This window comes from Sanguibacter gelidistatuariae, from assembly GCF_900096585.1.
GTDB classification, from domain to species: Bacteria; Actinomycetota; Actinomycetes; order Actinomycetales; family Cellulomonadaceae; genus Sanguibacter; species Sanguibacter gelidistatuariae.
The window spans coordinates 114,011-225,489 of record NZ_FMYH01000005.1 but is presented as its reverse complement, the minus strand read 5'-3'; the positions used below and the strand labels follow the sequence as shown (position 1 = coordinate 225,489).

Annotated in this window: 113 protein-coding genes (2 of these 113 running past the window's edge); 47 read left to right on the top strand and 66 right to left on the bottom strand. The window is 70.5% G+C overall.

Going from position 1 to position 111,479, the window contains the following annotated elements; genetic code table 11:
* A protein-coding gene (gene eccB / locus BLQ50_RS12545; RefSeq protein ID WP_093184131.1) for a type VII secretion protein EccB crosses the window boundary here: on the top strand, window positions 1–344 show its final stretch. It extends 1,036 nt beyond the left edge of the window; only the last 344 of its 1,380 coding nucleotides appear in the window; the start codon falls outside the window, past its left edge; the stop codon is at window positions 342–344.
* The gene (locus BLQ50_RS12540; protein WP_175559120.1) at window positions 341–1,624 is read left to right on the top strand and encodes a S8 family serine peptidase; all 1,284 of its coding nucleotides are present in this window, start codon (window positions 341–343) and stop codon (window positions 1,622–1,624) included. The genes eccB and BLQ50_RS12540 overlap by 4 nt, the downstream gene beginning before the upstream one ends.
* 20 nt (window positions 1,625–1,644) lie before the next feature.
* Here the strand turns inward: BLQ50_RS12540 and eccCa are convergent, their stop codons facing one another.
* The gene (gene eccCa / locus BLQ50_RS12535) at window positions 1,645–5,655 is read right to left on the bottom strand and encodes a type VII secretion protein EccCa (RefSeq protein WP_093184128.1); all 4,011 of its coding nucleotides are present in this window, start codon (window positions 5,653–5,655) and stop codon (window positions 1,645–1,647) included.
* Window positions 5,656–5,858: 203 nt separating this feature from the next.
* Between eccCa and BLQ50_RS12530 the strand changes: the two genes are divergently transcribed.
* Both BLQ50_RS12530 and BLQ50_RS12525 read left to right on the top strand, forming a co-directional pair.
* A complete protein-coding gene (locus BLQ50_RS12530; RefSeq protein ID WP_093184127.1) occupies window positions 5,859–7,283 on the top strand; it encodes a hypothetical protein in 1,425 nt (474 codons plus the stop codon).
* Between the two features lie 107 nt (window positions 7,284–7,390).
* A complete protein-coding gene (locus tag BLQ50_RS12525; protein WP_093184125.1) occupies window positions 7,391–8,398 on the top strand; it encodes an RDD family protein in 1,008 nt (335 codons plus the stop codon).
* A gap of 19 nt (window positions 8,399–8,417) precedes the next feature.
* Here BLQ50_RS12525 and era read toward each other — a convergent pair whose 3' ends face one another.
* The 8 genes from era to hrcA all read right to left on the bottom strand — a co-directional run bounded on the left by era (window position 8,418) and on the right by hrcA (window position 15,752).
* Window positions 8,418–9,368: a GTPase Era gene (gene era, locus BLQ50_RS12520; RefSeq protein WP_093184124.1), complete on the bottom strand. Its 951-nt coding sequence runs from the start codon at window positions 9,366–9,368 to the stop codon at window positions 8,418–8,420.
* The gene (locus tag BLQ50_RS12515; RefSeq protein ID WP_093184122.1) at window positions 9,365–10,711 is read right to left on the bottom strand and encodes a hemolysin family protein; all 1,347 of its coding nucleotides are present in this window, start codon (window positions 10,709–10,711) and stop codon (window positions 9,365–9,367) included. The genes era and BLQ50_RS12515 overlap by 4 nt, the downstream gene beginning before the upstream one ends.
* Complete coding sequence (gene ybeY, locus BLQ50_RS12510) at window positions 10,708–11,169, bottom strand: rRNA maturation RNase YbeY (RefSeq protein ID WP_093184121.1); 462 nt, start codon at window positions 11,167–11,169, stop codon at window positions 10,708–10,710. The genes BLQ50_RS12515 and ybeY overlap by 4 nt, the downstream gene beginning before the upstream one ends.
* Complete coding sequence (locus BLQ50_RS12505) at window positions 11,166–12,206, bottom strand: PhoH family protein (RefSeq protein ID WP_245701181.1); 1,041 nt, start codon at window positions 12,204–12,206, stop codon at window positions 11,166–11,168. Before BLQ50_RS12505 ends, ybeY begins: the two co-directional genes overlap by 4 nt.
* Before the next feature lie 100 nt (window positions 12,207–12,306).
* Window positions 12,307–12,681 (bottom strand): histidine triad nucleotide-binding protein, encoded by a 375-nt coding sequence (locus tag BLQ50_RS12500; protein WP_093184118.1) that lies wholly within the window; start codon window positions 12,679–12,681, stop codon window positions 12,307–12,309.
* Between the two features lie 42 nt (window positions 12,682–12,723).
* Window positions 12,724–13,503 (bottom strand): 16S rRNA (uracil(1498)-N(3))-methyltransferase, encoded by a 780-nt coding sequence (locus tag BLQ50_RS12495; RefSeq protein ID WP_093184117.1) that lies wholly within the window; start codon window positions 13,501–13,503, stop codon window positions 12,724–12,726.
* Window positions 13,503–14,615, bottom strand: a complete 1,113-nt coding sequence (gene dnaJ, locus BLQ50_RS12490) for a molecular chaperone DnaJ (RefSeq protein WP_093184115.1) — start codon at window positions 14,613–14,615, stop codon at window positions 13,503–13,505. The genes BLQ50_RS12495 and dnaJ overlap by 1 nt, the downstream gene beginning before the upstream one ends.
* Window positions 14,616–14,726: 111 nt before the next feature.
* Window positions 14,727–15,752 carry a heat-inducible transcriptional repressor HrcA gene (gene hrcA, locus BLQ50_RS12485; protein ID WP_093184114.1) on the bottom strand — a complete coding sequence of 342 codons (1,026 nt, stop codon included), beginning with the start codon at window positions 15,750–15,752 and terminating at the stop codon, window positions 14,727–14,729.
* Window positions 15,753–15,863: 111 nt separating this feature from the next.
* Between hrcA and BLQ50_RS12480 the strand changes: the two genes are divergently transcribed.
* Window positions 15,864–16,721, top strand: a complete 858-nt coding sequence (locus tag BLQ50_RS12480) for a DUF3097 domain-containing protein (protein WP_093184112.1) — start codon at window positions 15,864–15,866, stop codon at window positions 16,719–16,721.
* A gap of 23 nt (window positions 16,722–16,744) precedes the next feature.
* On the opposite strand, the gene BLQ50_RS12475 is transcribed toward BLQ50_RS12480, so the two are convergent.
* The 4 genes from BLQ50_RS12475 to lepA form a co-directional block, all read right to left on the bottom strand.
* A complete protein-coding gene (locus tag BLQ50_RS12475) occupies window positions 16,745–17,761 on the bottom strand; it encodes a DUF2189 domain-containing protein (RefSeq protein ID WP_139185818.1) in 1,017 nt (338 codons plus the stop codon).
* 133 nt (window positions 17,762–17,894) lie between these two features.
* Window positions 17,895–20,042 (bottom strand): acyltransferase family protein, encoded by a 2,148-nt coding sequence (locus tag BLQ50_RS12470; protein WP_093184109.1) that lies wholly within the window; start codon window positions 20,040–20,042, stop codon window positions 17,895–17,897.
* Window positions 20,043–20,044: 2 nt separating this feature from the next.
* Window positions 20,045–21,301: a radical SAM family heme chaperone HemW gene (gene hemW / locus BLQ50_RS12465; protein ID WP_093184108.1), complete on the bottom strand. Its 1,257-nt coding sequence runs from the start codon at window positions 21,299–21,301 to the stop codon at window positions 20,045–20,047.
* Between the two features lie 13 nt (window positions 21,302–21,314).
* Window positions 21,315–23,198, bottom strand: a complete 1,884-nt coding sequence (gene lepA, locus BLQ50_RS12460) for a translation elongation factor 4 (protein WP_093184106.1) — start codon at window positions 23,196–23,198, stop codon at window positions 21,315–21,317.
* A gap of 148 nt (window positions 23,199–23,346) precedes the next feature.
* Here lepA and BLQ50_RS12455 point away from each other — a divergent pair, with 148 nt between their 5' ends.
* Both BLQ50_RS12455 and rpsT read left to right on the top strand, forming a co-directional pair.
* Window positions 23,347–23,934 (top strand): type II toxin-antitoxin system PemK/MazF family toxin, encoded by a 588-nt coding sequence (locus tag BLQ50_RS12455; RefSeq protein WP_245701179.1) that lies wholly within the window; start codon window positions 23,347–23,349, stop codon window positions 23,932–23,934.
* A gap of 205 nt (window positions 23,935–24,139) precedes the next feature.
* Entirely contained in the window at window positions 24,140–24,400 is a 261-nt protein-coding gene (gene rpsT / locus BLQ50_RS12450) for a 30S ribosomal protein S20 (RefSeq protein WP_093184103.1), read from the top strand.
* Window positions 24,401–24,502: 102 nt separating this feature from the next.
* On the opposite strand, the gene holA is transcribed toward rpsT, so the two are convergent.
* The 4 genes from holA to BLQ50_RS12430 all read right to left on the bottom strand — a co-directional run bounded on the left by holA (window position 24,503) and on the right by BLQ50_RS12430 (window position 30,000).
* Complete coding sequence (holA, locus tag BLQ50_RS12445; protein ID WP_093184101.1) at window positions 24,503–25,510, bottom strand: DNA polymerase III subunit delta; 1,008 nt, start codon at window positions 25,508–25,510, stop codon at window positions 24,503–24,505.
* 12 nt (window positions 25,511–25,522) lie between these two features.
* Window positions 25,523–28,114: a ComEC/Rec2 family competence protein gene (locus BLQ50_RS12440; protein ID WP_245701177.1), complete on the bottom strand. Its 2,592-nt coding sequence runs from the start codon at window positions 28,112–28,114 to the stop codon at window positions 25,523–25,525.
* A gap of 2 nt (window positions 28,115–28,116) precedes the next feature.
* Window positions 28,117–29,043, bottom strand: coding sequence for a ComEA family DNA-binding protein (locus BLQ50_RS12435; RefSeq protein WP_245701175.1), 927 nt, complete (start codon window positions 29,041–29,043; stop codon window positions 28,117–28,119).
* 63 nt (window positions 29,044–29,106) lie between these two features.
* Window positions 29,107–30,000 carry a DegV family protein gene (locus tag BLQ50_RS12430; RefSeq protein ID WP_245701173.1) on the bottom strand — a complete coding sequence of 298 codons (894 nt, stop codon included), beginning with the start codon at window positions 29,998–30,000 and terminating at the stop codon, window positions 29,107–29,109.
* A gap of 63 nt (window positions 30,001–30,063) precedes the next feature.
* Here BLQ50_RS12430 and BLQ50_RS12425 point away from each other — a divergent pair, with 63 nt between their 5' ends.
* A complete protein-coding gene (locus tag BLQ50_RS12425; RefSeq protein ID WP_093184100.1) occupies window positions 30,064–31,965 on the top strand; it encodes a helicase HerA-like domain-containing protein in 1,902 nt (633 codons plus the stop codon).
* A 79-nt stretch (window positions 31,966–32,044) separates the two neighbouring features.
* On the opposite strand, the gene BLQ50_RS12420 is transcribed toward BLQ50_RS12425, so the two are convergent.
* From BLQ50_RS12420 to ku, 8 genes are all read right to left on the bottom strand, one after another.
* The gene (locus tag BLQ50_RS12420) at window positions 32,045–32,944 is read right to left on the bottom strand and encodes a hypothetical protein (protein WP_139185817.1); all 900 of its coding nucleotides are present in this window, start codon (window positions 32,942–32,944) and stop codon (window positions 32,045–32,047) included.
* A gap of 156 nt (window positions 32,945–33,100) precedes the next feature.
* Window positions 33,101–36,028, bottom strand: coding sequence for a leucine--tRNA ligase (leuS, locus tag BLQ50_RS12415; RefSeq protein WP_093184097.1), 2,928 nt, complete (start codon window positions 36,026–36,028; stop codon window positions 33,101–33,103).
* 73 nt (window positions 36,029–36,101) lie between these two features.
* Entirely contained in the window at window positions 36,102–36,842 is a 741-nt protein-coding gene (locus tag BLQ50_RS12410; RefSeq protein ID WP_093184095.1) for a vitamin K epoxide reductase family protein, read from the bottom strand.
* Between the two features lie 52 nt (window positions 36,843–36,894).
* Window positions 36,895–38,103 carry an MFS transporter gene (locus tag BLQ50_RS12405; RefSeq protein WP_175559119.1) on the bottom strand — a complete coding sequence of 403 codons (1,209 nt, stop codon included), beginning with the start codon at window positions 38,101–38,103 and terminating at the stop codon, window positions 36,895–36,897.
* The gene (locus BLQ50_RS12400) at window positions 38,100–38,792 is read right to left on the bottom strand and encodes a metal-dependent transcriptional regulator (protein WP_093184092.1); all 693 of its coding nucleotides are present in this window, start codon (window positions 38,790–38,792) and stop codon (window positions 38,100–38,102) included. Before BLQ50_RS12400 ends, BLQ50_RS12405 begins: the two co-directional genes overlap by 4 nt.
* Window positions 38,793–38,893: 101 nt before the next feature.
* On the bottom strand, window positions 38,894–40,759 hold the full coding sequence (locus tag BLQ50_RS12395; RefSeq protein ID WP_093184091.1) for a metallophosphoesterase family protein: 1,866 nt from the start codon (window positions 40,757–40,759) through the stop codon (window positions 38,894–38,896).
* Window positions 40,759–41,085 carry a histone-like nucleoid-structuring protein Lsr2 gene (locus tag BLQ50_RS12390; protein WP_217629168.1) on the bottom strand — a complete coding sequence of 109 codons (327 nt, stop codon included), beginning with the start codon at window positions 41,083–41,085 and terminating at the stop codon, window positions 40,759–40,761. The genes BLQ50_RS12395 and BLQ50_RS12390 overlap by 1 nt, the downstream gene beginning before the upstream one ends.
* A 54-nt stretch (window positions 41,086–41,139) precedes the next feature.
* Complete coding sequence (gene ku / locus BLQ50_RS12385; protein WP_093184089.1) at window positions 41,140–41,940, bottom strand: non-homologous end joining protein Ku; 801 nt, start codon at window positions 41,938–41,940, stop codon at window positions 41,140–41,142.
* 85 nt (window positions 41,941–42,025) lie between these two features.
* Here ku and ligD point away from each other — a divergent pair, with 85 nt between their 5' ends.
* Complete coding sequence (ligD, locus tag BLQ50_RS12380; RefSeq protein WP_245701172.1) at window positions 42,026–44,728, top strand: non-homologous end-joining DNA ligase; 2,703 nt, start codon at window positions 42,026–42,028, stop codon at window positions 44,726–44,728.
* Between the two features lie 194 nt (window positions 44,729–44,922).
* Window positions 44,923–46,905: an HNH endonuclease signature motif containing protein gene (locus BLQ50_RS12375; protein ID WP_139185816.1), complete on the top strand. Its 1,983-nt coding sequence runs from the start codon at window positions 44,923–44,925 to the stop codon at window positions 46,903–46,905.
* Window positions 46,906–46,981: 76 nt separating this feature from the next.
* On the opposite strand, the gene BLQ50_RS12370 is transcribed toward BLQ50_RS12375, so the two are convergent.
* Genes BLQ50_RS12370 through BLQ50_RS12355 form a run of 4 tightly spaced genes read right to left on the bottom strand, consistent with a single transcriptional unit; the run spans window position 46,982 to window position 49,219 of the window.
* Complete coding sequence (locus BLQ50_RS12370; protein ID WP_093184085.1) at window positions 46,982–47,197, bottom strand: helix-turn-helix domain-containing protein; 216 nt, start codon at window positions 47,195–47,197, stop codon at window positions 46,982–46,984.
* The gene (locus BLQ50_RS12365) at window positions 47,197–47,673 is read right to left on the bottom strand and encodes a DUF2975 domain-containing protein (RefSeq protein ID WP_093184083.1); all 477 of its coding nucleotides are present in this window, start codon (window positions 47,671–47,673) and stop codon (window positions 47,197–47,199) included. Before BLQ50_RS12365 ends, BLQ50_RS12370 begins: the two co-directional genes overlap by 1 nt.
* Window positions 47,674–47,732: 59 nt before the next feature.
* Window positions 47,733–48,536 (bottom strand): polyphosphate polymerase domain-containing protein, encoded by an 804-nt coding sequence (locus tag BLQ50_RS12360; RefSeq protein WP_245701171.1) that lies wholly within the window; start codon window positions 48,534–48,536, stop codon window positions 47,733–47,735.
* Window positions 48,533–49,219 (bottom strand): DUF4956 domain-containing protein, encoded by a 687-nt coding sequence (locus tag BLQ50_RS12355; protein WP_093184081.1) that lies wholly within the window; start codon window positions 49,217–49,219, stop codon window positions 48,533–48,535. Before BLQ50_RS12355 ends, BLQ50_RS12360 begins: the two co-directional genes overlap by 4 nt.
* A 241-nt stretch (window positions 49,220–49,460) precedes the next feature.
* Here BLQ50_RS12355 and BLQ50_RS12350 point away from each other — a divergent pair, with 241 nt between their 5' ends.
* The 3 genes from BLQ50_RS12350 to BLQ50_RS12340 all read left to right on the top strand — a co-directional run bounded on the left by BLQ50_RS12350 (window position 49,461) and on the right by BLQ50_RS12340 (window position 53,544).
* Window positions 49,461–50,912 carry a CotH kinase family protein gene (locus BLQ50_RS12350; protein ID WP_093184080.1) on the top strand — a complete coding sequence of 484 codons (1,452 nt, stop codon included), beginning with the start codon at window positions 49,461–49,463 and terminating at the stop codon, window positions 50,910–50,912.
* Window positions 50,913–50,985: 73 nt separating this feature from the next.
* A complete protein-coding gene (gene mqo, locus BLQ50_RS12345) occupies window positions 50,986–52,506 on the top strand; it encodes a malate dehydrogenase (quinone) (RefSeq protein WP_093184078.1) in 1,521 nt (506 codons plus the stop codon).
* A 21-nt stretch (window positions 52,507–52,527) separates the two neighbouring features.
* Window positions 52,528–53,544: an aldo/keto reductase gene (locus BLQ50_RS12340; protein WP_093184077.1), complete on the top strand. Its 1,017-nt coding sequence runs from the start codon at window positions 52,528–52,530 to the stop codon at window positions 53,542–53,544.
* Window positions 53,545–53,550: 6 nt separating this feature from the next.
* Here the strand turns inward: BLQ50_RS12340 and BLQ50_RS12335 are convergent, their stop codons facing one another.
* From BLQ50_RS12335 to idi, 10 genes are all read right to left on the bottom strand, one after another.
* Window positions 53,551–54,066 carry a flavodoxin domain-containing protein gene (locus BLQ50_RS12335; protein WP_093184075.1) on the bottom strand — a complete coding sequence of 172 codons (516 nt, stop codon included), beginning with the start codon at window positions 54,064–54,066 and terminating at the stop codon, window positions 53,551–53,553.
* Between the two features lie 94 nt (window positions 54,067–54,160).
* Window positions 54,161–54,769, bottom strand: coding sequence for a thymidine kinase (locus tag BLQ50_RS12330; RefSeq protein WP_093184074.1), 609 nt, complete (start codon window positions 54,767–54,769; stop codon window positions 54,161–54,163).
* Between the two features lie 88 nt (window positions 54,770–54,857).
* Window positions 54,858–55,478, bottom strand: coding sequence for a trimeric intracellular cation channel family protein (locus BLQ50_RS12325; protein WP_093184072.1), 621 nt, complete (start codon window positions 55,476–55,478; stop codon window positions 54,858–54,860).
* Window positions 55,479–55,487: 9 nt separating this feature from the next.
* Window positions 55,488–56,396 carry a prenyltransferase gene (locus tag BLQ50_RS12320; protein WP_093184070.1) on the bottom strand — a complete coding sequence of 303 codons (909 nt, stop codon included), beginning with the start codon at window positions 56,394–56,396 and terminating at the stop codon, window positions 55,488–55,490.
* Window positions 56,393–56,725, bottom strand: a complete 333-nt coding sequence (locus BLQ50_RS12315) for a lycopene cyclase domain-containing protein (protein WP_093184068.1) — start codon at window positions 56,723–56,725, stop codon at window positions 56,393–56,395. The genes BLQ50_RS12320 and BLQ50_RS12315 overlap by 4 nt, the downstream gene beginning before the upstream one ends.
* Entirely contained in the window at window positions 56,722–57,066 is a 345-nt protein-coding gene (locus BLQ50_RS12310) for a lycopene cyclase domain-containing protein (protein ID WP_093184067.1), read from the bottom strand. The genes BLQ50_RS12315 and BLQ50_RS12310 overlap by 4 nt, the downstream gene beginning before the upstream one ends.
* Window positions 57,063–58,643, bottom strand: coding sequence for a phytoene desaturase family protein (gene crtI, locus BLQ50_RS12305; protein WP_093184065.1), 1,581 nt, complete (start codon window positions 58,641–58,643; stop codon window positions 57,063–57,065). The genes BLQ50_RS12310 and crtI overlap by 4 nt, the downstream gene beginning before the upstream one ends.
* A complete protein-coding gene (locus BLQ50_RS12300; RefSeq protein ID WP_093184063.1) occupies window positions 58,640–59,515 on the bottom strand; it encodes a phytoene/squalene synthase family protein in 876 nt (291 codons plus the stop codon). Before BLQ50_RS12300 ends, crtI begins: the two co-directional genes overlap by 4 nt.
* Entirely contained in the window at window positions 59,512–60,624 is a 1,113-nt protein-coding gene (locus BLQ50_RS12295; RefSeq protein ID WP_093184062.1) for a polyprenyl synthetase family protein, read from the bottom strand. Before BLQ50_RS12295 ends, BLQ50_RS12300 begins: the two co-directional genes overlap by 4 nt.
* Window positions 60,621–61,172: an isopentenyl-diphosphate Delta-isomerase gene (idi, locus tag BLQ50_RS12290; protein WP_093184060.1), complete on the bottom strand. Its 552-nt coding sequence runs from the start codon at window positions 61,170–61,172 to the stop codon at window positions 60,621–60,623. Before idi ends, BLQ50_RS12295 begins: the two co-directional genes overlap by 4 nt.
* A gap of 75 nt (window positions 61,173–61,247) precedes the next feature.
* Between idi and BLQ50_RS12285 the strand changes: the two genes are divergently transcribed.
* Both BLQ50_RS12285 and BLQ50_RS12280 read left to right on the top strand, forming a co-directional pair.
* Entirely contained in the window at window positions 61,248–61,769 is a 522-nt protein-coding gene (locus BLQ50_RS12285) for a MarR family winged helix-turn-helix transcriptional regulator (protein ID WP_093184058.1), read from the top strand.
* A 60-nt stretch (window positions 61,770–61,829) separates the two neighbouring features.
* Window positions 61,830–62,432: a TMEM175 family protein gene (locus BLQ50_RS12280; protein ID WP_093184057.1), complete on the top strand. Its 603-nt coding sequence runs from the start codon at window positions 61,830–61,832 to the stop codon at window positions 62,430–62,432.
* A gap of 34 nt (window positions 62,433–62,466) precedes the next feature.
* Here the strand turns inward: BLQ50_RS12280 and BLQ50_RS12275 are convergent, their stop codons facing one another.
* The 3 genes from BLQ50_RS12275 to BLQ50_RS12265 form a co-directional block, all read right to left on the bottom strand.
* A complete protein-coding gene (locus BLQ50_RS12275; RefSeq protein WP_093184055.1) occupies window positions 62,467–63,108 on the bottom strand; it encodes a CYTH domain-containing protein in 642 nt (213 codons plus the stop codon).
* 111 nt (window positions 63,109–63,219) lie between these two features.
* A complete protein-coding gene (locus BLQ50_RS12270; RefSeq protein WP_093184054.1) occupies window positions 63,220–63,939 on the bottom strand; it encodes a hypothetical protein in 720 nt (239 codons plus the stop codon).
* Window positions 63,936–64,322 (bottom strand): PadR family transcriptional regulator, encoded by a 387-nt coding sequence (locus tag BLQ50_RS12265; RefSeq protein WP_093184052.1) that lies wholly within the window; start codon window positions 64,320–64,322, stop codon window positions 63,936–63,938. The genes BLQ50_RS12270 and BLQ50_RS12265 overlap by 4 nt, the downstream gene beginning before the upstream one ends.
* Before the next feature lie 97 nt (window positions 64,323–64,419).
* On the opposite strand from BLQ50_RS12265, the gene BLQ50_RS12260 reads away from it, so the two are divergent.
* Together BLQ50_RS12260 and BLQ50_RS12255 are read left to right on the top strand one after the other, a co-directional pair.
* On the top strand, window positions 64,420–64,866 hold the full coding sequence (locus BLQ50_RS12260; protein ID WP_093184051.1) for a pilus assembly protein CpaE: 447 nt from the start codon (window positions 64,420–64,422) through the stop codon (window positions 64,864–64,866).
* A 21-nt stretch (window positions 64,867–64,887) separates the two neighbouring features.
* Window positions 64,888–65,514, top strand: coding sequence for an alpha/beta hydrolase (locus BLQ50_RS12255; protein ID WP_093184049.1), 627 nt, complete (start codon window positions 64,888–64,890; stop codon window positions 65,512–65,514).
* A gap of 6 nt (window positions 65,515–65,520) precedes the next feature.
* On the opposite strand, the gene BLQ50_RS12250 is transcribed toward BLQ50_RS12255, so the two are convergent.
* From BLQ50_RS12250 to BLQ50_RS12240, 3 genes are all read right to left on the bottom strand, one after another.
* The gene (locus BLQ50_RS12250) at window positions 65,521–65,925 is read right to left on the bottom strand and encodes a DUF1304 domain-containing protein (RefSeq protein WP_093184047.1); all 405 of its coding nucleotides are present in this window, start codon (window positions 65,923–65,925) and stop codon (window positions 65,521–65,523) included.
* A 79-nt stretch (window positions 65,926–66,004) separates the two neighbouring features.
* Entirely contained in the window at window positions 66,005–67,030 is a 1,026-nt protein-coding gene (add, locus tag BLQ50_RS12245; protein WP_217629167.1) for an adenosine deaminase, read from the bottom strand.
* Between the two features lie 32 nt (window positions 67,031–67,062).
* Window positions 67,063–67,509, bottom strand: a complete 447-nt coding sequence (locus BLQ50_RS12240) for a YchJ family protein (RefSeq protein WP_245701170.1) — start codon at window positions 67,507–67,509, stop codon at window positions 67,063–67,065.
* 74 nt (window positions 67,510–67,583) lie between these two features.
* Here BLQ50_RS12240 and BLQ50_RS12235 point away from each other — a divergent pair, with 74 nt between their 5' ends.
* Window positions 67,584–68,585: a LacI family DNA-binding transcriptional regulator gene (locus BLQ50_RS12235; RefSeq protein WP_093184045.1), complete on the top strand. Its 1,002-nt coding sequence runs from the start codon at window positions 67,584–67,586 to the stop codon at window positions 68,583–68,585.
* Between the two features lie 70 nt (window positions 68,586–68,655).
* Here the strand turns inward: BLQ50_RS12235 and BLQ50_RS12230 are convergent, their stop codons facing one another.
* The 4 genes from BLQ50_RS12230 to BLQ50_RS12215 form a co-directional block, all read right to left on the bottom strand.
* Window positions 68,656–68,949, bottom strand: a complete 294-nt coding sequence (locus tag BLQ50_RS12230; RefSeq protein WP_093184044.1) for an SHOCT domain-containing protein — start codon at window positions 68,947–68,949, stop codon at window positions 68,656–68,658.
* A 15-nt stretch (window positions 68,950–68,964) separates the two neighbouring features.
* The gene (locus tag BLQ50_RS12225) at window positions 68,965–69,414 is read right to left on the bottom strand and encodes a DUF6325 family protein (protein WP_093184042.1); all 450 of its coding nucleotides are present in this window, start codon (window positions 69,412–69,414) and stop codon (window positions 68,965–68,967) included.
* A 72-nt stretch (window positions 69,415–69,486) separates the two neighbouring features.
* Entirely contained in the window at window positions 69,487–69,894 is a 408-nt protein-coding gene (locus tag BLQ50_RS12220; protein WP_093184041.1) for a phage holin family protein, read from the bottom strand.
* Between the two features lie 79 nt (window positions 69,895–69,973).
* Window positions 69,974–70,348 carry a zinc ribbon domain-containing protein YjdM gene (locus BLQ50_RS12215; protein WP_093184039.1) on the bottom strand — a complete coding sequence of 125 codons (375 nt, stop codon included), beginning with the start codon at window positions 70,346–70,348 and terminating at the stop codon, window positions 69,974–69,976.
* Window positions 70,349–70,491: 143 nt separating this feature from the next.
* On the opposite strand from BLQ50_RS12215, the gene BLQ50_RS12210 reads away from it, so the two are divergent.
* Window positions 70,492–71,022 carry a hypothetical protein gene (locus BLQ50_RS12210; RefSeq protein ID WP_093184037.1) on the top strand — a complete coding sequence of 177 codons (531 nt, stop codon included), beginning with the start codon at window positions 70,492–70,494 and terminating at the stop codon, window positions 71,020–71,022.
* A 22-nt stretch (window positions 71,023–71,044) separates the two neighbouring features.
* Here BLQ50_RS12210 and BLQ50_RS12205 read toward each other — a convergent pair whose 3' ends face one another.
* Both BLQ50_RS12205 and BLQ50_RS12200 read right to left on the bottom strand, forming a co-directional pair.
* Window positions 71,045–71,611 (bottom strand): hypothetical protein, encoded by a 567-nt coding sequence (locus BLQ50_RS12205; RefSeq protein WP_093184036.1) that lies wholly within the window; start codon window positions 71,609–71,611, stop codon window positions 71,045–71,047.
* 56 nt (window positions 71,612–71,667) lie between these two features.
* Window positions 71,668–72,264 (bottom strand): TetR/AcrR family transcriptional regulator, encoded by a 597-nt coding sequence (locus tag BLQ50_RS12200; RefSeq protein WP_093184034.1) that lies wholly within the window; start codon window positions 72,262–72,264, stop codon window positions 71,668–71,670.
* An 82-nt stretch (window positions 72,265–72,346) separates the two neighbouring features.
* On the opposite strand from BLQ50_RS12200, the gene BLQ50_RS12195 reads away from it, so the two are divergent.
* Genes BLQ50_RS12195 through BLQ50_RS12180 form a run of 4 tightly spaced genes read left to right on the top strand, consistent with a single transcriptional unit; the run spans window position 72,347 to window position 77,443 of the window.
* A complete protein-coding gene (locus BLQ50_RS12195; RefSeq protein WP_093184032.1) occupies window positions 72,347–74,011 on the top strand; it encodes an ABC transporter substrate-binding protein in 1,665 nt (554 codons plus the stop codon).
* A gap of 29 nt (window positions 74,012–74,040) precedes the next feature.
* Complete coding sequence (locus tag BLQ50_RS12190; RefSeq protein WP_093184030.1) at window positions 74,041–75,033, top strand: ABC transporter permease; 993 nt, start codon at window positions 74,041–74,043, stop codon at window positions 75,031–75,033.
* The gene (locus BLQ50_RS12185) at window positions 75,030–75,860 is read left to right on the top strand and encodes an ABC transporter permease (protein ID WP_093184029.1); all 831 of its coding nucleotides are present in this window, start codon (window positions 75,030–75,032) and stop codon (window positions 75,858–75,860) included. Before BLQ50_RS12190 ends, BLQ50_RS12185 begins: the two co-directional genes overlap by 4 nt.
* Window positions 75,857–77,443 carry an ATP-binding cassette domain-containing protein gene (locus tag BLQ50_RS12180; protein ID WP_093184027.1) on the top strand — a complete coding sequence of 529 codons (1,587 nt, stop codon included), beginning with the start codon at window positions 75,857–75,859 and terminating at the stop codon, window positions 77,441–77,443. The genes BLQ50_RS12185 and BLQ50_RS12180 overlap by 4 nt, the downstream gene beginning before the upstream one ends.
* On the opposite strand, the gene BLQ50_RS12175 is transcribed toward BLQ50_RS12180, so the two are convergent.
* Window positions 77,430–78,023, bottom strand: a complete 594-nt coding sequence (locus tag BLQ50_RS12175) for a CueP family metal-binding protein (RefSeq protein WP_093184025.1) — start codon at window positions 78,021–78,023, stop codon at window positions 77,430–77,432. The two genes, BLQ50_RS12180 and BLQ50_RS12175, sit on opposite strands and share 14 nt — an antisense overlap.
* A gap of 177 nt (window positions 78,024–78,200) precedes the next feature.
* Between BLQ50_RS12175 and BLQ50_RS12170 the strand changes: the two genes are divergently transcribed.
* From BLQ50_RS12170 to BLQ50_RS12160, 3 genes are all read left to right on the top strand, one after another.
* The gene (locus BLQ50_RS12170) at window positions 78,201–78,428 is read left to right on the top strand and encodes a DUF2249 domain-containing protein (protein ID WP_093184024.1); all 228 of its coding nucleotides are present in this window, start codon (window positions 78,201–78,203) and stop codon (window positions 78,426–78,428) included.
* A 67-nt stretch (window positions 78,429–78,495) separates the two neighbouring features.
* A complete protein-coding gene (locus tag BLQ50_RS12165; protein ID WP_093184022.1) occupies window positions 78,496–78,819 on the top strand; it encodes a hypothetical protein in 324 nt (107 codons plus the stop codon).
* A complete protein-coding gene (locus BLQ50_RS12160; protein ID WP_093184020.1) occupies window positions 78,816–79,403 on the top strand; it encodes a YdeI/OmpD-associated family protein in 588 nt (195 codons plus the stop codon). The genes BLQ50_RS12165 and BLQ50_RS12160 overlap by 4 nt, the downstream gene beginning before the upstream one ends.
* A gap of 18 nt (window positions 79,404–79,421) precedes the next feature.
* On the opposite strand, the gene BLQ50_RS12155 is transcribed toward BLQ50_RS12160, so the two are convergent.
* Window positions 79,422–79,934, bottom strand: a complete 513-nt coding sequence (locus BLQ50_RS12155) for a MarR family winged helix-turn-helix transcriptional regulator (RefSeq protein ID WP_245701169.1) — start codon at window positions 79,932–79,934, stop codon at window positions 79,422–79,424.
* Between the two features lie 91 nt (window positions 79,935–80,025).
* Here BLQ50_RS12155 and BLQ50_RS12150 point away from each other — a divergent pair, with 91 nt between their 5' ends.
* The 3 genes from BLQ50_RS12150 to BLQ50_RS12140 all read left to right on the top strand — a co-directional run bounded on the left by BLQ50_RS12150 (window position 80,026) and on the right by BLQ50_RS12140 (window position 81,765).
* Entirely contained in the window at window positions 80,026–80,727 is a 702-nt protein-coding gene (locus BLQ50_RS12150) for an FMN-dependent NADH-azoreductase (protein ID WP_093184017.1), read from the top strand.
* A 32-nt stretch (window positions 80,728–80,759) separates the two neighbouring features.
* Window positions 80,760–81,383: an NADPH-dependent F420 reductase gene (locus BLQ50_RS12145; protein WP_093184015.1), complete on the top strand. Its 624-nt coding sequence runs from the start codon at window positions 80,760–80,762 to the stop codon at window positions 81,381–81,383.
* Window positions 81,384–81,504: 121 nt separating this feature from the next.
* Complete coding sequence (locus tag BLQ50_RS12140; RefSeq protein WP_093184014.1) at window positions 81,505–81,765, top strand: TetR-like C-terminal domain-containing protein; 261 nt, start codon at window positions 81,505–81,507, stop codon at window positions 81,763–81,765.
* Here the strand turns inward: BLQ50_RS12140 and BLQ50_RS12135 are convergent.
* From BLQ50_RS12135 to BLQ50_RS18840, 3 genes are read right to left on the bottom strand one after another with little or no spacing between them, the layout of a single operon-like run.
* On the bottom strand, window positions 81,762–82,151 hold the full coding sequence (locus BLQ50_RS12135; protein WP_093184012.1) for a VOC family protein: 390 nt from the start codon (window positions 82,149–82,151) through the stop codon (window positions 81,762–81,764). The genes BLQ50_RS12140 and BLQ50_RS12135 overlap by 4 nt on opposite strands.
* Before the next feature lie 28 nt (window positions 82,152–82,179).
* A complete protein-coding gene (gene rhuM / locus BLQ50_RS18845; RefSeq protein WP_217629171.1) occupies window positions 82,180–82,554 on the bottom strand; it encodes a RhuM family protein in 375 nt (124 codons plus the stop codon).
* Window positions 82,555–82,569: 15 nt separating this feature from the next.
* On the bottom strand, window positions 82,570–82,956 hold the full coding sequence (locus BLQ50_RS18840; protein ID WP_217629165.1) for a virulence RhuM family protein: 387 nt from the start codon (window positions 82,954–82,956) through the stop codon (window positions 82,570–82,572).
* 230 nt (window positions 82,957–83,186) lie between these two features.
* Between BLQ50_RS18840 and BLQ50_RS12125 the strand changes: the two genes are divergently transcribed.
* The 3 genes from BLQ50_RS12125 (at window position 83,187) to BLQ50_RS12115 (ending at window position 84,625) form a co-directional block, all read left to right on the top strand.
* Entirely contained in the window at window positions 83,187–83,774 is a 588-nt protein-coding gene (locus BLQ50_RS12125; protein WP_093184011.1) for a dihydrofolate reductase family protein, read from the top strand.
* An 85-nt stretch (window positions 83,775–83,859) separates the two neighbouring features.
* A complete protein-coding gene (locus BLQ50_RS12120; protein WP_093184009.1) occupies window positions 83,860–84,327 on the top strand; it encodes a hypothetical protein in 468 nt (155 codons plus the stop codon).
* Window positions 84,320–84,625: a transcriptional regulator gene (locus BLQ50_RS12115; RefSeq protein ID WP_093184008.1), complete on the top strand. Its 306-nt coding sequence runs from the start codon at window positions 84,320–84,322 to the stop codon at window positions 84,623–84,625. Before BLQ50_RS12120 ends, BLQ50_RS12115 begins: the two co-directional genes overlap by 8 nt.
* 178 nt (window positions 84,626–84,803) lie before the next feature.
* Here BLQ50_RS12115 and BLQ50_RS12105 read toward each other — a convergent pair whose 3' ends face one another.
* From BLQ50_RS12105 to BLQ50_RS12090, 3 genes are all read right to left on the bottom strand, one after another.
* On the bottom strand, window positions 84,804–85,115 hold the full coding sequence (locus BLQ50_RS12105; RefSeq protein WP_093184005.1) for a hypothetical protein: 312 nt from the start codon (window positions 85,113–85,115) through the stop codon (window positions 84,804–84,806).
* Between the two features lie 169 nt (window positions 85,116–85,284).
* Window positions 85,285–85,623 (bottom strand): HepT-like ribonuclease domain-containing protein, encoded by a 339-nt coding sequence (locus BLQ50_RS12095; RefSeq protein ID WP_093184003.1) that lies wholly within the window; start codon window positions 85,621–85,623, stop codon window positions 85,285–85,287.
* Complete coding sequence (locus BLQ50_RS12090) at window positions 85,620–86,174, bottom strand: XRE family transcriptional regulator (RefSeq protein WP_245701167.1); 555 nt, start codon at window positions 86,172–86,174, stop codon at window positions 85,620–85,622. Before BLQ50_RS12090 ends, BLQ50_RS12095 begins: the two co-directional genes overlap by 4 nt.
* 118 nt (window positions 86,175–86,292) lie before the next feature.
* On the opposite strand from BLQ50_RS12090, the gene BLQ50_RS12085 reads away from it, so the two are divergent.
* Window positions 86,293–86,730, top strand: coding sequence for an HNH endonuclease (locus BLQ50_RS12085; RefSeq protein ID WP_175559114.1), 438 nt, complete (start codon window positions 86,293–86,295; stop codon window positions 86,728–86,730).
* Window positions 86,731–86,757: 27 nt separating this feature from the next.
* Here the strand turns inward: BLQ50_RS12085 and BLQ50_RS12080 are convergent, their stop codons facing one another.
* The 3 genes from BLQ50_RS12080 to BLQ50_RS12070 form a co-directional block, all read right to left on the bottom strand.
* Window positions 86,758–87,111, bottom strand: a complete 354-nt coding sequence (locus BLQ50_RS12080) for a cupin domain-containing protein (RefSeq protein ID WP_217629164.1) — start codon at window positions 87,109–87,111, stop codon at window positions 86,758–86,760.
* Between the two features lie 114 nt (window positions 87,112–87,225).
* Window positions 87,226–87,456 (bottom strand): hypothetical protein, encoded by a 231-nt coding sequence (locus tag BLQ50_RS12075; RefSeq protein ID WP_093183998.1) that lies wholly within the window; start codon window positions 87,454–87,456, stop codon window positions 87,226–87,228.
* A gap of 68 nt (window positions 87,457–87,524) precedes the next feature.
* A complete protein-coding gene (locus BLQ50_RS12070) occupies window positions 87,525–89,009 on the bottom strand; it encodes a SulP family inorganic anion transporter (protein WP_245701165.1) in 1,485 nt (494 codons plus the stop codon).
* Window positions 89,010–89,142: 133 nt separating this feature from the next.
* Between BLQ50_RS12070 and glgX the strand changes: the two genes are divergently transcribed.
* The 4 genes from glgX to BLQ50_RS12050 all read left to right on the top strand — a co-directional run bounded on the left by glgX (window position 89,143) and on the right by BLQ50_RS12050 (window position 96,634).
* Window positions 89,143–91,308 (top strand): glycogen debranching protein GlgX, encoded by a 2,166-nt coding sequence (gene glgX / locus BLQ50_RS12065; RefSeq protein WP_093183995.1) that lies wholly within the window; start codon window positions 89,143–89,145, stop codon window positions 91,306–91,308.
* Between the two features lie 12 nt (window positions 91,309–91,320).
* Window positions 91,321–93,855 (top strand): malto-oligosyltrehalose synthase, encoded by a 2,535-nt coding sequence (treY, locus tag BLQ50_RS12060; protein ID WP_093183994.1) that lies wholly within the window; start codon window positions 91,321–91,323, stop codon window positions 93,853–93,855.
* Window positions 93,852–95,648: a malto-oligosyltrehalose trehalohydrolase gene (treZ, locus tag BLQ50_RS12055; protein ID WP_093183993.1), complete on the top strand. Its 1,797-nt coding sequence runs from the start codon at window positions 93,852–93,854 to the stop codon at window positions 95,646–95,648. Before treY ends, treZ begins: the two co-directional genes overlap by 4 nt.
* A gap of 80 nt (window positions 95,649–95,728) precedes the next feature.
* Window positions 95,729–96,634: a PPK2 family polyphosphate kinase gene (locus BLQ50_RS12050; RefSeq protein ID WP_093183992.1), complete on the top strand. Its 906-nt coding sequence runs from the start codon at window positions 95,729–95,731 to the stop codon at window positions 96,632–96,634.
* 1 nt (window position 96,635) lies between these two features.
* Here the strand turns inward: BLQ50_RS12050 and zapE are convergent, their stop codons facing one another.
* Complete coding sequence (gene zapE / locus BLQ50_RS12045; protein ID WP_093183990.1) at window positions 96,636–97,673, bottom strand: cell division protein ZapE; 1,038 nt, start codon at window positions 97,671–97,673, stop codon at window positions 96,636–96,638.
* A gap of 38 nt (window positions 97,674–97,711) precedes the next feature.
* Here zapE and BLQ50_RS12040 point away from each other — a divergent pair, with 38 nt between their 5' ends.
* Genes BLQ50_RS12040 through BLQ50_RS12030 form a run of 3 tightly spaced genes read left to right on the top strand, consistent with a single transcriptional unit; the run spans window position 97,712 to window position 99,501 of the window.
* Window positions 97,712–98,203: a SufE family protein gene (locus BLQ50_RS12040; protein WP_245701163.1), complete on the top strand. Its 492-nt coding sequence runs from the start codon at window positions 97,712–97,714 to the stop codon at window positions 98,201–98,203.
* Window positions 98,200–99,006 (top strand): dihydrofolate reductase family protein, encoded by an 807-nt coding sequence (locus tag BLQ50_RS12035; protein ID WP_093183989.1) that lies wholly within the window; start codon window positions 98,200–98,202, stop codon window positions 99,004–99,006. Before BLQ50_RS12040 ends, BLQ50_RS12035 begins: the two co-directional genes overlap by 4 nt.
* A 9-nt stretch (window positions 99,007–99,015) precedes the next feature.
* Window positions 99,016–99,501 (top strand): hypothetical protein, encoded by a 486-nt coding sequence (locus BLQ50_RS12030; RefSeq protein ID WP_093183987.1) that lies wholly within the window; start codon window positions 99,016–99,018, stop codon window positions 99,499–99,501.
* 79 nt (window positions 99,502–99,580) lie between these two features.
* On the opposite strand, the gene BLQ50_RS12025 is transcribed toward BLQ50_RS12030, so the two are convergent.
* Window positions 99,581–100,828, bottom strand: a complete 1,248-nt coding sequence (locus tag BLQ50_RS12025; protein WP_093183986.1) for a carboxylate--amine ligase — start codon at window positions 100,826–100,828, stop codon at window positions 99,581–99,583.
* Window positions 100,829–102,268 carry an NADP-dependent phosphogluconate dehydrogenase gene (gene gndA, locus BLQ50_RS12020; protein WP_093183984.1) on the bottom strand — a complete coding sequence of 480 codons (1,440 nt, stop codon included), beginning with the start codon at window positions 102,266–102,268 and terminating at the stop codon, window positions 100,829–100,831. It lies immediately after the preceding gene.
* A gap of 150 nt (window positions 102,269–102,418) precedes the next feature.
* On the opposite strand from gndA, the gene BLQ50_RS12015 reads away from it, so the two are divergent.
* The 7 genes from BLQ50_RS12015 to BLQ50_RS11985 all read left to right on the top strand — a co-directional run bounded on the left by BLQ50_RS12015 (window position 102,419) and on the right by BLQ50_RS11985 (window position 110,453).
* Window positions 102,419–102,994: a DUF3000 domain-containing protein gene (locus BLQ50_RS12015; RefSeq protein WP_093183983.1), complete on the top strand. Its 576-nt coding sequence runs from the start codon at window positions 102,419–102,421 to the stop codon at window positions 102,992–102,994.
* A gap of 82 nt (window positions 102,995–103,076) precedes the next feature.
* Complete coding sequence (locus tag BLQ50_RS12010) at window positions 103,077–104,450, top strand: ribonuclease D (protein ID WP_093184346.1); 1,374 nt, start codon at window positions 103,077–103,079, stop codon at window positions 104,448–104,450.
* 10 nt (window positions 104,451–104,460) lie between these two features.
* Window positions 104,461–105,462: a lipid II:glycine glycyltransferase FemX gene (locus BLQ50_RS12005; RefSeq protein ID WP_093183981.1), complete on the top strand. Its 1,002-nt coding sequence runs from the start codon at window positions 104,461–104,463 to the stop codon at window positions 105,460–105,462.
* A gap of 153 nt (window positions 105,463–105,615) precedes the next feature.
* Window positions 105,616–106,884 (top strand): thiolase family protein, encoded by a 1,269-nt coding sequence (locus tag BLQ50_RS12000; RefSeq protein WP_093183979.1) that lies wholly within the window; start codon window positions 105,616–105,618, stop codon window positions 106,882–106,884.
* Window positions 106,885–106,896: 12 nt separating this feature from the next.
* The gene (locus BLQ50_RS11995) at window positions 106,897–109,038 is read left to right on the top strand and encodes a 3-hydroxyacyl-CoA dehydrogenase NAD-binding domain-containing protein (RefSeq protein ID WP_093183978.1); all 2,142 of its coding nucleotides are present in this window, start codon (window positions 106,897–106,899) and stop codon (window positions 109,036–109,038) included.
* 285 nt (window positions 109,039–109,323) lie between these two features.
* Window positions 109,324–110,160 carry a sulfurtransferase gene (locus BLQ50_RS11990; RefSeq protein WP_093183976.1) on the top strand — a complete coding sequence of 279 codons (837 nt, stop codon included), beginning with the start codon at window positions 109,324–109,326 and terminating at the stop codon, window positions 110,158–110,160.
* The gene (locus BLQ50_RS11985) at window positions 110,157–110,453 is read left to right on the top strand and encodes a DUF1416 domain-containing protein (protein ID WP_093183975.1); all 297 of its coding nucleotides are present in this window, start codon (window positions 110,157–110,159) and stop codon (window positions 110,451–110,453) included. Before BLQ50_RS11990 ends, BLQ50_RS11985 begins: the two co-directional genes overlap by 4 nt.
* Window positions 110,454–110,583: 130 nt before the next feature.
* Here the strand turns inward: BLQ50_RS11985 and pflA are convergent, their stop codons facing one another.
* On the bottom strand, window positions 110,584–111,479 hold the 3' portion of the coding sequence (gene pflA / locus BLQ50_RS11980) for a pyruvate formate-lyase-activating protein (RefSeq protein WP_093183973.1). It continues 1 nt past the right edge of the window; only the last 896 of its 897 coding nucleotides appear in the window; the start codon is cut by the window's right edge — 2 of its three bases fall inside, at window positions 111,478–111,479; it ends in the stop codon at window positions 110,584–110,586.

Sequence of the window (111,479 nt, the reverse complement as noted above, 5' to 3'; positions counted from 1 at the left end):
CCCCGGGTGCCCAGCCCGTCGCCCACTTCGCCCTCGCCGCCACCACCACGACCGATGCCCTGCCCACGACGGGCCGCGCCGAGGTCGAGGTGGATGCCGGCAAGGGTGCCCTCGTCCGGGCCACCGGCGACCAGCTCACCGACCAGGGCACCGTCGCGATCATCGACCAGTCCGGGACCGTCTTCGCGGTGCCCGACCCCTCGACCGAGGTCCTCGCCCAGCTCGGCTACACCGCGGCCGACATCTCCCCCGTCCCCCAGTCGTGGCTCGCGTTCCTGCCCGCCGGTCCCGAGCTGACCGTCGCCGCCGCGTCCATGGCGCCGGCCGGCACGAGCGGCTCGTGATCGGTCCCCGCGGCTGGTTGCTCGTCCCCCTCCTCGCCGCGCAGCTCGGCGGGCAGCTGCTGCTAGCCCCGGCGCAGGCACTGGCCTCCGGACTGACCGTGCTGCCGACCGCGAACGAGACCTGCTCTCCCGACGTGACCAGCTACTCCCCCGCCGCGCCTGCGGCCCTGGCAACCCTCAACGCCGAGCTCGCCTGGCGCACGGCGACCGGCAAGGGGGTGACGGTCGCCGTGGTGGACTCCGGCGTCGCAGCCGCGAACACCCACCTGACGAGCGCGGTCCTGCCCGGGATCTCCCTGACCGACACGCCGGGGGCTGACAACTCCGCCACGACCGACGTCATGGCCCACGGCACGGCCGTGGCCGGTCAGATCGCCGCGCGGCCCGTCGACGGATCGGGGGTCGTGGGCTTGGCGCCCGACGCCAAGATCCTGCCGGTCCGGGTGTACTTCTCCCAGGACCAACAGGTCGCCGACACAGGGAACGGTCCGCGCAGCGACCGCCTGGCCGCGGGGATCCGCGCCGCGGCCGACGGCGGCGCGCAGATCATCAACGTCTCCATGAGCACCGCCGAGGACACCCCAGAGCTGCGCGATGCGGTCGTCTACGCAACCGGGCTCGGTTCGCTCGTGGTGGCCAGCGCGGGCAACCGGAACACCACGGACGACCAGTCCGACTCCCCCCGCTATCCGGCGGCCTACCCCGAGGTGCTGTCGGTGACCTCGGTCGACGCCGCAGGCATCGGGACCGCCGACGCGATCCACGGACCGCATGTCGACGTCGCAGCCCCCGGAACCGACGTCCTGACCACGTTCCTCGCCGCCGGGGACTGCATGCTCTCGAGCGGCCTGCCCTCGACCAGCTACGCAACGGCCTACGTGAGCGCGGCGGCGGCCCTGATCGCCCAAGAACACCCCCGGGAGACCCCCGCGCAGTGGGCGTTCCGGCTCGAGGTCACCGCCTCCCGGACCATCCTGGACCGCCGCGACGACGTGACCGGCTGGGGAACGATCCGGCCCGCGGAGGCGCTCGCCTTCGTCGACGACGGCTCGGCCCGCGGCCCAGACAGCCCCGTCCACCCCAGGCCGGCCCCGCCGGCGGCCCAGCCGCAGGCCCTCGACCTGGACCAGGTGGTGTCACCGCTCGATGAGACCCACCGGGTCGCCATGTGGTGGACGCTCGGCGGGGTCGTCGCCGCACTGGCCACCGTCCTGGCGGGCCAGCTGGCTGTCACGAGGCACCGGGCCCGCCCGGGGCGGCGGACCCCTCCGACGTCCTGAGAGTCGGTGCACGCCACCAGTCAGTGCACGGCCACCGTCGAGGCGACCTGGATGACCTCGCGCCCGCGCTCACGGGTGACCATCTGCGCGCGCCCAGGGACGCTCGCGATCGGCCGTGCCGAGCCGATGAGCTGGCCCTCCTCGGGGCTGCCCGAGAGCAGCATCCCCGGTGCGGCGGTGTCCCGCAACGACTGGAGCACCGGCTCGAAGAGCACCCGGCTGGCCCCGCCGGAGCGCCGCGCGACGATCAGGTGGAGGCCCACGTCGCCGGCCTGCGCCACGAGCGGGGCGAGCGCGGCGACGGGGTTGCCCATCGACGTGGCGACCAGGTCGTAGTCGTCGACGAGGACAAACACCTCGGCGCCGGTCCACCACGTCCGCGAGCGCAGCTGCTCGGCGGTGACGTCCGGACCGGGCAGCCGTGCGCGCAGGTATGCCGCGACGTCGGTCAGCTGGGTGCTGGCGGTCTCGTGGGTCGTGAGGTAGCCCGCCATGTACTCGTCGGGGATCTCCCCGAGCAGGGACCGGCGGTAGTCGACCACGAAGAACTGGGCCTGGGCCGGGGTGAACTGCCGCATGACCTCACGGGCGTACCCGCGCAGCAGCCCGGACTTGCCCGACCCGCCGTCGCCGAAGGCGTAGAGGTGAGACTCGACCATCGGGTCCAGGCCCACCGGGCCGAGGTTCGACTCGTCGACTCCCAGCCAGATCATCCGGCCGGGCGCCCTGCCGGTGACCGCCGCCTGCGCGGCGACAGCGCCCTCCCCGAGCTTGCGCACCTGGTCGAGCGTGACGTCGTCGGGCAGCAGGCGGAGCTTGGGGCCGGTGGGCCCGTGCCAGCTCGCGTTGACGGTGTTGATGAGGTGCTCGACGCCCGCGCCCAGGGTCGCCGACTGCGGGTCGGAGTCGATGCGTGGCAGGGCACCGAGCATGTGGTGCTTGCTGGCGACGATCCCGCGCCCGGGGCGGTCCTTGGGCACATTCACGGCGATCTTGCGGTCGATGTCTGAGTCCATCGGGTCGCCCATCCGCAGCTCGACCTTCGTCCCGAAGACGTCCTTGACCTGGCTGCGGAAGTCCATCCACCGGGTCGCGGTCGCGAGCAGGTGCAGGCCGAAGGTCAGCCCGCGCCCCGCGAGGGCCTGGATCAGCGGCTCGAGCTCGTCGAACTCGGACCGGATGGTGCTCCAGCCGTCGACGACGAGGAAGACGTCGCCGTAGCCGTCGTCAGCACGCCCCTCACGGCGGCGCTGGCGGTAGGTCTCGATCGAGTCGATGCCCTGGGCGCGGAAGTACTGCTCACGGGTGTCGACGATGCCGCGCAGCTCGGCGACGATGCGCCGGACGACGTCGGGCTCGGAGCGGCTGGCCACACCGGCCACGTGGGCGAGGGAGGCGAGCGGGCTGAAGGTTCCCCCGCCGAAGTCGAGCACGTAGAACTGCACCTCGAGCGGGGTGCGGGTGAGGGCGAGGCCCGTGACGACCGAGCGTGCGAGCGTGCTCTTGCCGGTGCGCGGCCCGCCGATGATGGCCATGTGGCCGGCCGCACCACCGAGGGAGACGATCATGTTCTCGCGGCGCTGCTCGAGCGGGCGGTCGACGATGCCGAGCGGCACGACGAGGTCGCCCGCGGCCCGCCAGGACGGCGACACGAGGCCGAGCGCGGGGTCGACGCTGAGGTCGGGCATGAGCTGGTCGAGAGTCTGCGGGGTGATCAGCGGCGGCAACCAGACCCGGTGCGCGGCCGGCCCGCGCCCGGCCATGGCACGCACAGCGATGTCGAAGGTCACACCCTCGTCCTCGACCGGCGCGGCCTCGTCGGCGACATCGGGGGCCTCGACCGCGCGACGGGCCACCGGCGCGGCGGTGAACGGTTCGAGGGTCGTGCCCCCGGACTGCTCGATCCCGCGGCGCGGGCCGCGACGTCCCTTGGGCGGGCCGGAGACGTAGGAGGCGCGGAACTGGATCAGGGTCGAGGTGTCCGGCTTGAGGAAGCCCACCCCGGGGATCGGTGGCAGCGTGTAGGCATCGGGCACGCCGATGACCGCGCGCGACTCCGCAGCCGAGAACGTCCGCAGGCCGATCCGGTAGGACAGGTGCGACTCGAGGCCGCGCAGGCGCCCTTCCTCGAGCCGTTGGGAGGACAGCAGCAGGTGCATCTGCAGCGAGCGGCCGAGCCGACCGATCGCGACGAAGAGGTCGACGAAGTCGGGCCGGGCGGCGAGCAGCTCGGAGAACTCGTCGGCGACGATGAGCAGCGCGGGCAGCGGGGCCAGGTCGGTCCGCCCGGCCAGGCGGGCCTTCTCGTAGTCGGTGACGTTGGAAAAGTTCCCCGAGGCGCGCAGCAGCTCCTGGCGCCGGGTCATCTCCCCCTGGAGCGCGTCCTGCATGCGGTCGACGAGGGTGAGCTCCTCCCCGAGGTTGGTGATGATCGCCGAGACGTGGGGCATATCGGCCATGCCCGCGAACGTCGCACCACCCTTGAAGTCGACGAGGACGAAGTTGAGGTCCTCGGGCGAGTGGGTCAGGGCGAGGGCGAGCACGAGCGTGCGCAGCACCTCGGACTTGCCCGACCCGGTCGCCCCGATGACGAGGCCGTGCGGGCCCATGCCCTGGTGGGCGGACTCCTTGATGTCGAGGGAGATCGGCTGGCCCTGCTCGGTCAGCCCGATCGGCACCCGGAGCCGGTCGCGCTGCAGGCGCGGACGCCAGGTGACGTCGAGGTCGAGGTCGCGGATGTCACCGATGCCGAGCAGGTCGACGAGCTCGGCCGAGACCGCATCAGAGTCGGCCGGGGAGTCCGCAGAGCCGACGAAGAGCGGCGTGAGGCGGCGGGCGAGCGCCTCGACGTCGGGGATCGAGGCGCAGTCGGCGAAAGCGTCGATCGGGGCGTTGCTGACGCTGAGGATCTGCATTTGAGCACGCCCGCGGTGCGCCCCGGCCTGGGCCGTGGGGCCGACGGCGAGGCGCAGGCGGAGCGGGTCGTCGAGGTTGTCCCAGGACGCCGGGATCTCCAGGACCGTGACGCCCATGACGCCGTCCTCGGGGGCGAAGGCGCTGCCGGGGCCGACGTGGCCGCCGTCGAGCACGATGAGCAGGTGCGGGGCGGACTCCGGCCCGTTCGGGGAGAAGCGGGGACGCGCCTCGATGCCCTCGGGGAGCATGTCCTGGAGGTCGTCGAGGGACTCCCCGATCATCCGTGCGGGGCCGACGCTGTCCTTGGCCCGCGTGGAGTGCGTGTGCGGGAGCCACTTGGCCCACTCCCACTGCGGCAGCGCCTGGGCGGAGGCGACGATCGCGATCTGCAGGTTCGCCGGGGAGTGGAAGGTCGCGAGCTGGGCGACCATGGAACGGGCCTGAGCGCGGGCCTCCCCCTCGGGGCCGGTCACCTCGATCCGGGAGAAGTGCGTGAAGTCGACCGAGACGGGCAGGTCGGGCTGGAGCTGGTGGGTCACCAGGAAGCGGTGAGCCGCGGAGGAGGCGACCGTGTCGAGCTGGGCGAGCGGCGGGACGTCCGGCGCCTCGAGCGCCAGGCACAGCGGCTGGGTCGCGACGCCCACCCGAGCGTGCAGGTGATCCCCCTGGCCCGGGGCACGTTCCCAGACCCGCTGCCCCTGCTCGGCGAGGGCCGCCAGGGAGGTCGGGTCGGGGTTGTTCCACAGGGCGTGCCGGTGCTGCTGGCGGGCCGCCTGGCGGACGGTCGAGCGCAGGTCGGTCAGGTAGGCGAGGTACTCGCGGCGGCTGCCGAGCACGGTTGCCTGGTGCTGGGAGCGTTGGCGCCACCCGTTGACCACGACGAAGCCGAGGGACGCGACGAGGAACATGCCGCCGGCGATCATCCCCTTGGGACCCGGTGAGGCCATCGCCACGAAGACGATGGACCCGACGCTCCCGAGCATCGGGACCAAGGACGTGAGCAGCCCGCTGATCCCGTCGGAGGGCACGAGCTCGGGGGGCGTCTGCAGGACGACCCGGCCCGACGGCAGCGGGGGTTGCGGCACGCGGGCGTCCCGGTAGTGCGGGGTCGTCATGTGCCGTCTCCTAGGCTGCGTGTCGAGGGGGCGCGCGCGGCGCGCTCTCATGATGGACCTGTGCATGATGGATCTGTGCATGATGGACCGGTGGTCGAACCGGCACGAGTCAGCCCACACAATAGTAGGGATATGCACGCAACCACGTGTGCACCGCGAGCGGTCGGCAGGCACGCAGCGGATCGAGCACGGGGGGAGATGGCGTGAGCGACACGATCGCGACGACCCGGCGCGTCGTGCTGCAGTTCGCCGAGCACCACGTGGACGTGCTGGTCCCGGCTCACCTGCGGCTCAGCGACGCGTTGCGGTCCGTCGGCGTCGACCCCGGGGACCCCGGCGTCGTCGTGGTGGCCTCCGACGGGACACCCGTGGACACCTCCCGGTCGGCGGTCGACGTCCTGGAGGACGGGACGGTCCTGCACATCAGCGCCCGCCCGCCCCGGGGCCGCGCGGGCTCCCCTCCCGCTCCGGTCGCGCCCGGCGCGGACGGCTCCGGCGACGGGATCGGCGACGCCGTCCGGGCGACCGCCCTGCTCCCACAGATCGTTCTCATGGTCCTGGCCGGGGTGTGTGCGCTCTTCGTCATGACCACCTCGGTCTTCGGTTCCCTGGCCACGGACGACATCCTCAGCTCGACTCAGCAGGCGATCGTCGCGACGGCCTTCCTCGGTGCCGGCCTGGGCCTCGCCCTGCGCCCACGGGTGTTCCAGGACGGCCGCAACGAGATGTGCCTCGTCATCGCGGCCTTCCTCGCCTGCGCCGGCGGCGCGAGCGCGATCGACGCCGCGCTCGCCCAGAGCCACCAGCTCGCCCTCGCCACCGGTCTCCTGTGCGCTGGGGCGGTGAGCGCCGTGGGCGCCGTCTCGACCCGGCGCGCGGGCGGTGACGGGCTGCAGATGGCCCTGGTCCTCGCGGTCGTCTTCGGCTGGTGCGCTGTCCTTGCCCTCGGCGCACTGTTCCTGGTGCTGCCCGCCTGGGCCTTCGCGGCCCTCGCCCTGGGGTGTGTCCCGCCCGCGCTGCGGGCGCTGCCCTCGTGGTCGCTTCAGGTCCCCGACACGTACCTGGTCGACGCCGAGCACGTCACCCGGGCGGCCCTGTCGGTGCGCGGCGCGCGACCGCAGCCGACCCCGCCGCTGCGCAACGCCGTCGTGCTGGCGGCCGTGCGGCGCGGTGACCGCCTGCTCGGCTCGGGGATCGTCACGCAAGCGGTCGTCGCCGCGATCGCCACGCCCGTGGTGCTCTTCGGCGCCGCGCCGACCGGCCTCGCCCACACTGCGGCGCTGATCCTTGTGGTCGCCGTGGCCGTCGCCCTCGTGTGCATCCCGCGCAACGCCCGGAACGTGACGTCCAAGACCGTGCCGCGGGCCGCCGCCGGAGCCATGCTGCTCACGCTCGTCGTCCGGGTGGTGCTGGACGGACAGGCGAACCTGGTCGGCCTCGCCGTCGCCGCGATCGTCGTCGGGCTCGGCCTAGGTTTCCTGGCCATCCCGGTGGCCCGGGGGCACCGTTCCGTCGCGTTCTCCCGGCTGATCGACGCCGTCGAAGGGCTCGCGGTCATGCTCGCGCTGCCTGCCGCGCTGGCGAGCATCGGCGCGATCGAGCTTGTCCGCAGCGCATTCTCGAGGTGAGCGCGTGAGGAAAAGGCCGCCGACCCCCTGCTAGCATCGGCCCGATCCGTGGACCGGGACCGTCCAGCACGCCGTCCAACACCGAGCGCAGCCGCCGAGGGAACCGTATGACCACCACACCAGTGCAGCCCCGCATCGCCCCCGTCGCGCGGCGCGTGGGTGCCTTCGCGATCGACCTCGCCGTCGCGGCGGCGGTCGCGGGCGGCGTGTGGGCAGCCACCGGCGAGCCGGTTCTCGCCGGCCTCGCCCTGGTCCAGGTGGCCGTCGCGCTCTGCGTGTGGGAGTCTCGCACCGGCCTGACCGTCGGGAACGCGGCGTGCCGCATCCGCACGGTGCGCGTCGAGGGGCCCTACGCCCCGGGCATCCGGCGCGGCGCGCTGCGGGCACTGGTCGTCGGGGCGGGATTCCTCGGCGCCGGGCTGGGCCAGTGGGTCGTGGTGTCCTCGGGCGTCTGGGACCGGCGCCAGCTCAAGCAGGGCTGGCACGACGCCGTGGCGAACACCGTGATGATCGACGTGGCCCGCCAACCGCAGCCGGTTCAGCCGTGGGTGCAGCGGCCGACCCAGCCGCAGGCCCCTGAACAGTGGGTGCAGCCGTCGCCCGCAGCGGCGCTACAGCCTGTCCCGCAGCCAGGCCAGCAGCACGTCCGGCTCGTTCACGCGCCGGCGCAGCCCGCCGCGGCCACGGGAGCACCCGAGGCCCCGGTCGAGGCTCCGGTCCCGGTTGCGGCCGCCACGCCGCCCACCCGGGCTGCGGCCCGAGCAGCCGCACAGACCGGCCAGGGGGCCCACCTGCTCTCCTTCGACAACGGTCAGTCCTTCACGGTCGTCGGCGCCGGGCTCGTCGGCCGAAGCCCGCAGGCCTTGCCCGGGGCCCCCGACGCCCAGCTGCTCGAGATCGTCGACGAGGACCGGTCCGTCTCCAAGACGCACCTGCAGTTCGGGGTCGACGAGCAGGGATTCTGGGTCAGCGACCTCGGCTCGACGAACGGCACGTCCGTCCTGACCCCGCACGGGGAGCCGCTCGACGTCGTCGTCGGCGTGCGTGTCTACGTGCCCGCGGACGGCAGCGTTCGGGTTGGCCAGCGGCAGTTCACCGCCCGGCCCGCCCGGTAGCACGCCAGTCAGAAGCCCGTCAGAACCCGAGCTTGCGCAGCTGGTTGGGGTCGCGCTGCCAGTCCTTGGCGACCTTGACGTGCAGGTCGAGGTAGATCCGGTTGCCGAGCAGCGCCTCAATCCCCTTCCGCGCCTCGGTGCCCACGTGCCGAAGCCGTGACCCACCACGGCCGATGATGATCGCCTTCTGGCTGTCGCGCTCGACGTAGAGGTTGACCCGCACGTCGAGCAGCGGGTTCGCGCCCGAGCTGCCCTCACGCTCGGATATCTCCTCGACCACGACGGCGAGAGAGTGCGGCAGCTCCTGGCGGACGCCCTCGAGGGCAGCCTCGCGGACGAGCTCAGCGACCATGATGGCTTCGGGCTCGTCGGTGAGCTCGCCGTCCGGGTAGAGCACGACGCCCTCGGGCAGGTGCCCGACGAGGACGTTCTCGAGCACGTCGACCTGGAACTCGCCCGTGGCCGAGACCGGGACGATATCCGCCCACTCCCCCAGGTCGTTGACCTTGAGCAGGTGCTTGGTGAGCTCGTCCCGGGTGACCAGGTCGGCTTTGGTGACCACGGCGATGATGGGCGTCTTGTGACGGCCGGAGCTCAGCTGGGCGAGCTGCTCGGCGATGTAGCGGTCGCCCGGACCGATCTTCTGGTCCGCCGGGAGGCAGAAGACGATGACGTCGACCTGGGTGAGAGTCTCCCGCACGAGGTCGTTGAGCCGCTCACCGAGGAGCGTCCGCGGGCGGTGCAGCCCCGGGGTGTCCACGAGGATGAGCTGGGCGTCGGGGCGGTTGACGATGCCACGGATGGTGTGGCGGGTGGTCTGGGGACGGTCGGAGGTGATCGCGACCTTCTGCCCGACCAGCGCGTTGGTGAGCGTCGACTTGCCGGCGTTGGGCCGCCCGACCAGGCAGGCGAAGCCCGATCGGTACGTCCCTGCGGCGCCCTGAGCGTCCGGTGAGGTGGTGGGGGTCATGAGTCAGTCTCCTGCTGGTCTGCGGACACGCGGCGATCCTCGCTCGCGCGGTGGTCATCAAGTACTCGTCGTTCTTGGGTGGTCTCGGGCTCGCCCTCGGCGCTGCGCGAGACCAGGACTGTGGCGAGCTGACGGCGTCGGCCCTCGACGTGCTCGGCCACCAGGTGCAGGCCGTGGACGTCGGCGGTCGCGCCCGGGAGCGCGACCTTGCCCAGCGTCTTGGCGAGCAGCCCGCCCGTGGTGTCCACGTCGTCGTCGTCGATCTCCAGGTCGAAGAGCTCCCCGAGGGAGTCGATCGGCAACCGTGAGGGCACCCGGAACAGGCCGGACGAGATCTCCTCGACCTCGGGGGCTGCGGTGTCGTGCTCGTCGGTGACCTCGCCGACGATCTCCTCGATCGCGTCCTCGATGGTCACCAGCCCGGCGATGCCGCCATACTCGTCGACCACGAGGGCCATGTGCGAGGACGAGACCTGCATCTCGCGCATGAGGTCGTCGACCGGCTTGGACTCGGGCACGAACGTCGCCGGGCGCATGACCGTGGCCACGGTGCGGTTCTCCCCACCCTCGGCGTCGTTGAGCACCCGCACGACGTCCTTGAAGTACACGACGCCCAGCAGGTCGTCCACGGAGTCTCCGATCACCGGGACCCGGGAGAACCCCGAGCGCAGGAACAGCGCGAGCGCTTTGGGCAGCGGGGTGTAGGCCGCGCAGGTGACCATGTCGGTGCGCGGGACCATGACCTCGCGGGTGAGCGTGCTGCCGAGCTCGAAGACGGAGCGGAGCATCATCCGCTCTTCGTCCTCGATGACGTCGGAGTCGTTGACCCGGTCGACCATGTCGCGCAGCTCGTGGGAGTCGTCGGCCTCGAGGTTGGCCCGGGCCGAGCTTGTCAGCCGGGTGACCCCGCCGGCCACCGTCAGCACAGCCGCCAGCACCCGGCTGAGCAGCACGAGGGTCTGCGCCGGTCGGTTGCGGCCCAGGCTGCGCGGGCTGATCCGCACGATGACGAGGGAGACGATCGCGCTGATCAGGACGGCGAGGATCAGCACGAGCCACCACTGCTCCACGACCGAGGCGAGGGAGACGGTGATGCAGGCCGTGGCGAGCATCTCGGCGAACACCCGCACGAAGGCCGCCGAGGCCGCCGTCTGCCCGGGGTCGGCCGTGACGCGCTGGATCCGCGCGGCGCTGTTCTTGCTGTTCTCGACGATCTCGCCCACCGCGGAGCGGGAGATCCTGATGACCGCGGCCTCGCCCGCGCTGAGGATCGCGGCGAGAGCGATGCCCAGGACCGCGAGGAAGATCAGGAGGCCGACCGGCGCGTGGCCGGAGACGGTCACCGGGTCGGGCGGCCGGCGAGGAAGGTGAGGAGCAGCTTGCGCTGGAGCGCGAACATCTCCTTCTCCTCCTCCGGCTCGGCGTGGTCGTATCCGAGCAGGTGCAGGATCCCGTGGGTGGTCAGCAGGAGCATCTCCTCGACCGTGGAGTGCCCGGCCGTGACCGCCTGCGCTGCGGCCACCTCGGGGCAGAGCACGACGTCGCCGAGCAGGCCGGCGGGGGTCACGTCGCCGTCGCGGCCCGGGCGGAGCTCGTCCATCGGGAAGGAGAGGACGTCCGTGGGTCCCGGCTCGTCCATCCACTGGATGTGCAGCTCGGTCATCACCTCGGTGTCGACAAAGAGGATCGACAGCTCGGTCTGTGCGTGGACGTGCATCTCGTCGAGCACGAACCGGCCCAGCGCAGCGAACTCGGCCTCGTCGACCTCGTAGCCGGACTCGTTGTTTACTTCGATGCTCACCGGTGGTGGCCTTTCTCGTGGGTGTGGTCGCGCGACGGGCGGTAGCCGCCGGCGGGTGTGGTCACTGCGGTGTCCCAGCGGGCGTACGCGTCGATGATGTCTGCGACGAGCCGGTGCCGGACGACGTCGGAGGAGCCCAACCGGCAGAACTCGATGTCGTCGACGCCGGTGAGGATGTCTTCGACGACGCGCAGCCCCGAGGCTGTCCCGCTTGGCAGGTCGACCTGGGTCACGTCACCGGTGATGACCATCTTGGAGGAGAAGCCCAACCGGGTGAGGAACATCTTCATCTGCTCGACGGAGGTGTTCTGCGCCTCGTCGAGGATGATGAAAGCGTCGTTGAGGGTCCGTCCTCGCATGTAGGCGAGCGGCGCGACCTCGATCGTCCCCGCCTCGATGAGCTTGGGGATGGACTGCGGGTCGATCATGTCGTGGAGGGCGTCGTAGAGCGGGCGCAGGTACGGGTCGATCTTCTCCGAGAGCGTCCCGGGCAGGAAGCCGAGCCGCTCCCCCGCCTCGACGGCCGGGCGGGTCAGCACGATCCGGTTGACCTGTCGGGCCTGGAGCGCCTGGACGGCCTTCGCCATGGCGAGGTACGTCTTGCCGGTTCCGGCCGGGCCGATCCCGAAGGTCACGGTATTCGCGTCGATCGCGTCGACGTAGTGCTTCTGCCCGACCGTCTTGGCGCGGATGGTGCGGCCCTTGTTGGACAGGATGTTCAGGGTGAACACCTCGGCCGGGCGGGTCTCCGTAGCAGCGGTGAGCATCGTGATCGAGCGTTTGACGACGTCGGCCGTCAGGGCCGTGCCAGACTCGGCGACCTCGATGAGCTCGTCGACCAGGCGGGCGGCCAGCGCGACGTCGCCGACGGGTCCGCGCAAGATGATCTGGTTGTCGCGGACGCGCACGTCGACCGTGTCGAATCCCTCCTCGATCGCCCGCAGGACCGAGTCCACCGGACCCAGCAGCCGCGCGAGGGAGACCTCAGCGGGCACGATGATGCGGTGCTCGACGTCGCCCCGACCGGAACCGGTCATGCTCTCTGGAGTTGCCATATGGCGGTGCGCCCGCTCCTTCTATGGGTATTCGTGGATGGATCTGCACATTCTATCGAGCGACCCACCCAGCACCCGCCGCTCAGGCCGGGGACCACCCCAGCCGAGCGCCGCCGATGACGTGGCCGTGCACGTGGAAGACACTCTGGCCGGCATGCGGGCCGGAGTTGAAGATCAGTCGGTACTGGCCGTCGGCCAGGTCGCCGGCGATCTGGTCGGAGAGCGCCACGACCCCGGCGAGCAGGCCCGGGTCGCCCGCGGCGAGCTGGGCGATGTCGCCGTAGTGCTCGCGCGGCACGACAAGGACGTGCATCGGCGCCTGCGGGTTGATGTCCCGGAAGGCGATCGCCTCGGGTGTCTGCGCCACGATCGTGGCCGGCACCGTGCCGGCGACAATCTTGCAGAACAGGCACTCCGGATCGGTGCGGATCGGCTCGGTCGACTGCGATGAGGTCATGGGCCGAGGCTAACCCAGTTCCCGCGGCTGGGCCCCAGCAGCTCAGCCCCAGCGGCCCAGCCGCTGGCTCAGCAACGCGATCGCGATCGGCCCCGCCGTCGACGTGCGCAGCACGTGCGGCCCGAGCCGGGCCAGCACGGCCCCGGCGTCGGTGAGCGCGGCCACCTCGCGGTCGCTGATCCCGCCCTCGGGCCCGACGACGATCAGCACCCGGCGGACCGGCGCACCGGCGCCGCCCGCCGCGGGGAGGTCGAGGCCAGCGAGCGGGAGCTCCGCATCCTCGTGCAGCACGACCGTCAGCCCGCCCGCGGCGTGAACCTCGGCGACCGTGGCCGCGAGCCCCTTGCCGTCGATGACCTGTCCGACCGCTGGCAGGCTGGCCCGGCGGGCCTGCTTGGTCGCGGCCCGGACCGTCGTCACCCAGCGGGCGCGGGACTTCGCGGCGCGGTCCCCGCGCCACACCACAACCGAGCGTTCGGCCTGCCACGGCTGGACCGCGTCCACGCCGACCTCGGTCGCGGCCTCGATCGCAAGCTCGTCCCGGTCCCCCTTGGCGAGGGCCTGCACGAGCACCAGCTCCACGCCATCGGGTGCCTCGGTGCGCGTGGCTGTGACCGTGAGCTCAAGACGGCCGGCGTCGACCGCGGCGACGACCGTCTCCAGGCGCAGGCCCGCGCCGTCGACCACGTCGATGCGCTCACCGGCGCCGCGACGCTGCACGACGCCGGCGTGGCGGCCCTCGTCGCCGTCGAGCACGTACGTATCCCCCGGCGCGAGGGCGAACAGCGCACCCGGCGCGGCGAGGAAGACCGGAGCGCTCACTAGCGGCCCGAGAGCTTGTCGCGCAGGCGGGTGAAGACGCCGGGGTGCGCCGCGGAGACACGGCCCTCGGGGCGTTCCTCCCCGCGCAGCACCGAGAGCTGACGGAGCAGGTCGGACTGCTCCTCCGAGAGCGCGGTGGGGATCTGGATCTCGACGTGGACGTTGAGATCACCGCGTCCGCCCACGTGCAGGTGTCCGATGCCCAGCCCCTTGAGCGTGATGATCTGCCCGGGCTGGGTGCCGGGGCGCAGGTCGACGGACTCGAGACCGTCGAGGGTCTCGAGCTCGATGACTGTGCCGAGGGCGGCCGCGGTCATGGGGACCTCGAGCGTGGCGTGCAGGTCGTCCCCGCGGCGCAGGAACATCTCGTGCTTGCGCTCACGGATCTCGAAGTAGAGGTCACCAGCCGGTCCGCCGGCTGGTCCGACCTCACCCTGGGAGGTGAGCTTGATCCGGTTGCCCGTCTCCACGCCTGCGGGCACCTCGACCACGACCGTGCGGCGGCTGCGGACGCGGCCCTCGCCGGCGCACTCGGCGCACGGCTCGGGGATCGTGGTACCGAAGCCCTGGCAGGCAGCGCAGGGCGCGGTCGTCATGACCTGACCGAGGAAGGAGCGGGCGACCTTCTGCACGGTCCCGCGGCCGTTGCAGACGTCGCAGGTACGGGGTGAGGTGCCCGGACGGCAGCACGAACCCGAGCAGGTCCCGCAGACGACCGCGGTGTCGACCTGGATCTCGCGGCGCACCCCGAAGGCGGCGTCGGCGAGGTCGATGTCGAGGCGGATCAAGGCATCCTGGCCGCGGCGCGCGCGCGGGATCGGGCCACGCTGGGCCTGCCCGCCGCCGAAGAACGTCTCGAAGATGTCCTGGAAGCCGAAGCCTCCGCCCATCCCGCCACCGGGGGCGGAAGGATCGTTGCCCATGTCGTAGGAGCGGCGCTTCTCCGCGTTGGAGAGCACCTCGTAGGCGCGGCCCACGTCCTTGAACTTGTCCTCCGCGCCGGGGCCGGCGACGTCGGGGTGGAACTCACGCGCAAGCTTGCGATAAGCCTTCTTGATCTGTTCCTGGCTTGCGTCCTTGGCTACACCAAGCACGTCGTAGTAGTCGCTCACTGAATACTCTCTGCCGATCGGGGTTTAGGGGATTCTCGGGTCAGGTCGAGCTCGGTCAGGTCACGTGCGACAACGCCGCCGGGGCCCTCAGTGATTCCATCCGCTGGCATCTCACGTGCTGAGGATCCTGGAGAGGTACCGGGCGACGGCCCGGACGGCCGCCATCGTGGCCGGGTAGTCCATCCGGGTGGGTCCGATCGAGCCGATCGTGGCGACGGCGTCACCGCCTCCGCCGTAGCCGGTCGTCACGATCGAGGTCTCGAAGAGCCCGCTGAGCTGGGTCTCGTGGCCGATCCGTACCGTGACTCCGGCGGAGTCTTCGACCATCTCGGTGAGCAGGTTGAGCAGCACTACCTGCTCCTCGAGCGCCTCCAGGACCGGCCGCAGCGCGTGCTCGAACCGCATGTTCGCCTGGGCGAGGTTCGCCGTCCCGGCGAGCACGATCCGCTCCTCGCTCTCCTGGGAGAGCGTGTCGGTGACGACCTCCGCGATCCGGGCCACCATGGGCCGGTCGCCGGGTCGGAAGGCCTCAGTGAGATCCTCGAGCGCCGCGCGCAGCTCCGGCAGGCGGCGGCCGGCCGCGGCGACGTTGAACCGGGTCCGCAGCTCGAGCAGGGTCTGCTCGTCGGGCGGGGAGTCCACCTCGATGGTCCGCTGCTCGACCCGGCCGGTGTCGGTGATGATGACCACGAGCAGCCGGCGGTCGCCCAGCACGACGAGCTCGAGGTGACGCAGCCCGGACCGGCGCAGCGAGGGGTACTGCACGACGGCGACCTGCCCGGTCAGCTGGGCGAGCAGCCGTCCCGCGCGGGACATGACGTCGTCCAGGTCGACCGCGCCCGCGAGGAAGGTCTCGATCGCGTTCTTCTCCGCCGGGGAGACCGCCTTGACCTGGGCGAGGCGGTCGACGAACATCCGGTAGCCCTTGTCGGTCGGCACCCGGCCGGCCGAGGTGTGCGGCTGGGCGATGTAGCCGCCTTCTTCCAGGACCGCCATGTCGTTGCGGATCGTGGCGGGTGAGACGCCCAGCCCGTGCCTCTCGGCGAGCACCTTGGAGCCCACCGGCTCGCGCGTGTGGACGTAGTCCTCGACGATGGCGCGGAGCACATCCAGCCTGCGGTCGTCGCTCGACGCCATGTGAGTTCCTCCCGCCCGGACGTAGCACTCGAAGTAGGTGAGTGCTAATTCTACGCGACACCCCGCCGGCGGTTCCACGGCCGGCAATTCCCGGCGGGCTAGCCTTGCGCGGTGAGCGCTGATCGATACTCCTCCGACGTCCTGTCCTCCGGTCCCCACCCGGCCTCCCGGCGGCCCGTCTCCAAGCCGGTTCCCGCCGATCGCGGGCTCGTGGTGGAGGAGGTCACGTCCGGGTGGGTCGGCGCGGTCGTCCGTACCGAGAAGTCGGGTGGGATGCACGTCGTCGTGCTCGAGGACCGGGCAGGGCGCACGCGCACCTTCCCGCTCGGCCCCGGGTTCTGGATCGACGGCGCCCCGGTCGAGCTCACCCCACCGGTCGCGGCGCGGGCGCCTCAGGCGCCGGCTCGCACCGCGAGCGGGTCCCGGTCGGTGGCCGACGCGAGGGCCCGGGTGGCCCGTGGCAGCCGGATCTGGGTCGAGGGACGCCACGACGCCGAGCTCGTCGAGCGCGTGTGGGGCGATGACCTGCGCGTCGAGGGCGTCGTGGTCGAGCTGCTCGACGGCGTGGACAACCTCGCCGCGGCCCTCGCGGAGTTCAAGCCGTCGCCCGGTCGGCGGGTAGGGGTGCTCGTCGACCACCTCGTCCGCGGCAGCAAGGAGCAGCGGATCACCGACGACGTGCTGCGACAGTTCCCCGGCGGGAACGTCCTCGTCCTGGGACACCCGTACATCGACGTCTGGCAGGCCGTCCGCCCCGCGCGGATCGGCCTGGAGAAGTGGCCCGTGATCGAGCGGTGCACGGAGTGGAAGTACGGGATCCTGCGCGAGCTCGGCTGGCCCGCGCAGAACCAGACCGACGTCGCCATGGGGTGGAAGAAGATCCTCGGCACGGTGCGGTCCTACGCGGACCTCGAGCCGTCGCTGCTCTCCCGGGTCGAGGAGCTCATCGACTTCACGACCGCTGGCTGAAGGCAGCGGCTGAGGCGAGCGGCTTAGACCGGGTGCTCGCCGATGAGGCGGCGGTAGACGTAGGCGGAGGCGATCATGGCCACCGGTATCGCGATGAGCAGGCCGACCCCGAACAGCAGGCTGCCGATGAACTCCGCGATGTACACGCCGATGAACAGCAGCACGGCGGTCGCGAGATTGGCGTAGACCAGCCGGAAGCTGGCCGTGATCGAGTCGATCGCTCCGAGCTGCTTGTCGATCACGAAGAACAGGGCGAACTGCGCGAAGAACGCGAAGACGATCCCGCCGATGAAGGTGATCGACAAGATCGCGGTCGCCAGGCCCACGAGCAACGCCGTGAGGATCACGGTTCCGACATTCGCGAACCTGAAGAAGTCCTGGTAGACGAGCGGGCGCCCCTGGGTGGCGATGAGCGAGCCCCGGATGATCCCCGCCTGGACGAGGGAGGCGAGGACGACCGCGATGATGATGAACACGATCATGCCGAAGCCGAAGCCGACGGCCCCACCGCCGCTGATGTTCCCGTAGGCGTCCGTGGTTGCTGCCGCCGTGCCGACGAGGATCGTGAAGAAGATGATCGTGACGACCGTGAAGATCGCGATGTAGGTGAGGGCCGCGAGCAGGATGACGCCGACGTTCTGGGTGAACTTGTTCCAGCCGTAGGTGAATGCCTCACCGACCGGGACCTGGTTCATGGCTGCCCCGGGTCCGTAGGCGGCCGGAGGCGGCGGGTAGCCGGCCTGCGCGTAGGGCTGCTGGTACGGCTGTTGGGGCTGAGCGGGCGGCGGATACCCGGGTTGGGCGTAGGGCTGCTGGTTGGGCTGCTGGTTGGGCTGGGCGGGTGGCGGGTAGCCACCGGGCGTGGGCGGGGCACCAGGTGGTGGGTAGCCGCCAGCAGGCGGCGCACCCGGCGGTTGAACGGGCGGCTGAACCGGCGGCTGGGCGGGCGGCTGGAACGGCGGCTGGGCCGGCGGTGGTGCGGGTACCTGGGGATCCGACGGGGTCGGTCGGTCTGGCTCCTCGGGGTGGTTCTCACTCATGGCGTCTCCAAGTCGTCCGACGGATCCGCGCAATCGCGCTCACAAGCATCGTTACACCTCAGACGCGCGGGCGCTCCCCAGACGGCAACCCACCCCGCAGCGGCCCGGCGCTCCGTGGCAACCGGGCGCTCCGCTACTGCCCGGAGCGGTGCGCCTGCGCCTGGGCGAGACCGGCCACCAGCATCTGGGCGTAGAGCTCCTGTCCCGAGGCCTGCGGGTGCACGCCGTCCTTGCCGAGACTCTCCGGGTGGGCGGCGATAGTCGTCTGCCAGTCCGCCACGACCACGTTGGGGAACCGCGCCGCGGCAGAGCGCATCTGGTCGTTGGTCGGACCGATCCACGGGCGGTCCCCGTATCCGGTGACCAGCACGATCGTGCGGTCGGGGCCGATCGCGGCGATCGCGGCGTCCATGACCCGCTCGTTGACCGTGCTGTTGGTCCCCAGCGACAGGACGACGTAGGGCCGCAGCGCGCCTCCTGCGCTCAAGGCGGCAGCCACCTCTGGCGCCGTGGACATCTGCCGGGACACCTCGGCGTCGATGTAGACCCCAGGCAGCGCAGCCTGGAGGGAGGCTGCACTGATGAGCGTTACCGAGTCACCGATCACGGTGACCTGGTCCCCCGCGGGTGCGGCCGCGACGCCCGCCGTCGGGGGTGCGGGTTCGGTCACGGCCGGCGCGCTGGGCGGCGCGTCAGGAGTGGCGCCGGTGGGCACAGTCGGATCGGCGGCAGGCGCTGTCGGCACGGTGACCGGGGCGCTCGTCTGACCGTCCGCGGCGGCCTGGGCTCCCCGCTCGATCTCTGCCTCGAGCTCGGAGACCTCGGGTGCCCGCACGAAGGCGGCCGTGACCGAGGAGACCACGAGCAGGGTCCCGGCGATGGCCACGGCGAGGCGCACCCTGCCCCGTGCGGTGCGGGCCGGGGACCGGCGTTCGGCCCATGCGACGAGGGCCATCCGACGGACCCGGTCCCAGGCCGTACGGAGCAGCGTTCCGATCCCCCGGACCATCACCGGACGCTCGATGAACCGGTACGACGCCCAGGCGGCCGCCACGGTCAGGGCGAGCGTCACGGCGACGACGAGCCACGGCGAACCGTGCCCGGGGTGGTCTGCTCCCATGACCTGGGAGACGAGCACAAGCAGCGGCCAGTGCCACAGGTACAGCCCATAGGACCGCACGCCGACCCACCGGAGCGGCGCGACTTCGCACCGACGCGTGAGAGGCTGGCTGCGCACGACGAAAGCGATCAGGCCGACCGTGAAGAGCGACGCGAGGACGAGACCTCCCCGGTAGGCGGACGGCGCGTCGACCGACAGCGTGAAAGACAGCCACACCAGGCCGACCGCGCTCGCCGCGCCGAGCGCGAGCCGGGCGCCCCGGCGTCGGGCAGGAACGGCGAACAGGCGAGCCAGGGGCGCGGTCCAGCGCGCCCCCGTGCGCTCGGCGCGCGGGGCATCGTCGAGCACTTCCGCCGCCCCGGCGACGTCCCGCACGAGCGGGCTGCGCGGGGCGAACCACAGCGCGAAGAACGCCCCGGCCATGAGCCCGAACAGGTGGGTGTCTGTGCCGAAGTACACCCGGGACGGATCGAAGAGCGGGTCGTAGCGGACGGCCATCCAGACGGCCGAGGCGACCGCGAAGGTGCCGGTGACCACGAGGCCCGCGGTGCGGGACCGGCGGATCGTGAACACGGCGAGCAGGACCAGTGGCCAGAACAGATAGAACTGCTCCTCGACCGCCAAGGACCAGAAATTCGCAAAGAGCTGTGGGCTGAGGTCGCTCGAGTAGGAGGCGCCCTGGGCGATGTACACCCAGTTGCTCGCGAACGTCAGCGCGCCCATGACCTGCGAGCGGATCCCCACGAGCACGTCGCCGCCGAGCAGCCCGGCGGTCGCCGTGCAGGCAACGACGACCGTGACCATCGCCGGCAGCAGCCGGCGAGCCCGCCGGGTCCAGAAGCGTCGCAGCGACACCCGCCCGGTCTGCACCCGCTCGCGGACCAGCAGGGTCGTGATGAGGAAGCCGCTGAGCACGAAGAAGACGTCCACCCCGACGAACCCGCCAGGCAGCAGGCCCGGCGCCAGGTGGTAGGTCACGACCGCCAGGACCGCGAGGGCACGCAGCGAGTCGAGTCCGTGGATCCGCGGCGGGCGTGAGCTTGCCGCTCGTGGGACCGAGGGCTTGCGGACCGTGCCGACCGAGCCGGTCGTCACGGCCAGGCCCGGTCGGGCGGTCTGCCGCGCTGCTGCGGCGGGGTGAGAGGAGGAGCCTGAAGTCATCGTCAATCTGTGAGGTCGCGTACCACTGTGTCTGCCAGGAGCCGGCCCTTGCGGGTCAGCACCGCCCGCCCGGTGAGCGCGGACCGTCCGTCGAGGAGCTCGTTGGCCACGTGGACCGCGACCCGCTGCCGCGCAGGCGGTGAGAGCACCGAAAGATCCAGCCCCTCCCGCAGGCGCAGACCGAGCATAACGCGCTCGAGCTGGGCCGAGGCGTCGTCGAGAACTTCACGTCCGGCGGCCGGGCTGTGGCCCTCGCCGAGCATCTTCGCGTAGCGCAGCGGGTGCTTGACGTTCCACCACCTGATGCCCCTGGTCCCGGGCTCGTCGGAGCCCATGTAGGAGTGGGCGCCGGGGCCGATGCCCCACCAGTCGTCCCCACGCCAGTAGGCAAGATTGTGACGGCACGCACGCGGCGCGCCGTCGACCGTGCGGGCCCAGTTGGACACCTCGTACCACTCGAGCCCGGCCGCGGTGAGCAGGTCGTCGGCGAGCTCGTACTTGGTCGCCTGGTCATCCTCGCTCGGCAGCGCCAGCTCCCCCCGGCGCACCTGGGCGGCCATCTTGGTGCCCTGCTCGACGACGAGCGCGTAGGCCGAGACATGGTCGACGCCGGTCGCGAGCGCGGTCTCCACGCTCACCCGCCAGTCGTCGAGACTCTCCCCCGGAGTGCCATAGATGAGGTCGAGGGACACCTCGAGGCCGGCCTCGCGGGCCCAGCGTACGACGTCGGGGATCCGGCGAGGGTCGTGGGTGCGCTCGAGGGTCGCGAGCACGGACGGCACCGCGGACTGCATCCCGAAGGACACCCGGGTGAACCCGGCGTCGGCCAGCACCTGCAGGGACGCGGGGGTGACCGAGTCGGGGTTCGCCTCGGTCGTCACCTCGGCGCCGGGGGCCAACCCCCAGGCTGCACGGACGCCGTCGAGCATCCTGGCGAGATCGCCCGCCGGGAGCAGAGTCGGGGTGCCGCCGCCGACGAAGACGGTGGCCACCTCACGGGCCGGCAGGCCCGCGCGGTCCATGACGTCGGCCGCGAAGGCGATCTCGGACAGCGCGGTCGTGGCGTAGGAGGACTGGCTTGCCCCTCCCCCGAGCTCGCTCGCGGTGTACGTGTTGAAGTCGCAGTATCCGCAGCGCACCGTGCAGAACGGGACGTGCAGGTACACGCCGAAGCCGCGGTCTGCGGCTCCGGCGGTCACCCACGCGGGGAGGGCGCCGTCGTCGGGGGCGGGGTCGCCCTCGGGAAGTGCCGGGCTCATGTCGCTGTACCTGTCACTTCTTCTTGTCTTTGGACTCCGTCTGCTCCGACGTCAGGGCGGCGATGAACGCTTCCTTGGGGACCTCGACGGACCCGATGGTCTTCATGCGCTTCTTGCCTTCCTTCTGCTTCTCGAGCAGCTTGCGCTTGCGGGAGATGTCACCGCCGTAGCACTTCGCGAGCACGTCCTTGCGGATCGCGCGGATGGTCTCGCGGGCGATCACGCGGGCGCCGATGGCCGCCTGGATGGGCACCTCGAACTGCTGGCGGTTGATGAGGTTCTTGAGCTTGCCGACCATCGACAGGCCATAGGCGTAGGCGTTGTCCTTGTGCACGATCGCACTGAACGCGTCGACCTGCTCGCCCTGCAGCAGGATGTCGACCTTGACCAGATCGGCCGCCTGCTCACCGATCACGTCGTAGTCGAGGGAGGCGTACCCACGGGTCTTCGACTTGAGCTGGTCGAAGAAGTCGAAGACGATCTCGGCCAGGGGCAGGATGTACCGCATCTCCACCCGATCGGCCGAGAGATAATCCATACCCTGCAGCTCGCCGCGCCGGCCCTGGCACAGCTCCATGACCGCGCCGATGAACTCGGCCGGGGCGATGATCGTCGCCTTGACGATCGGCTCACGCACCTCGCCGATCTTGCCGCCGGGGAACTCGCTCGGGTTGGTCACCGTGACGATGGACTTGTCCTCCATCGTCACCTCGTAGATGACGTTGGGCGCGGTCGAGATGAGGTCGAGGGTGAACTCGCGCTCAAGGCGCTCCCGGACGATCTCCAGGTGCAGCAGGCCGAGGTACCCGACGCGGAAGCCGAAGCCCAGGGCGACGGAGGTCTCGGGCTCGTAGATGAGGGCCGCGTCGTTGAGCTTGAGCCGGTCGAGGGCGTCGCGCAGGATCGGGTAGTCCGAGCCGTCGACGGGGTACAGGCCCGAGAACACCATCGGCTTGGGGTCGGAATAGCCGCCCAGGGCCTCCTCGGCAGGCTTGTGCGCGTTGGTGACCGTGTCACCGACCTTGGACTGACGGACGTCCTTGACGCCGGTGATGAGGTAGCCCACCTCGCCCACGCCCAACCCCTTGGTCGGGATGGGCTCGGGTGAGGAGACGCCGATCTCCAGGAGGTCGTGGGTCGCCCGGGTCGACATCATGACGATGCGCTCGCGCGGGCTGAGGTGACCGTCGACCACGCGGACGTAGGTGACCACGCCGCGGTAGGTGTCGTAGACCGAGTCGAAGATCATCGCGCGGGCGGGGGCGTTCGGGTCCCCGGTCGGCGGCGGTGTCTTGAGCACGATGCGGTCCAGCAGCTCCGGCACGCCCACGCCCGTCTTGCCGGAGATCTTGAGGATCTCCTCGGGCTCGCAGCCCACCAGGTTCGCGAGCTCCTCGGCGTACTTCTCCGGCTGGGCGGCCGGCAGGTCGATCTTGTTCAGGACCGGGACGATCGCCATGTCGTTCTCCATGGCGAGGTACAGGTTGGCGAGCGTCTGGGCCTCGATGCCCTGCGCGGCGTCGACCAGCAGCACCGCGGCCTCACAGGCCGCGAGGGACCGGGAGACCTCGTAGGTGAAGTCGACGTGCCCGGGGGTGTCGATCATGTTGAGCGCGTACCCGGTGGGGACGCCGTCGGCGTTGTCGACCTCCCAGGGCATGCGCACGGCCTGGGACTTGATGGTGATGCCACGCTCGCGCTCGATGTCCATGCGGTCGAGGTACTGCGCGCGCATGACGCGCGGGTCGACGACGCCGGTCAGCTGGAGCATGCGGTCGGCCAAGGTGGACTTGCCGTGGTCGATGTGGGCGATGATGCAGAAGTTGCGGAGCAGCTCCGGAGCAGTGGCCGCGGGCTGAATGCGGGCGAGATTGGCCGCTGAAGGGATAGGAGTCACGGGGTCGATTCTCCCACGAACGCGGCCGGACGGGGACCGGGGGCGACTGCGCGGCGGCCGAGCGGGGACCGGTCTACGACCGGGTGGAACTGCAGATCGTGTCGCACGCCTGCCGCCTGCTGTCCGGCGCGCCGGTAGATTGTCGAAGGTGGCGATCAATCGATGGATGTCCGGGCTAGCCGACGTCGCGCGCTCGGCGTTGTCGACGCTGTCGAAGAGCGGCACGCCGACGGCGACGCGGCCGGGCGCCGAGGCCCCCGCAGCACGCGGACCGCGGCCGGCACCGGCCCCTCGCCCGAGCACCGGTGTCCCCCGCAGCGGCGGCTACCCGGGCGACTTCACCGGCACCGTGCACGCGCAGTACTCCCCCTCCCTCGACGGGAACCCCGACCCCGGTGAGGTCGTGTGGACGTGGGTCCCCTATGAGGAGGACTACACCCGGGGCAAGGACCGCCCGGTGCTGGTCGTCGGCCGCGACGGCTACTGGCTGCTCGGGCTCATGCTTTCAAGCAAGGACCACACCCGCGACGGGGCCGACTCGGCCGGCAGTGCTGCTCGCGACGACCTCCACGGCCCACGGTGGCTCGACATCGGCTCCGGGCTGTGGGACTCCCAGGGCCGCGACTCCGAGGTGCGCCTGGACCGAGTGCTCCGGTTGGACCCGACGGCGGTGCGCCGCGAGGGCGCGATCATGGACAAGGCCCTGTTCCAGAAGGTCACCCGCGCGATCGCGTGAGCCCACCGCCGAGGGCGCCATGTTTCGCGTCACGCCACCGGCAGGACGACAGTTCTCCTGGTAGCCTTACCGATTGCGTGCTCCGTCAGGGTCGGCGGGCACCATTCCAGTACCTCTCCACGGGTTCCCCACCCCAGTCCCGGTCCTGGAAACGCCTTCTACGACCTGTTCACTCGCTCCGGCGAAATTACAAGAGAGTCCTCACGTGGCTAACATCAAGTCTCAGATCAAGCGTATCGGCACCAACGAAAAGGCGCGCCTTCGCAACAAGGCCGTCAAATCCGAGCTTCGCACGCACGTTCGCCGTGTTCGCGATGCTGTCGCCTCAGGCGACAAGGATGCCGCTAACGCTGCACTGGTCAGCGCGTCCAAGAAGCTCGACAAGGCCGTGTCCAAGGGAGTTATTCACTCCAACCAGGGCGCGAACCGTAAGTCGGCTCTTGCAAAGGCCGTCAACGGCCTGTGAGTCTCCTGATCGGTCACGCCTCGGCGTGACCGATCGCAACAAAGGCGCTACTTCCCGTGTCGGGGTGGCGCCTTTGTCGTACCCGGAGTGTTGCGCCCCGGGTCAGCGGCCCGCGCTGGCGGCGACGAGGAGGACGGCTCGCTCGACCGCGAAGACGGGGTCGCGGCCAGCTCCCTTGACCTCCGCGTCGGCCGCGGCCGTCGCGGTGATCGCCGTGGCGAGGCCTTCCGGCGTCCAGTTCGCCAGGTCCTTGCGCGCGCGGTCCACCTGCCACGGCGCAAGGCCGAGGTCGGCGGGGGTCAGCCCGCGCCCGCGCAGCGCCGCCACCTTCGCGAGCGTGCGCAGCTTCATCGCGAGCGCCGCCACGACCGGGACCGGGTCCGCGCCGGTGGCTAGGGCGTGCCGCAGCAACGACACGGCCTGGCCGGCGTCGCCGGCGATCGCGGCGTCGGCCACCCGGAAGCCGGTCGCCTCCACGCGTCCGCCGTAGTACTTGGTCACCGCGGGCTCGTCGATGGCCCGCTCGGAGTCCGCCATGAGCTGGGAGCAGGCCGCGGCGAGCTCGCGCAGGTCGCTGCCGACCGCCTCGACGAGGGCGCGCACGGCGCCCACGCTGGCCCGCCGGCCACCGCGCTTGAACTCGGCCGCGGCGAAGGCCACCTTGTCGGTGTCCTTCTTGATCGGTTCGCAGGCCACCGCGGGGGCGCCGCTCGCCCGGATGGCGTCGAGCATCTTCTTGCCGCGGACCCCGCCCCGGTGCGCGACGACGAGCCAGACCTCCTCGGCCGGCGACCGCAGGTACTCGATGATGTCGGTGATGAGCGCCTCGGTCGTGGCCTCGGCCCCGTCGATGACAACCAGGCGAGGCTCGGCGAAGAGCGACGGGCTGGTGAGCACGGACAGCATGCCCGACTGGTAGCCGGCCGCCAGGATCTCGGTCTTCTCCATGGCCGGGTCCTCGGCGCGCGCGAGCTGGGTGAGCCGGTCGACCGCCCGGTCGACGAGCAGGCCCTCGCTGCCCTGGACCAGGACGACGGGCGCGAGCCGCGCCTCCTCCCAGGACAGTCCGGGAATGGTCGCGCGCTTGGCTGAGGTACGAGGGGCTGCCATGGTCTCAGGGTGTCATGGGCAAGTGCCCGCGACCAACGTCTGGCCGTCGCGGACCACGAGCGCGAAGGTCGAGCAGGTGTCGGTCCGCACGATCGCCGACCCGGTGCTGCGGTAGAGGTCCAGGGCTGACTGCGTGGGATGGCCATATGTGTTCCCGGCGCCCGAGCTGACCAGCGTGACCTCGGGCGAGAGGAACCGTGCGAGACCGGCGTCCTGGGTGCGGGAGCCGTGATGGGCCATCTTCACGACGTCGACCTCCCCGGCGCCGGCGGCCTTGAGGGTCGCGAGCAGCTCGGCCTGGCCTGCGCTCTCCAGGTCGCCGAGCGCCATCACGGACAGGTGCTCGGTCGTGATGGCCAGGACGACGCTACCGTCGTTGGCGCCGCCGGTGCCGGTGTCGTCGGCGGCGGTCTTGGCTGCAGCGATCTTGACTACGCTGCTCCCCCCGCCCGCGGCGAGCACCTGCCACGCCACCTCGGCGCCACCCGCGGGCACCTCGCCCGACGCGCCGACCTGCGCCGTCGACCACTCGACACCGGCGTCGTCAAGTTCCGCGGCGACCGCCGCCGCTTGCTCACCTGGGTCCAGGACCGGGCTGACCAGCACAGACTCCACCCGAGTGGCTGCGAGGACCTCGTCGAGCGCGCCGACGTGATCGGCGTGAAAGTGGGTGAGGACCAGGAGGTCGAGGTCCGTGATGCCCAGCTCGGCCAGGCACCGCCCCACCCCGCCGCCGGCCGGGCCGACGTCGACCATGAGCGCCCGCCCGGGGCCGGTCCGCACCAGCATCGCGTCGCCTTGCCCGACGTCGCACATCGCCACCTCCCAGTCCGCGGGCCAGCCCGCGGGGCCGGCCGGGTTCCCACCGGCCAGCTCGGCGAGCCATGGCGGCCGTGCGAAGAACGCGACGACGGCGGCCGCAACCACGACGGCGAGGACGATGACGGCCACCCGCACCGGCGCCCATGCCGCGCGCAAGACCGCGGAGTCGCTGCGGACCATGACATCGTGCAGCGTCCGTCCGCGACGCGGGACCGAGGGCGAGCGGGCCAGCCCGAGGACAAAGAGCCGCGTCCGTAGCTCCCAGATGATCGCGGGCCAGCCGGCGGCCGCCGCGATCGCGGCCAGGGTGAGGACGGCGAGCAGCAGGGCACCGCCTCCCCCACCGGGCCAGGGCAGGCGCGCGGCGGGGGCCGCCGCGAAGGTCGTGGCGACCTCGGCGATCCACCAGGTCGACCACCCGGCGACCTGGGCGAGCAACCAGGCCGCCGCCGGCCACCAGGGTGCGCACAGTGCGCCGAGCACACCCAGGACCGTCGCACTGACGAGCGCGGGGGCCGCGAGCAGGTTGGCCGGCACGGAGTAGAGCGAGACGGACGGGTCGAGCAGGACGATGACCGGCGCGCAGGCGAGCTGGGCTGCGAGCGGCACGGCCAGGGCGAGCGCGAGCCAGGACGGCAGCCACCGTTCCAGGGCGCGGGTGATCGGCGCCACGCCGACGACGAGGCCCGCGGTCGCCAGCACGGAGAGCGCGAACCCGAAAGAACGCGCCAGGAACGGGTCGATCACCAGCAGGACGACGACCGTGGTGCACAGGGCCGGGATGGCTTGGGCGGTCCGCCCGAGGAGGACGGCGAGCAGGGCGAGGGCGCCCATGACCCCCGCGCGCAGGACGCTCGGTTCCGGGTGGACAAGGAGTACAAACCCGGTCAGGACGAGCGCGGCGCCCACGGCCCTGCCCCAGCGGGGCAGGCGGATCAGCGCGCACAACCAGAACGTCGCGGCCGCGATGATCGCGAAGTGCGACCCGGAGACGGCTGTCATGTGCGTGAGGCTTGTTGTCACGAGGGCTTGGTCGAGGTCGGGGTCGAGCATCGAGGTGTCGCCGATCGCGATCCCGGGGACCAGCCCACGGGCCTGGTCTGGCAGGCGCGCGCAGACCTCCATGAAGGCCGCTCGGATCGCGTTGACCTGGCCGATCACCGGACCGGGCGGGGACGTGACGGTGACCGCTGAGCTGCCCGCGGTCGATGTGTCGACAAGAAGCATGGCCGACGTGGCGGAGCCGGGATCGACCGGGCGCAGCCGACCGTCGACCATCACGGTCGATCCGTAGGGGACGTCGAGCAGCTCGGCTCCCCCGATCAGGAGCACGTCACCGTGCACTGGCCCCCGGGTGGGCGTGGCGTCCACCGTTGCGGTCACGGACGCGGCCCGCACTGTCAGGCGAAACCGCTGCTCGCCGCCCAGACCGGTGGCCATGGCATGCGGCTCGGAGACGACGGCGCCCGCAAGCTCGACGTGGGCACCCCGGGCCAGCAGCGAGGGCATGATCCCCTGCTCACGCGCCGTCAGCTGCCCGGCGACGGCCACGCTGACGCAAGTGAGCACCCCGATCGTCAGCGCCACCTGACCGGCCCCGCGGAAGCGGGTCGGTTGCCCGTGCCGGACAGCCGCGACCAGGCCCGCGCTGCACCCCGCGCACAGCCCGAGGACGACGAGCACGGCCCACCGCGCGGTCGAGGCGGGCTGGCCCACGAGGACGATCGCTGCGATCCACCCGGTCGCGGCGGCCGGCGCCAGGCGCAGGTCCAGGACCCGCACGGTCAGACCGTGACCAGGTCACGGATCTTGGACAGCACGGCCGGGCCGATCCCGGACACCTCGAGCAGGTCGTCGATCGCACCGAAGCCGCCGTTCTGCTCACGCCAGGCGACGATCCGTCCGGCGAGCGCGGGTCCGATCCCCGGGAGCGCGTCGAGGGCGACGGCGTCGGCGGTGTTGAGGTTGATCGCCGCGGTGCCCTGCGCTGCACCGGGTGCGGCGCCGACCGTGGGCTGGGCGGCGGCCGGCTGCCCCGCAGCGACGGGGACCTGTTCCCCCGGCGCGGGGACGTAGATCTGCTCGCCGTCGACGACCGGCCGAGCGAGGTTGACCGCCCCAGGGTCGGCCCCCGCGGTAAGCCCGCCCGCCGCGGTGATCGCGTCGATGACCCGTGATCCCGGGGCGACCTCGACCACACCGGGGCTGTTGACCTGGCCGACGACGTGGACCGCGAGGACAACCAGCGCGGCGCCGGCGGGCGGGTCCGTGGTCTGCGGATCTGCGGTCGTCTCCTTGCCGGACGCCTGCCCGCCGGACGCCGACCCTGGGTCGGTGCCCTCCGCGCCAGGTCCGGTGGCCGCACCCGCTGACCCGGGGTCGACCTGTGCGAGCGACATCGGTGTGCCCGACGTCCGCGCGAGGTCTCTGACCACGACCACGCCGGTGACGAGGGCGACCGCTAGGGACGCGATCACCGCCGTGCGGACACCGACCGACCACCGGCGGCGCCGTACCTGCCGGGAGATCAGGCCGTCGTGCTCGAGCGGATGGCCGTGCGCGGCCGTGTACGCGGTCGACACCGACGCCATCAGCCCGGACACCGACGCCAGGCGGTCCGGCGGCGCGCCGGGCGCGGGCGCGAGCTCATCGGGTGGCTCGCCGTCGGACTCGTCGTCGGGCTCGTCCAGGTCTCCGGGGATTCTTCTCACCCTCGGACCCTGGCACGACCCACCGATACGCGATCGAGCCGGGTAGGCCCGGCGGGGACGGGCCTACCCGGTGGTGGGACTGTGGGCGACGTCTTCCGTCGTGATGAGCGCAAGCAGACCCGGTCCCACGTGCGCGCCGAGGACCGCGCTGACCGGTGTGATGAGCACCTCGCGCCCGGTCGCCTCTGTGATCTGGGCGGCGCATGCCCGGACCGCAGCGTCGTCACCCAGGTAGTGCATGGCGAAGCGGACGTCGTCGCTGCGCCGGGCCGCGCTGATCCCGGACTCGACGAGCCGGGCGGCCATCGCCGCGCGCGTGCGGATCTTGTGCACCACCTCGACCCGGCCGCCCCGCACGCCGAGGACCGGGCGCAGGCCCAGGGCCGTGCCGACAGCGGCCGCCGCCGCGCTGAGCCGTCCGCCGCGCCGCAGGTGGTCGAGGGAGTCCACGACAAAGACCGCCTGCGACGACGTCGCCGTCGTCATGGCCGCCCGGGCCACCACGGCGCTCGAGGCCCCCTGCGCCGCCACGCGTGCCGCGGCGAGCACCGCGAATCCGAGGCCCATCGCGACCGTGCGCGAGTCCACCACCTCGACCGGGACCGGGCTGGTCCGGGCAGCGAGCGCCGCGGCGTGCACAGTCCCGGACAGCGCCCCGGACAGGTGGATCGAGACGATGTGCTTCGCACCGGCTGCGGCGGCCTGGCGGTATGCCTCGGCGAAGGCGTGCGCGGTGGGCTGGGAGGTGGTGAGCACCGCGTGGCGGTCCAGGGCGGCGGTGAGGTCGTCCGTCGTAAGGTCGACGCCTTCCTGATAAGCAGTGCCGTCGATCACGACCTGGAGCGCGACGATCCGGATCCCCCAGCGCTCGGCGAGGTCGGGCGGCAGCGAGGCCGTGGAGTCCGTGACGACATGGATGTCCCACGTCGGGGCACGGTTGCTCTGAGCGGGACTCACCGGACCACCCTAGGCGGCGCGGGGGGTCGGGCGCGCACGTCACACGCGCCCTAAGATCCGATCATGGCCGACGACGCTCTCTCCCCCAGCCCCGCTCCCGACCTCGCGGCCCTGCGCGCCGCGGCAGCCCAGGCGGCCGCCGACGCCGCCGACGCACGGGCGGTCGCTGCTCAGGCCGCCCTCGACGCCGCCCTCGCGGCCGCGGGGCAGGTCGCCGCACCGGCATCTGCACCGGCATCCGCTCCGGCACCCACCCAGCCCGAACCGCTCCCCGAGTCCCCAATCCCACCCGAGACCGGCACCCTGTCCGAGTACGCCGCCCAGGTCGCCGCGGCCTACGCCGCGCCAGGCGGGGCGCTTGCCCTGGGTGCGCTGCTCGAGGGTGAGATCGGCGGGGAGCCTGTCGCGGCGTCGGGCGCGCAGGTGGGGTTTGCGCTGTCCATGCTCAACCGGCACGGGCTGGTGGCCGGGGCCACCGGGACCGGCAAGACGAAGACGCTCCAGGGCATGGCCGAGGGGCTCTCCGGCGCCGGGGTGCCCGTCTTCCTGGCCGACGTCAAGGGCGACCTGTCCGGGCTGGCCGTGCCGGGGGCCAGCGGCGAGAAGATCCTCGAGCGGTCCCACAGCATCGGCCAGGACTGGGAGCCGACCGCCTACCCGGTCGAGTACTACTCGCTGGGCGGGCTGGGCACGGGCGTGCCGATCCGCACGACCGTCTCCGACTTCGGTCCGATGCTGCTCTCCAAGGTGCTCGAGCTCAACCCCACGCAGGAGTCGAGCCTCGGGCTCGTCTTCCACTGGGCGGACACGCAGGGCCTGGCCCTGCTCGATCTCAAGGACCTGCAGTCCGTCATCGCCTACCTCACGTCCGACGAGGGCAAGGCTCAGCTCAAGGGGATCGGCGGGCTGTCGGCCGCGACCGCCGGGGTGATCCTGCGGGAGATCATCACGCTGCAGGCGCAGGGCGCGGACGTGTTCTTCGGGGAGCCGGCCTTCGCGTCGTCGGACCTGCTGCGGCTGGCGGCTGACGGCCGCGGCGTGGTCTCCGCACTAGAGCTGCCCGCGGTCGCCGACCGGCCCGCGCTGTTCTCGACCTTCCTCATGTGGCTGCTCGCGGACCTGTTCCAAGACCTGCCCGAGGTGGGCGACCTCGACAAGCCCAAGCTTGTGTTCTTCTTCGACGAGGCGCACCTGCTGTTCCGCGGCGCGTCGAAGGACTTCACCAACCAGGTGGTGCAGACCGTGCGGCTGATCCGGTCCAAGGGGGTCGGGATCTTCTTCATCACGCAGAGCCCCAAGGACGTGCCCGCGGACGTGCTCGCCCAGCTCGGCAACCGGGTCCAGCACGCGCTGCGCGCCTACACCCCCGACGACGCCGCGGCACTCAAGGCCGCGGTGCGCACCTTCCCGACGTCGCCCTACGACCTGGAGCAGCTGCTGCAGTCGCTGAGCACGGGCGAAGCCGTCGTCACGGTCCTCACCGAGAAGGGCGCGCCGACGCCGGTCGCCTGGACCCGGGTGCGGGCTCCGCAGTCGTCGATGGACCCCGCCCCCGAGGCGACCATGAATGAAGTCATCGCTGCGTCGCCGTCGCTGGCGCGGTACGGCACACCGGTCGACAACCAGAGCGCATACGAGCTGCTCACCGCCCGGGTCGCGGCGTCGGCGTCGCAGGCGGCCGCAGACCAGGCCGCCGCCCAGCAGGCCCAGGCCGACGCCGCGACGGCCAAGGAGGCCGCGAAGGTCCGCGCAGCGGCCGACAAGGAGGCGGCCAAGCACGCCGACGAGCTCGCCAAGATGCAGGCCAAGCTCGAGCGCGACGCCGCCCGTCCGCCCGCGAGGACGGCCACCTCCCGCCGCTCGACCGGCGGCGCCCAGGGCGGCCTGGACTCCCTCCTCAAGTCCGCCGGCTCAGCCCTGGGCCGAGAGATCACCAGATCCATCTTCGGCACCCGCCGCCGCTAACCCACCCCGCCCCGCCCCCTTCGCTGAGTGTACGAAAATGCGCGTGTCGCACCGGCGTGTCGCGTACAAGATCGTGCACTCAGCGGAAGGTGAGGTGGCGGCGGGCAACTCGGGCAGCGCGAACTCGGCGGAGGAAGCGGTCGGGATGACGGAGGACATCATCTGCCGTGGCGGTGATGATCAACCAGCCGTCGTCCTCGAGACGCTGGCGGCGCTCGACGTCACGGCGCCAGGTGGCAGGGTCGGTACGGTGCACGTCTCCGTCGTACTCGATGGCGATCTTGAGGTCCCGATACTGCATGTCCGGCAACGCCAGGAACGCACCACTGCTCGAATGGACAGGCTGATTGACCTCCGGGCACGGCAGCCCTGCGGTGATCAGCAACAGCCGAGCCCGAGTTTCCATACTTAAGTCGGTTCCTGGGCGCACCAAGTCGACGGCTGACCGGCATGTAGCGAGGCCACGCATCTTGTGGGTCGCCTCGGTCCGCACGAGAAGGGCCTCGCTCGTCGTCACTGGATCCTTTCGGCGCAGCATCGCGTCGCCGAGCACAACCAGGTCGTCGATCAGCATCCCGTGTGACAACTGCAGCCAGGTCTGGGCTGCCGATGTGACACGCAGCCCGTCGACAACACACACCTCGGGCCGAAGCTGCGTGCATATGTGAGCGACGACACCGGTCCGAGGACGACGGAAGTCCCGCCTGGGAACGACGACGTGGATGCGCCGGTCCCGCTCGAGACGCCACGGAATCTCGACCCCGAGCAAGCGCAAGGCAGTCACATGGCTGAATGCTGCGACGTCGGGCAGGAACTGTTGCGCAGCGGCGCACTCCTCTGCGAGACCGAGATCGACCCCGGCCGGCACCCTCACGCCTTGAAACGGCTTGGCAAACAACCGACTGTCGAGCACGCGTCGAGACACACCCCGCGCGAGGGCATCCCGACTCAGGAACGGGCCACCTTCAGGAACATCCATCCCCAGATCCTGTGCCTCCCCGATCCACCCCGGGAGACCTGCCCCACCTGCTGTGGACAACCTCCGCTGAGTGCACGATCTTGTACGCGACACGCCGGGGCGACACGCGCATTTTCGTACACTCAGCGGAAGGGGGCGGGCTGGTGGGGGGTGGGGCTAGATGACGACGTTTACTAGCTTGGGGGCTTTGACGATGAGCTTGCGGATGGGGGCGCCGTCGAGGAAGCGGAGGAGGGTGGGGTCGGCCAGGGCGGCCGCTTCCAGGGCCTCCGCCGTGATGTCGGGGGCGACCTCCAGGCGGGAGCGGACCTTGCCCTGGACCTGGATGATGCACGTCACGGTGTCTTCGACGAGGTACTGCTCGTCGGCGACCGGGAACGGCGCGTGAGCCAGGGACTCCTCGTAGCCCAGGCGCTCCCACAGCTCCTCGGCGATGTGCGGGGCCACCGGGGCGGTCATCAGCACGATCGCCTCCGCCGCCTCGCGGGGCACCACGGGCAGGCTGGTGAGGTGGTTGTTGAGGGTGATGAGCTTCGCGATCGCCGTGTTGGCGCGCATGTTCTCCATCTCCACGCGCACGTCGACGATCGCCCGGTGCACATGGCGCAGGGTCTCGACCGAAGCCGGCTCGTCGGAGACGTTGAGCTCCCCCGTGTCCTCGCTGAGCACGTTGCGCCACAGCCGCTGCAGGAAGCGCTGCGAGCCGACGACCGCGCGGGTGTCCCACGGGCGGGACACGTCGAGGGGGCCCATCGACATCTCGTACACCCGGAAGGTGTCCGCGCCGTAGGCCTCGTACATCTCGTCCGGGGTCACGACGTTCTTGAGCGACTTGCCCATCTTGCCGTACTCGCGGTTGACGACCTCGCCCTTCCACAGGTACATGGCCGAGCCGTCGCCGGCGAGGATCTCCTCGACCTCCTCCGCGGGGACGTACTGCCCGCGGGAGTCGGTGTAGGCGTAGGCCTGGACGTAGCCCTGGTTGAAGAGCTTGTGGAACGGCTCGACGCTCGAGACGTAGCCCAGGTCGAAGAGCACCTTGTGCCAGAACCGCGCGTAGAGCAGGTGCAGCACCGCGTGCTCGACGCCGCCCACGTACAGGTCCACGCCGCCGGCCGCGCCGGAGGTCTCGTTGTGGTTCGGGCCCATCCAGTACTCATCAAGTTCTGGCGAGACCGGCACGAGCGCCTCGGGGCCGTTGTTGAAGGGGTCCAGGTAGCGCAGGTAGTACCAGCACGACCCGGCCCAGTTGGGCATCGTGTTCGTGTCGCGGCGGTAGGTGCGCGGCCCGTCGCCGAGGTCGAGGGTGACGTTGACCCAGTCCTCGTTGCGGCCCAGCGGCGGCTCCGGGGAAGACTGGGCGTCGTCCGAGGCAAAGGTGCGCGGGGAGTAGTCGGGGACGTCGGGCAGGTCGACCGGCAGCATCTCCTTCGGCAGCGCGATCGGCTGGTCGTCGTCGCCGTAGACGATCGGGAACGGCTCGCCCCAGTAGCGCTGTCGGCTGAACAGCCAGTCGCGCAGGCGGTAGGTGACCGTGGCGGAGCCGAAGCCCTTCGCCTCGAGCCAGGCGGTGATGATGGCCTTGGCCTCGGTGACGCTCAGCCCGTCCAGGCTGACGTCGTCGTTGGCTGAGGCCACGATCGCGCCGTCGCCGGTGTACGCCCCGCCCTCGAAGCCCTCGGGCACGGCGACCGTGTAGATCACGGGCAGCTCGAAGGCCTCGGCGAAGGCGAAGTCACGCGCGTCTCCGCCCGGGACGGCCATGATCGCGCCGGTCCCGTAGCCCATGAGGACGTAGTCCGCGGTGAACACGGGGATCGCCATGCCGTTGACCGGGTTCGTGGCCAGGTGACCGGTGAACACACCGGTCTTCTTCCCGGCGTCGGCCTGCCGCTCGACGGCCGTCTTCGCAGCGGCGCCGGCGCGGTAGGCGGCGACGGCCTCGATCGGGCTCGCGTGCTCACCGGTCCACGCGGCACGGGTGCCGTCCGGCCAGGCCGCGGGGACCTCGTCGAGGAGGGGGTGCTCCGGGGCGACGACCATGAAGGTCGCCCCGAACAGGGTGTCCGGACGCGTCGTGAACACCGTCACCGGCGAGGCGCCGGTCACGTCGAAGGTGACGTGCGCACCCTCGGAGCGCCCGATCCAGTTCCGCTGCATGGCCTTGACCTTGTCCGGCCAGTCGATGAGCTCGAGGTCGTCGGCCAGGCGGTCGGCGTAGGCGGTGATCCGCATGTTCCACTGGCGCAGGTTGCGCTGGAAGACGGGGAAGTTGCCGCGCTCGGAGCGTCCCTCGGAGGTGACCTCCTCGTTCGCGAGCACGGTCCCCAGGCCCGGGCACCAGTTGACCGGGGAGTTGGAGACGTAGGCCAGGCGCTGGTCGTTGACGACCGTGCGCTGCTCGAGGGCGGACAGCTCCGTCCACGGGCGCCCGTCCGGGGTCGCCCGGGTGCCCGCGGCGTAGGCGGCCTCGAGCTCGGCGATCGGACGGGCCCGGCCGGCGCCACCACCGGCGCGTTCGGCGTCGGCGTCGTACCAGGAGTTGAAGACCTGCAGGAAGATCCACTGCGTCCAGCGCACGTACTCCGAGTCGGTCGTCGCGAAGGTGCGGCGCTCGTCGTGGGCCAGGCCCAGGCGGCGCAGCTGGCGGCGCATGTTGGTGATGTTCGCCTCGGTCGTGGCGCGCGGGTGCTGCCCGGTCTGGACCGCGTACTGCTCGGCCGGCAGGCCGAAGGCGTCGAAGCCCAGCGCGTGCAGCACGTTGTCCCCGCACATGCGCCGGAAGCGCCCGACGACGTCGGTCGCGATGTAGCCGAGCGGGTGCCCCACGTGCAGCCCAGCTCCGGAGGGGAAGGGGAACATGTCCATGACGAAGAAGCTCGGGCTCGCTGGGTCGGCGTTGCGGCCCTTGCCGTCCGTCAGCTCACCCGAGGGGTTGGCCGCGTAGAACGTGCCGCGCTCGGCCCAGCGCTGCTGCCACTTGAGCTCGATGTCGGTCGCGAGGGCGGCCGTGTAGCGCAGCGACGGGTCCGCCGGTCCGGTGGGAGCGGCGGTTGGGACGTGGGGGGAAGAGGCATCGGTCACCTGCCCACTTTACCGTGACCTGCTCGATCACCCGATGCGCGGCCCGCAGCGCCGGCCAGAGAGAAGACCTGAGTCAGGACATCCGGATGTGGTCGGCGATCGCCGGTCCCATGACGATGAGCACCCAGGCGACGACGACGGCGTACAGCCCCACCAGCAGCACCACCCGGTTGCGCACGAGAGCCGAGCGCAGGCCGTCAGAGACGGTGATGACGCGCTCCTGGACGGCGTAGACGAGGGTGAACCAGAACAGCGGGATGACCGCGGCCCACACGACCATGCAGTAGGGGCAGAGCTTGCCGAGGACCGAGACAGACGTGTAGATCAGGAAGATCACCAGGCCGAGGGCGGCCACCGTGCCGGCGAAGAGGCACAGCCAGTACCACCGCGGGAGCGTCACACCCAGGAGCAGCACGACGCCGGTCGTCACCACGACCGGGAAGGCCGCAACCCCGATGAAGGGGTTGGGGAAGCCGAGCAGGGCGCCCTGCCAGGACGCCATGGCGTCGGCGCAGTCGAGGAAGATGTTGATCGAACAGCTCGCCACGTGGTTCGGGTTGCTCAGCTTGAGGAACTTCTCGATGGCCAGGGCGATCGAGGCGACAAACCCGACCAGCCCGAACGCGATGAGCAGCCAGCCCATGGCCGGCCCGGACATGTCGCGGTTGGCGACAGGAAGGTCGAGGTCGTCAGGGTCGAGGTCGTCGTCGTGACCGTCGGGGGTCTCGGGCCTCGTGTCGTTCGCGGCGTTCACTGCGTTCTCCCATGTCCGGGTAGGTCCCGCGGTCTCTAGCCCCGCAGTCACGGCTGCCATACCGTAACCGTCAACTCTGACAGTTGCCTGACAGGCTGTCATCTCACGCCACCTACGTCAGCGGCGCCAGCACGCCGTCGGGCACACGGGTGGTCTTGTGCCGCCCGAAGGCCAGCATGCCGGCGAGCCCGACGAGGGTGAGTGCGGCGCCGGTCCACGCGAGGGAGAGGTAGCCCCAGCCCGCCGCGATGACGAGCCCGCCCAGGAATGCGCCGTTGGCGTTCGCGGCGTTGAGTGAGGAGTGGCACAGCGACGCGCCGAGGGACGGCGCGGCCGGGGACAGGTCCATCAGCCGCGACTGCAGCGCGATGCCGAGCACCTGAGAGGTCACGCCGATGCCGACGAGAGCCAGGACTGCCGGGACCGGGCTCTCCCCCACGAGCGCGAAGACCATGAGCGCGACCGCCGTGCTCGCGAAGCCGAGGTAGAGGGTGCCCATGACGTGCATGTCGACGAGCCGCCCGCCGATCAGCACCCCGATCGTCATGCCCACCCCGAAGAGCGCGAGGATGATCGGCACGGTGCCCTCGGACAGCCCGGTCACCTCCATGAGCGTGGGCTTGATGTAGGAGTAGACCGCGAACATCCCGCCGAAGCCGATCGCGCTGCCCGCGAAGGCGATCCACAGCGGGCCGTTGCGCAGCGCGCCGATCTCCCCGCGCACGCTAGCGTTCTGCGGCGCGGGGGTGCGCGGCAGGAGCAGCAGCAGGCTAGCCACCGTGACCAGGCCGAGGGCGCCGATCATGATGAAAGCCGTCCGCCAGCCCAGGGCCTGCCCGGCCCAGGAGGACAACGGCACGCCGATGATGTTGGCGACCGTGAGCCCGGCCATCATCATGGCCACCGCGTAGCCGCGGCGGGACGCGCCGACGACGGCGGTCCCCACGACCGCCCCGACGCCGAAGAACACCCCGTGCGGCAGGCCCGTGATGAACCGACCCAGCAGGAGCAGCTCGAGGTTCGGGGCCGCGGCGGACAGCAGGTTCCCGATCGCGTACGCGGCCATCAGCCACACGATGAGCGCCTTGCGCTCGACCTTGGCCGCCAGGACGGTGATCAGCGGCGCACCGATGACGACGCCGAGGGCGTAGGCGGTGATCGTGTGCCCGGCCGCCGGGATGCTCGCGTCGAGGTCGGTCGCGATGTTGGTGAGCAGCCCCATGGTGGCGAACTCGGTCGTGCCGATCGTGAACCCGCCAAGCGCGAGGGCGAGCAGGGCGGCGCCCGGGTGGGTGCGGGCACTCACTGCACTTCTGCTCACTGGGTGACCACCCACACGGCGTCGGCCGCGCGCAGGCCGAAGTCGATCCGGGTGGTCGCGGCGGGGGCGTCGGCCGGGGCCCACTCCACGCAGATCACCCCGGCGAAGTCGCGGCGTTCGACGACGCGCAGCTGGGCGTCCAGGCCGAACCCGAGGTCGGCGAAGTACCGCAGCACCTCCGCGTCCGCGTCGGAGATCCGGGCCACCGTGCCGTGCGCGCCGGCGTCGAGCACGGCGAGGGTGACCGCGGGCGGCGTCGGGACGGTTCCATCGGGGCTGGGGATGGGGTCACCGTGCGGGTCGCGGTGGGGGTGACCGAGGCGGGCGTCGATCCGGTCGACCATGAGGTCGGAGACGGCGTGCTCGAGCACCTCGGCCTCGTCGTGCACCTCGTCCCAGGTGTACCCGAGCTCGGAGACGAGGAAGGTCTCGATGAGGCGGTGCCGACGCACGATCTTCAGGGCGTGGCCGCGACCCAGGTCGGTCAGCTCGATCGCGCCGTAGCGGGGGTGGGAGAGCAGACCCTGCCCGGTCAGGCGGCGCACGGTCTCCGAGACGGTCGACGCTCCCACACCCAGACGCTCGGCGAGCAGCTTGGTCGTGACCGGTTCGGTCGACCACTCCTGCAGGCTCCAGACCACCTTGAGATAGTCCTGGGCCACGGCGGTCGGCTCGAGTTCGTCGGTCACGGCTCAAGCCTAGGTCACAGGTATGGCCGCCGATCAGCCCGTCCAGGCACACGCGGCGAGGCGCGCGTCACGTTCGACCTGCCGGACCGGCTACCCGTCCGTCACGGCCCGGCCGGGTCGGTGCTGGGCGTGTCCGTGTCCACGGGGGTGTCCGCGGGCGTGTCCGTGACCGTCTCCGGTGCCTGACCTGTGAGCGACTCGACGACCGTGGGGACCAGCGGGAAGGTCATCGGCGCGCCGACCTCGACGCTCCCGTCCGGGTAGACCGCGACGACCCGGTAGTCGAGCATGACCCGGCGCTCGGTGTCGAAGCGGAACACCGTCATCTGGGCCACCCCGTTGAGCGGGCCGATCGTCGCGGCGCCCTCGACCGCGCCGGCGGTCGTCGAGCTCACGTAACGGATGCCCTGACCCACGACCTGCGGGCCGATCCGCACGTGCTTGTGCCCGGAGAGCTGGATCGGGACACACCCGGAGGCCAGCACCGGGTCACCGACCGCGGGGGTGTGGATGAGCAGCAGATCCACGGGATCCTTCGCCTCGCAGGCGACGTCCCGCAGCCGCTCCCCGGCCTGGGTGTATGTCTCTCCCGTGACCGACGTCGAGCCCTGGCCGATGCGGGTCTCGTTGGGGTCAGAGTCGCCGAGGATCCGGATGCCCTCGACCTCGACGACCTTGCCGTCCAGAACCGTCACCCCGGCATCGCGCGCCTGCCCGGACGTGATCGAGCTGTCGTGGTTGCCGTCCGACTGGACCATCGTGGCGCCCTTGGGCACCGCGCCGGCGAAGGAGTCGACGCAGAACCGCTCGACCGCGGTCCCGTTGATCGTGGAGTCGCCGCCATTGAGCACGACCTTCGCCCCGGACAGCGTGGCGAGGTTCTTGATCAGCGGGCTCATGCCGGTGTTGCAATGCAGGTCGGAGACCATGAGCAGGGTGACGATGTCCTTCTCGTCGATCTCGGCGGCCTTCTCCTGCGAAGACTCGTCCTCGCTCGGGCTGGCGGTGTCGTCAGTGGTCGAGCCCTGCTCGCCGGGATCCGTCGTCGCTGCGGAACCGTCGGTCGCTGCGGAGTCGTCCCCGGACCCGGCCCGCTCCGGTGAGTCCGACGCCGCGTTCTCCACGAGCAGGTCGGCGGCGGCGAGATCTTCCTCGGCGCGCAGCTGCCACGCCTCGGTGAGCTTGCTGTTCGCCCCCGCGTAGAAGTTCTCGTTGTCGCGGTAGACGCCGACGAGCTGTCCACCATAGGTCTCGATGACCCCCGAGAGACGACCGGTGATCCGCGCTCCCTCGAGCGCGGTCCCGTCGAAGACCGAGGATGCCTGCGCGCCGACCTCGTAGAGGCTGGTCGTCGCCCGGTTGGTCACCACGGTGCCCCCGACCAGAGCCACGATCGCGACGCCCGCGGTGATCGCCCACGTGCCGCGCGCGAGCGGCACTCCGAGCTCGCGACGTCGGGCAGAACCGAGGGCCAGGTAGCCCACGGCGCTGATCAGCACGACTACTCCCAGTGCGGCGCCCGCCCGGCGCCCGGCATCCTGGATGAGGGCCTTGGCGATGTAGGAGATCGTCGCGGAGGGTCCGGAGAAGAACTGCAGGTAGCTCTGGACGTCGGAGGCCAAGGCGTTGAGCGTCGTCGCGGAGTCGACGGAGGTCAGGTCGTCAGGGATCTCCTCGATCCGGACCGTGGCCCCGAGGCTCGCCGGGAGCGGCGACTCGAGCTGGACGGTCCCGAGCGGGCCGAGGTCGACCGTGATGACCGAGTTGGTGGTCACCTCATATGTCGCGTTGTGCGGGCCGAGGCTGGCCCGGACGGAGGCGGTCGTGACACCGTAGACCGCGCAAGCCAGGACGACGACGAGCCCGACGAGGGTGTAGCGGACCCATCGCGGAGGGACCGGGAGCCCGCCCAGGCGCGTCCAGAGCGCCCGCAGGCCGGCCCACAGCCGGACGCCGAACGCCCTCATCAGTTGCCGGCGGCGCGGTATTGGGCGACCACGTCCGCGGGGATCCGCCCGCGGGCGGGCACTGTGATCTGGTGGGCAGAGGCCCACGCCCGCAGGGCACGCGGGTCGTAGTCGGTGACGACTCGGGTGAAGGTGGCGGACGATCCGAGATCGCTCACCCGACGCGCGCTACCGACCAGCCTCTCGAGGACAGCTCGCAGCTGAGCGCCATGGTCGTCGTTGAGGTCGATCTCGTACGTGATCCCGTCCAGACCGAAGACGATGCTCTCGGTCGCGGGGCCACCGTCGACGTCGTCGAGCAGGATGATCTTGGTCTGGACCGCCACGGAGTATCCCCCAGAGAAAAGTCACAACTCCGGTGAGTTGTCAGCGCCCTGATCCTACGCGTGCCGTCGTGACTTCTCGACGCTGCGCCGCAGAACCTCCATGAGGTCGACGACCTCGGCGTCGCCGCCACGGGTGTCGGGCGGACGCTCGCCGAAGGTGGCCGCGGTGTCGAGGGCGTCGCCCTCCTCGAGCTTCGCCTGGATGAGCACCGTGAGCTGGGCCTGGTAGTCGTCGGTGAACTTCCCGGGCATGAAGTCGCTCTCGAAGCCCTTCACGAGCGCGGCCGCCATCTTCAGCTCCCGGTCACTGATCGTGACCTTCTCCTCCAACGCCGGGAAGGCGGGCTGGCGTACCTCGTCGTCCCAGCGCAGCCCCTGCAGGGTCAGCACGTCACCGCGTACCCGCAGCACGCCGAGCCGCGAGCGCTGGCGGAGGGAGAAGTTGACGACCGCCACCCGGTCGCTCGCCTCGAGGGTGCGCACCAGGAGCTCATAGGCCTTGGTCGAGGTCGAGTCCGGCTCGAGATAGTAGGCGCTCTCGTACATGATCGGGTCGATCTGCTCCCGGGGCACGAACTCGACGACGTCGATCTCCCGGCTGCGCTCGACCGGCAGTGCGGCAAGGTCCTCCGCGGTGAGCACGACGGTGCGCTCGCCGTCGTCGTAGGCCTTGGCGATGTGGGCGTAGTCGATAACCTCACCGCATACCTCGCACCGGCGCTGATAGCGGATCCGGCCGCCATCACCGTCATGCACCTGGTGCAGGCCGACGTCGTGGTCCTCGGTCGCGCTGTAGAGCTTGACCGGCACGTTGACGAGGCCAAAGGTCACTGCACCCTTCCAGATGGCGCGCATGCCTCCATCATCGCCGCGGATGCCGCGCCGCGCACCTGCCCAGATGATGGAGACCTGGCTTGATTCGGTACCGATGGAGGCGGCCATGCCCACGGACAGTGCCCGGGAGATCGTGACGATCGACGGTCACTCGGTCACGCTCACGAACCTCGCCAGGGTGGTCTATCCGCAGACCGGAACCACGAAGGCGGAGGTGCTCGCCTATTTCGCGGCGGTCGCCGGCCCGCTGGTCGTGCACGCGGCGCACCGCCCGGCGACGCGCAAGCGGTGGGTGCACGGCACGGGCGGGCCGGTGTTCTTCCAGAAGAACCTCGAGGACTCCGCCCCGGCCTGGGTGCACCGCCGCGAGATCCAGCACTCCGACCACGTGAACACGTATCCGCTGGTCGACGACCTGGCCACGCTCACGTGGCTCGGGCAGATCGGCGCGTTGGAGATCCACGTGCCGCAGTGGCGCTTCGGGCGGACGGGGGCGCAGCACTTCCCGGACCGGTTGGTCCTCGACCTCGACCCGGGGCCGGGGACCGGTCTCGCCGAGTGCGCGGAGGTCGCGCGGTGGGCCCGGACGATCCTGACCGAGATGGGCATGGACCTCTTCCCCGTCACGAGCGGGTCGAAGGGGATCCACCTGTACGCCACGCTCGACGGGACGCAGAGCTGGGAGGCGGCGAGCGCCGTCGCCCACGAACTGGCGCGGGCGCTCGAGGCAGATCACGGGGACCTCGTGGTCTCGGAGATGAAGAAGTCGCTGCGGGTGGGGAAGGTGCTCGTCGACTGGTCGCAGAACAACCGGAACAAGACGACGATCACGCCGTACTCCCTGCGCGGGCGGGAGCGCCCCACGGTCGCGGCCCCACGCACGTGGGCCGAGCTCGACGACCCGGGGCTCGCGCACCTCGAGGCGGACGAGGTCGTCTCGCGCTTCATGCACGACGGCGACCTGCTGGCCGGGTTGTTGGCCGGCGGGCGGGCTGGGCTCGAGCCAACGCCGGGGCGGCTGGCGACCTTCGAGCAGGGGGCGGACCGGCTCGCGGTGTACCGGTCGCGGCGGGATCCGGGGCGGACGCCAGAGCCGGTGCCGTCTGCGGACGAGCCGGCGATAGCTGGCGGTTCCGAGGCGCCGATCTTTGTCATCCAGGACCACCACGCCCGCGGTCACCACTTCGACTTCCGGCTCGAGCGGGACGGTGTCCTAGTGAGCTGGGCGCTGCCCAAGGGAGAACCAGTCGACCCCTCGACGAACCACCTCGCAGTCCAGACCGAGGACCATCCCCTGGAGTACGCGAACTTCTCTGGGACTATCCCGCGCGGGGAGTACGGCGCCGGCACGGTGAGCATCTGGGACGCGGGGACCTACGAGGTGGAGAAGTGGCGCGAGGGCGAGGAGATCATCGTCGTGGTGCACAGCTCCGGGGTGGGCGGGGTGGACCGTGGGTCTCGGCGGCTGGCGCTGATCCATACCGGGCACGGGGGGCGTGGACGTTCGGAGAACTCGTGGTTGATCCATCGGATGGGTGGGCGTGGGGTGTCGCGGGGCGGGGTGCAGGGTCTTGGTCTTGGCGGAGCTGGCACTCGGGACACTCCTGCGGCGCTCGCGGACGAGCCGACCGCCCTCCCGGCCCGACCGCCCGAGCCGATGCTCGCCACCCCAGGGACCTTCGCCGACCTCGAACGCCTCGAGGACTCCGAGGCCTGGGCCTTCGAGATGAAGTGGGACGGCATCCGGGCCCTCGCAAGCGTGACCGGTGGGATCGTCCGCCTCACGAGCCGCAACGGCATCGACCTGACCGCCACCTACCCCGAACTCGCCGAGCTGTCCGGGTGCGTGGGTGAGGACGTGCTGCTCGACGGCGAGATCGTCGCGCTCAACCGGTCGGGACGGCCGGACTTCGGCCTGCTGCAGAACCGGATGAATCTCACGCGGGAAGCAGAGGTGGCCGCCGCCCGGGCTGAGCAACCCGTCGACTTCATGGCCTTCGACCTGCTGCACCGTGGCTCGCGACGGATGACGACGCTTGGTTACGACGCGCGACGTCGCGCACTCGAGGAGGTGCTCGACGAGCACGGGCGGGTGCACCTGCCTCCGGCCTTCACCTCGGGGGCGCGGGCCGCGATCGAGGCAAGCCTCGCCCTCGGGCTCGAGGGCGTGGTCGCGAAGCGGCGGTCGAGCACGTACCGGCCGGGGCGACGCTCCCCTGCCTGGATCAAGGTCAAGCACGTGCAGACCCGGGAGGTCGTCGTCGTGGGGTGGCGCACCGGGAAGGGTTCGCGGGCATCCACGCTCGGCTCGCTCCTGGTCGCGGTTCCGGGTGATGCGGTTCCAAACAATCTACCGCCCGATAATTCGACGTCTCACAATTCACGGCCTCGAGATTCACAGCCTGGCACCATCATCCCCATTGATATCGACAGGAAGGCGCCAGGGATCTCACCGCCGGACAATTCTCCTCCAGACGATCCGACGCCCCATATCTCCGTGCCCGACGACGCCGCGCCCAGCCAGTCAGCGCGGCTGCGCTATGCGGGTCGTGTGGGCACGGGATTTACCGACAAGACCCTGACCCGGCTCCGTTGCGAGCTCGACCTGATCCCGCACGACACGGCCCCTCTTGACGACGTCCCCGATGCCGACCGCATCGACGCACACTGGGTAGTCCCCGATCACGTCGGCGAGGTGAGCTTCGCCGGGTGGACCGGTGCCGGGCGACTGCGTCATCCCGTCTGGCTCGGCTGGCGCCCGGACAAGTCACCCACCGAGGTGACGATCGAGGCAGATGAATCTCATTGAAGTTCGAGCCATACATTCGATGCATTACCTCAACTCAATACCCCAAACTCTTGCCGAACAGACGTTCTTTCGATAGAATTGGCAGATAGGCAATCGGGTGCTTTCGACAGGGCGGGAGGTGCGTCATGGGGTCAATGAATTTATTGTCTCGCGGCCCCGCACCTACCCCTGAGCGCATTGAATGCGCTCCCGGCGTGTGGGCCGATGTGGCGGCCGGTCCGGTGACCACGCTGGTCGAGGACCACGTCGAGGCGGCGTTCGAGCACCTGATCCGTTCGGGCTGGCCGGCCGCGCCGGAGGATGCGGCCTCGGAGGAATCGGTCTCGGAGGTGCCTGCGTCGGGCAAGCTGGCATCCGGTAAGGGCGCGTCGCGCGAGGAGGTCTGCGCGTGCGCGGTCCCCGCAGACGACGGTCTGTGCATGGGTCCTGCGGATTCCGTGGGCGTTCCTTCCTCACCGGACCCGGCCTTCTCGGTTCCTTCGCCTACCGATTCTCGGCTCGTTGCTGATGGCCGTGTCGATGATGAACCCGTCGACGCGGTCGACGGCGAGCTTGACGCTCCCACCCTCGCCGACCTGGACGTGGTCCCGGACAGCCTGTTCGGGCAGCTGGATCTGATGGAGTCCCTGGTCGAGGCAATGACGTCGGTGGACCTGACGGCGCTGCCGGGGCCGGTGGCTGCGGAGATGTCGAGGCGGGTCCATGACGCGGTGGGCCGGTTGGAAGCAGTGCGGTTGGGGTGCGTGGGGCGGGTGGAGGCCGACGGGTGCTGGCGGGCGGACACGATGCACTCTTTCGGGTCATGGCTGGCGAAGGTTGAAGGGTTGTCGAGGTCGTTGGCGGCCCGGACGGTCGCGGCGGCGGTTGCGGTGCGCGATCACCTGCCCGCCACAGGTGCCGCGGCCCGGGCCGGGTTGATCACCGGTGAGCACGTGGCCACGATGGTCAAAACCACCACGACCGAGCCCCTGCGCGTGGCGCTGGCCAGTTCGGTGACCAGTGACACCCCCGGACCGGGCGATGCAGCTGACCTGGGTGAGGCGGCTGGCCTGGGCCAGGTGCCTGGATCGGGTGGCACGCCGGGGCGGGTGTGCACGGGTGAGGAGATGCTCCTGGGCCACGCCGGGGTGTGGGGGTTCCCTCAGTTCAACCGGATCGTCAAAGAGTTCACGGTCGTCGCCGACCCAGCCGCGCAGGACAAGGCGTTCAAGGACGCCGACGAGCGGGAGTTCCTGCAGATCTCTCCGACTCTGGGTGGGATGCAGATCAGCGGGTTCGTCACCACCGAGCACGGCCAGACCGTCAACGCCGCGCTCCGGGCTGTCGCCGGTGTCCCTGCCGCCGATGACCTGCGTCCGGCGGACCTGCGTAAGGCCGGTTCCCTCATCGACCTGGCCCACCTGGTCCTGGACGGCGGGATCGCCGGCAAAGGCGCCAACGTCCGCCCCCACCTGTCGGTCATGATCACGTGGGAGGAGTTCAAGCGGCTCTACGACCACTCGACCGGCGACCACGCAAGCGACGGTGAGGCCGGCGACAAGAGCAGTGTCGTGAACGGCACGTCGACGTGCTCGGGGCGCCCTGGGACTGCGGCCGCGGCCCCCGCCGAGACCATCGGCCCCGCGCAGGAGCAGTCCCTCGCCGAAGCGATCGCCGCGTCCCAGGCCAGTGGCCACTGGGGCCCGGGTCCTGTGGTCACCCCGACGTGGACCCCGCAGACCCTCGAAGCGCGCCTGCGCGCCGGGTACGCGACCTGGGAAGACGGCACCGGCCCCATCCCCGACGCGGTCCTGAGACGCATCGCCTGCGACGGGGAAGTGACCCGGATCATCTTCGGACCCGACTCCCAGATCCTCAACATCTCCCGCACGAAACGCACCTTCACCAAAGAGCATCGCCGCGCCATCGTCGCCCGCGACCGACACTGCGTCTGGCCCGACTGCGACGCCCCACCCCACGTCTGCGAGATCCACCACGCCATCCGCCACTGGGCCGACGGAGGGGAGACCACGCCGTCCAACGGCGCACTGCTGTGCCGTCACCACCACCACCGCGTCGACGGCGACAACATCGCCATGACCCACGACGGAGTTGGCTGGCACTTCAGCGCCCCAGGCAGCTACCAGGCCGGCACCTACCGACCGGGCAGCGACCAGCCGGGCACCCAAGCCGCCTGAATCGGCTACGGCCGATTCGCCGGACCGGCACCGACCAGCACCGCGACGACGCACCACGCCCGACGGCAGATCCGGCCTACTCCTGGGAGTCCGGAATCCACCGCAGAACATCGCCCGGCTGGCACTCGAGCACTCGACAGATCGCGTCGAGAGTTGAGAAGCGGACGGCTTTCGCGCGGTTGTTCTTCAGGACCGAGACGTTTGCCTGCGTGATGCCGACGGCTTCGGCGAAGTCGCTCACTGACATCTTCCGTCGGGCGAGCATGACGTCTAGGTCGACGATGATGGGCACTAGATCACCTCGGCGAGTTCGCTTCGGTCGGCGATCGCGGCCCGGAGCAGCCCGCGCATCACAATCATGAGGAGAGCAAGCGCGGTACCGACGGCGACGCAGGCGGCGAGCCCGAGGAAGTCACCTGGTCCTCCGATCTGCACGATGAAGATCAGGTGCACCATGACGACGGCCGACAGGACCGCCACAACCCCCGCGCACACGATGATGGCGTCCACCCACGCCAACGCACGCGCACTGAAGATCTGGCCCCTATCGACCATCGACAGCAGCCCCCAGACCGCGGCTAATGCCACCTGGACGCACGCGATGGCCAAGATCGCCGCCACGGAGTATGGGACGACAAGGTGCGCAACCTCGGGAGACTCCCGCCCCGTGGTGACCGCTTGAACCGGCACGAGCACCTGAGCCAACAGCGCTCCGAGGACAAGGACGAGGAGCGTCGCGCGGAGCAACACGGTGACCATTCGATTCATGCATCGATTATCGATGCACAGTGATCGAATATCAATAGGTCACGGCAAGCTCCACACGATCAGCCAAAGTGCCGGACCAGGGTGCGGTGCCACTTGTTGGAGGGGAGCTCGGCGTCGAGGGCCGCCAGCCCCACGCAGTACTTGCTGATCTGGTCAGGGCGGTGACCGCGGGACCAGAGCCAGCGGTCGATGGCCGTCGGAGCTCCCGGCGACTTCGACTCGAGCAGTACCTGATCGTCCAGCGCGACGGACGCGTCGTCGTCGGGCGTGGTGCAGCGCAGCGTCGTGTCGCAGGTCAGGCGGGTGCCGGCGGCGGCGTCCACGAAGGTCGTCCGGTCGTACATGGTGACGAGCGTCGGGCTGAGCGAGCGGACCAGGCCCTCCGCGTCCGGCAGGGCCTCGTGGAGGACGTCGGCGACAAAGGCCCGCGCCTGGGGGGTGATGGTCTCGGCGTCGCCGAGACCGTAGGGCAGGCGCTCCTTGACCGTCTCCCCGCGTCCACCCTTGACCTTGACCTCGAAGACACAGTCTCCCGCGTCGGTGTAGGTGCGGGTGCGGACCTTGAACCTGCGCCTGCGGCCGTGCGCTGCGCCCCGGTAGGAGACCAGGTCCGGGGTGTCGAAGTACACCGACTCGTAGCCGAAGCGGCGGCGTCCGGCGATCTCGAGCACGCCCAGGTCCGGGTGCGCTTCGAGCAGCTCGGCGAAGAGATGGCCCGGGACGACGTACTTACGGTCCACGCGGGTCTGCAGGTCGGCACGTTCCTGGATCTCGTCCAGGGTCACCGGGGTGAAGCCCGCCACGAGGGCGTCCGTCCCCTGCACCGTCGGCATGCCCGACGTCGCAGCGAGCCCCGCCGTCACGACCGCACCCCCGCGGACACCTCACGCTGTGAGACAGGCGCGACCTGCTCGGAACGAGCGAAACGCTGGGCCAGATCCGGTGCCGCGGCGACCACCTTGCCGACAGCCCCCCGGCCAGCCCGGCCGGTCGCGGTCCCGGCGGCGTCGACCTCGTACCGCACGTCCACCCGCTGCAGGTCCCGCACCAGGTCGATCTCCTGGACGATGACGTTGCGCACCCGCCCGCCGAGGAGGTCCTCCAGGCGAGCGGTCAGCTCCGCCTCGTTCGCGTAGACCGCGTCCAGCGTGACGACCTGGCGGCGGTAGCGGGCGTGCAGCGGGTTGGAGTCGACGAGGAACATGACCAGGACGAGCGCGGCGCTGAAGACCGGTGCGACCCACACGGGATCGGGCTGCAGCCCGGCGATGAGGCCGAGGGCGAGCGCGGCGAAGTAGTACGCGACCTCCTCTTGGGCGAGTTCGGAGGACCTCAGGCGGATGATCGAGAGCACACCGAAGAGCCCCAGTCCGAGCCCGGCGCCGACGGTCGAGGTGGCGAGCACGGTCGTGACGGCGAGCACCCCGACGTTGAGTCCGATGTAGGCCAGCAGCATCTCGCGGCGACGGTGGCGCCGGAAGTACACGGCGTAGGTCAGGACCAGGATGGCGGCGAGGTCGAACGCGACGATCCACAAGTTCGGCATGGGTGCTCCTCAGTACGGCTAGATCAGATGCCCTATGTCTAGAGCGTGCGGCTATGCCTTCGCTGTGAATGGCTTAAGAACCGGCGGAGAACGCCAGGCGAACATCACATGGATGCCCGGTGACGGGCCGCGCGGACGCGGCGCGCGCGGGTCACAGCGCATCCACAGGCTCGCCACACCTGGTCTCAAGGCGCGAAGGGTGTCCTGAAGCCTGCCCATCCCCTACCCGTGAAGGATCACCATGACTCCCCCACGCAATCCCGACGCCGGCCAGGACCTGGGCGGACCCGCCCGGCTCCCGCGCCCTTGGTTCCGCGTCACAGCCACCATCCTCGGGGCCTCGCTCGCCTTCGGGTCACTCGCGGCCTGCGCCAAGGACGCGACGAGCGCGGCGACGACGGGCACGGGGACCTCCTCGACGGGGAAGTGGGGCGACTCCTCCGTCCGCACCGCGGCTGCCTCCGAGGGGACCGTCTGGGACTCCTCCACGGTCCACACCATCTCCGTCGAGGTCGACGAAGACGAGTACGCGGCCATGCTCGAGACCTTCGTCAGCAGCGACGAGAAGGACTGGATCACCGCGACCGTGACGATCGACGGGCAGAAGTTCTCGAACGTCGGGCTACGCCTCAAGGGCAACTCTTCGCTCCGGTCGGTCAGCACGACCGACTCCGAACCGCAGGACCTGCCGTGGCTCATCCGCCTCGACAAGTTCACCGACGGCCAGGACCTCGACGGCTCGACCGACTTCGTCGTGCGCTCCTCGAGCACCCAGACCTCGCTCAACGAGGCGGTCGCCCTCGAGCTGCTCGACCGCGCGAGCCTGGCCACCCAGGAGGCGATCGCCACGCGATTCTCGGTCAACGGCAGCGCCGAGACCTTGCGTCTGACGATCGAGAACCCCGACGACGCGTGGGATGCCGCGGAGTTTGGGACCGACGGAATCTTGTACAAGGCCGAGGCCGACGGCGACTACAGCTACCGCGGCGACGACCCCGAGTCCTATGTCGACGTCTTCGACCAAGAGACAGGCGAGGACAACCTCGAGCCGTTGATCGAGTTCCTGCAGTTCATCAGCGAGTCCGACGACGCGACCTTCGCCGCCGAGCTTTCCGACCACCTCGACGTCGACGCCTTCGCGACGTACCTCGCGATGCAGGACCTCGTTGACAACTTCGATGACATCGACGGCCCCGGGAACAACTCCTACCTGCGCTATGACACCAAGACCGGCGCCTTCACGGTCGTCAACTGGGACCTCAACCTCGCGTTCGGGCAGATGCCGACGGGGATGGGCGGCGGGGCGGGCGGCGGAATGGGCATGGGCGAGGGCGGCCCCGGCGGGGCAGGGGGCGAGCGCCCCGAGCTGCCCGACGGCGTCGAGCTCCCCGGGGGCAACCTGCCCGAGGGCATGGAGCCGCCTACCGGTGAGCGTCCGGGAGGGGCCGGCGGTCCGGGCGGCGCCATGGGCAGAAGCAACATCCTCGCCACCCGTTTCCTCGCGGACGCGGACTTCAAGGCGCTCTACAACCAGGCGGTCACCGACCTCACGGCTTCCCTCTATACGAGCGGCGACGCCGACAAGATCGTCTCGACCTGGGCGAACGTGCTCACCGACCAGGCGAGCGACCTCGTCGACGCGGCCACGATCGAGAGCGAGGCGGCTTCCCTGCGCGCCGCCTTCTCCACGTAGGACCTCGTAGGACCTTCGGTCCTTTCGCCCCGGAGCGGCTCGTGATATTAGTCACTCCGGGGTAAGTCAGGGGATGAATAGTCCTACCATCGGAAGCGTGGCAGAACGCGAATCACACCTCAGCAAGCCAGTCGATGTCGTCCTCGTAGGCGGCGGCATCATGAGCGCGACCCTCGGATCGATCATCCGACTGCTTGAGCCCACCTGGACCGTGCGGATCTACGAGCGGCTCGACGCCGTCGCGCAGGAGAGCTCGAACGCCTGGAACAACGCCGGGACCGGTCACGCAGCGCTGTGCGAGCTCAACTACACGCCGCAGAAGCCCGACGGCAGCATCGACATCTCCAAGGCCGTCGCGATCAACGAGCAGTTCCAGGTCTCTCGCGAGTTCTGGCAGCACCTGGTCACCGCCGACCTGCTGCCCGAGCCGGAGGGCTTCATCTCCTCCACCCCGCACATGACCTTCGTGCGCGGAGCCGACAACGTCGACTACCTGCGCCGCCGCCACGCCGCGCTCGTCGCGCACCCGCTGTTCAGCGACCTCGAGTTCTCGACCGACCCGGCCGTGATCGGCGAGTGGGCACCGCTGCTGCTGGCCGAGCGCTCGGGCGACGAGCCGATCGCCGCCACCCGCGCGACCACCGGCACCGACGTCGACTTCGGCTCACTGACCCGCAAGCTCACCGACTACCTCGTGTCCTCCGGCGCCGAACTGCACCTGCAGCACGAGGTCCGCTCGCTCAAGCAGCGCCGCGACGGCACCTGGCGCCTCAAGGTCGCCGACAAGAGCTGGAACGCGTCCGAGCCCAGCCACGTCGTCGACGCCCGCTTCGTCTTCATCGGCGCCGGCGGCGGCGCCCTGGCGCTGCTGCAGAAGGCCCGCATCCCCGAGATCAAGGGCTACGGCGGCTTCCCGATCAGCGGCCAGTTCCTCAAGACCTCCAACCCCGAGATCGTCGCCCAGCACCAAGCGAAGGTCTACGGCAAGGCCGACGTCGGCTCCCCGCCGATGTCCGTCCCGCACCTGGACACCCGCGTGGTCGACGGCGAGACCTCGCTGCTCTTCGGCCCGTACGCGGGCTTCACCACGAAGTTCCTCAAGCAGGGCTCCCTGCTCGACCTCTTCCGGTCCATCCGCCCGTCGAACATCGTCACGATGCTCACCGTGGCCAAGGACAACTGGGGCCTCACCCGCTACCTCATGAGCGAGGTCACCAAGTCCTCGTGGACGAAGTTCCGCACGCTGCGCGAGTTCATGCCGACCGCGGACCCTAAGGACTGGGAGCTCATCACCGCAGGCCAGCGCGTCCAGGTGATGAAGAGCCACCCGGTCAAGGGCGGCGTCCTGGAGTTCGGAACCGAGCTTGTGACCTCGGCCGACGGGACCATCGCGGGCCTCCTCGGCGCTTCCCCGGGTGCCTCGACCGCGGTCCCGGCCATGGTCGACCTGCTCGAGCGCTGCTTCCCCGAGCGCTTCACCGGCTGGCGCCGTGAGCTCGCGACGATGATGCCGAGCCTGAGCAGCGGCGAGTGGGACACCGACGCGGAGTTCGCCCAGCTCCAGGCCGACGACGCCGAGGTCCACAGCGCCTGAACCAGCCCCTAGGCTGGGTCTATGAACCCCCGCAGCGCCGCCCGTCTCCCCTTCGCCCTCTCCCCCGTCAGCCTCGGCTGCTGGCAGCTCGGAGGTGACTGGGGCGACGTCACCGAGGACAGCGCCCACGCCGTCCTGGCCGCCGCCCTCGATGCCGGCGTCACCTTCCTCGACACCGCCGACGTCTACGGCGACGGGCGCAGCGAGCGTCTCATCGGCGCTTTCCTCGCCGGTCGCTCCGACCTGCCGGGCGACCTCCGCGTCGCCACGAAGATGGGCCGCCGCGCCGACCCGCATGAGGCGGCCGCGTACACCCTCGACGCGTTCCGGGCCTGGACGGACCGGTCTCGGGAGAACATCGGCGTGGACACCCTCGACCTCGTCCAGCTGCACTGCCCGCCGACCGCGGTCTTCTCCGCAGACACGACCTACGACGCCCTGGACACTCTGGTCGCCGAGGGTCGGATCGGCTCCTACGGGGTGTCGGTGGAGACCTGCGAGGAGGCGCTGACGGCGATCGCCCGGCCGGGCGTGGCCAGCGTACAGATCATCCTCAACGCCTTCCGCCAAAAGCCCCTCGAGGAAGTGCTCCCGGCCGCGGTCGAGGCCGGCGTCGCCATCATCGCGCGCGTGCCGCTGGCCAGCGGGCTGCTGTCCGGCAAGTACGACGAGCACACGACCTTCGCCGCCAACGATCACCGGACCTTCAACCGGAACGGTGAGTCCTTCGACGTCGGCGAGACGTTCGCAGGGGTGCCCTTCGACGTCGGCGTCGCCGCGGCCCGCGAGATCTCAGCCCTGGTGGGCGACGGCGCGCTCGACCGCGACGGGTCGCAGGTGACCACGTCTCAGCTCGCGCTGCGCTGGATCCTCGACCAGACGGGGGTGACCACGGTCATCCCCGGTGCGCGCAATGCCGCCCAGGCCCGGTCGAACGCGGCCGCGGCGGACCTGCCCCCGTTGACTGCGGAGCAGAGCGCACGGTTCGCCGAGATCTACGACTCTGCCGTGCGCCCGCACGTGCACGCGCGGTGGTGACCGGTTCTACACCGTGACGGTCTGGGCCGTCGCGGTGAGCTCCTCGGCGATGGACCGGGCCCACCCGCGGACCTCGTCCCAGTCCCGGTAGTCGCCGTCCTGCACTCGTAGGGCGAGGACGACCGAGCGTTCGCCCAGCCGGAGGCCGCTCTTGTCGACCCGACCGGCGAACACCTTGTGCTCGCTGGCCCCGGTGAACCTGATCTGCTCGTCGACGTCGATCTCGGCGTCGGCGGGCTTGAGCGGTTCGCCGACCGGGCCGGTCGAGAAGAGCCATACGGGACGGCCCTCGACGCGGGAGCTGAGGTCCTGGGCGAAGACCGAGGCAGCCATCATCCACTTGCCGAAGTACACGGCGCTGCCCAGCACGATCGCCTCGGAGTCGTCGAGGTCGAGGATGCTCGCGGTCGCCATGTCATGAAGCTGGGGCTCGTGCCCCTGAGCAGTGAGCTCGGCTGCGATCACCTCGCCGATCTCCTGCGTCGAGCCGTGCTTGCTCGCGACCGCCACACTGACCTTCATGGTTCCTCCTCCTCGGACGACTCCCCGATGAGTCGCTCCTCCCAGGATCGACCGTCAGAGGCGTCAGGAGGCGGGACCTAAGGCCCGGCGCCTGCTATCGCGCGAGCACTCCGCCGCTCTCGCGCAGGTAGCAGGCCGCGCAGAGCGACTCGTAGCTCACCTGCATGCCGTCGATCGCGACCTGGTCACCGTCGAAGACGAAGACGCCGCCCACGGACCGGGCGTTGAAGATCGCCTTGCGTCCGCAGCGGCAGATCGTCTTGAGCTCTTCGAGGCTGTGGGCGATCTCGAGCAACCGGCGGCTGCCGGGAAAGGCAGCCGTGAGGAAGTCTGTGCGGATGCCGTAGCAGATGACCGGGATCTGATCGAGGGTCGCGACCCGCAGCAGGTCGTTGACCTGCTGCGCGGAGAGGAACTGGGACTCGTCGATCAGCACACAGCTCACGTCGCGCCCGGTCCGCAGCTGGATCTCGTCGCGCTGGCGCTGGATGAGCAGGTAGACGTCGGCCTGCTCGCCGATCATGACGTCGACCCCGCGGTCGACGCCGAGGCGCGAATGGATCGCGCGCCCCGCCTTCGTGTCGATCCCCGGCTTCGCGAGGAGCACCTGGTGCCCACGCTCTTCATAGTTGTAGGCGGCCTGCAGCAGAGCCGTGCTCTTGCCGCTGTTCATCGCCCCGTACCGGAAATACAGCTTCGCCATGGGTCCATTGTCCTTGATCCGAAGGGCGGGCCCGGACGCTACTGCACGTCCAGGCGCGGCCATCAGCCGGAGATCCGGTCCAGGAGGTTCACAATCGCGGCCGCGGTGCGTTGAGGTCATAGCGCACCCCGATCATCCGGATGGTGAAGCACATCACCGCGGCGACAACCGTCCATGGCAGCGGATGCAGCCCGGCGGAGAAGACGATCGCCGTGATCCCGGCCGCCACGAGGGCCGGGATCAGGTAGAGCCCGCTGTACAGGATCGCCGGGATCTCCCGGAGCAAGACGTCACGCAGCGTTCCGCCACCGACTGCGGTGACGCCGCCCAGGATGATCGACTGCGCCACCCCCAACCCGGCCTCAAGACCCTTGAGCGTCCCGGTGACGGCGAAGAGGCTCAGGCCTGCGGCGTCGAGCACGTTGATCGGCCGGGCGAGGCGTTCCAGGCGCTTGCTGAGCAGGAAGGCGATGAAGGCGCCGAGGGCCGCGACGGCGAGATAGCGCCAGTCCCTGAACGTCGCCGGAGGCAGGTCGTCGAGAAAGATGTCGCGGATGAACCCGCCGCCCAGGGCGGTGATCGTGCCGAGGGTGATGACGCCCACGATGTCCAGCCGCGCAGTCCGGATCGCGGTCATCGCGCCGTTGACCGCAAAGGCCAGCACGCCGACGAGGTCGAGGACGACGAGCGCGGTCGTGGCAGGAGGCATGGCCTAGGTCTACCGGAGTGCGATCCAGATGAGCAACTGGGTGATGAGAAACCCGCTGACGATGTTGAGCCAGAGGAACCGGCGCCAGCCGGCGTTGGAGCGTTCGCAGTCCGCGTCGACGAGCGAGCGGTAGCCCGCGATGTTGACGAGGTAGACGAGCGGGATGACCGCCGCGAGCGCGCCGGGCCAGCCTGCGCCGAGCATGAGCAGGGCCGAGGCGAGATAGCAAGCTATCGCGAAGCGCACGGTCCGGGCCGCCCCGAAGGCAGTCGCGATCGAGGCGATCCCACCCGACCGGTCGGCCACGATGTCCTGGACGGCGCCGAAGGCCTGGGAGGCGACCCCCCAGAGGAAGAACGCCGCGAGCGTCACCCAGACCGCTGCGCTCGGGCTCGCTCCGGCGTAGGCGAGCCCGACGACGGCCGGGCTGACGAAGTGCGTGCTCGACGTGAGGGAGTCGAGGACCGGGCGTTCCTTGAAGCGCAGGCCGGGAGCGGAGTAGGCGATGACCGCGGCGACGCTGACGGCCAGCGACGCCAGACAGGCGAGCGGGTTCACATCAACCGATGTCAGCGCCACGACGACGGCGAAGACGAGGAAGGGCAGCGCGGCGAGCACGGCCGACCACAGGGTGAGCCGGTGCAGGCCGCGGTCGAGCACCACCCCCTCCACCCCGCCCTTGCGCGGGTTGCGCAGGTCGGACTCGTAGTCGAAGACGTCGTTGATGCCATACATGAGGAGGTTGTAGGGCACGAGGAAGAACACCGTCAGGACGATGAACGTCGCCCCCACCTGGCCGCCGCTCATGAGGTAGGCGGCTGCGAAGGGGTAGGCGGTGTTGATCCAGCTGATCGGCCGCGAGGAGGCGAGAACCGCGGCGACGGGGTGGGCTGGGGGCACCGGGAGGGTCTGAGTCATCGCTGCCTCTCAAGCTCGGTGCGGGCGTGCGCCCTCGTGCCCAACCAGGCCCACACCGCTGGCAGCAATAGGGCGGCGGCCAGGGGCCAGGCGAGATCTTCGACGGGGGCGAGCCACAGGGTCACTCCGGTGAGCTTGTCCTCGTCGAAGCGGAAGAGGTCCGCGGCGATCATGATCGAGTCGAAGACGACGGTCAGCACCGTGAGCACGACCCAGGCAAGCGCCACCTGGAGCCACCACCGTGCGCCCACCCGGGCGCGGACGGCGAGGATCCCCGCGGCGATCGCGACGACACCGAGCATGACGAGGTTGAGCTGGCCGTAGCTCATGGCGCGTCCTCACTGTCCGCTGGATGCACGGCGTCGAGCAGGCGCCCGGCGAGCATAACGAGCACCATCGTCAGGTGGCACAGGAACGTGATGAACACGAGCTCCTCGAGCGGGAAGTCGGGGGTCAGCTCGATCCCGGTCATTCCCGAGCTCTCCCCCCGTTCGAAGGACCCGGTGAGGATCCCCGCCGCGTCCCACACGAGGAACAGCGCGATGCCCACTGCCATGACGATGACCGCACGACGGCGGTCCGCCCACCAGAAGACCCGCCACCGGTAGTCAACGGCGACCATGCAGGCGAAGGACACGGCCAGCGCACCGAGGTACTCCCAGCCGGTCACAGCGGCTCCGCCAGCGCCGTGGTCGTCGTGTCCGAGCGCAGCCGCTTGACCACAAGCTCGGCGCTGATGAGGCACATGGGCAGGCCGATCCCCGGGATCGTGCTGCTCCCCGCGTAAAGCAGACCGTCCACCCGCGCCGAGGCGTTGCGTCCGCGCAGGAAGGCGCTCTGGCGCAGGGTGTGCGCGGGGCCGAGCGCTCCCCCGGACCAGGCGTTGACGTCGACCACGAAGTCACCCGGGCCGACGGTGCGGCGCACGACGACGCGCTCGGCCAGGTCAGGGACGGCGGCCCACGCAGCGACCTGCGCGATCGCGGCGTCGGCGACCTTCTCGACGTCGGGGTCACCGGATCCGTCGGTGCCGCCGCGCCCGATCGCTGGGTCCGCGGGCACGGGGACGAGGACAAAGAGGTTCTCCGACCCCGCGGGCGCGACGCCCGGGTCGGTCTGGGAGGGCTTGCACACGTAGATCGAGGCCGGGTCGGGCACGTGGGGGGCGTCACCGAAGATCGCGTCGAAGTTCCCCTGCCAGTCGGTCGCAAAGAACAGCGAGTGGTGGGCGAGCTCAGGCAGCGCGCCCTCGACGCCCAGCTCGACGAGGACAGCGCCGGGGCCCGGATCCCGGCGGTCCCACCAACGCTGCGGGTAGGTCTGGAGCGCCTCAGGCAGCAGGACGGTCTCGGTGTGGTGCAGGTCAGCCGCGGACACGACGACGTCCGCGTCGATGGTCTGGCCCCACCCGTCCGCCCCACGCACGACGACGCCGCGCACCACCGCGCGCGGGCGGCGACCTCGGCGGCGACCGGTCACCGGCTCGGTGCGGATCTGGGTCACCGTCGTGTCGGTGCGGATGGTCACCCCCTCGGCGCGGGCGAGCCGCTCGATCGCGGCGATGATCGTCGTGAAGCCGCCCTGGGGGTAGAGCACGCCGTCGGCCAGGTCGAGGTGGCTCATGAGGTGGTACATGCTCGGCGCGCGGTCCGGGGAGGACCCGAGGAACACCGCCGGATAGCCGAGCACCTGACGCAGCGTGGGGTGGGAGAAGGACCGCGCGACGAAGCTGTCGAGCGGGCGCAGCAGGAGCGACACGAGCCGGCCCGCGTGCCGCAGCACGTCGGCGCGCAGGAGGGTGGTCATCGACTGGAACGTGGAGTAGAGGAATCGCTCCTTGGCGAGGTCGTAGGTTGACCTCGCCGACGCGAGGTAGGTGCGGAGCCTCTCCCCCGCCCCCTCCTCGACGCCCTCGAAGATCGCGACGTTCCGCTCCAGGTCGGCGGCGATGTCGAGCGGGGCGCCGCCGTCCTCGACGAACACCCGGTACCCGGGGTCGAGGAGGGTGAGGTCGAGCTCGGCCGCGGCGCTCGTCCCCAGGAGCCGGAAGAAGTGGTCGAAGACCTCGGGCATGAGGTACCACGACGGGCCGGTGTCGAAGCGGAAGCCGTCCCGTTCCCAGGACCCCGCGCGGCCGCCGAGCGCGGCGTTCTTCTCGACGAGTTCGACCCGGTGACCGTCCCGCGCGAGCAGCGCGGCCGTGGCGAGCCCCGCGATGCCGCCGCCGATGACGACGACGCGGCTCACGGGCGTCCGCCGGTCGCGAGGGCGCGGGCGAGGATGCGCGCCTTGACCGGGCCAGGGACGCGCACCCGCGTCCGGACCAGCTCCTCGGCGGGCGTCGCGGCGATGCGAGCGGTGAGCTCGGCGAAGAGCCCGTGCGCGGCGGCGACGGCGGTGCGGCTGTTGGTGGGCAGCAGCGCCAGCGCGTCGCCGGCCGCGACGAGATCCACTCGGATGTCGTCGACAAGCAGGTCACGCTCGCCGTCGGTCAGCCGGGCGGAGTCGATCCCGGGGAAGTACGAGCGTCCCAGGGCGATGTGGTCCGTGGCCAGGTCCCGGAGGAAGTTGATCTTCTGGAAGGCGGCACCTAGGCGCCGGGCACCCGGTGCGAGCTTGTCGTAGTCCTCGCGCCCATCGGCTCCGAGGAAGACCTGCAGGCAGGCCAGCCCGACCACCTCGGCCGAGCCGTAGATGTACGTGGCCAGCGATGCTGGTGTGTGTACCGAGGTCGACAGGTCCATCCGCATGGAGGCGAAGAACGCCGTCATGAGATCCGGGCGCAGTGCGAAGCGCCGGGCGGTGAGCGCGTAGGCGTGCACGACGAGGTTCGTGCTGTAGCCGGTGATGACGGCGTCGGCGGTCTCCCGTTCGAGCTCGTCGAGCAGCACACGTCCGCGGCCGGGATCGTCAGCGCTCACTGGGCCGTCGACGATCTCGTCCGCGAGCCGCACGAGCGCATAGATGTTGCGGACATGCCCACGGACCGGTCGCCCGAGCAACCGGCACGCCCACCCGAAGGACGTCGAGTACCCGCGGATGACGGCGGCCGCGCTCGCCTGGGCGACCGCGTCGTAGCGCGCGTCGCTCAGCGACGTCCGCAGCGGAGCCGCGGTCATGCTGACCTCCACGGCAGCGAGCGGGTCATCGACTCGAGCCAGGCGAGCGCCTCCGGCGGCAGGTCGATCTCGGCGGCCAGGTCCCGAGCCGAGGCGAGATGCTCGGCTGCGAGGGCTTCGATGAAGCCCCGCGATCCGGATGCTTCAAGGGCCCAGCGGACGTCGTGCAGCTGGTCGTAGGTGAGGCCCGGCGCGCCGAGGTGGCGCTCGACGCGCGGCCACTGCTCGGTGCCGCGAGCGTGGGCCACGAGCGGGGTGACCTTGCCTTCGCGCAGGTCGGTAAGCACGCTCTTGCCGGTCACCTGCTCGTCCCCGAACACGCCGTCGAGGTCGTCGTGCAGCTGGAAGGCGATGCCCACGAGGCGGCCGACACGGCTCAGCCCCTCGACCGTGCGGCGGTCGGCCCCGGCGAGCAGGGCTCCCGCCTGGAGCGGGAGCTCGAAAGAGTACACAGCGGTCTTGTTCGCGGCCATGATGACGACCTCGGCCAGGGTCGCCTCGACCGGGCCGAGCGAGAACCGCACGTCTGAGAGCTCACCGGCCGCAGTCGCGTAGATCGCGTGGTCGAAGAGGCCCAGCAGGTCCTCGCGGATGCTCGGCGCCGCCGCGCTCGAGGCGACAAGGCGGTGGGCGCCGGAGAGGGCGAGGTCGCCGGCGAGGATGCCCGCTGCCGCGCCGAGGGTGGCCGCCCTGGCGTCGTCGCCGCCCGCTGACCGCAGGCCGTGCGCGAAGGTCCCCGAGACGTTGAGGCGCCCCCGGCGCACGTCGTCGTGGTCGATGACGTCGTCGTGCACGACGAAGGCGGTGTGCAGGAGCTCGACGGCCGCCGCCACCGTGCAGGCGAGGCGGTCGTCGGTCCCACCGAGGTGGCGGTGGATGCCCGTGAGCAGCGTGGGACGGAAGCGTTTGCCGCCCTGAGATGCCTGGTGCAGGCTGCGCCAGAGCTCGGTGTAGTCGGAGCCGTAGGGTCGCGACCGGTCGAGGGCCGAGCGGAAGAAGTCTTCGAGGACCGCCTCGACGGTGGTGGGTACGGTCGTGGTCGTCGCGGAGCCGGGTCGCCGGGTGAGCCGCTCCCGCGGGTGCAGCTGGGGTTGGGTCTGACTGCTCATGACGGACGCCTCGTGAGGTCGATCCGGCCGAGCTGCTCGAGCTGGAGGACCATCCACGGGCTGAAGGCCCACGGCGTCGCGGTGATCGAGCGTCCGAGGTCCTCCATGTCGACCCAGGCCAGGTCCATGACCTCATCGGGGTTGGGCACCGGGTCCTCGTCCGTCGTGGCGAGAAGCACCGGGCAGATCTCGTTCTCCACGATGCCGGAGGCGTCGACCGCTCGGTAGCGGAAGTCCGGCAGGGCGATCTCAAGCTCGCCGACCGCGAGACCGAGCTCGTGGCGCGCGTGCCGCGCAACGGCGTCGGGCAGGGACTCCCCGCTGCGGGGGTGACCGCAGAAGGAGTTGGTCCAGACTCCCGGCCAGGTGCGCTTGGTGAGCGCGCGGCGGGTGACGAGGACCTCTCCGTGCCCGCGGAGCAGGTAGCAGGAGAAGGCGAGGTGCAGCGGGGTGGATGTGGAGTGCACGGTCCCGCGCGGAGCCGTGCCGATCGGAGCCCCGTCGTCGTCGAGGAGCACGACGTGGTCAGGGTCGGAGATGGGTGGCATCGAGGACCTCCTGGTGGCCGGGTGAACACTCACCGCAAGATTGCTAGTTTGGCTAGTTAATAGTCAAGGTAGCATATGGCTGTGGATGAGACCTCAGCAACGGGCGAGCAGCATGGCTACTGGTATGACGACCATGACCCGGTCGTCGCGATCCTGCACGCGGTGAGGAAGTTCCGGCGCAGCGACCAGGACATGCGCCGCAGGATGAGCGCCGACATGGACATGAACGAGTCAGACATGCAGGCGCTGCAGATCGTCATCGCGGCCGAGTCGAGCCACCAGCTCGTCACTCCACGCGACCTGAGCGCCGCGCTGGCCATCTCGACCGCCTCGACGACCAAGCTGCTCGACCGGCTCACCGCCTCTGGGCACCTGGAGCGCCACCCGCACCCCACGGACCGGCGCGCCCTCGTCATCACCGCGACCGACCACGCCCACAACGAGATCCGGGACCGCCTCGAACGCATGCACGCGGCCATGCGCGAGATCGCCGCGGGCGTCCCGGAGCCCTCACGTCGCGACGTCGCAGACTTCCTCGTCCGGATGTCGGCGCACCTCGACTCCGAGGGTGGACGGCCGCTGACCCCGCGCCCATAGCGCCACCTCCCCGCGCCCGACCTGGCGCCACTCCCTAGAGTGGGGAACCAGGGAGGCGCCATGGCGAAATCTCGCACGCCCCGCGGTCTTGACCGGCTCGTGAACTTCACCGACGCGTCGGTCGCCATCGCCATCACCCTGCTCGTCCTGCCGCTCGTCGACCTCGTCGCAGACGGCAAGGACCGCTCTGTCCGCGAACTGCTCGACGACGGGCAGGGAACCTTCCTCGCCTTTGCGATCAGTTTCGTCGTCATCGCGAACTTCTGGACGGGTCACCACCGGGTGTTCGAGCACCTGCGGGACTACTCGCCGACGATGCTGCGGATCAACTTCCTCTGGTTGGCGAGCATCGTCTTCATCCCGTTCACCACGCAGCTGCTCGCTGACGTCGGCACCGACGACCCGGCCGTGAACGCCCTCTACATCGGGACGATGATCGTGACGACCGCCAGTCTGGCCCTCATCGAGGTGCTCGCCGTCCGCAGCCCGGATCTCCAGCGACCGGAGGTGCGCGGCCAGATCGACGCCCGGGGCGCGGGCATCGCGATCGCGGTGCTGCTTGTCGCCCTCGTGCTCAGCATCGTCGTCCCGGACGTCGGGATGTTCTGGCTCTTCCTGCTGTTCCTGTCCGGGCCGCTGACCAAGGCGCTGCGCTCTCGCTAGCCCAGCCGGTCGGGTACGCGGCACAGCCGACCGGCTAGGGAGCCTCGGTACCCATCGTGTTGTGCCCGAAGCCCTGAAGGAAGCGGGGCCCCTGCACCGCGAGTTCGGTCGCATAGTCCGCGGCCCAGGTGCCGTAGGGGTTCTGGGAGAGGGACTCGTTGGAGAACCGGCGGTCCTCGGTCACCTCGGTCACGCAGAAGTTGGGGATCGTCAGGTCCGTCACCGGGCCACCGCGCTCGCACTCGGCGATGATCAGCGGCCGGTTGCTCCCGCCGAAGACGTCGACGACCCAGCCGTCGCCGTCGAGCCACATCGCGTAGCGGTTCTTGATGATGCGCGCCCCGCCGAGGCGGATCATGTCGAGGCCGACGCTGACGTCGATCTCGCGCTCGGCCTCGTAGCGGGTGCCGCCGTTCATGGGGCCCTTGATCGTCACGGCGCAGAACTCGAACTCCGAGGCGTAGTCGGACATGATCGCCAGGTCGTCCTCGGTCCCGTCCAGGGGCAGCAGCACCGTGCTCGACTGCACGCGCAGGCGCATGGCGTATCCCTGGGCAGCGAGGTAGTAGCTCTGGATGATGAGCATCGGGTCGGGCTCGGTGAGCGCGGCCGGGGGGAGCTGATCGACGAAGAAGCGCCGTTCGAACTCGAAGTCACCGTAACCGCAGTCACTCACCGTAGATCGTCCCTTCAGGTCGCCAGTCGAGGTCGCCACTGCCTGCAACCTACCATTTTCCGCGGTTGTCACGGTGGCGGCAAGGGGTGCGGGAAGCAAGCCGCCGCGTCACTACGGCACAAGCCACCGGACCGCGCACAGAACGACTCCGACCGCCGGGACGAACCACTGCAGCGCGGCAGCCGACCCCCTCCGCGAGGGCGGCGGCTGATCCTCGGCCAGCGGCTCGACGATGGCGTCGTCATCGACCCCGGGGGGCCATCGGACCAGCGAGGGCAGCACGAGCAGTGCGGCGCCGATCAGCGCCGCCGGAAGCGTGGGAACAGTGACGCTGAACACCGAGGGGATCAGTCCGACGAGAACCAGGAGCCCGGTGAGCACGGCGAACGAGAAACCCACCGTGAGGACCGAGCCCTGCGCGACGAAGCGCAGCACCGCTTCGCTCCTGGCCACGAGCACGACGACGAGCACGGTGAGCACGAGCACCAGGACGACATCCACCCCGGTGAACGTCACCTCGCCGCTCTTCCGCACGGCCGGGACGACATTGAGGAGGGACATGAGTCCGACCACCTGCGCGAGAGTCCGCAGAACCAGCCACCGGACGTATCGCGCGTTCAGCATCCCCGACTCACCGCCCCGCGAGATGACGACCGACCTCGCGTAGGCGACCGGCTCACCGAACGCCTCGTCGACCAGGACGCCCGCATCAAGACAGTGGGACTCCACCTGGGCCAGCTCGTCGCCGATCTGCTTGCCGTCCGCGCCCCGCAGGCGCAGCTCGATGACGAAGGCGTCCCGCCACTTCTTCGTCAGGCTGGATGTGGTCATGAGGGGCTCTCTTCTGGGTTGGTGTGGGATGTGACGCTGTGGCTTTCGACGAAGGATCGCGTGATGGCAGTGAACGCGTGCCACTGGGCGGACTGCCGGGCGAGCTCTGCCACCCCGGCGGGGGTGAGCGCGAAGTACTTGCGCCCCGGTCCCCCGTCGCCGGCCCTCCACTCGACGGTGACCAGCCCCGCCTCCTCGAACCGTCCGAGCAAGGGGTAGAGCGTCCCACCTTTGATGGTTCCGAGCCCCCCGTCGGCGAGCGCCGCGGCGATCGCGTAGCCGTAGGTCGGTCCCGCCTCGAGGATGCCGAGCACGCAGACTCCCAGCACCCCGCGCAGCCACTCACCCGGCCAGACCTGTTCGCTCACGCCGTGTTCAGTCATGACTAGATAGTACGTCTAACTAGACAGGCTGTCTATCTACCGGCCGCCGCGGATGCCCCCACATGCGCACAGACCACCATCCCCCGACACTGGTGTGATGATCTCCCACGACCTTGCACGCTCACTTGCCCTCTCCGGGCTCCTCTGGCACCCGGCAGCCGGGGACCAGTTCTCCATCCAGGCCGAAGAGCTCGAGGCCGCGGTCTTCACAGTCAGCGAGCTGACGATCGAGGTGCACACCTACCCCGACGAGACGATCCTGCGGTTCAACGGCACAACCGAGTGGGCGCTCGACTCGGTCAGCATCGACCAGACGCTGTGGCTGCCGTCAGAGGAACAGCTGCGCGCCCTCCTCTCGGGCACCTTCCGCGCGCTGCGCAGGCTCGACTCCGGCCGTCCGGCCGACGCCTGGGCTCGCGAGGAGTGGCGATACACCGTCGAGATCCTCCTCGGCGACACACCCCGGGAGTTCACGGACGCCGAGCCCGCGAACGCCTATGCCCAGGCCCTCCTCGCGCTCATCACCGCGTCGGCCGAGGTCTGAGCCGCATCGTAAGGTTCTGGGATGACCACACTCTCCGCAGACGCCGCCATCTGGTCCGGCGATCCCCGATCCGAGACTCCCCTGCTGCTCCTCATGCACGGCTACGGCTCGCACGAGTCCGACCTGCTGGGCCTCACGCCGCACCTGCCCGCGGAGCTAGCCACCGTCTCCGTCCGGGCGCCGCTGCCCGCCGGCATGGGCTACGCCTGGGTGCCGATCGCCGACCCCGGCCGGCCCGACCCGGCCGCGACCCAGGACGCCGCCGACGCGATCCTCGCCTGGCTCGACGACGCCGTCCCGGCCTCGACCCCGGTCGCCCTGCTCGGTTTCTCCCAGGGCGGCCTCATGGTCACCCACCTCCTGCGCAGCCGCCCCGAGCGGTTCTTCGCAGGCGTGGTGCTCTCCGGGTTCACCGCGGATGACGTCGTCGCCGGCGACGACGCGCTCGCGGCGATCGCCCCACCGGTCTTCTTCGGCCGCGGCGACCGCGACCAGATCATCTCCGAGGCCACCTTCGCCCGCACGAGCGACTGGCTCCCCCGGCACACCACGACCACGGAGGTCGTCTACCCGGGCCTGGGGCACGGCATCACCAGCGAGGAGATCGAGGATGTGGCCGCGTTCCTGCGCGCCCACCTACCGGGCTGACCCGCCTCAGCCCAGCAGCAGCGCCGTCACGACCGCGAGCAACGGCAGGACTCCCTGGACCGCCGCGGCCCGTGCCATGGCCGAGTTCCGAGTGATGAGCACGAGGGCCGCGGCCGCCATGCAGGCGGTCGAGAAGACCATGATCGCGGCGCCCGCGGTCTGCGTCGGACCGCTCGCGACGAGGCCGACGACCGCGCCGCCGATCGCTCCGGCCGCCAGGAACAGGTTGTACCAGCCCTGGTTGTAGGCCAGCTCCCGGGTGGCCAGGGCCTCTGCCTCGGATCCGACGCCGAAGGTCGCCCGGGTCCGGGCCGAGGTCCAGGTCAGGCTCTCCATGACAAAGATGTAGACGTGGATCAGCCCCGCGAGGACCGCAAAGACGGCGGCGACGACGGGAACGGTCTCGACCATGATGGGCCTCTCGGGAGTTGGCGTTCACAGGCGGTGACGTGCGATCCCATGGTGGCACGCACGTCACCGCCCGCGACTGCTAGACGAAGTCGGCGACGTACGCGTCGATCTCCTCGAGGTAGGCCGCCTTGTCCTCGTCGGTGATCCAGCTTGCCTCGAAGGAGTTCTTCGCGAGCGTCACGACCTCCGCGGAGGACAGGCCCGCGTGCTCCGCGAGCGCCATGTAGTTCGCCGCGACGTAGCCACCGAAGTACGCCGGGTCGTCGGAGTTGATGGTCACCTTGACCCCGGCGCGCAGCAGCTCGACGATCTCCGTCGACTTCATGTCCGAGGTGACGAAGCTGTTGGAGACGGGGCAGCAGGTCAGGCCGAGCCCGCGGGCACGGACCAGCTCGACGAGCTCGGGGTTCTCCACGATGTTCGTCCCGTGGTCGATCCGGTCCACGCCGATGTCCTCGATCACCTGACGGATGTTCTCGATGCTCCCGACCTGGTCGATGTCGCAGTGCATCGTCAGCAGGTAGCCGAGCTCGCGCGCACGGGCGAAGACCGCGGCGAACTTCGCCGGCGGGTTGTCCCGCTCGTCGGAGTCCAGCCCCACCCCGAGGATGAGGTCCTTGAAGGGCGCGGACGCCTCGAGGGTCGCGGCCGCGCTCTCAGCGGAGTGATCGCGCAGGAAGCACAGGATGAGCTCGGCGTCGACGCCGAAGTCCGCCGCCTCGGCAGCCGCGCGGTGGTAGCCGCCCACCACGTCGGCGAAGGGCACCCCGCGCACGGTGTGCGCCTGGGGGTCGAAGAACATCTCGACGTGACGCACACCGTCGGCTGCGGCGCGCAGCAGGTAGGCGTGAGCGAGGTCGTAGAAGTCCTGCTCGGTGACCAGGACGTCCATCGCCGGGTAGTACACAGCGAGGAAGCTCGCGAGGGAGTCGAACTGGTAGCTCGCCTCGACCTCTTCGACGGTCGACTGCGGGATCTCGATCCCGTTGCGCTGGGCGAGGGTCAGCTTGAGGTCGGGCTCGAGGGTGCCCTCGAGGTGCAGGTGAAGCTCCGCCTTGGGCAGGCCGGCGATGAACTCACGGGTGGGGGAAGACGGCAGCGCCACGGTCAGACACCTTTCGATCGGAAGGCTCCAATCTAGCCCGTGCGCTGGACAGACATGCCCGGCACGACGTCGCCGTCGAGGTAGCTCCAGCGACCCTCGTCCCGCACAAATCGGCTGTTCTCGCTCTGCGCGCCGCGGTCGCCGTCGTGGGTGAAGTGCGCCCGGAAGGCCACCGTGCCCGTCGCGTCGTCGGGCCCACCGGCGGTGTGGGACAGGATCCGCAGCCGGGTCCATGTCGTCCCCGGGTCGAGCTCGAGGTCCCCCGGTCGGGTCGAGGGGTGCCAGGTCCCCAGGAGGTAGTCGGTGCGCCCGAGCGCGAACGCGGCGAACCTTGAGCGCATGAGCGCCTCCGCGGTGGGCGCGCCTGCGCCCCGCTCGCCGGAGGGGTCGTGGAAGGCATGATGGAAGACGCCGCAGCAGGCGTCGTAGGTCGCGCCCGATCCGCAGGGGCAGGCGGGCAGGGGCGTGGATGCGGTCACCCCTCCATTCTCGCCTCTCGGAGCGGCGCCCCGGCCCGTGGATAATGGAGCCATTCTCAGCGAGAGGCAGGCCCATGCGCGCCACGGTGAAAGATGTCGCCCAGCACGCCGGGGTCTCACCCAAGACGGTGTCGAACGTGATCAACGGTGGCATCTTCGTGCGCCCGGAGACCCGCGCGCGCGTCGAGAAGGCCCTCGACGAGCTGGCCTACGTGCCCAACCTCAGCGCCCGCGCCCTGCGCAACGGCCGCTCCGGGGTGATCGCCCTGGCCCTGCCGGACCTCGCGACCGCGTACTCCGCCGAACTCGCCCACAACTTCGTCGAGGTGGCCCACGAGCAGGGCTGGGCGGTGCAGATCGAGGAGACCGGGACGCAGACCACGCGTGAGTGGAACCTGCTCTCCCGCGCCCGGGCGCACCTGGTCGACGGTCTTGTCCTCAACCCGGTGGACCTGGCCGAGAGCGCCATCGCAGACTCCGGTCCGCTCCCCCCGGTCGTGCTGATCGGCGAGGTCGAGCAGGACCGCGTGGACCAGGTGTGGGTCGACTCGGTCGCCGCCGCCCGGGACATGACCGCGCACCTGCTGAGCCTGGGCCGGCGCCGGATCGCCGTCGTCGGCTCACCGGACCAGGTGATCCGGTCCACCGCGCGGCTGCGCCTGGAGGGGTACCACCAGGGGCTGCACGACGCCGGCATCACGGCGGACCCCGAGCTCGAGGTCCGCTGCGACAGCTGGTCGCCCGACGGCGGCGCGGATGCCGTGCGTGGCTACCTCGCCACCCACGACCTGCCCGATGCCTTCTTCTGCTTCACCGACTCGTTGGCCTTCGGCACGCTCAGCGCGCTCTGGTCGCTCGGGCACACCGTGCCGCGAGACACCGTCGTGGCCGGCTTCGACGACGTCGCCGACGGCCGCCACTCCATCCCCCCGCTGACCACGGTCTCCTTCGACAAGCGGGCCTTCGCCGAGACGGCGCTGCGGATGCTCGTCGAGCGGATGAACGCCCCCGACGCGCCCGTGCGCCGCGCGACGATCGACCACACGATCCTCGTCCGGGCGAGCACGTCCGGGTAGCCCCCGCACACGACGACGGGCCCGACGCCGAAGCGCCGGACCCTTGGGTCATGCCGAGCTGAGCGGTGGCTCAGGCCGCGAGAAGCTTGGCCTTCTGGCCCTCGAACTCCTCGTCGGAGAGCACGCCGAGGTCGCGCAGCTCGCCGAGCTGCTTGAGCTGGGCGATCATCGCGTCCATGTCCTTGGCCGGCGCCGGAGCGGCGACCGGGGCGGGGGCTGCGGCAACCGGCGCGGGGGCTGCGTGGACGGGTGCGGGCTGAACGGGCGCGGCCTGGGCCTGGCGTCCGGCGCGCTGACGCTCCTGGACCCGGCCGTGCACCGAGCTGGCAACTGCGACGCGGCCAGCAGTCCTGAAAAGTCCCATGTCTGTTTCCGTCCTCTACAGTTCGTCGGCGGCGTCGAGCGCGGCCAGGATGTCGTCAGGCTCGATGTGAGCCTCGGTCAGGATGGTGGCACCGGCGGTGCTCCAGGCAGCGAGCACACCGAGCAGCGACAGCTCCTCGTAGACGAGGATCGCGGCCAGGCTGCCGTTCTCGATCTCGGCGCCCACGGCGTCGATGTCACCGGAGTCGAGCAGACCCGAGGACACCGCGGCGAAAGAAGCCAGGTCGATCCCGTCGACCGTACCCAGCTCGGCGATCTCGACCGCGGTCACCGTGCCGTCGGCGGCCTTGCTCACGAACTCCAGGTCGAGGATCTTGATCCGGCCGTTGTCGACCAGTTCGGCGAGCTGACGGAAGCCCTCAGCGATGATCTGACCGCCCGGGAACTCGACGGCGACGAGCTCGATCGGGCCGAGCTCTTCATCAAAGACGTCATGCGTGGTCATGAATATCCGTTCGTGTGGCGGGGTGGGTTGAGAACGTGGGCGTGCAGGTACGCCGCAGGAGTCGCTGCGGTCTCAGATCGGAGGGATCTGGGTGGGCTTGCGCTTGGCGTCGATCTTCTTGCGGATGAAGATCATCGGCAGGAACAAGGTCGCCAGGGCGGTCACGAGCCAGACGATCAGCGTCGCCAGGATCCAGGTCTGCACCCCGGTGATCTCCAGCCCGTCGCTGACGAGGGAGGCGATGAGAAGCGCGACGTAGGTCGAGACCAGCCCGATTCCGCCGAGGAAGGCCGGGGCGTTGCGGGCGGTCATCTTCGCGATGAACGGCGACAGCACGCTCTGTGCGACGGCGAAGATCACCACGGCGACCGTGAAGCCGGTCGCGTTCACCGTGACGTCGTCCAAGATCCACGAGGCGACGAGCAGCCCGAGGGCCGCTGAGACGAGGAAGATCACTGCTCGGATCAGAAAGCGCACCATGCCCCAGATACTAGACCTCACCTGGGCACTTGCCACTGGATATCCGCGCCCGGCCCGGGCGAGTTGTGCGACGGGGTCGCTAGACCTTCTTCACGACGGACGACTTGAGCTGCATAGGCCCGAAGCCGTCGACCTTGCAGTCGATGTCGTGGTCACCCACACCGTCGACCAGGCGGATGTTGCGGACCTTCGTGCCCACCTTGATCGCCGTCGCGCTGCCCTTGACCTTGAGGTCTTTGATCACCGTGACTGTGTCACCATCGGCGAGGACGTTGCCCACCGCGTCCTTGATGACCCGCGCGCCGCCCTCGGCGTCCGCGTCTTCAGACGCGGCGGCGGACCACTCGTGCGCGCACTCGGGGCACACCAGGAGGGCGCCCATCTCGTAGGTGTACTCGCTCGAGCACTGCGGGCACGGGGGCAACGGGATCAGGTCGTCAGTCACGGGCTTCATCGTAGTCGAGGGCGCGTCGGACCTGGTGGGACGGCCGGTTGGGTAGTTCTCCCCGGGTTGTTCACCCCATGGCCCGGGCCACCCGATGACGCCTATCGTGACGATGTCCTTCGACCGACGGACCCCCTCGGAAGGACCCACTCGTGCCCACATCCCGACTCCCGCTCGCTGCGGTCATCGCGGCCACCTGCCTCCTGGTGACGACCGCGTGCACGGCTGCCCCCGCCCCGTCCCCGACCCCATCCCCGACCCCGAGCGAGTCGTCCTCGGCGACGACCGGAACGATGACGGGGACCCTCACGTTCGCCAACGGCTCGCTCCCCCCGCCCGGGCACTACGAGCTCGACCTTGAGGTCACCGCGGATGAGTTCACCCTGACCTGGTATGGGTACGACGACGAGGTGGGTCACGTCTCTGGTGTGCCGATCGACCTGCCCGGCGCCCTGACGATCCTCGACGAGTCGGGCCTGCTCGCCGGCGACGACGACACCGGTGGCTGTGACGGCGGGGCCAGCGCACGCCTGGACCTGGAGGTCGACGGGCAGCGCATCAGATCCGAGGCGGGGACGTGTGGAGGCGAAGGCGGAGCGGGCGACGTCCGGGCTGCCATCGAAGCGATCGCCGGAGCGGACGCCGTCTCCGGCGCGGTCGAGGACGTGAAGGCGAGCTCGTAGCCGACGGCCCCTCGACTCCTGGTCAGGGGATGTCGAGCGGATCGACGAGCAGGCCGACCCGTTCGTCGACGTAGGCCACAAGCTCGCGGGACGCGCCGTCACCGAGGGCGGCATTCCACCGCACCCTGACTGTCCCGTCCGGCGCGAGAAACACCGGCCCGGCACCCGCCTGCAGGCCGGGCATGGTCAGGTCGAGCACGGACCACGCGTGGTTGACGGTCTCCCCCGGTGCGAACTTCCCGCGCAGGGCCGCGGCACGCAGATCGCGGCGGTCTTCGGCCGACTGCGACTGATAGTTGCGCACGCCCGCCTCGTGGGCCCGCACGATCGCGCCGGTCGCGTACAGGGTCCCGTCCCGTCCGAGCATGAGCGCCCCGAGCCGCCAGGCCCGGGCGACCGGCCGCAGGACCGGGGGCCGGGTCAAGCCCAGGAGCTTGCGCCCGTCGACGTACTCCGCGAGCGCCTCGTCCCGGGCGCCCGCGGCAGCCAGACGGCGAATGGCTTGGTCGAGGGCTTCGCGGACACCGGTGATGACCAGGTCGCTGTCGGGGCTGGCAGTGCTGTCGGGGCTGGTCTCGCTCGCGCTCATCCGACCATCATCACGCGTCCACGGGGGAGGCAGGGGCCCGGCACAGTCAGGCACTGTCAGGGCAGCGCGTCGTAGATCGGAACCAGCGCGGCGTCGAGCACGTCGAGCAGCGACGTTCGCGTGGCCCCCGCGCGTGACCACGCCCCGACTGCGGCGACGAGCGCCCCGGCGTAGGCGGCCCCGGCAACCTCGGCGTGCAACGGCTCGACCCCGTTCGCGACGGCGAAGCGCGCCACGACCACCCCGACGTCGCTCCCACGGAGGGCTGCCGCGCGTCGGAGCTCGTCAGTGAGCCCCATCGGCTCGGCGTTGATGAAGGCGAGCGCGACGTTGCCGGGCGGGAGCGCGGACGCGACCGACCGCAGTGCCGCGCGGACCTTCGCCCCGACCGCGTCGTCGGCCATCGACTCGTGGAGCAATGCCTCGAGCCCGGCGACGCCCGCGTCAAAGGCGGACCACAACAGGTCGCTCTTCGCGGCGAAGTAGTTGAAGAAGGTGTTGCGACTCACACCGGCCCGCGCTGTGATGTCCGCCACGGAGGTGGCCGCATATCCGCGCTCGAGGAAGAGCTCACCGGCCGCTTCTTCAAGGATCTCGCGGGAAGACGCGCGCGGGCGCCCGGCTGTGCGGGTCGTCGGAGGCGGTTGGCTCATGACCTGATGGTAGACACCTCACTGCTCGGGACACCTATTGTGGGACGCAGTCCAACAACTGTGCGAACCCACCAGGAGAACCATGCTCGCCGCCCGACGCGCCACCACTGCGCGCGCGACCACCCGGCGCCGCGCCGTAGTCGCCGCGCTCGTCCCCGCCGTCCTCGTGCTCGCCTCGTGCAGCAACGACACCTCCGTAGCGAGCGGCGCACCGCAGGACGGCGGCACGCTCGTCTACGCGACCGGCGACGCCGAGCCCAGCTGCCTCGACCCGCATGTCGGCGGCAACTACCCGCAGGCGCTGCTCACCACCCAGGTGCTCGAGCCCCTCGTGGGGCGCGACGCCGACGGTGAGATCCTGCCCTGGCTCGCCGTGAGCTGGAACGTCAGCGACGACGCGCTCACCTGGGACTTCACCCTCGCCGACGACGTGACCTTCACCGACGGGACCCCCTTCGACGCCGAGGCCGTCAAGGTGAACGTCGCCCACCTCCAGGATCCCGCGACCGGGTCCTCGACCGGCTACCTCGCGCTTGCGAAGGTCACCGGCGTCGAGGTCGTCGACGCGACCCACGCGCGCTTCCACCTGAGCGAGCCGGACTCGGCCCTGCTCGAGTCGCTCAGCCAGCAGTGGACCGCGATCGAGTCCCCGACCGGGATCGCCCGGGGCACGGACGCCAACTGCCAAGCACCGGTGGGCACCGGGCCGTTCGTCGTCGAGAGCTGGACGCCCCAGCAGCAGGTCGACCTCGTCCGCAACGACGGCTACACGACCGTGGCACCTGAGGCCAAGCACGCCGGCGTGGCCTACCTGGACCGCATCGTCTGGCGCTTCATCCCCGACGCCGCGACGCGCTACGCCGCGCTCCAGTCCGGCGAGGTCCAGGTCATCGACAACCCCCAGCCCGACGCGATCGCGGCCGCCCGCGCCGGCGGCGACATCACCGACGTCGACGCGCCCCGCCCCGGCTCGGTCAACCGCATCGAGCTCAACTCCGGCCAGGCGCCTTTCGACGACATCCGCGTCCGCGAGGCCTTCGTCCGCGCGGCCGACGTCGACCCCGGCATCGAGACCCTCTATGCAGGTACGGTCGCACGCTCCTACTCCCCGCTCTCGAGCAGCGAACCGCTCGCCACCTCGGACGACTCGCTCTTCGGGACCGACGCCGACGCCGCGAACGCCCTCCTCGACGCGGCCGGCTGGACCGGGCGCGACGGCGACGGATACCGCACCAAGGACGGCCAGCGCCTGACGCTGCGCTTCCCGGTGAGCACCAACCAGTCCGTCGCCGCAGAGCAGTCGCTCTTCGAGCAGATCCAGGCCAACGCGCGCGGCGTCGGCTTCGAGGTGATCATCACCCCGCTCGACCTGAGCGGCTGGTACGGCGCCCTCGCCGCGAACGAATATGAGATCGTCAGCGCCCCGTACACGAAGGTCGGCCCAGACGTGCTGCGCATCCTCTACCACTCGAGCGGCATCACGCCCGCCCCGAGCGGGTACTTCGCCAACCACGCGAAGATCGCCGACCCGGACCTGGACGACGTCCTCGACCGCGCAGCTGCAACCACCGACCAGACTGAGCGCGCCGAGCTCTATGCCCAGGCCCAGCAGACCGTCCTCGACGGCTTCTACATCCTGCCGCTCTATGACCAGCAGAACCACTTCCTGGTCCGCGGCGCGACCGGGACCCGGACCCTGCACACGGTCTCTACCCCGACCTTCCTCGACACCCGTCTCGCCTTCTAGGACCGACCAGGCCCCATGAGCATCGCCGTATGAGCATCTTCCGCTGGGCCGCCGGTCGGCTTGGAGCCGCGGCCCTCGTCGCCTGGGTCGTCACGACGGTCGTGTTCTTCGCCCTGCGCGCCGCGGGCGGAGACCCGACCGAGGCGATCCTCGGCGGCCCCGGCTCGCAGGCCGGCGAGGATGCAGTCGCCCAGGCGCGGTCCGACTACGGCCTGGACCGGCCGCTGATCGTGCAGTACCTCGTGCAGATGCGGCGGATCCTCACATTCCAGCTCGGCGACTCCTATGCCCGCAAGCAGCCGGTCGCCGAGCTCATCGGCGCCCAGCTGGGCTCGACCATGCTCCTCGCGGTCTGCGCCCTCGCGCTCGCCTGGGTGATCGCCCTGTCGGTCGCGACCCTGGCAACCCGCGCGCAGGGCGTGCTGGGCCGGGTCGTCTCGGGGTTGGTGCAGGCCGGTGAGGTCACGGCGACGGTCATGCCGCACTTCTGGCTCGGCGCCGTCCTCATCCTGGTCTTCTCCTCCACGCTCGGCTGGTTCCCGGCCACGAGCGTCGGAGCGTCGCCGGCCGGCCTGGTGCTGCCCGTAGTCACCCTGGCGATACCGACAGCCGGCTTCCTCGGGCAGGTGATGCGCGACGGCCTCGACGAGGCTGCGGCCTCGCCCTTCGCGACGACGGCCCGTGCCCGCGGTGCGTCCGAGTCGCGCATCCTGTGGCGACACTCCCTGCGCCACGCGGCGCTCCCGGCGATCTCGCTGTCCGGGTGGTCCTTCGGCTCGCTGCTCAGCGGTGCCGTCGTCGTCGAGTCGCTCTTCGGTCGCCCGGGGCTGGGCCGGTTGCTGCTGGACGCGACGAGCACGCGCGACGTGCCCGTCGTCGTCGGATCCGTCCTCGTCGTCGCCCTCACCTACACGGTCGTCACGACGATGGCCGACGGCGTGGAACGCCTCGTCGATCCGCGTCCGCGCGGCGCGGACCGCGCCACCGACCGAACCCTCCGCGCCGAGGCGGCGATCGTATGACCGCGACCACCACCCGCCCTGCGCGCCTGCGCGCACTCGGAGTCACCGGGGCCTTCGCCCTCGTGTTCATCCTCCTCATGGTCGTGGCGGCCGTGTGGCCCACCCTGTTTGCACCGGGCGACCCCGACGCGATCGACCCCCGCGCCGCCTTCACCGCCCCCGGCCTCGCACACTGGTTCGGGACCGACGAGTCCGGCCGCGACGTCTTCACGCGGGTGGTCCACGGGACGCGCCAGTCGCTGGGCATCGGCGCGGCGGCGACGGCCATCGGCGTCGGCCTCGCCCTCGTCATCGGGCTGCTCGCCGGCCTCGGGCCTCGACGTCTTGATGCAGCGCTGAGCCGCGTGATCGAGGTGCTCTTCGCCCTGCCCTCGCTCGTGCTCGCGCTCCTGCTCGTGGCGGTCATGGGCAAAGGGGTCACGCCGACGCTCATCGCGGTCGGCCTGGCGACCGCGCCGGGGTACGCGCGCATCCTGCGGTCGCAGGTCCGTTCCGTGGCCGGCAGCGCGTACGTCGAGGCAGCGCGCCTCGAGGGCCAACCCGCGCTCCTCGTCTTTGGTCGGCATGTCGCCCCGAACACGCTCTGGCCACTCGTCGCGATCGCGACCCTCGGCGTCGGGCAGGCGATCGTGTGGGTCTCGGCGCTGAGCTTCCTCGGTCTTGGCGCGCTCCCGCCGTCGCCCGAGTGGGGGGCGATGGTCAACGGCGGCCGCGTCTACCTGGTCCGGGCGTGGTGGCTCACGCTCGCCCCCGGCCTGGCGATCACGCTCACGGCCGCGGCGCTCACGGTCCTCGGCCGGCGGCTCGGACGGGTGGCTGCCGCATGAGCATCGACGAGACTCTTGCCCTCGACATCCGCGGCCTGCGCGTCTCCTTCGCCGGTGTCGGCGAGGTGCTGCGTGGCGTCGACCTGACCGTCGCGCCGGGCGAGTGCGTCGCCGTCGTCGGGGAGTCCGGGTCGGGAAAGTCGGTCCTCGTGCGGTCCGTGCTCGGCCTCGCCTCCGAGGGCGGCAGCACCGCCCTGGTGAGCGCCGACCGCTTCACCGTGGGCAGGACGGACACCCGCCGCCTCTCGGCCCGCGGCTGGCGGGCACTGCGGGGCGCGGGCGTCGGGCTCGTGCTGCAGGACGCGCTCGCCTCGCTCGACCCGCTGCGCACGATCGGCGCCGAGGTCGGCGAGACCCTAGCGCTGCGCAAGGTCCCACGGGCGCAGCGCCGCGAGCGCGTCCTGCGCGCCCTGGAGGCCGCGGGCCTGGACTCCCCCGAGCTGCGCTTCGTCCAGCGCCCGGGCCAGCTCTCCGGCGGCATGCGCCAGCGCGCCCTCATCGCGTCGGCGCTCGTCGCCGCGCCGCCCCTGCTCGTCCTCGACGAGCCGACGACGGCCCTCGACGCGACCGTCGCCGCGCGCGTCCTGGACACCCTGGCCGCCCTGCGTGACGCCGGGACAGCGCTGCTCCTGATCAGCCACGACCTCGCGGCCGTCGCGCAGATCGCCGACCGCGTCGTGGTGCTCGACGACGGCGCCGTCGTCGAGCACGGCCCCATCGCGCGGGTGCTCATGGCGCCCGAGCACCCCACGACCCGCCGACTCGTGGACGCCGTGCCGCACGGACCCAAGCCCGGACCCGCGCCCGCTTTGGGACCGGTCATGCTGTCCGCCCGTGGGGTGTCCCGGACGTTCCCCACCCCGGGCGGGGGCCACGTCCGGGCGGTCGACAACGTCGATCTCGACCTGCGCCGCGGCGAGGTGCTCGGCCTGGTCGGGGAGTCCGGCTCGGGCAAGACGACGCTCGCGCGCCTCCTGCTCGCCGCCGACCTGCCCGACGCCGGTGACATCACCCTCGACGGGGAGCCGTGGAGCGGAGCGACCCATCGGGGCCGTCTGGGACGCCGCCACCAGGTCCAGCTCGTCCCGCAGGACCCACTCGCCTCCTTCGACCCCCGGTTCACCGCCGGGAGGATCCTGCGCGAGGCGCTGGCCCGTGGCCGGTCGACGTCGAGCCCCGCTGAGCTCCTCGACGCTGTCCGCCTGCCTCACTCGGTGCTCGGTCGCCGCCCCCGGAGCCTGTCGGGCGGTCAGCGGCAACGACTCGCGATCGCCCGCGCGCTGGCCCTGGAACCCGATGTGCTCGTGTGCGACGAACCGGTCTCCGCCCTCGATGTGACCGTCCAGGCGGAGATCCTCGACCTGCTTGTCGGCCTGCAGCGCAGCCGGGCCCTCTCGATGGTCTTTGTCTCCCACGACCTCGCGGTCGTGCGCCGGGTCTGCGACACGGTCCTGGTCATGCGCGAGGGGCGGGTCGTCGAACGCGGGCCGGTCGAGGAGGTGTTCGCCGAGCCGCAGCATCCCTTCACGCGGGAGCTGCTCGCGGCGCGGCGGAGTGCGGGACCAGCCCTCAGACGAGCTTGAGCGTCGTCAGGCAGGTGGCGCTGTCGGCGTTCGTGCTGATCGGGGACTCGACGGACTTCCCGTCGTGGGTGACCGTGAGGGTCCCCGTCATGTCCCGGGGCAGCCACAGACCGACGAAGCCATTGTCGTAGGTCGTCTTCTGCTCGTCGATGAGCGTCTGACCGGTCGCATCGTCGGTGACCGTGATCTGCAGGTCCGCCCCGGCCAGCTCCCCCTGGCAGGTCGTCAGGGAGTGGAAGAAGCAGTCGTGCGTCTGGTCGACATACGGCGCGATCGAGACGTAGAACCCGTCGGTCGGCATGTCGAGCGTCGTCTCGCGCCCATCAGCCGACAGCAGCAGCTCGTCCGCCCGGATCGAGGCCATGAGGGCTGACGGGCGCTCGGAACCGCCGAGAGGGTCCAGGTGCTCGATGGCCTCGCGCGCGTCCATGCCAGTGAGGTCGAAGTCCGCGAGCAGGGCGGGGGCGTCCTGGGCGGTCGTCGAGGAATCCGGCGACAGGGATGCACCGTCGGTCGTCGCACACCCCGCGAGGGGGACGGACACGGCGACGGCAAGGGCGAGGAGAAGTCGGGTCTTCATGGCGTCCATCCTCTCCGGCGCCCGGCGCCGAGCGGGGGATGAAGGTCCTTGGCGTTCCTGCCGCGAGCCCTAGGTCCTATTTTCACGGCTCGTTCCGTGGATATCGTCAAGGTGTCATCGGCCGCTGGCCTACCCGAAAACCGCACACCGCTCGTTCCCGCCACGAAAGGTCCCACCATGAACGACCCGATTCTCGACGTCCGCACCGAGGTGCCCGCCCGGCGCCACGAGCTCATCCTGTCCACCTACCACGCCCTCGCCGCCGGCGAAGGCTACGTCCTGGTCAACGACCACGACCCGAAGCCGCTGTACTACCAGTTCGCGGCCGAGTACCCCGACCAGTTCACATGGGACTACCAGGCCGAAGGGCCCGTGGAGTGGCGCGTGCGCATCGGGCGCCCCTGACGCGATCGCCGGTGCACACGGGGCGCGTCGCTTGGGCACCCGCGCCCGTCGCCATAGTCTCGGGGCTATGACTCCCTCACCGATCCCCTCGTCCGTCCTCACCGCAGCGGGCCTCGTCGGCGGCTACGCGACCGCCCGGTTCACCGGCGTCCGCCCGCTCGGGGGTGCCGTGCTCGCGGCGGCCGGCGTCGCCGCCGGGCGGACCTGGGTGCGCGCCGGTGTCCCGCAGACTGCCGCGCTTGCCGTCATCTACTTCGGTGCCTTCGGCCTCTCCCACCCGCTCGCGAAGAAGATCGGCGCCTGGCCCTCCGTGCTGACCGCCGCAGCGCTGGCGGGCTGCGCCTCGCACATCCTCGCGGACTCAGTCGTCGCGCAGGACTCCCGCGGATGAGCGAGGCTCCGGAGCCGTTTGTCGTCGCGGACACGGCCGCGTGGCGGGCGTGGCTCGATGCGCACGAGGAGGAGACGGTGGGCGTGTGGCTCATGCTCGCCAAGAAGGGCACGACGGCGCCGACCACGCTCACCTATGCCCAGGCGCTCGACGAGGCACTGTGCTCGGGATGGATCGACGGACAGAAACGGTCCTACGACGCCGCCATGTTTCTGCAGCGCTTCACGCCTCGGCGGCCGCGGTCGATCTGGTCGGCCCGCAACGTTGAGCACGTGGCGCGGCTCGAGGCCGAAGGTCGCATGCGGGCGAGAGGTCTCGCCGAGGTCGCCGCTGCCCAGGCCGACGGACGCTGGGACCGCGCCTACGCCGGATCGGCGACCGCCGAGGTGCCCGACGACCTCACCGCGGCACTGGCCGCCTCCCCCACCGCAGTCGCGGCGTTCGAGGGGCTCGACGCGGCCAACCGGTACGCGGTCCTGCACCCGATCATCACGGCACCGAACGAGACCACGCGGGCGCGGCGTCGAGACAAGCTCGTCGCGATGCTCGCGGCGGGGGACGTGCCGCACCCGCGGCCGCTGTAGCTCAGCAGCAGTCGCTGATCACCCAGGGAGTTCCAGCGCTTCGGCGACAGTGGCAGCGGTGATGACTCGGGCGGCGTCGCCGAGCGCCGCGAGCTGCTCCGCCGTCAGCACGTCGACGACAAGCCGACGCGCTTCGCGGACGTGACCCGGCGCTACCGCCTCGAGCTTGGCGAGGCCTGCGTCAGTGAGCCGCGCGCTGGTGCGCCGAACAGTGGGATCGGTGCCGCTGCGCCGCTCAACCCATCCGGCCCGTTCGAGACGAGTGATCGCATGGGAGAGGCGCGACAGGGATCCCTGGGTCGATTCGGCTAGGTCGCTGAGCCCAACAGTGTGGTCGGGCGCGTTGGACAGGAGCGCCAGCACTTGATACTCGTACGAGTTCACGCCCGCATCGCGTTTGAGCTGCGCATCGAGCGCCGGCGGCAAGGTCGCCAACAAGCCGACGAGCGCCAGCCAGTCGCGCATCTGGTCGGGCGACAGCCACGGCACGTCATCCGGGGCCGCGGTCTCGCTGGTGCTGTCGGTGCTCACAGCAGGAATCCTATCCCACTTGAACATTCAAGCCGCGAGTTGTAGTCTCGACTTGAACGTTCAATTCGACCTTATCCACCAGGAGATCCACATGTCCCTACTCCGCATCGACGCCAGCATCCAGGGTGAGCGCTCCGCCAGCGGCGCCCTCGCCGACCTCGTCATCGACGAGGTCATCAGCGCCCACCCCGACATGCCGGTCGTGCGCCGCCACCTCGGCCAGGACCCGCTGCCGGCAGGCGCCTGGTCTGATGCTGTCTCCGGCGGCGCCACCCCCGAGGAGGACCGCACTCCCGCTCAGCGCGAGGCGCTCGCCACCGCTGTGCAGGTCGCCACAGAGTTGCAGCAGGCGACGATCGCTGTTCTCGCACTGCCGCTCTACAACTTCGGTGTCTCGCAGCACGTGAAGGCCTGGATCGACCTTGTGATCGCCGGCACGCCGCAGGGCGCCCGCCTGCTCGAGGGCACGCCGACCGTCCTGGTCACCACCCGCGGCGGCGCCTACGGCCCTGGCACCCCGCGCGAGGGCTGGGACCACAACACCGACTACCTGCGTCGGATCCTCGTAGACATCTGGGGCGCGGATCTCACGGTGGTCGAGCGCGAGTTCACCCTCGTCGGCGTGAACCCGGCTCTCGACCAGTTCACAGACCTCGCCGCAGCGATCCGGACGGAGGCGGAGCAGGCAGCAGTCGACGCTGGTGCCATGCTCGGTCTAGAGGTCGCTGCCCTTGCGGGCAGCGTTCGCAACCATGGGGGCCAAGGCGCACCCCAGCTCACCTCAGCTCCCTGATGCTCCACACATACGACGGAGGAACACCCATCATGACCACCACCACGATTAGCATCATCGGCTCGGGCAACATGGCCACCGCTATCGGCACACGGGCGGCGAAGCACGGCCACACCGTCGAGCTCATGAGCCGCAACACCGCCAAGGCTCAGGCGCTCGCCGACCAGATCGGCAACGGTGCCACCGTCGGCGCGTTCGGCGCACGGCCGGCGGGTGACATCGTCATCCTGGCCGTCTTGCACGCCGGCGCGGTCGACGTCGTCGCGCACTACGGCGATGCGCTGGCCGGCAAGATCCTCGTCGACATCACCAACCCGTTCAACGCCGACGCCAATGGGCTCGTGACTACCCCAGGCAGTTCGGTGGCCCAGCAGATCGCCGCAGTCGCCCCCGAGAGCGCACACGTCGTGAAGGCGCTGAACACGGTCTTCGGCCATGTCCTTGCTCACGACAAGCCCCTGGACGCGTTCTTTGCCGGCGACAGCACCGAGGCGAAGGCACGTGTCGCGGCGCTTCTGGAGAGCTTGGGCATGCGGGCCCTCGACGCAGGAGGGCTCGAGATGACCTACGCCCTTGAATGGGCCGGCATCCTCCTGATGGGCCTGGCACGCAACGGCGCCGGCTTCGACATCACCTTGGGAGTCGAAGCCCAGTGAACCCTTCTAGGTCTGGGCCCGCTGCGTCGTCCTGCCCGCCCAGGCCTAGCTGCGCGAGGCGCCCCAGCAGCCCTCCCCCGAGTTCTCCGAAGAACGTTTCCGGCTCCGGCTGCGGCTCGCCATGTCCGACGCCGCGCTCGCTCGGGCGTACTGGGGCTCGCACGTCTCCCGCCGCCGCAGCGCGATGGTGGCGCTCTTGCAGGCCGGGATCGACCGGGGTGACCTGCGAGCCGACATCGACATCGACGCGTGCATCGACCTCATCAACGGGGTGCTCTACTACCAGGTGGTCGTGCGCGGAGCGAGCCTGTCCGACGCCGACGTCGTCGCGCGCTGCCGGGAAGGCATCCGGGTGGCGTGGCGCGGGATGGCCCGGATCTAGCTCGCCGGCCCGATGATCTGGATGAGGTTCCCGCAGGTGTCGTCGAAGACCGCCGTCGTGTACGGCCCCGCGGTGGCCGGCTCCCGAGTGAAACGCACGCCCAGACCCGTGAGGCGGGTGTACTCGGCCTGGACGTCGTCGACGGTGAACTGCGTGAACGGGATGCCGTCGGCCACGAGCGCGTCCTTGAACGGCTTGGCCGCCGGGTGCCCGCTCGGTTCGAGCAGCAGCTCGGTGCCGTCGGGGTCCTGCGGAGAGACGACGGTCAGCCACCGGTCGGTGCCGAGCGGGACGTCGTGCCGCTTCACGAAGCCGAGCACGTCGGTGTAGAAGCGTTCCGCCTTCTCCTGGTCGTCGACCAGCACACTCGTCAGGGTGATTCTCATGGTCGCCTGCCTGTTCCCAGTTCGTCCGTCATGGCTTCTTCCCCTCAACCGTACGTTGCACACGCGTGACCGACTCGAGGTAGGCGGATTCGACATCGGTAGGCTGAGCACTCACTTTCTCCCGATACTTTGCGTACTCGTCCTCGGCCTTCGCCACAGCTTGTTGGTGGCTGACAGCTCCTGCGCCTGCAAGCGTCGGGGCATCCATCGCGACGAGCAACCGATCAAGGTGCACGAGCCAGTCCTTCATCTGGGTGACGTCATGGTTCTGCGCGCGAAACTCTGCGGCATCGAAGTACGCGGAGACGAGCGTGTTGAGCTTCTTGATCTCTGTCTCGTCGAGGTAGTTCTTCGCGACCGATATCTCAGCCTTGACCGGCCGAACGCCCGCAAAGGTCGTCAGTCCATGTTGGGTTGCTCAGCATCTGCTCTCGCTGCTGCGGATGTCCCGGATCCGGTCGAGGAGCTCTCGCCAGTAGGAACCTCCACCGAGGTTCTTGAGCTTCGCGTCATCCATCGTGAAGCCTTTGACGAGATACTCGCGCAGTCGCTCAGTGGCCCAGATGCGGAACTGCGTCGCCACCGCTGACCGGACCCGGTATCCGAGGGAGATGATGAGGTCAAGGTTGTAGTGCGGCATAGATCGGGTGACCTGGCGAGTGCCCTCGGTCCGAACCTGTCGGAAGTCCCGACAGGTTGCCTCCTCCGCGAGTTCGCCCTCGGCAAAGATGTTCTGGATGTGCTCGACGACGTTGGTGCGCGAGGTCTGGAACAGGTCAGCGAGCTGCTGCTGACTGAGCCACATCGTCTCCTCCTCGAGACGCACCTCCACCGACGGCTGGCCGCCGTCCCTTCGATAGACAATCACCTCACCACCGGGTCGATCACTCACTTCAGGCCCCTCCCAGGTCCGCCGCGATCAGTGGGGATCGAGGTCGAGTCTCACGGTACCGGGCACCACCGACGCTCGTCGGCCCCGATGTGCCTACCATCGTTGTAGCGCCCGATCATGACCAGATCGCCAAGGGGATCAATATGTCGGCTCGTTTTGTGTACTGGATGAACGTCTCGCTCGACCTGAGGATCGAGCACGCCGTCGACGAGCAGGGTGGCGGGAGCTGGATGCGCATCGGCGAGACGCTGCACCGCGAGTTCAACGCGCAGGCGCGAGCGATGACGCTCTCCGTCGAGGGCCGCAAGATCTACGAGACGATGGAGACGTTCTGGCCGGCGGCCGCCGGCGACGAGAGCCTGCCCGACTTCCTCCGCGAGTACGGGCAGATCTGGACGTCGACGCCGAAGCTGCTGGTGTCCCGCACCCGCACGAGCGCGCAGTACAACACCCGGATCGTCGGGGGCGACGACGCGATCGGCGAGCTGGCGAGGATCCGGGCGGAGGGGGACGGCAACATCGGAGTTGGCGGGGCCACGCTCGCGACACAGCTGCTGCGAGCGGGACTCCTCGACGAGCTCCTGCTCTTCACCCACCCCGTCGTCCTGGGGTCCGGGCGGCCGCTGTTCGACGCTCCGGTGGAACCTGTCGAGCTCGACCTCATCGAGCAGCTTTCCTTCGAGCGCGGCGTGACGATGCACCGGTACGCGGTCCGCGGCGCTCACAGTTGAGCGACGACCCACGATCAATACGGCTACGTCGCTCGACCCTCTGATGACTTGCCGAGTTGGAAACACATCTATAGACATTTCCAATGTGGAAAGTAACCTAGGTCAAGCTGATCGTGACGAAGCCTCGGATGCGCTGAACATCTTGTCGGCGGACCGGGAGCGCCTGGCGGAGCACGTCCAAGCGCCATGGGCGTTGCTGGCAGCATTCGGCGCCCTGAGTGCGTGGGTGGTCGGCGCGGCAGCAACCGCCGATCCGGGGGCGAACTACGAACCGTCCTCAACCGCCTGGCTCGCCGTGCTCGGCGCCCTTGTTGTCGCACATCTCGTGCAACATGAGACCGGCATTTGCTTCCGCACCATGGGCGCCCGTGCCATCTGGGCAATGATCGGCATCCTTGCTGCGTGCCTCATACTCTTCAGCGTCTCCCTGGGCCTGGTGTCACTCAGCATGCGTTGGGCGGTCGTGCTGACCACTTTGGCTGCCTTCGGGATCACAACGTGGTTGGCTGGCGTCGCCTATCAATCCGCGGCGGAGAATCTGCGCCGTGAATGACGCGCGTTTCGACGAGACCATCCATGCACCCTTGAGACTGCGCATCTGCGGGCTGCTCCGCCAGGTCGACTCCCTCGACTTCGCCGTACTACGAGACACCCTGGAGGTCTCAGATGCCACGTTGTCCAAGCACGTCAAGACCCTGACCGTTGCCGGCTACGTCTCGTCCCGCAAGACTGCATCGGCCGGCCGTGGCGACGCACGGAGAGTCATGTGGCTGTCCCTCACCCGCGACGGGCAGGCCGCCTTCGACGCCCATGTCCGTGCATTGCAGGAGATCGCCAGCCCTCGTCGCTGACGTCTAAGCGACGTCGGGGCGCGTCATCAGCGGCGACCGCAGGTGCACCATGAGGTCCGAGCGGGTGAGGGGCACGGTGGTCCCCGCCGCAAGCGCCGTCCCTACGTCGGCGTCAACTGTGAGCCGGACTGGTGCGGGCTGGTGATCCGTGACGAAGGTGTTGCCCTGCCAGGCGCCGCTAGCGCACCGGGCGGACAAGAGCGACGCTTTCCTGCCACCTCGTGTGGCCGACGTCGACCTCGAAGAGCGACCCGAACCGTATGACCCACCCGCGGTCAGCCGGCTCGACGGTCACTGGCATGCGGTCGGGCAGGGCCGAGTCCTCAGCGGAGGCGTCAAGTGTCGTGGTGACGGTGCCCTGCGGGCCGGCCGAGCGCGGCGCCAGCGGGATGGACAGGCTCCGCAGCCGGTGGGCGAGGGCGTCGTCGTCGAGCATGGTTCCCGGGTGATTGATGCCCGGGAGTAGGCAGTCCCAGATGGCGTCGAGCACATCCTGAGCTTTCCGGATCTGCTTCGAGGACCTCGGCCTGCGCCGTGTGCCGGCCCACTGTTTCGCCGACAACGCAGCGTCCTGGCACCCAATGGAACGTGGCGGGATGCGCCGAGAGCTGCACACGGTGCGCGACGCGACGCGACGCGGGAACCGGGTGCCCTCACTCCTAGCCTGGCAGGATCGCAACGACGATCGCCGGGAACTGCACGGAGATCGCCTGCCACAGAATCTCCTCGTCGGTGCCGTCGTAGTCGTGTGCGATGAAGTTGCGAACGGCTCGGATGCCGCGCCAGTCGACCTCGGGGTGCGCCTGCCGAAAGAGCTCGGGGAGCCTGTCGGCCGCAGCCGACAGATCGACGAGGAGAGACCTGGCGATGCGGCGTTGATCGTCGTCGTCCGGGTCGATGAATCGGTCGTGGCCGCGGTCGACGACGCGCCGAGCGGTGACGGCAAACCTTGCAATGCTCGCAAGGATCGTCGGCGTGCGATCGAGGTCTCCTGTCACAGCGCCACGGCCGCCTCACGGATGCGGTCCATCACGGGGCCGTGGCCGCGGTCGGAGACCACGTCGACGCGGATCCCGAGCAGCTCCTCAACCTCAGCCATGAACCCAGCCAGGTCGAATACCGATGCCTCTGGGCCGGGGTGAACGAGCAGGTCGACGTCCGAGCCAGCACCGGCGTCGCCCCTTGCGACCGATCCAAACACCCGGACGTCACTGAGCCGCCGGCCCTCTGCCGCGCGGATGATCAACTCCCTAGCGACACGAAGACGCTCGAATGTCGGAATGTTCAGCACCCCGTCGAGGCGCTCGAGGGTCGCAGCCGCCGGGGCACGCCGACCGCTCTCGTAGGCGGCGATGTTCGGTTGCGGCACTCCGGAGCGCAGCGCGAGGTCCCGCTGAGACAGCCCGGCGTCTTGTCGCCGCCGCCGCAGCGTCTCACTGATGTGTGTCACACCCATACCAACACGATAGCGCGGCGATATCGGATGAACTAGCAGCAGCCCGGTGCCATCAGGGGCCTGCGGGGAGACGGTGCCGCGGAACGGGTCCAAGGTGACCACCTTCACCCCGGCGCAGAACGCCTTACCGCGGCCGGTCAGCCAGTCCCCGAACACCTTCCCGGTGCGCCCGAGGACCAGGTCCAGGAGTCGGGCATGGATCGCGGGTCCTGTGGTCACCCCGACGTGGACCCCGCAGACCCTCGAAGCGCGCCTGCGCGCCGGGTACGCGACCTGGGAGGACGGCACCGGCCCCATCCCCGACGCGGTCCTGAGACGCATCGCCTGCGACGGGGAGATCACCCGGATCATCTTCGGACCCGACTCCCAGATCCTCAACATCTCCCGCACGAAACGCACGTTCACGAAGGAACATCGCCGCGCCATCGTCGCCCGCGACCGGCACTGCGTCTGGGAGGGGTGTGACGCGCCACCGAACGTCTGCGAGATCCACCACGCCATCCGCCACTGGGCCGACGGCGGAGAGACCACGCCCTCCAACGGGGCACTGCTCTGCAGGCACCACCACCACCGCGTCGACGGCGAGAACATCGCCATGACCTACAACAACGGCTGGCACGTCAACACACCCGACAGCTACCAGGCCTGAAGCCCAAGGCACAGGCGGTAGGTGGACCTAGGCGGTAGCCGCTGCCCAGTTCGCCGCGCCGTACCAGTCCACGACGACGACCGGCTCGTCTCCGACCACCCAGGCGTCATGCCCCTCGGGCAGGCTCGTCACATCACCCGGACCTGCGACGAACTCGGCCCCGGAGTCCATCTTGATCGCGATCGTCCCGGACACGTGGTACTGGAAGTGCGGCGCCTGACAGCTATCCGTGCCGGCGATCGGTTTGATGTCCTGGGACCAGCGCCAGCCCGGCTGCAGGACGAGCCGTGAGATCACAGAGTCGCCCACCCTGAGGATCTCCCCCCGCCCGTGCGGGAACTCCCGAACCTCGCTGGGGGCGTCGAAACTCTCGTGCTCCACCGTCTGCATGGTTCTCACCTTCTTCGTCGATGTGATGTCTCCATTGTCTCCCCACCCGGTCCACAAGGATCGGGCGGGGAGACAACTTCATCGATCGAGAGGGCGCGGTGGGTTCTAGATCTCCTCCGGTGCGTCCCAGTCGTGCCCGGCGAGGATCGCGTCGCCCTTGGGTCGACGCTCGGGCTCACGCAAGGACTTCGGGGCGCGGCTCGCGTCGCCGCCCGAGAGGACGTCACCCATCCCAGGCTGGTCGGCGTCGTGATAGCGCGCGTCGGGCACGGTCGGGACCGGGGTCGCACCACGGCGACGGGTCGATGCATCGGGCTGCGGCGTGTTGGACGTCATGCCCCATGACACCAAACTCTCGGCGCTTGCGCCAGAGGGCGAGCGCAGCCCGCGCGAGACGAGCCCGGTCAGCCCGCCCCGAGGTGACCGGCCAGGCGCGAGTGGATCCGTGCGCTCTCGGGGTTGAATCCCACGATCGACGTGGTGCACCCGTGGCGGGTGTACTTCGTCTCGATCGAGTCCAGGGCCGCCACGCTCGAGGCGTCCCACACATGCGCCGCGGCCAGGTCGATGACCACGGTCGTGGGGTCGTGGGCGTAGTCGAACTGGCTGAACAGGTCGTTGCTCGAGGCGAAGAACAGCTCCCCCACGACCTCGTAGCGCACCGACGCGCCGTCGTCGGACAGGGTGCGACTCACCTCCACGACATGCGCGACGCGGCGGGCGAAGAGCACCGCCGCCGTGAGCACCCCGGCCACCACGCCGATCGCGAGGTTGTGCGTGACGACCACGAGGGCGACCGTGACGGCCATGACGGTCGTCTCGCTCTTGGGCATCCGGCGCAGCGTGGAGGGCCGGATCGAGTGCCAGTCGAAGGTCGCCACGCACACCATCATCATGACGGCGACGAGCGCGGCCATCGGGATGAGCCCGACCAGGTCACCGAGCCCGACGACGAGCACAAGCAGGAACACCCCCGCGAGGAAGGTCGACAGGCGGGTGCGCGCGCCGGCAATCTTCACGTTGACCATCGTCTGGCCGATCATCGCGCAGCCACCCATGCCGCCGAAGAACCCGGTGATGATGTTCGCGGCGCCCTGGCCCCATGCCTCACGGGTCTTGTTCGACCCGGTGTCCGTGACGTCGTCGACCAGCTTCGCGGTGAGCAGGGACTCCAGCAGCCCGACGACGGCCATCGCCAGCGCGTAGGGCGCGATGACCCGCAGGGTGTCGAGGGTGAGCGGGACGTCGGGCAGGAAGAGCGTGGGCAGGGAGTCGGGCAGGGCGCCCTTGTCGCCCACCGTGGGCACCGTGATCCCAGAGGCGACGACGGCCGCGGTCACCAGGACGATGGCCACGAGCGGACCGGGCACGAGCGTTGTGAGCCGGGGCAGCATCACGATGATCGCCACACCTGCCGCTACCAGGGGGTAGACCGCCCACGGCACGTGGGTGAGCTCGGGCAGCTGGGCGAGCAGGACGAGGATCGAGAGACCGTTGACAAATCCGACCATGACCGAGCGCGGGATGAACCGCAGCAGTCTGGCCACGCCGCAGACCGCGAGCGCCACCTGGATCAGCCCGGCGAGGATGACGCAGGCCACGAGGTAGTCAAGACCGTGGGAGGCCATGAGCGGGGCGATGACGAGGGCCACGGCACCGGTCGCGGCCGAGATCATGGCCGGCCGGCCGCCCAGGAAGGCGATCGACACCGCCATGGTGAAGGCCGCGAAGATCCCCACGCGCGGGTCCACGCCGGCGATGACGGAGAAGGCGAGCGCCTCGGGGATGAGAGCGAGGGCGACCACAAGACCGCCGAGGACCTCGGTGCGCAGCGCGCGGGGGCTGCGCAGGGCGGCGCGCACGGAGGTCGGGGGTGGGGTGGGGGTCACGAGGGACCAGGATACCGGGGGCTCGTGTCGATCCCATGACTTTCCCCCGAGATCTCGGCGTTTTGACCCGGGATGGGGAAAGTCGTCACGCACAACACGAGACTCCGACACGTTCGTGGTGCAGTCTGTCTTCATGCAGACGTGGCCTGGACATCCTTATCCGCTGGGTGCGACCTTCTCTGGGAGCGGCACGAACTTCGCCATCTTCTCCGAGGTGGCCGAGCGCATCGAGCTGTGCCTCTTCGACGCCGATGGCGTGGAGACCCGGGTCGAGCTGACCGAGGTGGACTCCTTCGTCTGGCACGCCTACCTCCCGTCTGTGCAGCCGGGCCAGCTCTACGGATTCCGGGTGCACGGGCCCTATGACCCCGCCCTGGGGCAGCGCTGCAACCCCGCCAAGCTGCTGCTCGACCCCTATGCCAAGGCGATCTCCGGGGACGTCGACGGGGACCAGAGCCTGTTCTCCTACACCTTTGGCTCCCCCGACGTCCGCAACGACGACGACTCCGCGGCGCACACCATGAAGTCCGTCGTGATCAACCCGTTCTTCGACTGGGGCCATGACCGGCCGCCGAACCACGAGTATCACGAGAGCGTGATCTACGAGGCGCACGTGCGGGGGATGACCAAGCTGCACCCCGGAATCCCGGAGGAGCTGCGCGGGACGTACGCGGGCATGGCCCACCCGGCCGTGATCGCGCACCTGACCGAGCTCGGCGTCACGGCCGTCGAGCTCATGCCGGTGCACCAGTTCGTCAACGACTCGACCCTCGTGGCCAAGGGTCTGAGCAACTACTGGGGCTACAACACGATCGGCTTCTTCGCCCCGCACAACCGCTACTCCTCCTCCGGGAGCGACGGCCAGCAGGTTCAGGAGTTCAAGGCGCTCGTCAAGGCCTTGCACGACGCCGACATCGAGGTCATCCTGGACGTCGTCTACAACCACACCGCCGAGGGCAACCACCTCGGCCCGACGCTGAGCTTCCGGGGCATCGACAACGCCGCCTACTACCGCCTGGTCGACGACGCCCCCGAGCACTACTTCGACACGACCGGCACCGGCAACTCCCTGCTCATGCGCCACCCACACGTGCTCCAGCTCATCATGGACTCGCTGCGGTACTGGGTGACCGAGATGCACGTCGACGGCTTCCGCTTCGACCTCGCCTCGACCCTGGCCCGCCAGTTCCACGAGGTGGACCGGCTCTCCGCCTTCTTCGACCTCGTCCACCAGGACCCGGTCGTCAGCCAGGTCAAGCTCATCGCCGAGCCGTGGGACCTGGGCGACGGCGGCTACCAGGTGGGAGGGTTCCCGTCCCTGTGGAGCGAGTGGAACGGGAAGTACCGCGACACAGTCCGCGACTTCTGGCGGGGCGTGCCCTCGACTCTCGCGGAGTTCGCGAGCCGGATCACCGGATCCTCGGACCTCTACGAGCACACCGGGCGCAAGCCGATCTCCTCGATCAACTTTGTCATCGCCCACGACGGTTTCACCCTCGCCGACCTCGTCTCCTACAACGACAAGCACAACGAGGCCAACGGCGAGGGCAACAACGACGGCGAGAGCGACAACCGGTCGTGGAACTGCGGCGTGGAGGGTCCCACGGACGACCCGGTCATCACCCGGCTGCGCCGCCAGGCCCAGCGCAACTACCTCGCGACGCTCCTGCTGTCCCAGGGCGTGCCGATGATCGCCCACGGCGACGAGATCGGACGGACCCAGCAGGGCAACAACAACGTCTACTGCCAGGACAACGAGCTGGCCTGGATGGACTGGGACCTCGACCAAGCCGACGAGGACCTGCTGCGGTTCACCCAGCAGCTCGTCCAGCTGCGCCTGCGCCACCCGGTGCTGCGGCGTCGGCGCTTCTTCGCCGGTGACCACGACTGGTCCGACGACGAGCTCGGGGACATCGCCTGGCTCAATGTGGACGGGGAGCACATGCGCGACGAGGAGTGGGAGGAGGGCTACGCACGCTCGGTCGCGATGTTCCTCAACGGCGAGGCGATCGACGAGCCGGACCAACGCGGCGAGCGCATCGTCGACGACAGCTTCCTGCTGTTCTTCAACGCCCACGACGACCAGCTCGACTTCACGGTGCCAGGCACGGCATTCGGGGCAGAGTGGGCCGTCGTCTTCGACACCGCGCACCCACCCGAGGACGTCGCGCCCGTGGTGCCGGCCACGAGCCGGGTCGAGCTGCCCACGGTCGCCTCGCAGACGATCATGGCCGGCGCGACGCGGATGGTCGAGGCGAGGAGCATGGTGCTGCTCACCCGGGCACCGCTGGAGAGCTAGAAAAGGAGCGACATGGAGCACGAGTCCGAACGGGCGGGCGACCGCCGCTTCCCCGCGCCCGGACGGCCCACTCCGCTGTCCACCTATCGGCTCCAGCTCGGCGCGGACCTGACGTTCGACGACGTCCGCGCCAGGCTGGACTACTACGTCACGCTCGGCGCGACGCACCTGTACCTGTCCCCCGTGCTCACCGCGGCCCCGGGGTCCACCCACGGCTACGACGTCGTCGACCACTCGACGGTGAGCGAGGTCTTAGGCGGGCGAGCCGGGCTGGACCGCCTGGCCGCGAGCGCCCGGGCGAGCGGGCTGGGCCTCGTCCTGGACATCGTCCCGAACCACATGGCCTTGCCCACGCCCGCCTGGCACAACGCGGCCCTGTGGTCGGTCCTGACCCTCGGCCCCGAGTCCCCCTACGCCTCGTGGTTCGACATCGACTTCGCGACCGGGGATGGGGCGATCCTCATGCCGGTCCTCGGCGCCCGGATCGGCGACGTGCTCGCCGTGGGCGAGCTGACCCTGGACATTATCGACGTGCCCGGCGTCGGCGAGACCCAGGTGCTGCGCTATCACGAGCATGTGTTCCCCCTCCGGGAGGGCACCGAGTCGCTGCCGCTCATCGAGCTCGTCGATCGCCAGCACTACCGCCTCGCGCACTGGCGGGTCGGTGACGAGGAGCTCAACTACCGTCGGTTCTTCGACGTCGGCACGCTCGTGGCGGTCCGGGTCGAGGACCCCGTTGTCTTCGACCAGACCCATGCCCTCATCCTCGAGCTGCTCGAGGCCGGGGTGATCGACGGCCTGCGGATCGACCACCCGGACGGCCTGGCAGACCCGGCCGGGTATCTGGCCCGGCTGAGCGAGCGCTCGGGCGGGGCATGGGTCGTCGTCGAGAAGATCCTCGCCGGTGAGGAAGAGGTGCCCCGGGACTGGGTGACGATGGGCACCACGGGGTACGAGGGGCTGTGGCGGGTGCAGTCCACGTTCATGGAGCCGGCCGGGGAGGCCCGGCTGGCGAGCCTCATGCACCGCGTGACCGGCGACGAGGGCGACAGCCTGCCCGCGCTGATCGACGTGTCCAAACGCGAGGTGATCTCCGGTCCGCTCTACGCCGAGGTGCACCGCCTGACCGACCTCGCGGCGGAGATCTGCCGCGAGGACCTGCGCCTGCGCGACCACACCTGGCGGGCCTTGCACGAGTGCCTGACCGTGCTGCTCGTGTGCTTCGACCGGTACCGGGCGTACGTGGTCCCCGGGGAGGTGACCTCCCGCGAGGCCCTGCTGGCGATGGGCACCGCGGCCGCGGCCGCCCGCACGCACCTGGACACCGAGCGCGCCCAGACCCTCGACGTGCTCGTGGAGCTGCTGCTGGGCCGGGAGGTCGGCAGCGCCGGGCGCCGACGCGAGGCCCGCCGCGACGAGCTCGTCGTCCGGTTCCAGCAGGTCTGCGGGGCGGTCATGGCCAAGGGCGTCGAGGACACCGCCTTCTACCGCTGGACTCACCTGACATCCCTGTGCGAGGTAGGCGGCGAGCCGAGCCGGTTCGCGCTCTCCCAGGACGACTTCCACGCCTTCGCCGCCCACCTCGTCGCGCACTCTCCCGCGGCCCTGACCACCGGGTCCACCCACGACACCAAGCGCAGCGAGGACACCCGCGCGGCCCTCGGTGTGCTCTCCGAGATGGCCGAGGAGTGGGCCGAGCTGGTCGGGGAGCTACGCGCTCGGTCGGCCCGCTCCCGCAGCGCGCTCGTGGACGGGCGCACCGAGAACCTGCTGTGGCAGACGATCGCGGGCACCTGGTCGCCGGCCGGTGGTCCGGACGGGGTGGGTTCACCGATCAACTTCGACCGCCTCGAGCAGTACCTGCGCAAGGCGACCCGCGAGGCCAAGACCCGCACGTCCTGGACGCACCCGGACGACTCCTACGAGGAGGCCGTGCTCGCCCTCGCCGGCTGGGTTCTCAAGGACCCGCAGAGCCTGGCCCTGTACGAGGCGTGGGCCCGGCGCACCGCGCCGGCCGTGCGCGCGGCGGTCCTGGGCACCAAGCTCGTGCGGCTGACCATGCCAGGGGTGGCCGACGTGTACCAGGGCAGCGAGACCTTCGCACCGACCCTGGTCGACCCGGACAACCGGCAGAGCATCGACGCCGGGGCGCTGGGCAGGCGCCTGGACCGGCTCGACGACGGCGCCCGGCCGCGTGACCTCGCCGACGAGAAGCTGTGGGTGACGTCGCGGGCGCTCCGGGTCCGGCGCGGCGATCCGGGCGCGTTCCTGGGGCCCGAGGCCGGGTATCGTCCGCTGGCCGCGTCGTCGGGCGCCGCGCTCGCCTTCGCCCGGACCGAGCGTGGCGAGGCCACGGCGGTCACCGTCGCGACCCGCGGGGCGGTCCGGCTGCAGCGACTGGGCGGGTGGGGCGAGCACACGCTCGTGCTGCCCGAGGGGCGCTGGCTGGACGTGCTCACCGGGCGTGCAGTGGCCGGCGGGGAGCAGCCGGTCGCCGAGCTGCTCGATGCGCTCCCGGTTGCGCTCATGGTCCGCGAAGACTCATGACCTCACCGGCGAGCCCTTCGGTGTGGGCGCCGGGCGCGCGCACGGTCGCCCTCGTGATCCCCACCGCGGCGGTCTTCTCCGCCTCGGACGCGTGGGTGCCGATGGTCCCTGACGCATCGCGACCGGGCTGGTGGTCGCCGCCGCAACCGGCCGACCTGGCCGACGACGCCGGCCGCTATGGCTTCAGCGTCGACGGCGGGCCTCCCCGCCCCGACCCACGCAGCGCCCGTCAGCCCGACGGCGTGCACGGGCCCAGCCAGCTCGTCGACACGGGCGCCTACGTGTGGACCGACCACGCCTGGGCCGGCCGAGCCGTGCCCGGCGCGGTCCTCTACGAGCTGCACGTGGGGACGTTCACCTCCGCCGGGACCCTCGACGCCGCGATCGAGCGTCTGGGGCACCTGCGCGACCTCGGCGTCGACATGGTCGAGCTCATGCCCGTCGCGGCCTTCGACGGCCACCACGGCTGGGGCTACGACGGGGTCCACCCCTTCGCGGTCCATGAGCCCTATGGCGGGCCGGACGCGCTCGCCCGCTTCGTCGACGCCGCGCATGCCCTGGGTCTCGCGGTCGCGCTCGACGTCGTCTACAACCACCTCGGTCCCAGCGGCAGCTACGTCCAGACCTTCGGCCCGTACTTCACCGATGATCACCCCACGCCCTGGGGCCAGGGCATCAACGTCGACGGCGCCGGCAGCGGCGAGGTGCGCCGGTGGGTGATCGACAACGCCGTGCGGTGGCTGCGGGACTTCCACGTCGACGCCCTGCGCCTGGACGCCGTGCACGAGATCGTCGACGACTCCCCCGTGCACGTGCTCGCCGAGCTCTCCGAGACGGTCGCCGCCCTGGCCGTCGAGCTGGGCCGCCCGCTCGGCCTGATCGCCGAGTCGGACGCGAACGACCCGGCCACGGTCACCCCCGTCGCCGCGGGCGGCCTGGGCATGACCGCACAGTGGGCCGACGACGTCCACCACGCCGTCCACGCGCTCCTCACCGGCGAGCGCCAGGGCTACTACGCCGACTTCGGGTCCCCCGCCGTCCTCGCCCGCGCGCTCACCGACGTCTTTGTGCACGACGGCGGCTGGTCCACCTTCCGTGGGCGGCCGTGGGGGCGGCCTGTCCCGGACGAGATGGACGGCCACCGCTTCGTGGTGTTCTCCTGCGACCACGACCAGGTCGGCAACCGCGCGCTCGGGGACCGGCCCGGCTCCCGTGAGGGTGGGCGCGACCTCGACCTCGTGGCGATCTCGGCGGCGCTCGTGCTGACCTCGGCGTGCACCCCCATGCTCTTCATGGGCGAGGAGTGGGGCGCGAGCACCCCGTGGCTGTACTTCACCGACTTCCCAGACCCCGATCTCGCCCGGACGGTCACCCGCGGCCGGCGGGAGGAGTTCGCCGGTCACGGGTGGGACACCGGCACCGTCCCGGACCCCCAGGACCGCGGGACCTTCGAGCGCAGCGTGCTCAACTGGTCCGAGCCGCAGGATCCGCGCCGCGCGGCCCTGGTCTCCTGGCACCGCAGGCTCATCGAGCTGCGCCGCACGGTGCCCGACCTCGCCTCCGGAGACCGCAGCGCCGTGCACGTCGAGGCACTCCCCGCGCCCGGGGAAGGCCTGCTGCTCGTGGGGCGCGGATCGGTCACCGTCGCGGTGAACCTGAGTCCGACGCCGCGACACATGGCCCTGACCAGCGGTGGCAGAAGCGGTGTCGGGGTCCTTGCTGCCTGGGGGCAGGTCAAGCTCGCGGGAAGCACGCTCATCGTGCCCGGTCGCGGCGTCGCCGTGGTCGGCTAGCATCGCAAAGACGCACCCACCGCAGGCCAGAGCACCCTTACGCCCCGTCACCGCAGACGAGGCGCCCGTCCGGAGGCACGATGTCCAAGTCCAAGTCTTCACAGTCCTCGAAGTCGTCGAAGTCCTCGAAGTCGAAGAAGCCCAAGGCCGCCCGCGGCTGGGCGGAGCCGGCTGATCTGGCGCTGCGCCCCCAGCCGCTCGCCGGGCTCGAGTGCGCCTCGACCCCAGGGTGGACGGGCGACCGCGCCGCCGCCGAGGCCCAGCTGGCCGCGAACGGGGCCGCGCTGTCGGAGCTCCAGGAGAAGCTCTTCGCGGACGGCCGGTCGGGAGGCACCCGGTCCGTGCTGCTCGTGCTGCAGGGCATGGACACCTCCGGCAAGGGCGGGATCGTCCGGCACGTGATCGGTCAGGTGGACCCCCAGGGCGTGATGCACCGGTCCTTCGGGGTTCCCACCGACGCCGAACGCAAGCACAACTACCTCTGGCGGATCAGGAACGCCCTCCCCCGCCCCGGCTACATCGGGGTGTTCGACCGCTCCCACTACGAGGACGTGCTCGTGGCGAGAGTCAACGAGCTGGTGCCGCCCGAGGTGTGGGGCAAGAGGTACGAGGAGATCAATGCCTTCGAGGCCAAGGTCGCCGCCGCGGGCACCCGGATCGTCAAGGTCGCACTCGTCGTCTCCGCGCAGGAGCAGAAGGCGCGCCTGCGCGAACGCCTCACCCGGAAAGACAAGTTCTGGAAGTACAACCCGAGCGACATCGACGAGCGGGCGAAGTGGCCCGCCTACCGCGAGGCCTACCAGGCGGTCCTCGATCGCACGAGCACCGACACCGCGCCCTGGCACGTCGTCCCGGCGGACCGCAAGTGGTTCGCCCGGCTGGCCGTGTCCCAGCTCCTGCTCGACGCTCTGACCGATCTTGACCTCGGCTGGCCGCCGCCGAGCTTCGACGTCAAGGCCGAGAAGGCGCGCCTCGAGAAGGCCTGAATCAGGCTGCCTGATCCACGAGCGTCCGGCCGTCCTGCGCGAGGGACCCCAGGCGTGAGAGCGCCCGGAAATACTTCTTGCGGTAGCCACCGGTGAGCATCTGCTCGCTGAACAGGTCGCTCAGCCCGGACCCGCCGAGCAGGACCGGGACGTCGCGGTCGTAGAGGCGGTCGATGAGCACCACGAGGCGCAGCCCGGTCGACTGGTCGGTGACCGGGTGCACGCCGGTCAGGCCGAGCAGCGTGACACGGTCGAGCAGGGCGCCGTACTTGCTGGGGTGCACCCGGGCGAGGTAGCCGAGCAGCTCGTCGAAGTCGTCGATCATCGCCCCGCCGCGCCCGGCGACCGCGCCGGACACGGCGTCGTCGGGCAGGCCGAGCGACTCGATGACGATGTCGCGCTGGCGGTAGTCCTCGCCGTCCACGCGCATGATCTCGAAGCGGGCGGCCAGTGCCTGGATCTCGCGGAGGAAGTCCTCCGCGGCGAAGCGTCCCTCGCCGAGGGAGTCGGGCAGCGTGTTCGACGTCGCGGCGAGCGCCACACCGCGGTCGGCGAGCTCGCGGAGCAGCCGCGACATGAGGACCGTGTCGCCCGGGTCGTCGAGCTCGAACTCGTCGATGCAGACGAGGCGCTTGGTAGCAAGGGCCTCGACGGTCTTGGCGAAGCCGAGCGCGCCGACGAGGTTCGTGTACTCCACGAAGGTCCCGTAGTACGCGGCGTCGGGCCCGACAGCGTGCGCGAGGGAGGCCAGCAGGTGCGTCTTGCCGACGCCGAATCCGCCGTCCAGGTACACCGCCACGGCCTTCTTCGGGGCGGCCGCCCGCAACCGTCGCAGCCAGCCGCCCGAGCCGCCGTTCAGCAGCTCGGTGACCTCGGCGAGGCGCAGGACGGTCGTCTGCTGGCTCGGGTAGCGGGGGTTGGCCCGGTAGGAGGCGAAGGAGGCTCCGGCGAAGTGCCGCGGGGGCACGAGGTCAGCCAGGAGTCGTTCGGTCGGGACATGGGGACGGACCTGGGTCAGGTGCGTCGTAGCGGCAGTCACGAGTCTCCAGTCTACCGGCGACGGCCTACGCTGGAACTGTGTCGATCACCACTACGCCCTCGTCCGGTACCCCCGCCCTCCCCTCGGCCCTCGCCGCGCTGATCGAGGAGTTCGGGGCCCTCGCCCCGGCCCAGCGCCTCGAGATGCTCGTCGAGATGGGCGCCGAGGTTCCCGACCTCCCCGAGCCCTACGCGAGCGACCTCTCGCGCATGGAGCAGGTCATCGAGTGCCAGTCCCCCGTGTACGTGGCGACCGAGGTTGCCGCGCCGGCCCCGCATCCGACCACGATCTTCATCAGCGCCCCCGCGGAGGCGCCCACCACGCGAGGCTTCGCGGGGGTGCTGAGCGAGGGGCTCGCCGGGCTGTCCGCCGAGGAGGTCATCGCCATCCCCTCCGACCTGCCTGCGCGGCTCGGGCTCGGTGCGCTGATCAGCCCGCTGCGCTTGGGCGGCATGGCCTCGCTCCAGGGCCGGATCCAGCGCCAGGTGCGCGACCGCCTCGCGGTGCTGTCCGCCGGGACCTCCGTATGAGCGACGACGGGCCGCACCTGTCGGTCCTCGTGGCGACCGGGCCCGGGGCTGGACCGGGCACCCGGCTCGCACCCGACCCGGCCGAACGCGAGCTGTCCGCGCTCTACACCCACCCGCTCCCGACCGCCGGTCGCACCTGGCTGCGCGCCAACATGGTCACGACGATCGACGGCGCCGCGTGGGGCGCGACGGGCCGCTCGGGGTCGATCAACAACTCCGCGGACTTCCGCGCCTTCTGCGCCATGCGCGCCATGGCCGACGTCGTGATGGTGGGCGCCGGGACGGTCCGCACCGAGGGGTACACCCCCGTCGAGGTGCCCCCTGAGCTGGCCGCCACGCGCTCCGCGGCGGGGCTCGCGCCCGGGCTGACGACCGCCGTGGTCACCCGGTCGGGGCACCTGCCGGACGCCTTCTTCACGCCCGAGGCCGCGTCGTCGTGCCTCGTGCTGACGACCGCCGAGGGCGCCCAGGCGCTCGAGGGCCGATTCCCGACCGAGCGGGTCGTCGTCGCCGGGATCGGCGACGTGGACCTGCGAGCCGGGCTGGCCGAGCTGGCCCGCCGGTCCCTGCCGCGGGTGCTCTGCGAGGGCGGACCGACGCTGCTCGGCGACCTGGTGGCCGCGGGGGTCGTCGACGAGCTGTGCGTGACCACGAGCCCCCAGGTGGTCGGTGGACCGGCCACCCGGATCGTGCACTCGACGTCGTACCTGCGCCCACCGGCCGCGGCCAGGCTGGGCCACCTGCTGGTCAGCGACGGTGTGCTGCTCGCGCGGTGGGTCGTCGCCGACGAGGGGCCGCAGTAGGGTGTTGGCGTGACCGACACCATTCTTGTGCTGACCGAAGACACCCTCCTCTCCGCAGACGCGGAGAAGATCGTCGCGCTGCACCGTGACGACGACGTGCGCTACCGCGTCCTCGTCCCGGCCGACACCGACCGGAGCCTGCTCGGCGCGATCTTCGAGCACCTCGGCTCCGGCCAGTTCAAGGAGGCCTGGGAGGACGCGACCGAGGGCAAGCCGTCCACGAACGAGGCCAAGGCGGAGGCGGGCGACCAGCTCGCCGGGAGCATCACCGCGCTCGCGGCCGCCGGGGCTTCCGCTTCGGGCCAGATCATCGACGAGGACCCGCTGCCCGCCCTGCACACCGCCATCGCGGCCGAGGACATCCTCGAGGTCGTCGTCGTGAGCTACCCGCACCTGGTCGAGGACACCTTCCACCGGGACTGGGCCTCCCGCGCCCGCGACGAGCTGCACGTGCCGGTCCTGCACCTGTACTCCGGGACTTCTGAGCTCGGCTGAGCCAGACCGGTCAGCGAAACAGCGACGGCCGGCCCCTCCCGCAGGAGGGGCCGGCCGTTGTTGTCGGCGCCGTGGCGGTTCAGTACCCCGTGTCCGTGGGACGCGGGTAGAACTGCTTGTACTTGCGGTAGAAGTTCGCCGTCATCGCCCACACCGTGGCCCGACGACGCAGCCCGCCGTCACGGGAGTACTTCAACGGGTGCACCACGCCACCGCGGCGCACGACCGCACGCAGACGCGCGCGCAGCCCCGGTTCGAGGATGTAGCGCATGAGCAACCGCACCGGGACGACCGTGTAGAGCACCTCGGCCGAGGCCCGCACGGGCTCGATCCGGTTGCCGTGCACGAGGTCTTCCACGAGCACCCGGGCCGGGTTGGCCCCGGCCGCGGTGACGTAGTAGTTGTTGCGACCGATCCGCGGGTTCATCTCGAAGTACACGTGGCGCCCGGTGCGCGGGTCCCACTTGTAGTCGAAGTTGGCGAAGCCTAGGTAGCCGACCTCGTGCAGGAACCGGCTCGCCGCTTCCATGGCGTCCTCGTACTGCTCGGTGAGGATGGCCGCCGGAATCCCGAGCGTGCCGGGGGTGTGCTCCTCCAGGAGCACCCGGCCCGTCGCGAGCAGGGTGATGTCCCCGTGGGAGTCGCGGTAGGCGGTCAGCGACCGCATCTGCGTCTCGTCGCCGGGGATGAGCTCCTGGACGAGGAACGTGCCGGGATAGCCGGCGTCGACCAGGTGGCCCAGCAGCTCGTCGAGCTCCGCGCGGGAGTCCACGTGGTGGATCTTGCGTTTGCCGGGGAAGGAGACGTAGTGGTACTCCGCGCTCGAGGACGGCTTGGCCACGACCGGGAACTCCAGATCGACCTCGAGCTCGGCGACGCGCGCCCGGCCGCCGCGCGCCACGAGGTCCGCGACGTCGACCGGGACGGTGCGCGGCGTCGGGATGTCCAGACGGTCGCAGACAGCCGCGAAGGACTCCTTGCTCGAGACGACGTCAAGGACGTCGAGGGAGCAGAACGGCACGAGGTAGTGCTTCTCGAGCCGCTCGCGGTTCTCGATGATCGCCCGCACGTACCAGTCGGCGTTGGTCAGCAGGACCAGCCGCACACCCGCGTGCGCCGCGGCCAGGTCCTCCAGGGCCGCCACGAGCACGTCGGCGTCGTCGATCCCGGGGACCACGACGTTCGTCACGAACGTCGAGTCCGTCATCGCCCGAGTAGCGACGCTGGACAGCGCCACCGCGGGCGTTCCGTACTGCTCGTGGAACGCCCGCAGGAGCGCGTACACGCCGATGTCGCCCCCGACACCGACAGGGAGGAACTCAGTCATTCAGGACTCTTGCGTCTCGCTGCGGTCGCGGGACCACTCGGTGTGGAAGACCCCGGCCTTGTCGACGCGGTTGTACGTGTGCGCCCCGAAGAAGTCACGCTGGGCCTGGATGAGGTTGGCCGGCAGACGCTCGGCGCGCACGCCGTCGTAGTAGGACAGCGAGGAGCCGAACGCCGGGGTGGGGACCCCGTTGAGCGCGGCGAGGGAGACGACCCGGCGCCAGGAGGAGACGCCCTCGCCGATCTTCTGGGTGAAGTACGGGTCCGCGAGCAGCAGCGCGAGGTTCTCGTCACGCTCGTAGGCCTCGGTGATGCGGTTGAGGAAGCGGGCCCGGATGATGCAGCCACCCCGCCAGATCCGCGCCATCGCGCCGCGGTCGATGTTCCAGCCGAACTCGACCGACGCCGCGGCGATCTGGTCGAAGCCCTGGGAGTACGCGACGACCTTGGAGGAGTACAGCGCGAGGCGGACGTCCTCGATGAAGGCCGCGCGGTCGGTCACGTCCCACGTGCCGGCGTCGGCCACGAGCACGCCGGCGGCCGCCGTGCGCTGGGGGACGGAGCCGGACAGCGCGCGGGCGAAGGTGGCCTCGGCGATGCCGGTGATCGGCACGCCCAGGTCGAGGGCGTTCTGGACCGTCCAGCGGCCGGTGCCCTTCTGCTCGGCGCGGTCGAGGATGATGTCGACGAAGGGCTTGCCGGTCTCGGCGTCGACGTGCTGGAGCACGTCTGCGGTGATCTCGATCAGGAAGGACTCGAGGTCGCCCTTGTTCCACTCGGCGAAGATCTCACCGATCTCCTTGGCCGAGGCGCCCAGACCCTGCTTGAGCAGGTCGTAGGCCTCGGCGATGAGCTGCATGTCGGCGTACTCGATGCCGTTGTGGACCATCTTGACGAAGTGACCGGCGCCGTCGGAGCCGATGTAGGTGCAGCACGGGACTCCGTCGACCTTGGCCGAGATGTCCTCGAGGATCGGGCCGAGCCACTCGTAGGACTCCTTGGAGCCGCCGGGCATGATCGAGGGGCCGTTGAGCGCGCCCTCCTCGCCGCCGGAGACGCCAGTCCCCACGAAGTGCAGGCCGTGCTCCTTGAGCTCGGCCTCGCGGCGGATGGTGTCGGGGAAGTGCGCGTTGCCGGCGTCGATGACGATGTCACCGGCGTCCAGCAGCGGGACGAGCTCGGCGATCACGGCGTCGGTCGGGCCGCCGGCCTTGACCATGATGACAACCTTGCGCGGCTGGGCGAGGGAGGCGACGAAGTCCGCCATGGACTCGGACGGGATGAAGTCGCCGTCGGAGCCGTGGTCTGCGATGAGCGACGCCGTCTTGGCGTAGGAGCGGTTGTGCACGGCGACGGTGTACCCGTGTCGAGCGAAGTTCCTCGCGAGGTTGCGACCCATGACCGCAAGGCCGGTGACGCCGATCTGTGCGCGTGCAGACATCAAACTTCTCCTTCGTCGCTTCAACGTGTTCCGTCCAAGAATAGCCGCGACCGCTCCCGCGGCGCCGACCATCTCACGTGGATGACATTCCCAGGCCCACGGGCGTGCCTCGAACCCTTTGTCAGACGCCGGACCTACAGTGCGAGGGTGATGAACGCCGCCGACGCCGAGATCCCCATGGTCTTCGCGCGCGCCCTGGCATCGTTGCGGTCTGCGGCCACCCGATCCGGCCTCCTGCTGCGCGAGGTCCCCGGGCCCACCCGGGTCGCGCCCTACGCCGTAGCCCTCACCGGCAGCCTCCTGCGACCCGGAGCCGACGACGACGACCTCGCGGACGGCCGCTTCATCGTGCTGCACGACCCGGACGGCCAGGCCGACTGGCAGGGCACCTTCCGGGTGGTCACCCTCGTGCGGGCCGAGGTCGACACCGACATGGGCGTCGACCCGCTGCTCAACGAGGTCGCGTGGACGTGGATGACCGACAGCCTCGCCGACCACGTCGGCGACGTCGACGCGCTCGGCGGCACGGTGACCCGCGTGGTCAGCCAGACCTTCGGCGTGATGGCCGAGCGAGCCGGCAGCGTCGAGCTCGAGATCCGCGCCTCCTGGACTCCCCGCACCCCCGACCTCGGCGACCACCTGCTCGCCTGGGAGCAGATGCTGGCAGCCGCGGCCGGTGTACCGCGCCTGCCCGACGGCGTCAGCGCGATCCACCGACGCCGCTGACGGATACCGCCTGACGCACCCGGTCCACCCGTTCCGGCACGGCGTGACCAGGATCGTCGGTCACGAGGAATACCGTGGAGCCATGAGCTCACCAGCACCGGCCGGCGGCCCGGCCACCCAGGAACCCGCACTCACCGAAGCAACGCCCGCCGCGCCCGCCGCGAACACAGACGCACCTGAGGTACCGACCGGCCCGGTCGTCACGCCCCTGACCACCCCCGCCGGCGGCATCCCCCCGGTCGTGGCGACCCCCGCAGCGCTCGCGCGCACGGTCAAGGCCTTCGCCGCGGGCACCGGCCCCGTGGCCGTGGACGCCGAACGTGCCTCGGGATACCGCTACGGCCAGAGCACCTACCTCGTGCAGCTGGCACGCCAGGGGGCCGGCACGGCGCTCATCGACCCGATCGCACTGCCCGACCTCTCCGCGCTGAGCGAGGCGCTCGAGGGCGTCGAGTGGGTCCTGCACGCGGCCTCCCAGGACCTGCCGGGCCTGCGGGAGCAGAACCTCCTCCCGTCGTCGGTCTTCGACACCGAGGTCGCTGCCCGGATCCTGGGCATGGAGCGGGTGGGACTCGCCGCGGTCGTCGCGGAAGTCCTTGGCCTCGGGCTGGCGAAGGAGCACTCGGCCGTGGACTGGTCCACCCGCCCCCTGCCTGAGGACTGGCTGCGCTACGCGGCCCTCGACGTCGAGGTGCTCGTCGAGCTGCGCGAGCAGATCGGTGCCCGGCTCGAGGCCGCCGGCAAGTCCGAGTGGGCGCGCCAGGAGTTCGAGGCCACCCGCCTCGCTCCGCCGCCCGCGCCCCGGGTGGACCCGTGGCGCCGGGTGTCTGGATCGCACACGCTGCGCCAGGCCCGCCAGCTCGCCGTCGTGCGTGAACTGTGGCTCGCCCGCGACGAGAATGCCCGACGCCGCGACGTCGCCCCCGGCCGCGTGCTCCCCGACCGCGCGATCATCGCCGCGGCGCAGGCCATGCCGCGCTCGGTCCCCGCCCTCACTGCGCTGCCCGCCTTCTCGGGCAAGGGCACCCAGCGCCGGGCGGTCCTGTGGCAGTCGGCGATCGACCGGGCGCTTGCGCTGCCCGCGAACGAGCTGCCTCCGCTCAACGCCCCGCGGACCGACGCCCCGCCGTCCCCGCGGGTCTGGGCCGAGCGGGACCCGCTCGCCGCCGCCCGCCTGGAGGCGGCACGCGCCGTCGTCGGGCAGCTGGCTACCGACCATCACATCCCGGTCGAGAACCTTCTCCAGCCCGACGCCCTGCGCCGGCTGTGCTGGAGCCCACCGACCACGATCGACGAGGCGTCCGTGGCGGAGCTGCTGCGCTCGCGCGGGGCGCGCGAGTGGCAGGTCGACCTGCTGTCCGGCGAGCTGGCGGCCGCTCTCGCGGCCGCGAAACCGGCGCCCGTGTCGACCGGTGCGGCGGCTAGCGGGGCGACCGGTGCGCCCGCGTCACGGTAGGGTCTGAGAAATGCTCAGCATTGGTGTGTGCACGGATCTGGCCGCGTGGGACGAGCAGGTGGTGGCCTTCGGCGGCAACCCGTTGCAGCTGGCGGGGTGGGGTGAGCTCAAGGCCGCGCACGGGTGGCGCGCCCTCCGCCTCGAGGTGCGCGACGACGCAGCCGGCACCCCCGTGGTCGCCCTCGCCCAGGTGCTCGTCCGTCCGCTGCCGGGGATGTTCCGGGCTCTGTGCCACGTCCCGCGCGGGCCGGTCATGGCCCCGGGGACCTCGATCGCCGACCGCTCGGCCGTGTGCGACGCGATCGCGGTCTACGCCCGGGCGCAGGTCGGCGGCGTCGGCATCACCTTCGAACCGGACTGGCCGGCGGCCGACCCCCTGACGATCACCGGCGCGGTCCCCAGCCCCAACCCGATCTTCATGGCCGAGACCCTCATCCTCGACCTTGCCCTCGACGACGACACGCTCTTGGCGCAGATGGCCAAGAAGACCCGGTACGAGGTCCGCAAGTCCCAGCGCAGCGAGTGGGACATCACGCCGGTGACGACCGAGGCGGACCTCGCCGACGTGCTCACCCTCTACCGCACGACCTCCGAGCGGGCCGGCTTCGGCATCCACTCCGACGGGTACTACCGCGACGTGCACACCTTGCTCGGGCAGCACTCCCTCCTGCTGCTCGCCCGCATGGACGGGGAGCCGGTCGCGTTCTTGTGGATCGTCGAGTCCGGTACGACCGGGATCGACCTGTACGGCGGGAGCAACGACGCCGGTCGCAAGGCGCTCGCCAACTACGCGCTCAAGTGGTCCGCGATCAAGTATCTCCGCGAGCGCGGGGTGACCCGCTACGACCTCAATGGCCTGCTCGGCGACGACGTCTCGGCCTTCAAGCGCGGCTTCGCCAACCACACCGACACCCTTGTCGGAAGCATCGACGTGCCGTTCTCGATGTGGTACTCGGCGTGGAACAAGGCCCTGCCGGCCGCCAAGAAGGTCGTCCGCCGGCTGCGCGGCTGAGCTCAGCCAGGGGCCGGTCCGGTTCCAGCAGGACGTCCCGAGACTAGTTCGGGCTCCTCGGTGCATTTTACTGAAACTCCCGGTAGCATGTACCCGACGCGCAGGTCCCAGACCTGCGCCCTGGACAACGTCGTCCGCCAGTCAGGAGTCTTGATGCCCACCTCGGCCACCCGCCCGACCGTTCGCTCCGTCGTCTTCGTCGAGGGGGTCCGCACCCCCTTCGGCAAGGCCCGCCCCGACGGCCTCTACGCCCACACCCGCTCCGACGACCTCGCCGTCAAGGCCGTCCGGGAGCTGCTGCGCCGCCGCTCCGAGCTGCCCCCCGCCCGCATCGACGAGGTCGCCCTCGCGGCGACGACCCAGCGCGGTGACCAGGGCCTGACCCTGGGCCGGTCCGTCGCGGTGCTGGCTGGGTTGCCCACGACCGTCCCCGGATTCGCGATCGACCGGATGTGCGCGGGGGCGATGACCGCCGTGACCACGACCGCCTCGGCGATCGGGTTCGGCCAGCAGGACGTGGCGCTGGCCGGCGGCGTGGAGCACATGGGCCACCACCCGATGGGCTTCGACGCTGACCCCAACCCGCGCTTCGTCAGTGAGAAGCTAGTCGACTCCACGGCGCTCGTCATGGGTGCCACGGCCGAGAACCTCCACGACCGCTTCCCTCACCTGACCAAGGACCGCGCCGACGCCTACGCGGTCGCGAGCCAGGCAAAGTACGCCGCGGCGCTGGCCGCCGGCCAGATCTCCCCCGACCTCGTCCCGGTCGCCATCCGCTCCCCCGAGCTCGGCTGGGGGCTGGCCACGGCCGACGAGCTCGCCCGTCCCGGGACGACCGTCGCGGACGTCGCCCACCTCAAGACCCCGTTTCGTCCCGGTGGGCGGATCACCGCCGGCAACGCCTCCCCGCTCACCGACGGCGCCGCGGTCTGCCTGCTCGCCGACGGCGACACGGTCGCCGAGCTCGGGCTGCCGGCCCGGATGCGCCTGGTCTCCTTCGCCTACGCTGGCGTGCCCCCGGAGGTCATGGGGATCGGTCCCGTCCCCGCGACCGAGCGTGCGCTCGCCAACGCCGGCCTGAGCATCGAGGACATCGGCTTGTTCGAGATCAACGAGGCCTTCGCCGTGCAGGTGCTCACCTTCCTCGACCACTTCGCCATGCCCGACGACGATCCGCGGGTCAACCTCTATGGCGGTGCGATCGCCGTGGGTCATCCCCTCGCCTCCTCCGGGGTCCGCCTCATGACCCAGCTCGCGCGGCAGTTCGCCGAGCATCCCGAGGTGCGGTACGGGCTCACGACGATGTGCGTGGGCCTGGGCATGGGCGGCACCGTCATCTGGGAGAACCCCCACCACGCGGACTACTCCGGGCACACGTCCGCGCCTACGCCTGCCGCATCCACCGCACCGACCGAGAACTGACAGGGAGCCGACATGACCACCACCCGCCCCGACGCCCCGGTCGAACGCGTCACGCACACCCTCGTGCGCGACGTCGTGCTGCCCTCGGGCGGCATCCTCGCCCTCCTCACCCTCGACAACGGGCTCGACCACACCAAGCCCACGACCCTCGGGCCACTCGGCCTCGCCGAGCTGGAGTCCGCCCTGATCGAGGTCTCCCGGCGGGCCGGCCACGGCGAGATCACCGCCGCCGCGGTGACCGGCAAGCCGTACTTCCTCGCCGCCGGGGCCGATCTCACGGCCGCGAGCGCGGTCACGACCCGAGCCGCGGCCCGCGAGCTGGGCGAGGCCGGCCACCGCGCCTACCGGCTGCTCGCCGAGATGGCCGTGCCGACCTTCGCCTTCGTCAACGGCGTCGCCCTCGGCGGCGGGCTTGAGCTCGCCCTCGCCTGCACGTACCGCACGATCTCCTCCGACGTCCCCGCCGTGGCGCTGCCCGAGACCTCGCTCGGCCTCGTCCCCGGCTGGGGCGGAAGCTATCTGCTGCCCCGCATCGTCGGGATCGAGCGCGCGATCGACGTGATCCTCACCCGTCCCGCGGCGAACAAGCCGTACCAGGCGGCCGAGGCCTTCCAGATCGGCCTCGCCGACGCCCTGCTCGACGCCGCCGACTTCCTCGAGGAGTCGATCGTGTGGGCAGACGCCGTCGCGCGCGGGGAGATCGTCGTCGATCGTCCCCCGCTCGCCCCGGCCCAGGTGTGGCAGGCCACGGTGGCGGCCGCGCGCGAGCGGGTGGACGCCGTCGTGCACGGGTCGCGGCCCGCGCCCTACCGGGCGCTGGACCTGCTCGCCGCCGCCCGGGACACGGACATGACCACGGCGTTTGCGGCCGAGGACGAGGCGCTGGCCGACCTCATCATGAGCGACGAGATGCGCGCGAGCATCTACGCCTTCCACCTGGTCACAGCGGGCAAGCGGCCCACCGGCGCGCCGGACGCGGCCCTGGCCAGGCCGGTCACCCGGGTGGGGATCGTCGGTGCGGGGCTCATGGCCGCCCAGCTCGCGCTGCTCTTCGCCCAGCGGCTGGGGGTCCCGGTGGTCATGCGGGACCTGGACGCCGAGCGGGTCGAGCACGGCCTCGCATCGGTGGCCGCGACCGTCGACAAGCTCGTGGCCACCGGCCGGATGGGCGCCGGCACGGGCGCGCAGCTGGTCGCATCGATCCACGGGACGACGCAGATCGAGGACCTCGCCGGCTGCGACTTTGTCATCGAGGCCGTCACCGAGGTGCTCTCGCTCAAGAAGCGGGTGTTCGCCGAGCTCGAGGGGATCGTCTCCCCCACCACGATCCTGGCGACCAACACGTCGGCGCTGTCGGTCACCGAGATGGCGGCCGGCCTCGCCCACCCCGAGCGGGTCGTGGGGCTGCACTTCTTCAACCCGGTCGCCCAGATGCCGCTCGTCGAGGTCGTCGATGCCGCCACCGACGACGCCACGCTGGCGACGGCCTTCGCCGTCGCGAAGAAGTTGCGCAAGACGGCCGTGCGAGTAGCCGACCGCCCGGGCTTTGTCGTCAACCGGCTGCTCGTACTGCTGCTCGGGGAGATCGTCGGGGCGGTCGAGGACGGCACGCCGGTCGAGGTGGCCGACCGCGCACTGCGTCCGCTCGGCCTGCCGATGGGACCGTTTGCACTCTTCGACCTCGTAGGGCCGGCGGTCGGGCTGCACGTGCTCACGTCGCTGCGCGAGGACCTCGGCGACCGGTTCCCGGCGTCGCCGGGGCTCGAGCGGATCGTGGCGGAGAAGATCCCGGTCGTGCTGGCGGCCGCCGGGCGGGGGCTGCCCGCGGACGTCGACCCCGCCCTGCAGGCCGTCTTCGAGCCTGCGCCAGGCACTTCCCCGGACCGCCCGCAGGTCGTCCTGGACGAGGCTGGGGTGCTTGACCGGGTCCTGACGTCGCTGACGACCGAGATCGGTCTCATGCTCACCGAGGGCGTGGTCGCCGGACCGTCCCAGATCGACCTGTGCATGATCCTCGGCGCGGGATGGCCGTTCAGCGCCGGCGGGATCACCCCGTACCTCGACCGCACCGGCTACTCCGAGCGGGTGCTCGGACGCCGGCTCCTCCCCGACGGCGTGGCCAACGTTCCAGCCCTGACGGGCCGTGCCGGATGACATCTTCCGCGGCGTGAACCTCCTCGGCCCGCCGGACGGCCCCGCGCACACCGCGCGGGGCCGTCCGGCGTTTCCGGTGAGAGGACCAAGTCTCGACTAGCGAGACGGTGGAGTTGCCGAATCCGGAATTTTCCATATAAAACTACGACGATTCCAGTTACATTCGACCATCTGGTGAGACGGGTGCTGTGCTAGCCGATTCGCTCGATTAGCGTCATGAACGCCAACATGACCGACACGATCCACAGCCGACTGCTGCGGACACCGACGAGGAGAATTCCGCACATGGCACGCACCGACGTACTCGTCTCCGCCGACTGGGCCGAGACCAACCTCAACGCACCTGGGCTCGTGTTCGTCGAGGTCGACGAAGACACCGCGGCCTACGACAAGGGCCACCTGACCGGGGCGATCAAGCTCGACTGGAAGACCGACCTCCAGGACCCCGTCCGCCGCGACTTCGTCAACAAGGCCCAGTTCGAGGCCCTCCTCTCGGCGAAGGGCATCAGCAACGACGACACCGTCGTGCTCTACGGCGGCAACAACAACTGGTTCGCCGCCTACGCCTTCTGGTACTTCACCCTCTACGGCCACACCTCGGTCAAGCTCATCGACGGTGGCCGCAAGAAGTGGGAGCTCGACTCCCGCACCCTGAGCGACGAGACCGTGACCCGCGCCGCTACCACCTACGTGGCCCAGGAGCAGGACCTGTCCATCCGCGCCTTCCGCGACGAGGTCGTCGCCTCGATCGGCGACAAGAACCTCGTCGACGTGCGCTCGCCCGAGGAATTCGCCGGCACGATCCTCGGCCCGGCGCACCTCCCCCAGGAGCACGCCCAGAAGGGCGGCCATGTCCCGTCCGCGATCAACATCCCGTGGAGCAAGGCAGCCAACGACGACGGCACCTTCAAGTCTGACGACGAGCTCTCCGCGCTCTACGGCGCGGCCGGCCTGGACACGACGAAGGCGACCATCGCCTACTGCCGCATCGGTGAGCGCTCCAGCCACAGCTGGTTCGTGCTCAGCCAGCTCCTGGGTCAGGCCGACGTCAAGAACTACGACGGATCCTGGGTCGAATACGGCTCCCTCGTGGGTGTGCCGATCGAGGTCGGCGCCAAGTGACCTCCTGCGCGGCGCCCGACCAGAGCCTGCCAGCGGCTCCCCTGGCCGACGGCGCAACCCTCATCGAGGGGACCATCAGCCAGTCGGGCGCGCCGGTCGCCGGCGCATACGTTCGCCTGCACGACGCGAGCGGTGAGTTCACCGCCGAGGTGGTCAGCAGCCCGGAAGGCAGCTTCCGGTTCTACGCAGCCCCCGGCGCCTGGGAGCTGCGCGCGCTCTCTCCGAAGGGCAACACCCGGGGCGAGCTGACCGCCGCGATCGGCCTCAACCGTGCGGAACTCGTGCTCACGTAGTATTCTCCGCATTCCGAGGGCGTGCGGGCACCAGGTTGATCCCGGGGGGGAATCGATGATCTGGGGCTCGCACGCCTTCGCTGTCTCCACAGCCGCACTCAGCGGGTGGGGTCGGGCTCAGCGGGTGGGATCAGTAGACGGTCAGGCCTCGTGCGCGGAACTGGTCCCGCACCCGCTCTACCTCTTCGGCCGTCGGCGGAAGGGTGTCCTCGAGCTCGTACTTCATGCCGAGCGAGGCCCACTTGTCCCGGCCCATCTGGTGGAAGGCCAGCACCTCAACGCGCGTGACGGACGACAGCGACGCGGCGTAGTCCGCGATCGTCTCGATGTTGGCCGGGTCGTCGGTGAGCCCGGGGACCAGGACGAAGCGGATCCAGATCTCCACGTCCTTGTCCGCGAGCCGGCGGCCGAAGTCGAGGGTGGGCTGGAGCTCGCGCCCGGTCACCTTCTTGTACGTCTCGGGGTTTCCCGACTTCACGTCGAGCAGCACGAGGTCGATGTTCTCGAGCATGGCGTCCGTGCACGCGGAACCGAGGAATCCCGACGTGTCGATCGTCGTGTGGATCCCGAGCTCCTTCGCGCCGGCGAGGATGGTCGCCGCGAAGGCGGGCTGCATGAGCACCTCACCGCCGGAGATGGTCAGGCCGCCGCCAGTGGCGTTGAAGACCGCCTTGTAGCGCTTGATCCGGTGCAGCAGCTCCTCGGAGGTCACCGACTCGCCGTTCTTCATCTTCAACGTGTCGGGGTTGTGGCAGTAGAGGCAGCGAAGCGGGCAGCCGGCGAAGAACACCGTCATCCGGGTCCCGGGGCCGTCGACCGCGGTGACAAGCTCCCAGGAGTGGATCGACCCGAGGGTCCCGGCCCGCATCTGCTCGAGCCTGGAGCCACGGTCGAGGGCGCTGACCTCGAGCCCACCGGTGCCCACCCCGCTCGCCCGGCCGGTGGGGGCGGCGAAGTCCTTGTCGCCCAGCGCCGGCGCCGCGGCGTCCGGCACGGTGACCGTCGGCGTGATCGTGGTGCTGTTCA

Coding starts and splice junctions, on each gene's coding strand:
- mqo (WP_093184078.1), top strand. CDS start 50,986: ATGAATAGTCCTACCATCGGAAGCGTGGCAGAACGCGAATCACACCTC.
- BLQ50_RS12235 (WP_093184045.1), top strand. CDS start 67,584: ATGCGCGCCACGGTGAAAGATGTCGCCCAGCACGCCGGGGTCTCACCC.
- BLQ50_RS12025 (WP_093183986.1), bottom strand. CDS start 100,828: ATGACTGAGTTCCTCCCTGTCGGTGTCGGGGGCGACATCGGCGTGTAC.
- BLQ50_RS11995 (WP_093183978.1), top strand. CDS start 106,897: ATGACCACCACCCGCCCCGACGCCCCGGTCGAACGCGTCACGCACACC.
- BLQ50_RS12270 (WP_093184054.1), bottom strand. CDS start 63,939: ATGACCACATCCAGCCTGACGAAGAAGTGGCGGGACGCCTTCGTCATC.
- BLQ50_RS12015 (WP_093183983.1), top strand. CDS start 102,419: ATGAACGCCGCCGACGCCGAGATCCCCATGGTCTTCGCGCGCGCCCTG.
- BLQ50_RS12470 (WP_093184109.1), bottom strand. CDS start 20,042: ATGACTTCAGGCTCCTCCTCTCACCCCGCCGCAGCAGCGCGGCAGACC.
- BLQ50_RS12205 (WP_093184036.1), bottom strand. CDS start 71,611: ATGAGCGCGAGCGAGACCAGCCCCGACAGCACTGCCAGCCCCGACAGC.
- ligD (WP_245701172.1), top strand. CDS start 42,026: ATGCCCACGGACAGTGCCCGGGAGATCGTGACGATCGACGGTCACTCG.
- BLQ50_RS12050 (WP_093183992.1), top strand. CDS start 95,729: ATGTCCAAGTCCAAGTCTTCACAGTCCTCGAAGTCGTCGAAGTCCTCG.
- BLQ50_RS12125 (WP_093184011.1), top strand. CDS start 83,187: ATGTCGGCTCGTTTTGTGTACTGGATGAACGTCTCGCTCGACCTGAGG.
- BLQ50_RS12220 (WP_093184041.1), bottom strand. CDS start 69,894: ATGGTGCGCTTTCTGATCCGAGCAGTGATCTTCCTCGTCTCAGCGGCC.
- BLQ50_RS12420 (WP_139185817.1), bottom strand. CDS start 32,944: ATGGATGTTCCTGAAGGTGGCCCGTTCCTGAGTCGGGATGCCCTCGCG.
- BLQ50_RS12475 (WP_139185818.1), bottom strand. CDS start 17,761: ATGAGTGAGAACCACCCCGAGGAGCCAGACCGACCGACCCCGTCGGAT.
- gndA (WP_093183984.1), bottom strand. CDS start 102,268: ATGTCTGCACGCGCACAGATCGGCGTCACCGGCCTTGCGGTCATGGGT.
- BLQ50_RS12280 (WP_093184057.1), top strand. CDS start 61,830: ATGGCGAAATCTCGCACGCCCCGCGGTCTTGACCGGCTCGTGAACTTC.
- BLQ50_RS12425 (WP_093184100.1), top strand. CDS start 30,064: ATGGCCGACGACGCTCTCTCCCCCAGCCCCGCTCCCGACCTCGCGGCC.
- BLQ50_RS12195 (WP_093184032.1), top strand. CDS start 72,347: ATGCTCGCCGCCCGACGCGCCACCACTGCGCGCGCGACCACCCGGCGC.
- BLQ50_RS12355 (WP_093184081.1), bottom strand. CDS start 49,219: ATGCCGAACTTGTGGATCGTCGCGTTCGACCTCGCCGCCATCCTGGTC.
- BLQ50_RS12225 (WP_093184042.1), bottom strand. CDS start 69,414: ATGACCACGCATGACGTCTTTGATGAAGAGCTCGGCCCGATCGAGCTC.
- BLQ50_RS12330 (WP_093184074.1), bottom strand. CDS start 54,769: ATGGCGAAGCTGTATTTCCGGTACGGGGCGATGAACAGCGGCAAGAGC.
- ku (WP_093184089.1), bottom strand. CDS start 41,940: ATGCGCGCCATCTGGAAGGGTGCAGTGACCTTTGGCCTCGTCAACGTG.
- BLQ50_RS12260 (WP_093184051.1), top strand. CDS start 64,420: ATGATCTCCCACGACCTTGCACGCTCACTTGCCCTCTCCGGGCTCCTC.
- BLQ50_RS12215 (WP_093184039.1), bottom strand. CDS start 70,348: ATGAAGCCCGTGACTGACGACCTGATCCCGTTGCCCCCGTGCCCGCAG.
- BLQ50_RS12300 (WP_093184063.1), bottom strand. CDS start 59,515: ATGACCGCGGCTCCGCTGCGGACGTCGCTGAGCGACGCGCGCTACGAC.
- BLQ50_RS12320 (WP_093184070.1), bottom strand. CDS start 56,396: ATGACTCAGACCCTCCCGGTGCCCCCAGCCCACCCCGTCGCCGCGGTT.
- hemW (WP_093184108.1), bottom strand. CDS start 21,301: ATGAGCCCGGCACTTCCCGAGGGCGACCCCGCCCCCGACGACGGCGCC.
- BLQ50_RS12190 (WP_093184030.1), top strand. CDS start 74,041: ATGAGCATCTTCCGCTGGGCCGCCGGTCGGCTTGGAGCCGCGGCCCTC.
- BLQ50_RS12175 (WP_093184025.1), bottom strand. CDS start 78,023: ATGAAGACCCGACTTCTCCTCGCCCTTGCCGTCGCCGTGTCCGTCCCC.
- BLQ50_RS12165 (WP_093184022.1), top strand. CDS start 78,496: ATGACTCCCTCACCGATCCCCTCGTCCGTCCTCACCGCAGCGGGCCTC.
- idi (WP_093184060.1), bottom strand. CDS start 61,172: ATGCCACCCATCTCCGACCCTGACCACGTCGTGCTCCTCGACGACGAC.
- BLQ50_RS12255 (WP_093184049.1), top strand. CDS start 64,888: ATGACCACACTCTCCGCAGACGCCGCCATCTGGTCCGGCGATCCCCGA.
- BLQ50_RS12185 (WP_093184029.1), top strand. CDS start 75,030: ATGACCGCGACCACCACCCGCCCTGCGCGCCTGCGCGCACTCGGAGTC.
- glgX (WP_093183995.1), top strand. CDS start 89,143: ATGCAGACGTGGCCTGGACATCCTTATCCGCTGGGTGCGACCTTCTCT.
- BLQ50_RS12180 (WP_093184027.1), top strand. CDS start 75,857: ATGAGCATCGACGAGACTCTTGCCCTCGACATCCGCGGCCTGCGCGTC.
- BLQ50_RS12325 (WP_093184072.1), bottom strand. CDS start 55,478: ATGCCTCCTGCCACGACCGCGCTCGTCGTCCTCGACCTCGTCGGCGTG.
- BLQ50_RS12295 (WP_093184062.1), bottom strand. CDS start 60,624: ATGAGCAGTCAGACCCAACCCCAGCTGCACCCGCGGGAGCGGCTCACC.
- BLQ50_RS12365 (WP_093184083.1), bottom strand. CDS start 47,673: ATGAATCGAATGGTCACCGTGTTGCTCCGCGCGACGCTCCTCGTCCTT.
- BLQ50_RS12140 (WP_093184014.1), top strand. CDS start 81,505: ATGTCCGACGCCGCGCTCGCTCGGGCGTACTGGGGCTCGCACGTCTCC.
- hrcA (WP_093184114.1), bottom strand. CDS start 15,752: ATGGCGTCGAGCGACGACCGCAGGCTGGATGTGCTCCGCGCCATCGTC.
- BLQ50_RS12250 (WP_093184047.1), bottom strand. CDS start 65,925: ATGGTCGAGACCGTTCCCGTCGTCGCCGCCGTCTTTGCGGTCCTCGCG.
- BLQ50_RS12285 (WP_093184058.1), top strand. CDS start 61,248: ATGGCTGTGGATGAGACCTCAGCAACGGGCGAGCAGCATGGCTACTGG.
- BLQ50_RS12230 (WP_093184044.1), bottom strand. CDS start 68,949: ATGGGACTTTTCAGGACTGCTGGCCGCGTCGCAGTTGCCAGCTCGGTG.
- BLQ50_RS12500 (WP_093184118.1), bottom strand. CDS start 12,681: ATGACCTCATCGCAGTCGACCGAGCCGATCCGCACCGATCCGGAGTGC.
- BLQ50_RS12265 (WP_093184052.1), bottom strand. CDS start 64,322: ATGACTGAACACGGCGTGAGCGAACAGGTCTGGCCGGGTGAGTGGCTG.
- BLQ50_RS12395 (WP_093184091.1), bottom strand. CDS start 40,759: ATGAGGGCGTTCGGCGTCCGGCTGTGGGCCGGCCTGCGGGCGCTCTGG.
- BLQ50_RS11990 (WP_093183976.1), top strand. CDS start 109,324: ATGGCACGCACCGACGTACTCGTCTCCGCCGACTGGGCCGAGACCAAC.
- BLQ50_RS12525 (WP_093184125.1), top strand. CDS start 7,391: ATGACCACCACACCAGTGCAGCCCCGCATCGCCCCCGTCGCGCGGCGC.
- BLQ50_RS12410 (WP_093184095.1), bottom strand. CDS start 36,842: ATGGCAGCCGTGACTGCGGGGCTAGAGACCGCGGGACCTACCCGGACA.
- BLQ50_RS12350 (WP_093184080.1), top strand. CDS start 49,461: ATGACTCCCCCACGCAATCCCGACGCCGGCCAGGACCTGGGCGGACCC.
- BLQ50_RS12160 (WP_093184020.1), top strand. CDS start 78,816: ATGAGCGAGGCTCCGGAGCCGTTTGTCGTCGCGGACACGGCCGCGTGG.
- BLQ50_RS12170 (WP_093184024.1), top strand. CDS start 78,201: ATGAACGACCCGATTCTCGACGTCCGCACCGAGGTGCCCGCCCGGCGC.
- eccCa (WP_093184128.1), bottom strand. CDS start 5,655: ATGACGACCCCGCACTACCGGGACGCCCGCGTGCCGCAACCCCCGCTG.
- treY (WP_093183994.1), top strand. CDS start 91,321: ATGGAGCACGAGTCCGAACGGGCGGGCGACCGCCGCTTCCCCGCGCCC.
- BLQ50_RS12200 (WP_093184034.1), bottom strand. CDS start 72,264: ATGAGCCAACCGCCTCCGACGACCCGCACAGCCGGGCGCCCGCGCGCG.
- BLQ50_RS12335 (WP_093184075.1), bottom strand. CDS start 54,066: ATGAAGGTCAGTGTGGCGGTCGCGAGCAAGCACGGCTCGACGCAGGAG.
- BLQ50_RS12315 (WP_093184068.1), bottom strand. CDS start 56,725: ATGAGCTACGGCCAGCTCAACCTCGTCATGCTCGGTGTCGTCGCGATC.
- BLQ50_RS18840 (WP_217629165.1), bottom strand. CDS start 82,956: ATGTGGCTCAGTCAGCAGCAGCTCGCTGACCTGTTCCAGACCTCGCGC.
- BLQ50_RS12010 (WP_093184346.1), top strand. CDS start 103,077: ATGAGCTCACCAGCACCGGCCGGCGGCCCGGCCACCCAGGAACCCGCA.
- holA (WP_093184101.1), bottom strand. CDS start 25,510: ATGGCAGCCCCTCGTACCTCAGCCAAGCGCGCGACCATTCCCGGACTG.
- BLQ50_RS12150 (WP_093184017.1), top strand. CDS start 80,026: ATGTCCCTACTCCGCATCGACGCCAGCATCCAGGGTGAGCGCTCCGCC.
- BLQ50_RS12035 (WP_093183989.1), top strand. CDS start 98,200: ATGAGCGACGACGGGCCGCACCTGTCGGTCCTCGTGGCGACCGGGCCC.
- BLQ50_RS12000 (WP_093183979.1), top strand. CDS start 105,616: ATGCCCACCTCGGCCACCCGCCCGACCGTTCGCTCCGTCGTCTTCGTC.
- BLQ50_RS12075 (WP_093183998.1), bottom strand. CDS start 87,456: ATGACGTCCAACACGCCGCAGCCCGATGCATCGACCCGTCGCCGTGGT.
- BLQ50_RS12005 (WP_093183981.1), top strand. CDS start 104,461: ATGCTCAGCATTGGTGTGTGCACGGATCTGGCCGCGTGGGACGAGCAG.
- BLQ50_RS12340 (WP_093184077.1), top strand. CDS start 52,528: ATGAACCCCCGCAGCGCCGCCCGTCTCCCCTTCGCCCTCTCCCCCGTC.
- BLQ50_RS12135 (WP_093184012.1), bottom strand. CDS start 82,151: ATGAGAATCACCCTGACGAGTGTGCTGGTCGACGACCAGGAGAAGGCG.
- treZ (WP_093183993.1), top strand. CDS start 93,852: ATGACCTCACCGGCGAGCCCTTCGGTGTGGGCGCCGGGCGCGCGCACG.
- BLQ50_RS12145 (WP_093184015.1), top strand. CDS start 80,760: ATGACCACCACCACGATTAGCATCATCGGCTCGGGCAACATGGCCACC.
- era (WP_093184124.1), bottom strand. CDS start 9,368: ATGACCCCCACCACCTCACCGGACGCTCAGGGCGCCGCAGGGACGTAC.
- BLQ50_RS12505 (WP_245701181.1), bottom strand. CDS start 12,206: ATGACCGGTTCCGGTCGGGGCGACGTCGAGCACCGCATCATCGTGCCC.